Consider the following 112,726-nt stretch of genomic DNA (forward strand, 5'->3'; position numbering starts at 1 on the left):
GGCGCGTACATCCCCGCGGCCGGCACCGCCCCCTCGAGCGGCGGCAGGCCCAGGCCGGCCGTCCGCTCCCGCAGGCGGGCGTCCGCCTCGGCGGAGGACTCGCGCCCGACGGCCGGCAGGAGGTGCTCCCACGCCAGGGACAGCAGCGTCTGCGTGTCCGTCGTCTGGCCGGTCAGCGCGATCACGAGCTCGTGCTCGGGCACGATGAGGCTGAACTGCCCGTACGCGCCGTCCGCGCGGTAGCCGTGCTGCGACCGCCAGAACTGGAAGCCGTAGCCCTGCTGCCAGTCGGGCCCGCCGTCCTCGTGGGTCGGGACGTGCGCGCGGGACGCCTCGGCCACCCACTCCGGCGAGAGGATCCGCCGGCCGCCCCAGCGCCCCTCCTGCAGGTACAGCTGCCCGAGGGCCGCCGCCGCCTCGGTGGTGGCGTGCAGCCCGCTGTAGCCGATCTCGCGCCCCGAGTCGTCGCGCGTCCACGCGACCTCGCCGATGCCGAGGGGGTCGAGGAGGCGCGGGCGCAGGTAGTCGTGCAGCGACTGCCCGGTCACCCGCTGCACGACGGCGGCGGCGGCGAAGGTGCAGGGCTGGTTGTAGGCGAAGACGCTGCCGGGCTCCTCCTCGGGCGGGAGGAGGAGGAAGCCGCGCACGGTGTCGACCGGATCCATCGCCTCCGCCCGGTCGATCGTCTCGGCGGAGTGGCCGCTCGCCATCGCGAGGACGTGGCGGACGCGGATCGCGCGCGAGCGGGGATCCGTCACCTCGGCGTCCAGCTCCGGGAAGTAGGAGAGGACGGTGGCGTCCAGGTCGACCAGGCCCTCGGCGACCGCGAGGCCGACGGCGGTCGAGGTGAAGCTCTTGCTCAGCGAGTAGAAGAGGTGCAGCCGCTCCGCCGAGTACGGCGCCCACCAGCCCTCGGCGATCACGTCGCCGCCCTGCACGACCATCAGCCCGTGCAGCTCGACGCCGGGAGCGGCCTCGACCGCGTCGACGAAGGCCAGCACTCCCTCGGCGTCGACGGAGCGGGCGGACGGGGTGCTTCTCGGCAGTGAGCGCGTCATCCTCCGATGCTACGACCGGGGCGGCGCCGCCTCCGCCCGGGGGCAGGAGGCGGCGGCGGCTAGGCGCCCGGGTCGGCGGGGAAGGGCCCGAGGCCGAGCAGGAAGCGGAGGATCGCATCGGCCGGCACGCGCAGGGCGGGGCCGGAGCCGAGCTCCCACTCCGCGTCGGTCGGAGCGAGGGTGCGTCCGCGGACAGCGGCGCGGATCGCGAGCGGCGCACGCTGCAGGCGGTCCAGGGCCACGCCGCCGGTGATGCGGGAGGAGAGGGCGAGCGGCTCGGCGGAGAGCGCGAGTTCGACGCGGACGATCTCGACCAGCTCGGCGACCGAGCGGGGACCCGCGCCGGCGCGGCGAGCGGAGGCGAGAGCGGCCAGGGTCGGGGCGATCTCGGCGGGAGGGGGAGGGGAGGAGGCCTCGCGGGCGCCCATCCGCGTCGCGAGGCGCTGGCCGGTGCTGCTCGAGAGCCGCACGACGAGCTCTCCGAGCAGGGCGTCCCGGGAGACGGGACTGGCCGCCTCGCCCTCCGTGGTGGAGGGGGAGGCGGCCAGGACGGCGAGGCGGTCGAGCCGCTCGGCGGCGAGGGGGCGCCAGTCGTTGCTGACGCCCGTCTCGTCGACCGAGGGCCCGGTGCTCAGCGGCAGGAACCGCGACCAGTCGGGCACGACCGCAGGGCCTAGCGCCCGCCCGAGCGGCGCTTGTTGTAGACGTCGAAGGCGACCGCGAGCAGGAGCACGAGGCCCTTGACCGCCTGCTGCCACTCGATGCCGATGCCCATGATCGACATGCCGTTGTTCAGCACGCCGATGATGAGACCGCCGATGATCGCACCGCCGATGGTGCCGATGCCGCCCTGCACCGCCGCGCCGCCGATGAAGGCGGCGGAGATGGCCTCGAGCTCGAAGCCGTCGCCCGCCTTCGGACCGGCGAGGTTGAGCCGCGCGGTGAAGACGAGGCCGGCGAGCGCCGCGAGGACGCCCATGTTGACGAACAGCCAGAAGGTGACGTTGCGCGTCTTGACGCCCGACAGCTCCGCGGCGTGGAGGTTGCCGCCGATCGCGTAGACGTGACGGCCGAAGACGGAGCGGTTCATGACCACGCCGTAGATCAGGACGAGCACGGCGAGCACGATCAGGGTGACCGGGATGCCCTTGAAGGTGGCCAGCGCGAAGGCGAAGGCCGCGATCACGACGGAGACGAGGACGAGCTTGGTGACGAACCAGGTGCCCGGCTCGACGCTCTGCGCGTACTTCTGGCGGCCGCGGCGGGTGCGCACGGACTGCACGGCGAAGGCGACGATCGCGAGCGCGCCGATGACGAGCGACAGCGGGTCGAGGTCGGTCTCGCCGAACAGGTCGGTGAGGAAGCCGTTGCCCAGCGCGCGGTACTCGGTCGGGAAGGAGCCGATGTTCGCGTTGCCCAGGACGACGAGCGCCAGGCCGCGGAAGATCAGCATGCCCGCCAGGGTCACGATGAACGCCGGGATCCCGACGTACGCGATCCAGAAGCCCTGCCACGCTCCGACGAGGGCGCCGATGAGGAGGGAGAGGACGATCGAAAGCCACCACGGGAGGCCCATGTTGACCGCGAAGACGCCCGAGACCGCTCCGACGAACGCCGCGACCGAGCCGACCGAGAGGTCGATGTGCCCGGCCACGATGACCATCACCATGCCGATGGCGAGGATCAGGATGTAGCCGTTCTGGACGATCAGGTTCGAGATGTTCTGGGGGCGGAGGAGGATGCCGCCGGTCATCACCTCGAACAGCAGCACCACCACGATGAGGGCGATGAAGATGCCGTTCTTGCCGAGGTCGCCCAGCACGTGGCTGAGGCGCTTCGTGAAGGCGTTCTCGGTGGGCTTCACCTGCGCACCGGCCGCGGTGGACGGTTCGTTCTGCAGATCGGTCATCGTTGCTTCTCCTGGGTCATGAGGGTGAGGACCGCCTCGGGCGTCGCCTCGGCGATGGGCAGCTCGCCCGTGATCCGGCCCTCCGACAGCGCGTAGACGCGGTCGCAGATGCCGAGCAGCTCCGGCAGCTCGGAGGAGATGACGATGATCCCCTTACCCTGCGCCGCGAGCCGGTTGATGATGGTGTAGATCTCGTACTTCGCACCCACGTCGATGCCGCGGGTGGGCTCGTCGAGGATGAGGACGTCCGGGTCGGAGTAGATCCACTTCGACAGGACGACCTTCTGCTGGTTGCCGCCGGAGAGCTTCCCGGTCTTGGCGAGCACGGTCGGCGACTTGATGTTCATGCTGCCGCGGTACTCGTTGGCGACCTCGAACTCGCGGTTGTCGTCGACGAGTCCTCCGCGGGCGACCTTGTCGAGCGACGCGAGCGAGATGTTCCGCTTGATGTCGTCGATGAGGTTGAGGCCGTAGTGCTTGCGGTCCTCGGTCGCGTAGGCGAGCCCGTGGGCGATCGCCTCCGAGACGTTGCGGATCTTGATCTCCTTGCCGGCCTTGAAGACCTGGCCCGAGATGCGGCTGCCGTAGGAGCGGCCGAAGAGGCTCATCGCGAACTCGGTGCGCCCGGCGCCCATGAGTCCCGCGATGCCGACGATCTCGCCGCGGTGCACCGTCAGGTTGACCTTGTCCACCATGACCCGGCTCGGGTCCTGCGGGTGGTGGGCCGTCCAGTCGACCACGCGCAGGATCTCCTCGCCGATGTGCGGCGTGTGGTCCGGGTAGCGGTGGTCGAGGTCGCGGCCGACCATGTCCTTGATGATGCGGTCCTCGGTGACGTCGTCGTGCGCGATCGTCTCGATGGTCTTGCCGTCGCGGATGACCGTGACGGTGTCCGCGATCTTCTTGATCTCGTTCAGCTTGTGGCTGATGATGATCGACGTGATGCCCTGCTCCTTGAGGTGCAGGATCAGGTCGAGCAGGTGGTCCGAGTCCTCGTCGTTCAGGGCCGCGGTGGGCTCGTCGAGGATGAGCAGCTTGACCCGCTTGGAGAGCGCCTTCGCGATCTCGACGAGCTGCTGCTTGCCGACGCCGATCTCGAGGATCTTGGTGGTCGGGTTCTCGCGCAGACCCACGCGGGCCAGCAGCGCCGCCGCCTCCTGGTTGGTCTTGTTCCAGTCGATCAGGCCGCCGAAACCGCGCACCTCGTTGCCGAGGAAGATGTTCTCCGCGATGGAGAGGTAGGGGCTGAGGGCCAGCTCCTGGTGGATGATGACGATGCCCTTCGCCTCCGAGTCGCGGATGCTGGAGAACTGCATCACCTCGTCCTCGAAGACGATGTCGCCCTCGTAGGTGCCGTGCGGGTAGACCCCCGACAGGACCTTCATCAGCGTCGACTTGCCGGCGCCGTTCTCCCCGCAGATCGCGTGGACTTCGCCGCGCTGTGCGTTGAGCGTGACGTCCTGGAGCGCCTTCACGCCCGGGAACGTCTTGGTGATGCCGCGCATCTCGAGGATGTTCGTGGTCACGCGTGCCTCCCTTCCTTCGTAGTGGGGGAGGGCGCCCACTGGGCGCCCTCCCGGGGTGTTCCTTCTCGGGTGAGGAGAGAGGACTAGCCGTTCACTTCCGCATCCGTGTAGTAGCCGCCGTCGACGAGGACGGACTGGATCTGGTCCTTGGTGACGATGACCGGCTCGAGCAGGAAGGACGGGACGACCTTCTTGCCGTTGTCGTAGGTGTCGGTGTCGTTGACCTCGGGCTCGGTGCCCTCGAGCACGGCCTGGGCCATCTTCACGGCCTCCTTGGCGAGCTCGCGGGTGTCCTTGTAGATGGTCGCGTACTGCTCGCCGGCGATGATCGCCTTGACGGAGTCGAGCTCGGCGTCCTGACCGGTGATGATCGGGAAGTCGGAGCCGACGGTGTAGCCGGCGTCGGTCAGAGCCGAGATGATGCCGCGGCTGAGGCCGTCGTAGGGCGAGAGGACGCCCTGGACCTTGGAGCCGTCGGAGTACGTCTTGGTGAGGATGTCCTCCATGCGGCTCTGGGCGACCTCGCCGTCCCAGCGGAGCGTGGCGACGGTGTTGAAGTCGGTCTCGCCGGACTTCACGACGAGCGTCTTGTCGTCGATGTACGGCTGGAGGGTGTCCATCGCGCCGTTGAAGAAGAACGTGGCGTTGTTGTCGTCGGGGCTTCCGGCGAACAGCTCGACGTTGAAAGGGCCGGCGGGGGCGTCGGCGGCCTTCGCGCCGGTGAGGTCGGTCAGACCGAGGCCCGCGAGGAGCGAGGTGGCCTGCTGGACGCCCACCTTGTAGTTGTCGAACGTGGCGTAGTAGTCCACGTTCTCGGAGTCGCGGATGAGGCGGTCATAGGCGATGACGGGGATGTCGTTGGCCTTGGCCTCCTCGAGCACGCTCGTGAGGGTGGTGCCGTCGATCGAGGCGACGATCAGGGCCTTGGCGCCCTTGGTGATCATGTTCTCGAGCTGCGAGACCTGGGTGGGGATGTCGTCCTCGGCGTACTGCAGGTCGACCTGGTAGCCGGCCTCCTCGAGCTGCGACTTGACGTTGTTGCCGTCAGCGATCCAGCGCTCGGACGACTTGGTCGGCATCGCGACGCCGACGAGGCCGCCGTCGCCGGATCCCGAGCCCGAGCCGCCACCGGTTCCGGAGGAGCAGGCGGCGAGGGAGAGGATCATCGCTCCGCCGGCGATGCCGGCGATGAGAGCGCGCTTCATTGTGGTCACTGTGATTCCTTCGTCATTGAATGCAGTGGATGCAGGGCCGCCCTCGGGATCGGGGCGGAGATGTGACGCCATGTGAGCGATCACATTGCGTCATGCTAGACCCGACGGCGCCGTTCGTGTCAACGCGCACGTCTCGACTCGGTAACGGGACAGCGGCGGGCCTGCGCGCCGCGTCGTCCGCTCTCCGACCGCCGGTGTCAAGGGTCCCCGGCCTCGGAAGGGAGCCGGAGCCGTCGGCGTTGCGTTCAGCACTGTCGAAAGGACGCACACCATGACGAAGACCTGGTTCATCACCGGCGCCTCGAAGGGCTTCGGCCGCGAGTGGGCCGAGGCGGCTCTCGAGCGCGGCGACTCGGTCGCCGGCACCGCCCGCCGGATCGAGACCCTCGACGCCCTCGTCGAGAAGTACCCGGACACGTTCCTCCCGCTGACCCTCGATGTGACCGACCGCGAGGCGGACTTCGCCGCCGTGCAGGCCGCGGCCGAGCGGTTCGGCCGGCTGGACGTCGTGATCAACAACGCCGGCTACGGGCACTTCGGCATGATCGAGGAGCTCACCGAGGAGGAGGTCCGCGCGCAGCTCGAGACCAACGTCTTCGGCGTTCTCTGGGTCACGCAGGCCGCGCTGCCGATCCTGCGCGAGCAGGGCTCCGGGCACATCGTCCAGGTGTCCAGCATCGGCGGCATCAGCGCGTTCCCCTCGATCGGCGCCTACCACGCGTCGAAGTGGGCGCTCGAGGGCTTCACCCAGTCGCTGGCCGCCGAGGTCGCCGGCTTCGGGATCCACGTGACCCTCGTCGAGCCCGGCGGGTACTCGACCGACTGGTCCGGTCCCTCCGCGTCGCGCAGCGAGCCGATCGCCGCCTACGACGAGGTCCGCGAGGCCGCGAGCCGTCGCCCCTCCGCCGCTCAGCAGGGCGACCCGAGGGCCTCGCGTCTCGGGATCCTCGCGGTGGTGGATGCGGAGGAGCCGCCGCTGCGCATCTTCTTCGGACGCGCGCCGCTGGGCATCGCGACGGCGGACTACGAGTCGCGTCTGGAGACCTGGAAGCGCTGGAACGACGTGTCGATCGCCGCTCACGGCGAGTGATCCCGGGCGGTCGCGGCGCGTGGGCGCCGCGGCCGCCGTCAGCGCGAGCTGGTGACGCTCGCGTTCCGGGGGACGGCCGTGGATCCGCGGACGACCAGCTGCGGAGCGATCGGCGCGGCCTTCTCCGGCCGGTCGCCCTCGATCAGGCTGAGCAGCGCGGCCACGCACCGGCGTCCGAGCTCCACGAAGTCCTGGCGGACGCTGGTCAGCGGCGGCCAGTAGAACGCCGCCTCGGGGATGTCGTCGAAGCCGATGACGCTGACGTCCTCCGGCACGCGCACCCCGCGCTCGTGGAACGCGCTCATCAGTCCGAGCGCCATCTGGTCGTTCCCCGCGAACACCGCGGTGAAGTCGAGGAAGCGCGAGAGCTCCAGGCCCACGCGGTGGCCGCGCTCGGCGCTCCAGTCGCCGAGCAGCGGCGGGCGCAGCGGGATCGAGCGGTGGTCGAGCTCGGCGAGGTAGCCGCGCATCCGTGCCTCGGCCTCGATCCAGTCCTGCGGGCCGGCGAGGTGCACGATCTCGGTGTGCCCGAGGTCGATCAGGTGCCCTGTGGCGATGCGGGCGCCGGCCATCTGGTCGACGTAGAGCGCGTCGTCGCGGTCGTCCTCGCTCGTCTGCAGCGTCACGTGCGGGATGCGCAGCGCGACTCCGGAGAGGATGTCGAAGACGCGGATCTGCGGCGCGACGACCACGAGGCCCTCGACCGCCTGGTTGAGCAGGTGCCGGATCCCGGCCTGGATCGACGCGCCGTCGGTGCCGTCGACGTTGGCCGTGACCACGAGGTAGCCCGCGTCGCGCGCCGCCACCTCGATGGCCTGGATGCTCGAGGCCGGGCCGTACTGGAGGCTCTGCGAGGACAGCACGCCGATGGTCCGCGTGCGGCTGGTGACGAGGGCCCGCGCAGCGAGGTTGGGGCGGTAGTCGAGCTCGGCCATCACCTCGAGCACGCGCTTCTTCGTCTCGGCACGGAGGCTCGGGTGGTCGTTCAGGACCCGGGAGACGGTCTGGTGCGAGACGCCGGCCGCGCGGGCGACGTCGTAGATGCTCGGCGCCCGCGACGCGGGCTTGTCTTCCGGCATCGGGCACCGCGGCTCTCTGTGATCGGCGCCTCCGACGCAGGACCGGGGCGCCCTCACGGGCGGCTCGCCCGTCCGCGGGCGCGTGTGAGCACACTTTACGTCCCTCGGCGCGGGGGCCTGCACACCGACGGAACCTCGACGGCTCGGACGGGGAGGTCGCTCCTGATCCGCCGGAGGTTCCGGCAGCGCCGGTACGGGCGCGACGGAACGACACGATCCGCGCCTCCGCCCCGGGGTCGTTGCGGCGGATGGTCGCCGCGGTCGGGTCAGCCGTCGAAGACCTCGGCCGAGGCGAAGGCGGCATCGGAGCGGAGCACGGAGACGAGTTCCGCGGGGCAGTCCTCGAAGGCCGTCCTCTCCGGACCGGGAGGCGTCTCCGCTCGGAAGTCGACGACGAGTCCGTAGCAGGTGTAGACCTCGCTGGGACCGCTGAACCAGCCGCCGTCGTCCGCTTCTCCCGGGATCGGACCGGACGCGAGGAAGAGCGAGAAGCGGGCCTCGCCGTCCGTGACGTCCTCGTCGTAGAGGACCACTCCGCCGTCCGCGAAGATTGAAGGATCGACCGACTCGGCCTCGCCGTTCCAGCGGGGGACGGCGATTCCCGAGAGATACGTCGTCGGGTCCTCGAGGGGCGGTGGATGAGCCTCCGGATCCAGGCCGTGGAGGATGCCGATCGTCTCGTCGAGCGACTCGTGGACACTCGCGCTGAGCGGATCCTCGACCGCGGCCATCTGCCGCCACAGCCTGCCGTCGATCCCGCTGTCGTGGCCGTGGTACTCCGTCGCGCACGCCGAGAGCGACGCGATGGACGCCACTGCCGCCGCTGCTCTCCACGCCCTGCTGATCGACACGCGGCTCATCCTGCCCGACGCTCCTCGTCAGCGGGTGCGGAGGACCTGCGGGGCCCGGAGGAGGGCGACCGCCGAGAGGGCGAGAGCCAGGAGCTGCGTCAGAGCGACAGGCGCCGAGAGGAGGAGGACGACAGCCGGGGCGGGCACGTTCCCTCCGCCGAGCGTGACCACGGCCGCGACGGCGAGGTAGCAGGCGTGGAGCGCCGCGCAGGCGAGGGAGGCGCGCCACCACGTCGTCCAGCGGACGAGGAGCGGCGGCAGCGCGATGAGCGCCCAGAGCGCGAGCCTCGGCAGGCCGAGGGCGGAGCCGTTCAGGAGGAGGTCGACCAGCGCGATCGCGGCGATCGGGCTGGTGAGGACCGCGGCGCCGAGCTGCAGGAGCTTCGAGGGCAGCAGGGGGCTCGGGCGCATCGGACGAGGCGAGCGGGCGTCGTGCTGATCGAGCGCGGCGCGGGCGATCTCGACGGGGTCGCCGAAGGAGCGCGCGAGCTCCGACTCGTCACCCGCGGCGTGCTCCGAGGCGTCCTCGAGCAGCTCGCGTCGCGACCGCCGCGGCAGGACCGCCAGTTCGCGGCGCAGCAGGGCGGTGTAGCCGCGGCCTGTCGTGTCCGTGGTGTGCGTCGTCATCAGTGCGTCTCCAGGAGGTCGTCGACGGTGGATCGGAACGGCGCCCAGGCCGCCCGGAACTCCTCGAGCCGGGCGCGGCCGGGGGGAGCGAGGGTGTAGTAGCGCCGCTGTCGGCCGAGGCTCGGATCGGTGAGCTCCGTCGAGACGAGTCCGCTGTCGCGCAGGCGGGAGAGGAGGGGGTAGAGCGTGCCCTCGCCGGCGAGCAGGCCCTTCTCGCTGAGGGTGAGTGCGAGGTCGCGTCCGTACTTCGGCTCGCCCGAGATCGTGGCCAGGACGCAGAACTCGAGGACCCCCTTCCGGAGATTCGTGAGGATCTTCTCCGCGTCCGTCGCCATGCGGACCACTATGCCTTGCGTCGCAAGGCCTGGCAATACCTAGCCAGGGGCCGGAGAGCACCGGCTCGCCGTCGCCTCGGGGCTGACGCGGGAAGGAGTCCGCTCCTTCCTCGCGGAGGGATGAGAATCGGTCGGAGAGGCGGTTCGATCGCGCCTCGACGATCCGGAACCGAAGGGAGGGAAAGGCCTCGAGAAGGCGCTGCCTCGACAGAGATCGGAGATGACGAATGGACGACGAGGAACGGGCCCGGTACCTTCCCGCGACGAAGCGCAGTGCTCCGACCGATCAGGGCGAGGCGACCGCGGAACGCCGGGACTCGGTGGTGACGGCCCTCCTCCGGGAGCTCGACGCGGTCGATCCGCACGGACTGGAGCCGGGTCGCGTGAACGGCGCTCCCCGCGACGAGTACGCGGCCGAGGCGGCTCCGATCGCGAGCATTCTCCTGCGCCGAGGACGGATCACCGGCGAGGAGCTCGACGCCGTCCGGCGGTTCTGGTTCAGCGAGCCGCTGAGCGATCTGCTCGGCGACGGTTTCGCCCCGCTCCTGGCGCGGCTCGACCGGCTCGCGCCTCCGCCCGCGGGGGAGTGACGGGGGCGGAGGCAGTCGACAGCTCCGGACCCCGCCGCTGCGGTCACCGCCCCGCCCGGCTCCCGATCACCTGGAGGAGCCGCAGCTTGTCGTGGCTCGCGGAGCCGGGCTCGGCGGTGTAGACGAGCAGGTGGTGCGACTGCTCCGGATCCACGAGGGTCTGGCACGCGAGCTCGAGCAGCCCCACCTCCGGATGCACGAACCGCTTGACGACTCCGGGCCTGACTCCGACCTCGTGCTCGGCCCACAGGTCGCGGAACTCGGCACTCCGCGGCGTCAGCAGCTGCACGTAGTGCGCGGCACGGGAGCCGGGGCCGCGTCGGGTCGCCACCTCGCGGAGTCCGGAGACCCAGAGCCGCCCGAGGTGCTCGTGGTCCTCCTCGGCGTAGAGCCGGCGACTGGCCGGATCCGCGAACCAGCGGTAGCCGATGCTCCGCTCGGGGCCCGTGAGGTGCGCCGTGTCGCCGGTGAGCGCGGCTCCGAGCGGGGTCTGCAGCAGGGTCTCGCCGAGCTCGGTGACGACCTCGGCCGGAGTGTCCTGCAGCCGGTCGAGGATCCGCCGGAGACCGGGAGCGACGTGGTCGCCGGAGAGTCCTCGAGCCGGCGGCTGATGCCCGGCGAGGCGGAAGAGGTGGTCGCGCTCGCTCACCGTCAGGTGGAGGCCGTGAGCGATCGCGGCGAGCATCTGCTCCGACGGCTGGGGGCTGCTGCCGCGCTCGATCCGCGCGTAGTAGTCGGCCGACATGCTCGAGAGGGCGGCCACCTCCTCGCGACGCAGCCCGCTCGTGCGGCGGCGCGCGGTGCGGGGGAGACCGACGTCCTCGGGCTGCAGCGCCTCGCGGCGGCGGCGGAGGAACTCGGCCAGCCCCGCGGAGTCCATGTGGTTCAGGGGATCCTCCCTCGATCGCCTCCATCCTCCCCGGCGTGCTCCCGCTCAGCCACTGCCTGCCGATCCACGTCTCGACGGGCGGTGGATGAGGATCGGGCACCGGCGCAGGCTCGTCTCAGCCCCCCGCGGATCGTCTGCGGAGGCCGATCCAGGAGGTCCCGCCATGCCCCGTCGACCGTTCGACATCTCCGTCCCCGACCTCACCGGTCGCCGCGCTCTCGTCACCGGCGGCAGCGACGGTGTCGGGCTCGCGCTGGCCGCCCGGCTCGCGGGCGCCGGCGCCGACGTGCTGCTGCCGGTCCGCGATCGGCGCAAGGGGGAGGCCGCCGCGGCGCGGATCCGGGAGCGGCATCCCGCCGCGCGGATCGTGCTCCACGACCTCGACCTCGCGTCCCTGGCCTCGGTGAGGATGCTGGCCGACCGTCTCGCCGACGAGGGCGGGCCCCTGCACCTGCTCGTCGCGAACGCCGGAGTGATGACGCCGCCGCAGCGGCGCACCACGTCCGACGGCTTCGAGCTGCAGTTTGGCACCAACCACCTCGGCCACTTCGCGCTCATCGGCCGGCTGCTTCCGCTGCTCCGAGCGGGATCCGCGCGCGTCGTCTCGCAGGTGAGCATCGCGGCGGCCCAGGGTGCGGTCCACTGGGACGACCTGCAGTGGGAGCGGAGCTACCACGCGGGGCGGGCGTACAGCTCGTCGAAGATCGCGCTCGGCCTCGTCGGGCTCGAGCTCGACCGGCGCTCGGCGGCGAGCGGCTGGGGCGTCACGAGCGGCCTCGCTCATCCCGGGATCGCGCCGACGAGCCTCCTCGCCGCCCGCACCGAGACGGGCCGCTCCCGAGACGGCCTCGACGTGCGGACGATCCGTCTTCTCTCACGACTCGGCCTGCTCGTCGGCACGGTCGACAGCGCCTCGCTCCCGGCGCTTCTCGCGGCCACGTCCGACGGGCCCGGCGGACGGATGCACAGCCCGAGCGGGCCGGGTCGCCTCGGCGGCGCGCCCGCGCTGCAGCGGCCCTACTCCCGCCTCACCCGCACGGATGACGCTGCCCGCATCTGGGCGCTCTCGGAGGAGCTGACGGGCGTCCGCTTCCCGGCGTGATCGCCGGACGGCTCGCTCCGCCCAGCCCCGCTCGCGGAAGAAGCGGATCAGCTCGCGCAGGGCCGGGAGCGTCGCGCTCTCGGCCTCGGCGTCGTCGAGGTCGTCGAAGGAGGTGCGGAGCCCAGTGGACCACCGACGGGGCCGCCCGCACGGCCACTGCCCACGGTGGCGGCGGACTGCTGGAGCTAGCCGACCGTGATCGGAGCGGCGGACGGCCGGGTGCCCTGCCGCATCCAGACGAAGAAGCCGACCAGGGTGAAGGCGCCGTAGAAGACGTACATCAGCCCCGACGCGTAGTAGCCGGCCGAGAACAGCAGCGGCACGCCGACCAGGTCGACGGCCACCCAGATGAGCCAGAACTCGGTCCAGCCCTTGGCCATGCCGTAGGTGGCGAGCACGGAGCCGACGAAGATCCACGCGTCGCTCCAGACCGGCTCGTAGGAGCCGAGCGCCCGGAACACGGGGGTCAGCACCGCGGTGCCGCCGACCATCCCGAGCACCAGCAGGCCGCGGGTGCGCCACGACGCCCAGCGCGGCTCGATCAGCGTCGCGGAGTCGTCGGGGCGGTGGGTCCACCGGTACCAGCCGTAGACGCTGACCAGGATGAACATCACCTGCCGCCCGGCCTGCCCGAGCAGGTTGACGGGGTTGGGCGTGCCGAACAGAGCGCCCATGAAGACCGTGAACAGCAGCACGTTGCCGATGAGGCCGACGGGCCAGGCCCAGACCTTCCGCCGCATCCCGCCGAGCGCGCTGAGGAGCCCGAAGACGTTGCCGATGACCTCCCGCCAGAGGACGGTCTGCTCGCCGATGACGATCTGCGCGTCGAACAGCCAGTGCACGAGGTCCACGAGGCCTTCTTCCTGAGTCGGGATGCCGGGTGGTGCAACCCTGCCCCATCCCGGGCCATTCCCGCCGCGGGCGGATGCGGGCGCCGCGCGCGGACCCCGCAGTCGGCGGGTCGTCGCTCCGGGTGGGGGACCGGGATCGACGCCCCGCTGCCCCGCCGCGACCGTAGGCTGGCGGGATGACGTCCCGGGTGCGACTCCTGCTGGCCTCGTCGCACCCCGGGCCGACCGTGACGGTCACCGTGCTGGCGACCGTGATCGCGGCGGCGTCCGGGCATCCGCTCGGGCAGGTCGTGCTGGTGGCGCTCGCCGTGCTCCTCGGGCAGCTCTCGATCGGGCTCGCGAACGACTGGATCGACGCCGACCGCGACCGCGCGGTGGGGCGCACCGACAAGCCGGTCGCGCAGGGGCTGATCGGCGTGGGCGCCGTCCGCGCCGCCGCCCTGGGCACGGCCGCGGCCGCCGTGGTGCTCTCGCTGCTGCTCGGACCGGTCGCCGCGATCGCGCACCTGGTGCTGGTCGCCGCGGGCTGGGCCTACGACGCGGGGCTCAAGCGCACGGTCTGGTCGGTCGCTCCGTTCGTGGTCGCCTTCGGTCTGCTGCCGGTGGTCGCGGTGGCGGCGGGCGACGGCCGGCTCCCCGCCTGGTGGGCGATCGCGACCGGAGCCGTGTTCGGCGTCGCGATCCACTGCACGAACGTGCTCCCCGACCTGGTCGACGACGAGGCCACCGGGGTCCGCGGCTTCCCGCACCGCCTCGGCCTGCGGCTCTCCGGAGTCGTCGCCTTCGGATCGCTGGTGGTCGCCGCGCTGCTCGTGCTCGTCGGACAGCTCGTCGGCGACCAGCCGGTGCGCGGGACCGGGGTGCTGCTCGCGGTGGTCGGGACGCTCGCGGTGGTCGTGCTCGCCGCCGCGGGCATCCGCCTGGTGCTGACCGGCCCGCCGACGCGGACCCTGTTCCGGCTGGTGATCGCGGCCTCGCTCGTGCTGGTGGTCGAGCTCGGGCTGGCGGGCGCGCGGCTGGTCGGCTGACCGGTCGCCGGCGGCCTCAGGACCAGCGCATCGCGTAGACGCGGGCGAGCAGGTCCGAGGTCGGCAGGGCGAGGGCGGTGCGGAGGAAGGCCTCGCGGCCGCGGTGCGCGAGCACGCCGAGCGGGCGTCCGAGCCCCATGTTCGCCTCCGCCTGCCGCGCCGCGCGCCGGGCCGCGGAGGTGCGGCGCCGGGCGAAGTCGGGCCAGGGGCCGGCCTCGCCGCGGCGCACGGCACCGGCCAGGAGCGGAGCGAGCTCGGCGGCGTCGAGCCAGCCGAGGTTCATGCCCTGCCCGCCGATCGGACTGATCTCGTGCGCGGCGTCGCCGATGAGGACGACGCGGCCGACGCCCATCCGCTCGGCCTCACGGCGCCGCACCTGGAAGCCGCTGAGCATCGTGCAGGTCTCCGGGTCGGCGTCGGCGCCCGTCCGGTCGCGGACCGCGGCGGCCAGGGCGCGCGCCGCCTCCTGGTCGGGGTCCTCCTCGGGCCGCCACGCGGGGGCGCCGAGAGAGCGGTCGGGGCCGCTCAGCACGACGTAGCGTCGCCGCCCGCCCGGCAGAGGGAAGGACTCCACCACTCCCGCTGGGCCGACGTCGACCAGCGCGGTGCCGGTGAGGCCGTCGGGCTCGGGGTCGGCGAAATCGCCCATCACGTAGCGGTCCGGGTAGTCGCGGCCGGTGGTGCGGATCCCGAGCAGCTCGCGGACGGTGCTCCGGGCGCCGTCGGCTCCGACGACGAAGGCGGCGCGGACCGAGACCGGCTCGCCGCCGGGGCCGGTGCCGGTCGCCTCGACGGTGGAGCCGCGGCGGAGCAGGCCGGTCAGCGCGACTCCGGGACGCAGCGCCCCCGGAGCCGCCGCCTCCAGCCGCTCGCGGAGGATCGCCTCGGTGCGGTGCTGGTCGAGGGTGACGACGTAGGGGTGCGTCGCGGACGCCCGCGCGAACGAGAGCGTGCCGAGGGTGCGGCCCCGGCTGCGCGCGACGCCCTCGCGGACGCGGGTGGCCTCGGCCAGGACGGGAGCATCGGCGCCGACCGCGACGAACGCGTCGAGCGAGGGCGGATGGATGCCGATCGCCCGCGAGCCGCGCGGCACCGAGGAGCGCCGCTCCCACACCTGCACGCCTGCGCCCGCCCGCGCCAGGAGCGCGCCGAGCAGGAGTCCGACCGGACCGCCGCCGACCACGAGCACGTCCGTCTCCGCTGTCACGGGTCGAGCCTAGGGAGCGGCGGCGCGGCGGGCGAGGGGGTGCGCTCGACCGCCGCGCGTGCTCAGGGTGCGAGCGGAGGCGTCAGAGCGCGTCGACGGCGGCGAGGACGTCCTCGGTCTCGGTGCGCGTCGTGTAGTCGACGTGCACGTCGGCGGTGCGGACGATCCGGTCGGCGTCGACGACCAGGACCGTCGGGTACGGGACGGCCGGGGTGTCGTCGGCGTTGCTGTCCTTCACGGCGAAGCCGAGCGCGGTGTGCGCCTCCTGCGCCTCGCCGCTCGGCGCGGTGACGATGCCGAGGGCGCTCGCCAGCGTGTTGCCGGGGTCGGAGACGACGGTGAAGCCCAGGTCGCCGTTCGCGACGGCCGCGCGCGACCCGTCGGGGGTCTGCGGGCTGATCGCGACGAGGGCGACGCCGCGCGACGCGAGCTCGGGGGCGAGGGTCTCGTTGTAGTGCTTGAGCGTGATGTTGCAGTACGGGCACCAGGCTCCGCGGTAGAAGACGAGGACGGCCGAGCCGGCGCCGAGGACGTCCGCGAGGTCGACGCTCTCGCCGTCGACGGTCACGACGGAGGCGGCGGGGAGCGCGTCGCCGGCGGTGACGGCTCCGCTCGGGGCGCCGGCGGCGACGAGGTCCTCGCGCTCGCCGGAGAAGACGGCGGCGAGCTCGGGGCCGACCGTGTCGTCGAAGCCGACGGTGAACTCGTCGAGCTGCGTGCGGACGGAGGTGCTGGTCATCGGAAGTCCTTCGGTCGTGACGGTCGTGGTCCCCCGTCCGGGAGCCTAGGCATGCGGGGGACCGGGCGCCGGGCGCCCGTCACGCGGCGTCACACGAAGGCCGACGCGTGTCGGCCGGCGAGCGTGGGGCCCGGCCCCGTCACTCCGTCACTCCGGCGCGACGACCAGCTCGCCGCCGGCGGAGCGCGAGACGCACGGCATGATCCAGCGGTCCTGCTCCTCGGGGGTCAGCACCAGGTCGCGGTGCTCCGCCGTGCCGCCGACCAGGCGCAGGCGGCAGGTGCCGCAGGTGCCCGACTCGCAGGAGGAGTCGACGTCGATCCCGGAGGAGCGGAGCGCGGTGAGGAGCGATCGATCGGCCGGGACCTCGACGGCGGCGCCGGTCGGCTCCCACACGGCGGCGAAGGGGACGGCCCGGTCGCCGACGGCGTCGACGCCCGCGAAGTCCTCGACGTGGATCCGGCTCGGGCGCCAGTGCATCGTGAGGGCGAGGACCTCGTCGATCAGCGCGGTCGGACCGCAGCAGTAGATCCGGGCGTCGTCGTCGGGCTCGGCGACGAGCGGCCAGAGGTCGAGCCGGCCGTGGAGAGCGCTGTGGTGCAGGAGGGAGCCGTCGGCGGAGAACTCGTCGAGCCAGGCGGTGTCCTCGCGGGTGCGGCTGAGGTACACGACCTGCACGGCCGAGCCCTGCGCCCGCAGCTCGGCGGCCATCGCGCGGATCGGGGTGACCCCGATCCCGCCGGCGATCAGGAGGTAGCGGGCGGCGGGCCGGAGGGCGAAGGTGTTCGCGGGCGGCGCGGAGGAGAGGACGTCGCCGACGCGGACGTCGTCGTGGAGGCTCCGCGATCCGCCCCGCCCCTCCGGCTCCCGGCGCACCGCGATCGCGTAGTGCGACGGCTCCGCGGATCCCGGCTCGACGAGGCTGTAGCTGCGGCGCTCGCCGGAGGGGGTCGTGAGCGTGAGGTGCGCGCCGGCCGAGTAGCCGGGCAGCGGAGCGCCGTCCTCGCTCCGCAGCACGAAGCGGGTGACGGCCGGGGTGAGCGCCTCCCGCTCGGCCACCAGGAGCCTCAGCTCAGCCACGGAGCACCAGCTCGTCGCCCACGCCGAGCGTGCCGCCGTCGAGGACCTCCGCGTAGACGCCGAGCAGCTCGTGGCCGTAGGTCTCGTGCAGCAGCCGGGGGACCGGCAGGTCGCGCCGTCCGGTGCCCGGCTCGACCTCGGTCGCGGCGCACCGCTCGGTGGCCTTCGTGATCCGCAGCCGCAGCCCACCCGCGGTGAGCTCGCGGCCGAGCAGCTCGAGCTCGCTCCACGCGGGCAGCCCCTCGAGGTGGATGTTCCCGCGGAACCGCAGCGGATCGACGCTCCGGCCGGTGCGCTCGGCGAGGTCGCGGACGCTCGCCAGGTTGATCAGCGAGACGTACTCCATCTCGACGTCGGAGTTGTGGGCGGTGTCGGTGTAGCGGCGCCCCGGGTCGCGGGCGATCACGGGCTCGACGCCGGGCGGCAGGTCGAGCACGCGGGCGGCGAAGGAGCGCAGCGCGGTCCGTCCGTCCTCCGTGTCGAGATCGGCGGCGAGGACCCGGTGGCCGCGGACGTCGACGGTGAGCACTCCGCTCTCCGGGTCGAGGTGCGTGGTCAGGCCCGCCAGGCGCGCTTCGGCCACCAGCACGAAGTACTCGCGCTTGGAGACGCCGTGCCGCATGCCGGGCCGGTAGGCGCCTCCCGGGCGTGCGAGGGCGATCGTGCGGTCGAAGGGGACGCCGCGGCCGGCGGTCAGCTCGACGCGGGGGAGCGGCTGCGGGCTCAGGCCCTTCACCGGGTAGACGAAGAGGCCGTCCACGCGTGTCGTCATGCCTCTATCCTTGCGCATCGCCGGGGAGCCGCCGGGGCCGCCGGGGCGCAGGAGAGCGCGAGGAACGGACGCGGCGCCGTGCGGATCCTGCGAGGGCGGGTCCGGGGGAGCGGGCGCGGGCGTAGACCGGGAGCCATGACCCTCACGGCCCTCATCCCCTCGCTGCGCACCAGCATCCCCGACCCCCTCGATCCGGACGCGTGGCCCGGGAGGACGCACGCGAGCACCACGGACGTCGTGGTCGCCGGCGTCTCGCTGACCCGGCTCGTCGAGGTGTGCGGCACCCCGTGCGTGCACGTCGGCGCGGCGGTGGTCCGCGGGACGGGCGGGTGCCCCTCGGTGCTGGAGCAGGGCACGGCCGTGGTGGTGGGGGTCGTCGCGGTGACGACCGGCGCCGACGGGGAGCGCAGGGTGCTGGTGGACGGGCGGCTCGACGCGGTCCCGGCGGTGCTCGGCGAGCTGCGGCTGCTCGGGCGGGCCTCCGCGGCGTGCGCGCGACCGGCGATCGTCACGGGTCCGGGCGAGGGCGTCGGGGACGGCGTGCAGGCGGTGCTGCCCCGGGACCTCCGCCCCGGCGATCTGCTGGCGTTCCCGTGCGCGGGTGCGCTGCCGCTGAGAGCGCTGCGCTGACGCGGCTCCGTGCTGCCGGGCCGGTCGAGGAGGCGTGCCCGATCGGAGGGGCGGATCCGCTCCGGCGGGCCTCGTCAGTACTGGAGCGAGAGGCCGACCAGGGGCGGGACGACGAGCGCGCCCAGCTCGACGATCGCGACGCTCGCGCCGACGCCGAGCGTGACGGCCGAGAGCAGCCGGGCACGGTCCCTCCGCACGACGCCGATGACGCCGACGATCGCGGTCGCCGTCGCGAGCACGAGCATCGTGACCCCGAGGGCGGCGAAGAGCGCCCCGATCTGCGTGGTGTCGAAGCCGCCCTGGTAGGCGAGGACCGGGATGGCCGTGGTGAGCGCGGTCCGCCCGATCTGCGCGAGGACGAGGACGATCGCGAGGACGAGGCCGACGATGCCGACGACGTCGCGCGGCCGGGACTGAGGGGCGGGGACGGAGGCGGTCACGCCGTCGAGCCTAGGGGCGGGCGCCGCCGCGGGGCGAGCGGACGGGGCGTTCCGGCGGGGACGGACGGAGCGGGCTCACGCCGCATGGCGGCCCCGGACGAGCGTGCCCTCCGCGATCCGCAGCACCCGGTCCGCCGACGCCTGCACCGAGAGGTCGTGGGTGGCGATCAGCGCCGTCGCCGACTCGGTCTGCACGACGGTGCGCAGCAGCTCCATGACGGCGGCTCCGGTCGCGGCGTCGAGCTGGCCGGTCGGCTCGTCGGCGATCAGCAGGCGGGGAGATCCGGCGAGGGCGCGCGCGAGGGCCACGCGCTGCTGCTGCCCGCCCGAGAGCTCGCCGGGGCGGGAGCGGCCGCGGCCGGCCAGGCCGACCAGATCGAGGAGGTGGGCGACCCGGTCCTCCCGCGCGCCCGGCTCCTCGCGGCGCAGGCGGAGGGGGAGGCCGACGTTCTCAGCGATCGTGAGGTGCGGCAGGAGGCCGAAGGTCTGGAACACGAAGGCGATCGAGTCGCGCCGCAGCCGGGTGCGCGCCGCCTCGTCGAGGCCGGTGACCGGCTCGCCGTCGAGCAGCACGCTGCCGGCGGTGGGGACGTCGAGGCCGCTCACGCAGTTCAGCAGTGTGGTCTTGCCGGAGCCGGACCGGCCGGAGAGGGCGACGATCTCGCCGCGGGGGACGCGGAAGGACACGTCGTGCAGGGCGGTCACGTCCCCTGCCGGGGTGTGGAATCGGCGGGTGAGACCGTCGACGACGAGCACGTCGGTCATCGGACGCTCCGTCCGGGATCGGCGGGAGCGGCGCCCCCGGGGTCGGGCTCGGCCCCCGCCTCCTCCGCCGCACGCTGCGGCCACACCCCGACGTGATCGCTCTCGAGCGTCAGCCGCACCCGGTCGTTCAGCTCGAGCGCGCGCCGGTACTCGGCGGGCAGCTGCAGGCGGCCGACGCGGTCGAGGACGGCGAACTCCTCCTCCGACAGGGTGGAGACGCCGCTGCCGTCGAGCTCCTCCCGCCGGAGGGTCTCGGAGGAGATGCGGCCGTCGCGGATCGCGACCGTCCGCCTGACCTGGCCCGCCACCGCGGCGTCGTGGGTGACGATCACGATCGTGCAGCCCAGCGCCTCGTTGACCGCGCGCAGGGCGGCGAACACCTCGTCGCCGGTGCGGCCGTCGAGCTGCCCGGTCGGCTCGTCGGCGAGCAGCACCTGTGGTGCTCCGGCGAGCGCGACCGCGATCGAGACCCGCTGCTGCTCCCCGCCCGAGAGCTGGGCGGGCCGGCGGTCGGCGCGGCCGCCGAGGCCGAGCATGCCGAGCAGCTCGTGTGCGCGGGCGGCCCGCTCCCGTCGGCCGCGGCCGGCCAGGGCGAGGGGCAGGGCCACGTTCTCGGCGGCGGTGAGGGCGGGCAGCAGGTTGCGGGACGACTGCTGGCGCACGAAGCCGACCGTCGAGCGCCGGTACCGGACGAGCTCGGCTCCGCGCAGGGCGGTCAGGTCGTGGCCCGCGAGGCGGGCGCGGCCGGCGGTCGGGGCGTCCAGTCCGGACAGGATCCCGAGCAGCGTCGACTTGCCCGATCCGGAGGCGCCGACGATCGCGAGCACGTCCCCCTCGTCGACGAGCAGGTCCAGTCCCTGCAGGGCCTGGACCTCGACTCCGCCGGCGCGGAAGACGCGGACGAGGCTGTCGCAGGCGATGAGCGACTCCGCTCCGAACTCGCCGGTCGTGGTCTGCGCCAGAGCGCTGGTGAGAGTCATGCTTCCTCCCCGGAACGCAGGATGTCGGCCGTGCGGACACGGCGGGAGAGCGGCACGTCGACCGCGAGGGCCAGCGCGAGGGCGGCGGCCGCTGCGGCGAGGACGCCGAGCGGGAGCAGGAGGGGGACGGAGACCGCGGCCGGTCCGCCGACGAGGGTGTCCACCCCGAAGGCCGGCCAGGCGGCGGTGAGGACGACGGCGGCGGCCAGCACCCCGCCGACCACGCCGCCCAGCACCAGGGGCACGAGCTCGCCGACAGCCAGTGCGAGGCGGGCGCGATCGGGGAGGCCGAGGGCGCGGAGAAGAGCGAGGGTGCCTCCGCGGCGGCGCGCGCCGAGCACGGCGGTCGCCAGCACGGCCAGGACCGCGAGCAGGCCGGTGGCCAGGAGCGACAGCAGTGTCGCGTCGCGCACTCCGGACACCAGAGCGCCGTCGCGGCTGTCGGCGAGGACGGAGGAGCGCAGGACCGCGCCCTCGGCACTCGCCACCGGCCCGACGGCGAGCACCGTGGCGGCCGCGGGCTCGCCGCCGAGCGCCTCCGCCAGCAGCGCGCGGTCGACGACGGCGACCGGGCGCCCCACCCATTCCGCACGGGGGATCGGCGGGCCTGCGACCCTCGCGTCGATCCGCACGCCGTCGATGTCGAGCACGAAGCTCCCGTCACCGACGGTGCTCGCCAGGCGGCGATCGACCAGCACCGGGAGCGGGTCGTCGGCGGCCGGCGCGCCGCTCGGCGGGATCGCGGGCGGGTCGGCGCTCGGCAGCGCCTCCGGCGGCAGGGCCGCGAGCAGTCGCGCGTAGTCGGAGTCGACGCCGAGGACCGTCGCCGTGACCTGGCTCGTCGGTCCCTCGGCCCGGACCCCGTCGATCCTCGCGAGGGCGGCGGCGGTGTCGCCCGCGGCGTCGAGCTCGGCGGCGAGAGCGGGTCCGTCGGGAGCGGTGTCGATCCGGAGATCGGCGCCGACCGCCCGCCAGGAGGCGGACTCCTGCCCCGAGGCGACCGTCTGCAGCAGCACCGTCGAGGCGACGGCGGCGCTCGCCGCGAGGACGACCGCGACCAGGGCGAGGCGCGAGGTGCCCTCCTGCGCGCTCGATCCGGCCAGCAGCGCCGCCGGCCCGCGGCTGCGTCCGGCGAGGCGGACGAGCGGCGCCGCGGCGAGCGCCGGCAGGGGGGAGAGCGCCAGAGCGATCACGGCCGCGGCCAGCACCGGGGCGACGAGGGCCAGGGGATCGACGCCGGACGCGCCGGACCCTCCCCGGAGCGCCAGGACCGCCGTCAGAGCGGCGGCGACGAGCACGCCGGCCGCTGCGAGCCGCAGGGCGCGCCGCCGCGGGGCGGGCAGGGGCCGCAGGAGCGGTCGGAGGGTCGCGACCACGGGCGAGACGACGAGGACGGCGGCGGCGACGGCCATCAGGGCGGGGGAGCGCGGAGGGACCACCAGTGCGGCGGCAGTGCAGCCGAGAGCCGTGACGAGCAGCGACTCGACGGCGGCGTGCGTCCCGATCAGGCCGAGGGTCGCGCCGTGGGAGCGGAGGAGCGCGATCTCGGCGTGTCGCCGGCCGGACAGGGCGGTGCTCGCGAGCACGGCGACCAGCACCGCGACGCCGAGCAGTCCGGCGGCGAGGGTCGAGAGCTGCGCCGTCGCGGCCGAGACCGCTGCGGGGAAGGCGTCGAGCGCCTCCTCGTAGCCCGAGAGTGCGGTGACCGTGAGGGGCGCCCCCTCGGTGATGTCCGCCGTCGAGGTCTCGAGGGCGTCGATCGCGAGGCCGGCGCTCCGCTCGCGCTCGAGATCGAAGCGGGCGGGGTCGAGGACGACGCGGGCGGTGCCCAGGGCGGCCTCGGGGAGGAGCGGGCCGACGCGGTCGAGGGTGGCGGCTGTGGTGAGCACGGTGACCGCGGGCCGGGCGGCCCCTCCCCGTGAGGAGGAGGAGGCGGGCTGCCAGAGTCCGGGCAGATCGGTCCAGGCCTCGCCGGTCGGGTCGACGGCGTCGACGACGGCCACGACGCGGAGAGCCGGTCCCTGGGCGACCGGCAGCACATCGCCGGCCTCGAGACCGGTCGCGGCGGCGGTGGCGGAGGAGACGGCGACGTCCGCCGGGCCCTCTCCCGCGTCGTCGCCCGGCAGCGCGCCCGAGGCGACGCGGAGCGACTCCGACTCCGCCGGGTCGAGGACCCCGAGCCGTACCAGCACGCCGCCGCGCGGGGCGGTCGCGGGCAGCTCGGGACCGAGGATCCCCACGTGGATCCCGGACGCGACTCCGGTCAGTGCCGCGGGCAGCCTCTCGGGGAGCTCGGCCGCGTAGTCGAGGAGCCGGCCGGCGGTCGTCGTCTCGTAGCCGGACGGGTCGGCGACGGAGGAGCGCAGCAGGAGGTCCGCGTCGCTCCCGGCCGCGGCGACCGCCTCCTCCGCTGCGCGGTCCAGGGTCGCCTCGATCTGCAGGGGCACGGCGAGCGCGAGGGCGGCCGCCACCGCGGTGAGCACGAGCACGCCGAGCAGTGCGAGCAGATCGCGGCGGGCGCGGCGCAGGATGAGGTAGCCCGCGGCCACGATCCCGCTCATCCGTCCGCCCCCGCTCGGAGGAGGTCGGGCAGCGGAAGCCGCCGCTGCGCCAGACCGAGGGAGAGGGCGACGGCCCCGAGGGCGAGGAGCATGCCGGCGGGCACCAGGGCGAGCGCCTGCCACGGGACGATGAGGGCGACGGCCTCCCCGCGTCCAGCGCCCGCGATCCGCGTCCCGACGAGAGCGAGGACGGCGCAGCCGGCGAGCAGGCCCGTCACGACACCGGCGAGGGCCGAGGCGATCGCGTCGGCCGAGAGCACCGCGAGCAGGCCGCGCCGCGAGAGACCGACCGCTCGCAGCTGGGCGGCCTCGAGCCTCCTCGCCCGGCCCATCGCGGCGGCCCGCGCACCGAACCCCGCGAGCGCGAGCAGGAGGCTCGCCCAGACGACGACCGAGGCCGTCGCGGGGATCTCGGCGCGCAGCGGCGCCGCGAGCATGCGCTCGGCGAGCGAACCCGGGGAGACGGCGGCCACCGGCCCCGGACCGCCCGCCTCGCCCCAGTACTCGTCCGCGAACGCGCCCGAGGCGCCGGCCTCGAGCAGCCGGTGGGCGAGAGCCCGAGCGTCGACGACGATCGTCGACTCGGCGCGCGAGGCCGACGGGAGGCCCGCGGCGAGCGCGTCGAGGTCGTCGTCGGTCGCAGCGCCGGGGACTCCGGCGGTCTCGCCGGCGACCCGCAGCAGGATCGGTGTTCCGTCGACGAAGGCGGCCACATCGGCGCCGGAGAGCACATCGAGGTCGTCGGCGAGGGTGGAGGAGAGGACCGCGCCGATCGGAGCGCCGGCATTCCAGCCCACTGCCCCGTAAGTGAGCGGAGGCGGGAAGAGCTGGGTGCCGACCGTGATCCGCAGCGCATCCGCTGCCACGGCGACCTCGGGCGGCAGCGAGTCGTCGCCCTGCACGGAGCCGGTCCAGGTCCCGGCGTCCGTCAGCGAGAGGGGAGAGGTACCGCCGTCGGGCCCGAGGGCGGCGATCTCCTCGAGCACGACGTCGACCCCGACGGCGCGCTCGGTCTCGGCGCCGCTCAGGGTCGCGGTCACGCCCACCAGGCGCAGGTCGACGGAGGAGTCGAGGTCTCCGGAGGTCACGACCGCCGGCTCGGTCGGCGAGGTCGGCGCACCGAGCGGCACCGGAGTCAGGGCACCCCGGTCGTCGGCGACGATCGCGGTGAGCGCGACCTCGAGTCCGGCCGGACCCGTCACGGAGGCCCGGGCCCGCAGAGCGGCCGTCCCGCGGGGGAGGTGCGGCCCGGTGTCGTCGAGGTCGCTCGCGGGCAGCGCCTCCGCGAGCTCGCCGCCCGAGGCGCGGACCTGCTCGTCGGGGCTGCGCTCGAGCAGGCCTCGCGCTGCGGCGTCGAGCGCGAGCAGCTGCGCCGGGGATCCGGGCGCGTCCGCTTCGACGCCGGGCTGCAGCTTCTTCGACACCAGGCTCTGTCGGCGGAGCACCGGTGACGCCGTCGTCGACTCGCTCAGGCGGGCGGGCGCCCCGACGGCGACGGACGCCTCCTCGCGGACCGCCTCCTGCCACGTCGCGCTGGTGCCGAGCGCGATCACCGAGGCGCCGACCGTGAGCGCCACCAGCACGACGCCCGACGAGCGGCCGGAGCCGCGGGCCGCGAACCAGCCGGCCAGCGGAGCGACCGCACCCCGGGAGCGGACGGCGAGAGCTGCGACCGGGCGGGCGCAGGCGTCCGCCAGCCGTGCTCCGAGGATCGAGAGCGCGCCGAGCAGGACGGCGGGGGTGAGCGCGAGGAGGAGGTCGCCGCTGTCGACCGCGCCGGCCGCCCGCCAGACCAGCAGCGCCGCGACCACGACGACCACCGCCTGGCCCGCCGCTGCGAGGGGCGACCGGCGCGCGCCCCGGCCGGCCGGCCGCAGCATCAGCAGTCCCACCACGACCGCCACGGCGAGCGCGCAGAGCACGACGGCCGCGTCCGGGAGCACCCAGCGCGGCAGCCCCGCGGCGTCGAGCGGAGGCGCGGACGCGACCAGCGCGTGCATGAGCACTCCGCCCCACGGACTCGCCGTCGCGATCACGACCGCCACCGCGAGAGCGTCGACGGCGACGGCGCCCAGGCGCTGGAGCCCGGTCGCCCCCCTGCTCTCGGAGCCGTTCCAGCTCGTCCGCTCGCGACTCGGCGAGGAGGTGGGTGACCGCGGAGGCCGCCGCCACCAGCACGACCACGAGCAGCAGGGCGACGACGAGCGCTGCGGCGCGAGTGCTCGCGAGACCGGCCGCGACATCGTCGAGCGCGGTCGGGAGCCCGGTGTCGACGAACAGAGTGCCGCCCGGAGGCGCGGCCGCCAGCGCGATCGCGGTCTCGGCGTCGCTCGCGGCCGAGCGGAGCGCGGCCAGCCCCTCGGGCCCCGTCTGCGCGAAGGAGGGCCGCTCGACGGCGAGGAGCTGAGCGGGCGCGATCCCCGACGCGTCGACTCCTTCCGGAGCGGCCAGCAGCGGACCCGCGGCGTGCACCGGGGAGAAGAAGGAGCGGCCCGGCTCGGGGAATCCCTCCGCGTCGCCCTGAGCGAGCAGCGGGTCGTTCTCCCAGAAGGCGCCCGGCCCGGCCCGGTACACCGCGTCGACGCGGAAGTCGGATCCGCCGAGCACCAGGGTGCCGCCGACGGTCAGGCCGAGCGAGCGGGCGGCGCTCTCCGGCACCGCGACGCCCGGGGCTTCGGCGGGCCAGGAGCCCGCGATCAGCTCGGCCTCCGCGCCGGGGTCGTCGAGCTCCGCGAGGTAGGAGTAGACGCCCTCCGGTGTGGTGGCCCAGCCGGAGGTGGCCCAGCCGGTGCTCGTGAAGGACACGCCGGGGCCGTAGCCGGCGCGGGTGGCGGCATCGACCTCCGCCCGCGATCCGGCCACCGGGGTCGACGGCTCGAGGACGCGGACGGTCACGTCCACGCGGTCGGGCGGGAGGGCGCTCAGCGCTCCGCTCACTCCGCTCTGCTCCGCGGAGCGCACCAGGAGCAGGGCGCCGCAGAGCACCGAGCCCGCGACCACGGCGACGGCCAGCACGAGGGCGAGCAGCCGCGACGAGGTGCGCCAGCGGCGCAGGGCGAGCGCGCCTGCCCAGAGAGGCAGCGATCCGGACGCGGTGACGACCGTGCACCTCCATCGGTGAGCTGGATCAGGCGGCGGCACCGCGAGGCGAGTCTAGGACTCGCCCCGCCGCCCGCGCGACAGGTGTCGAGCGTTCTCCGTGGCCGTCGGGATGTCGTGTCCTGTTCGCCCGTCACCCCTTGCCTGCGCGCCTCCCCGCGCGCACGCTGGAGGCATGACCGCTTGGAGTGCGCTCGAGATCGTCGGCGCCGTGGTGATCGCCCTCGCGCTGATCGGGCTCGCCGTCGCGGCCGTGGCGGTCGGAGCGGGCGACGAGATCGCGTTCATCGGCGTGCTCGTGGCGTTCGCGGTCGCGGTCACCGGGCTCGGCCTCCACATCGCCGGCCGGGAGGCGCGCTACCGCCGCGACAACCGCTGAGCAGGAGACGCTCCGGCCGCGACGACCGCTGAGACAGGAGACGCTCCCACCTCGACGACCGCCGACAGGTCAGTGGCCGAGCTCCACCAGCAGGACACCGGCGATGATCAGGCCGATCCCGCCGAGCATCGTCCAGGTCAGCGGGTCCTGGAACAGCCATCTCCCGAGCACCGCCGTCAGCGCGACTCCGACCGCCGCCCAGATCCCGTAGGCGACCCCGATCGGCATGCCCTGCGCGAGCGCCCCGGCCAGCAGCGAGAACGCGACGACGTAGCCGACTCCGACCACGACGTACCAGCGCTTCCGGCCGTCCGTCGCGGGCTTGAGGCTCATCGTCGCGGCGACCTCGGTGAGGATCGCGCCCGAGAGCAGCAGCCAGGCCATCAGCGCGCCGCCCGGCGCGCGGCCTGCGCGCGCTGCGAGCCGATCTCGACCATCAGCACGCCCGCGATGATCAGCACCAGCCCGATCGTCATGACGCCCGTCAGCGGCTGCCCGAAGAGCACGGCTGCGAGGACCGCCGTCAGCGCGACTCCGCACGCGCCCCACACGCCGTACGCGACTCCGATCGGCATGCCGGCCTTCAGCACCCGGCTGAGGAGGACGAACGCCGCCAGGTAGCCCGCCACCACGAGGGCGTACCAGCCCGGCGACTCGATCGCGGCCTGGAGGGCGAGCGACGCCGTCACCTCGGTGAGGATCGCGCCGGCGAGGAGCACCCAGCTCATCGCGTGCCGTCGGGACGGGTCATCCGGCCAGCGTAGGGCGGGCGCGGAGGCCGGCGCCCGCAGAACGAGGGCCCGGCGCCCGGAGAGGGGGCGGGAACGATCGTTCTCCGGTCCACGGCGCGCTCACCGGGCGAAGTGGGCGCGCACCTCCGCCTGCCAGCGCTCGCGGTCCTCCTCCGTGATGAACGCCGCGTCGAAGGAGTTGAGCGCCAGGCGCTCGAGCTGCGCGTCGTCCATCCCCAGCTCCTCGACCAGGGCGCGGTAGTTCTCGTCCACGTAGCCGCCGAAGTAGGGCGGGTCGTCGCTCGAGACTGTCACGACGAGCCCCTCGCGGAGCATCTCGGGCAGCGGGTGGTCGGCCATCGTGTCCACCGCGCGCAGGGCCACGTTCGACAGCGGGCACACTGTCACCGGGATGCGGTGCTCGCGGAGCATCGCGACGACGTCCGGATCCTCCATCGCGCGGATCCCGTGGTCGATCCGCTCGACCTTCAGCAGCTCGACGGTGGCGGCGACCGTCTCGGGCCCGCCCTCCTCGCCGGCGTGCGCGACCAGGCGCAGGCCCTCGGCCGCGGCGCGCGCGTAGACGTCGACGAACAGCTCCGGGCCGAAGCCCACCTCGTTCGAGTCCAGCCCCACACCGATGATGTGCTCGCGCCAGGGGAGGATCGCCGTCAGCATCTCGTCGGCCGCGTCGGCTCCCAGGTCGCGGAGGAAGCACATGATCAGGTCGGTCGAGATCCCGTGGGTCTCGTCGCTCCGGCTGAGCGCGCGGGTGATCCCGGTCATCACGGTCTCGAGCGCGACGCCGTTGCCGAGGTGGGTCTGCGGGTCGAAGAAGATCTCGGCGCGGCGGACGTTCGCCTTCTGCGCGCGGTCGAGATAGCCGGTCGCGAGCTCGAAGAAGTCCCGCTCCGTCTTCAGCACGGTGAGGTTCGAGTAGTGCAGCTCCAGGAACGACGCGAGGTCGGTGAAGGAGTACCGCGCGCGGAGGGCGTCGAGATCCTCGGTCGGCAGCGCGACTCCGTTGCGGCGCGCCATCTCGACGATGTGCTCGGGCTCGATCGTGCCCTCGAGGTGGATGTGCAGCTCGGCGCTGGGCGGGGCGGGGAAGGCGGGGCGGGGCATGCGGATCCTCCAGGGAGCGGCCGGGGCGGCGGGGTCGCTCCCGACCGTAGGCCTCCGCTGTTTCGCGCGCGTTTCCGGCGGCGCGGCCCGACTTCCGGGTCCGAGACCGGCCCCGCCCCCGGGTGCTAGAGCTCGCCCTGCTGCGAGGTCCCGGCCGGGATCGGGACGAGCCGCGTCACGACGGGCGGGTGGGCGACGAGTCCGCGGATCGCCGCGTTCAGGCGGACGACCGGCTCGCCGGCGCCGTGCGCGTCGAGCAGGTCGCCGCTCGTCCACTTCTCCAGCATCACGACGGTGCCGTCGGGGGAGTCGTGGATCGCGTAGAGCTCGCAGCCCTCCTCCTCGTGCACCTCCGCGATGGCGGTGGAGAGGGCGGCGACGAGGGCGTCGCGCTGCCCCTCGGCGGGAGTGAAGATCGCGGTGACGACGACGGGATCGGACATGGCGTGCCTTTCGGAAGGGGAGTGGAGGATCAGCGCCGCGGTGGTGCGGCGCAGCTGGAGCGGATGACGAGGTCGGCCTGCACCTCGATGTGCTGCGGCGCCTCGGGGAGGCGGCCCTGCATGCGGGCGAGGACGAGCTCGACGCTGTGGCGGGCGAGCATGTCGATCGGCTGGCGGACGACGCTGAGCGGCGGGGTGACCAGCTCGCTCCACGGGTTGTCGTCGAACACGACGACCGAGAGGGCCTCCGGGATCCGGATCCCGAGCTGGAAGAGCCGGTGCACCGCGCTGCGCACCTGCGCGGTGTTGGCGACGACGAGAGCGGTCGGCGGCTCCGGCAGTGCGAGGAGGGCGGCGACCGCCTCGCCGCCGACGTCGCCGCGGAACGGCACGTCGCGGACGAGGGTGGAGTCCAGCGGCAGGCCGGCCGCGGTGAGGGAGGCGCGGTACCCGGCGACGCGGGCCTGGCCGGTGGAGGTGTGCGCCGGTCCGGAGAGGATCGCGATCCGGGTGTGGCCGAGCGCGATCAGGTGGTCGGTGGCCCGGGCGGCGGAGGCGGAGTTGCCGATGCTGACGACGTCGACGTCGTCGAGCCCGGGCGTGGTGCGGTCGACGAAGACCACGTCGACCCCGGCGCGGCGCAGGCGCGACCACTTCTCGAGGTTGTCGCCGGAGGGAGTCGCGATCACGCCTCCGACGGAGCGGTCGAGCAGGCTCGTGAGCGATTCGCCCTCGACGTGGGAGTCCTCCTGCGTGGTGACTAGGAGCACCTGCGCCCCGCGGGCGCGCGCCTCCCAGACCACCTTGTCGGCGAGGCGGGCGAAGAACGGGTTGGTGAGGTCGGGCAGGACCAGGCCGATCGCCAGGGCCTGCCCCTGGCTGAGCTCGCGGGCGGCGGCGCGGGGGCGGAAGCCGAGCTCGTCGATCGCCTCGACCACGCGGCGCCGGGTGTCGACCGCGACCGGGCCGGTGCCGTCGTTGAGCACGCGGGAGACGACCGAGACCGAGACGCCCGCGGTGCGGGCGACGTCGCGGATCGTCGGAGCTTTGTGCACGGGTCCTCCCCGGGGCCGGCGGGGTCCTCGTCGAACGCCGCGATGCGAACTGCTGTTGACACAGCCTAATGGGCGCTGGTACAAAACTGGTACCGGTTCCACCCCGACCGGTCAGCAGAATTCCTCCGAAGAAGACTGCGCACGACGACGACGTCCACCGCCCTCACCGGCGGCTCTCCGCGTCCGTGCGCCACCGGACCAGAGAGGTCAACGTGAACCTGTACAAACTCCTCGGCGATCGCGAACGCGAGGGCCGCCCCATCCGCGTCGGGCTGATCGGCGCCGGCCGCTACGGCACCATGTACCTCTCGCAGGCGCGCAACATCCCCGGCGTCCACGTGGTCGCCATCGCCGACGTGAACGTGGCCCGGGCCCGCGGCGCCTTCGAGCTGGTCGACTGGCCGGCCGAGGCGATGGCCGCCGACATCCCCGAGGCGCTCGCCAACCGCACCACCACCATCGTCGACAACGCGGCCGCCCTCTTCGAGCACGACATCGACGTCATCGTCGAGGCGACGGGCAACCCCATCGTGGGCGTGCACCACGCCCTCCGCGCGATCGAGACCGGCAAGCACATCATCATGGTCACCGTCGAGGCCGACGCCCTCGCCGGACCGGCGCTCGCCAAGCGGGCGGAGAAGGCGGGCATCGTCTACTCGATGGCCTACGGCGACCAGCCGGCGCTCATCATGGAGCTCGTCGACTGGGCCCGCACCAGCGGCTTCGACGTCGTCTGCGCCGGCAAGGGCGCCAAGTACCTCGAGCACTACCACCAGATGAACCCCGACAACGTCTGGGAGAACTGGGAGTTCAGCAAGGAGCTCACCGACTCCGGCCAGCTCAACCCCTACATGCACACCTCGTTCCGCGACGGCACCAAGGCCGCCATCGAGATGGCCGCCGTCGCCAACGCGGCCGGGCTCGTCCCTTCCGACGCCGGCCTCACCTTCACCCCGGGCGACGTCGAGGAGATCGCCACGATCAGCCGCCCCCGCTCGATCGGCGGAGCGCTCGACCATGAGGGCACCGTCGACGTGATGTCGAGCGTCACCCGCGACGGCGCGCTCATCCCGCACAACACGCAGGAGGGCGTCTACGTCGTCGTCAAGGCGACCAACCCCTACGTGTCGACCTGCTTCGACGAGTACCCGTGGCACCCGGACCCGACCAAGCAGTACGCGGCGCTCTACCGCCCGTACCACTACGTCGGCCTCGAGCTGAACATGTCGATCGCCAACGCCGCCCTCCGCGGCATCTCGACCGGCCACCCCGAGGGCTTCTACGGCGACGTGGTCGCGACGGCCAAGAAGGACCTGAAGGCCGGCGAGTTCCTCGACGGCGAGGGCGGCTTCACCGTCTACGGGAAGCTCGTCTCGGCGAAGCACTCGGTCGCCACCGGCGCCCTCCCCGTCGCGCTCGCCCACCACGTCGAGCTGCGCAACGACATCGCGCAGGGCGCGACGGTCGGCTGGGACGACGTCATCATCGACGAGTCCCTCGCCGAGGCGCTCGAGCTGCGCCGCGAGACCGAGGCGCTGCTCGCCTCCTGATCCGGCCCTGAGCCGGGCGGCCCCCTCCGTCCGGCCCGGACCGTCCCCCGATCCCCCTTCACTCCTCCCTTCCTTCCAATGACGAAAGGCCCCCCTCCCATGTCGTTCCCCACCCGCGCCGCCGGCGTCGCCCTCGCCGGCCTCGCCTCCCTGACGCTCCTCGCCGGATGCTCGGCCTCGCCCGACGGAGACGGCGGCGGACCCGCCGGCGGCTCCGGCTCCGGCGCCGACATCGTGTCGCTCGTCGACGCCTCCGCGCAGACCCCCGCCGACGAGGTCGCCTCCTCGCTCGGCACCCCCACCGTGCCGGACGGCGCGAAGCTCTGCTACATCACCCGCACCCTCTCCAACGAGTTCTGGGGCTACGAGCGCGACGGCTTCGAGAACCGCGCGAAGGAGCTCGGCGTCGACTACCAGACCTTCGACGTGACCGACGAGTCCTCGATCACCGAGCAGCTCGACAAGGCCAAGAGCGCCATGAACCAGGGCTGCTCCGCCATCCTCGCCTCGCCCATCTCGGCCACCGGCCTCGACTCGATCTTCGAGTCGGCGCTCGCCGACGGCATCCCCGCGATCGTGCTCAACGACGCCAAGAGCGGCGTCGCCGGCACCGTCTACGTCGGACCCGACGCGACCACCATCGGCGCCACCGCGGCCGACTACATCGCCGACAAGCTGCCCGACGGCGGCAAGGTCGCGATGATCGAGGGCGACCCGGGATCCTCCAACGCCATCAACCGCGGAGACGGCTTCACCGCCGCCCTCGCGAAGCACGAGAATCTCGAGCTCGTCGCCTCCCAGACCGCCTCGTGGGACCAGACCAAGGCGCAGGAGATCGCGACCACGATGCTGACCGCGAACCCCGACATCGCGGCCTTCTACTCGCAGAACGACGGCATGGCGCTCGGCGTCCAGGCCGCCATCGACGCGAAGGGCCTCACCGGCAAGGTGATCCTGGTCGGCACCGACGGCATCCCGCAGGCCAAGAAGCAGATCCTGGCCGGCGACTACACCGCCACCGTCAGCGAGCTGCCCACCACCGAGGGCTCGACCGGCGTCGACGCCGCGCTGTACCTGCTCGCCGGGAAGAAGGTCCCCGCGTGGATCGACGTCCCCGCGTTCATCATCGACAGCACCAACGTCGCGCAGTACGAGACCGGGATGCCGTAACCCGTCACCTCCCCCCCCACGACCTCCTCGACAAGGAAGTAGACGGAACATGGCCGAGCATCTGCTCGAGGTCCGCGGCATCGCGAAATCGTTCCCGGGCGTCCGTGCCCTGGACGGCGTGAGCTTCACGCTCGACCGCGGCGAGATCCGCACCCTCGCCGGCGAGAACGGCGCGGGCAAGAGCACCCTGCTGAACATCCTCGGCGGGGCGCTGCGCCCGGACCGCGGCTCGATCACGATCGACGGCGTCCGGCGGATGGAGTACACCTCCCGCCAGGCGCTCGCCGAGGGGGTCCGCATCGCGCACCAGGAGCCGGCCATCGTGCCCCAGCTCACGGTGATGCAGAACCTGCTCCTCGGGCGGACGCGCAAGCAGCGCGCGTCCGCCCAGGACGACATCGACCGGGCCCTCAAGGACGTCCACCTGATGGGATTCCCGATGGAGGCGCGGACGCCGGTCGGCCGGCTCAGCCCGGCGCAGCGGCACGCGCTCACCATCGCCCGGGCCTTCGCGTTCGGCGCGAAGATCGTCGCGCTCGACGAGCCGACGACGAGCATGCTCGAGCACAACGTCGAGGGCGTCCTCACCCGGGTCCGCGAGATCGCCCACGGGCGGGGCGTGGGAGTCATCTACGTCTCGCACAAGATGCCCGAGGTGATGAGCGTGTCGGACACGGTCGTCGTCCTCCGCGACGGCCGGCCCGCCTACGACGCTCCGATCGGCGAGACCTCGTCCGAGGACATCGTGCGGCGGATGGTCGGCCGGGAGCTGCTGTCGTTCGAGCGGCGCCACCCGGTCGCCCCGGACGCCGAGGTGCACTTCGAGGCCACGGGCGTCACCCACCCGAGCGGAGTCGGACCGGAGTCGATCAGCGTCCGCCGCGGCGAGGTCGTCGGCATCGCCGGCCTCGTCGGCTCCGGCCGCACCGAGTTCCTCCGGGCGCTCATCCGCGCCGACGACGGCACCGAGGGGACCGTCCGCCTCGGCGGCCGTCCGCTGCGCATCCGCTCGCCGCGCGACAGCCGCGACGCCGGCATCGCGTTCATCCCCGAGGACCGCAAGCACCAGGGCCTCGTCCTCCAGACCCCGGCCTACGCGAACGTCGCCCTCACCTCCGACCGGCAGCTGAACGGCTTCGGCCCCTTCATCAGCACGAAGCGGCAGATCGAGACGGCGGAGGAGATGGGCCGGCGCATGTCGCTGCGTCCCGCTGACGTCCGCCTCGACGCCCGCCAGTTCTCGGGCGGCAACCAGCAGAAGATCGTGATCGCGAAGTGGATCTGGCTCGGAGCGAGCGTCTTCCTCTTCGACGAGCCGACCAAGGGCGTCGACGTCGGCGGCAAGGTCGAGATCTACGAGCTCATCGATCAGCTGGCATCCGAGGGGCACGCCGTGATCGTCGTCTCGAGCGACCTGCCCGAGATCATCTCCATCAGCGACCGGGTCCTCGTGATGAGGTCCGGGCGCTTCGTCTCCGAGCACGTCGGCGACGACATCACCGAGCACAGCATCGTGGCCAACGCCATGGGCGTGGCGAAAGGAACCTCATGACCTCCCCCGAGACCGGGAGCGTCGCCACCCCGCGCCGGCGCTCCTTCAACCTGCAGGCCTTCGGCATCTACATCGCCGCCGTCGTCCTCTTCGTCATCCTGGGCGTGCTGAACCCCAACTTCCTCACCATCGGCAACCTCCGCGACGTCGCGGTGTCGGCCAGCGTGAACGCCATCATCGGCATCGGCCTGACCTTCGTCATCATCACCGGCGGCATCGACCTGGCCGTCGGCGCCATGGCCAGCTTCGTCGGGATAGTCAGCGCCTCGCTGCTGGTCAACGGCGGCGTGCCCCCGCTGCTCGGGCTCGTGGCCGGCATCGTCCTCGGTCTGGTCTGCGGAGGGATCAACGGCCTGCTGGTGACCAAGCTGAACCTGCCCCCCTTCATCGCCACGCTCGGCACGATGAGCGTGTTCCAGGGAGGCGCCTACGTCGCCACCAACGGCAAGCCGGTCTACGACGTGCCGAAGGAGTTCATCCTCCTGCTCAACAGCTACATCGGAGGCGTGCCCGTCGTGGTCGTGATCGTGGCGGTCGTCGGAGTCGCGGCCTGGCTGCTCCTGCGCAAGACCGTGTTCGGCCAGAACGTGATCGCGGTCGGCGGCAGCGAGGAGACCGCCTGGCTCTCGGGCGTCCGGGTCCACCGCGTCAAGATCGCCGTCTACTGCATCTCCGGCGGGCTCTCGGCTCTCGCCGGCCTGGTCATCGTCGCCCGCATCAACGCCGCGCAGCCGGACGCGGGCAGCCCGTACCAGCTCACCGCTATCGCCGCGGCGGTCATCGGGGGAGCGAACCTGATGGGCGGCGAGGGCCGGATCGCGGGCACCCTGGTCGGCGCGCTGATCCTCGGCGCGCTCACCAACGGCCTGGTGCTGCTGAACGTGCCGAGCTTCTACGAGCAGATCGTCACCGGGCTCGTCGTGCTGATCGCGGTCACGCTCGACCAGGGCAGCAAGGGCTGGCCGATGCTCTCGAGAGGCCGCAGGAAGAAGCAGGAGGACGTCGCCGCTCCTCCGACCGAGTCGACGCCGTCGGTGAACGCGTGACGGCGCTGACCACCCTCGACGGCGCGCGCGTCCTCGTGACGGGCGGCTGGGGCCTCATCGGGCGGCCCACCGTCGCGGCGCTGGTGGCGGAGGGAGCGGTCGTCACCGTCCTCGACCGCAGCGCCGCGGAGGCCGACCCTGCCGTCCGCACCGTCGTCGGCGACGTGACGGACGAGGCCGTCCTCGCCGAGGCGCTGTCCGGTCAGGACGCGGTCGTCCACCTCGGCGGCTACGCCGGACTCGGGATGGCCGACGCGGTCGAGACCTACCGCGTGAACGCCGTGGGCACCTTCGCGGTGCTCGCCGCGTCCGCGGCGGCCGGAGTCGCCAAGGTCGTCTACGCCTCCAGCATCAACGCGAACGGCTACCCCCTGGGGGCCGAGCAGGCGCTCCCTCCCGTGTTCCCCTACTCCGAGGACGCGGCTCCCCGGATCTCGGACGAGTACTCGCTCTCGAAGCTCGCCAGCGAGGACGCGGCCCGGATGGCGCACGCCGCCTGGGGTCTCGAGCTCACCGGCCTCCGCTTCCCGCTGGTGCGCGACATCACGCTCGAGGGCGGACGGCGGTTCGGAGAGCACCTGCGCGCCGCGCTCGCCGCCGACCCGCGGCGCCAGGCGGCGGAGGGCTTCAGCTACCTCGACGCGGCCGACGCCGCCCGCTCGGTGCTCGCGGCGCTGCTGCACGACACGCCCCCCGCCCCGGGGATCCTCGTCGCCGCTCCGCTCACCTACCTCCGCGGCGACACCGCTCACGCCCTCGACGCGATCGCCCCCGGCGTGCCGCGCGGCGAGCTGCCGGGCCGCTCCGTCGGGCTCGACCTCACGCGCTCCCGCGAGCTGCTCGGCTTCGAGGCCGCGGTGCTGCTCGACGACGTGGCGCCGGACCAGCTCGCCGAGGTCGCCCCGTGACGCTCTCGCTGCTCGGCCTCGGACCCATGGGCGCCCCGATGGCGCGGAACCTCGTCGACGGCGGCGGCCTCATGGTCTGGAACCGCACCCGCGCGAAGGCCGAGCCCTTCGCCGCGCTCGGGGCCCGCGTGGCGGCGACTCCGCGCGAGGCGGCGGCCGACATCACGCTGACGGTGCTGCCGGACCTCGCACAGGTCGAGTCGCTGCTGGCCGGCGAGGACGGCCTGCTCGCCGGCTGGCGCGCGCAGGGCGTCGCGGATCCGGTGCTCGTCGTGCACGGGACCGTCTCGCCCTCGGCGGTCGCCGCGCTCGCCGCCCGTCTCGCCGAGGAGCACGGCGTCCACGTCGTCGACGCCCCGCTCAGCGGCGGCACGGTCGGCGCCCGGGACGCGACCCTCAGCATCATGGTGGGCGGAGAGGCGGAGGCGGTCGCCCGTGTCCTCCCCGTGCTCGCGCGGCTCGGCCGCACGGTCCGCCACCTCGGCCCGAGCGGCGCCGGAGCGACCGCCAAGCTCTGCAACCAGATCGTGGTCGCCGGGACGGTGGCCGTCGTCTCCGAGGCGCTGCTGCTCGCGCGCACCGCCGGACTCGACCCGGAGGTGATGGTGGAGCTGCTGCAGGGGGGCCTCGCCCGCACCACCGTGCTCGAGCAGAAGAGCGCCAAGTGGCTGGAGGACGACTTCGCCGAGGGCGGCAGCGCCCGCAACCAGCTGAAGGACCTCCGCTACGTCCGCGAGGCCGCGGAGGCCGAGGGGGTCGTCCTGCCCGCGATCACCGCCGTGACCGGCCTGTTCGAGAGGATGGTCGCCGACGGCGACGGCGATCTGGACCACACCGGCGTCGTCCGCACGATCGCGCGCCTCGGCGCTCCGACCCCGGGGAGGCACGCATGAGCAGGCTCGTCGTCATCGACGCCCACCACCACCTGACGGATCTCCGCCGCTCCTACCCGTGGCTGGAGGGGCCGGCCGAGCCCTTCCGCTACCACGGCGACGACCGGCCGATCCGCCGCTCCTACAGCGTCGACGACTACCTCGCCGACGCCCGGGAGGTGACGCTCGTCGCCTCCGTGCACGTCGAGAACGGCGCGGCCGACGCGCTCGCCGAGACGGCCTGGATCGACGCCCTCTCCCGCGAGCGCCCGGTGCCGACGGTGCACGTCGCTCACGTGTCGCTCCTGGACGCCGACGCGCCCCGGCAGCTGGAGGAGCACGCCGCCTACTCCGTGACCCGCGGCGTCCGCGACATCCTGAACTGGCATCCGGACCCGGTCTACACGCACCGCGACCGGCCGGGGATCTCGGCCGATCCGGTCTGGCGCGCGCACTTCGCGCGCCTCGAGCCGCTGGGCCTGTCGTTCGACCTGCAGGTGTTCCCCGCGCAGCTGCAGGAGGCGGCCGAGCTCGCCGGCGCCTTCCCCGGCACCGCGATCGTGCTCGACCATCTCGGGATGCCGATCGGCCGCGACTCCGACTCGGTGGACGAGTGGCGGAGGGGGCTGCGCGCCGTCGCGGAGCGCGAGAACACGGTCGTGAAGATCTCGGCGATCGGCACGAACGACCACTCGTGGACCCGCGCATCGATCGCGCCGTTCGTGCACGAGACGCTCGAGGCGTTCGGGCCGGCGCGGACGATGCTCGGCAGCAACTTCCCCGTCGACAGCCTGTACTCGAGCTTCTCCGAGCTGTACACCGCGTTCGACGAACTCACCGCGGCACTGTCCCCGGCGGAGCGGCGCGACGTCTTCGCGGCGACGGCCGACCGCTTCTACCGGATCGGAGCGCCGCTGCCCGAGGTCTGAGGGTGCCGCAGCAGCCGCAGGCCGGTCGCGAGCTGCCAGGCCGTGACGGCGTAGACGGAGGCGCGCTCCCAGACGCCGTCGGGCAGCAGATCGACGCCGGGCACGCGGGTGTCGACCTGCAGCATCAGGAGCGCGAGCAGGCCGACCGCGCCGAGCACGATCCCGAGGGTCCCGACCGCCCACGGGGCACGGCCGCGCCGGGCCGCGGCACCGGCGACGATCGAGGCCGCGTTGCCGCCGACGATCGCCATCGCCGCACCGACCACGTGCAGCCCGCCGATCCCGTTCTGCGCGCTGGCGCTGCTGCCGTGCACGAGACCCACCACGGCGATGCCCACGGCGTAGACCACGGCGAGGGAGAGGAACAGCCGCCGCGATCCGCCCCGCGACGCCCGCACGGTCGCGACGGCGGCGGCGAGGTACAGCGCCCCCTGCAGGAGGAACCCGACGTTCATCACCGCGTGTAGCGGCGAGTCGATCGCGCGCCCCTGGAACACGCCCACCTCGGGCACGCCGAGATCGCTGATGTAGTTCCGCGCGTAGCTGTAGCCCGGGAACGCGGCCGCGGCGACCGCCTCCGCTCCCACGTAGGCGAGCGCGCTCACCACCCACAGCACTCCCGCCCGTCGCGATCCCATGCGCCCATCATCCCCGGGGTCCGGTTCGCAGGTCGCCGCCGCCGCGGCCGGACGGCGGACGGCTCCCCGGCTAGGCTCGCCGCATGCTGCAGGTGCGGGGAGTGTCCGGGCAGGCCGTGCTCCTCCTGCCGGGCGGGGGCGAAGCCGTCGACGGGTTCTTCCCCGGGCTGGTCGAGGGCCTGATCATCGATCCGGGCTGCCGGGTGGTCCTCTACGACCGGCCGGGCACAGCGGGGTCGGAGGTCGCCGGCGGGCTGGCCGACGCCGCCGACGCGATCCACGCCGTGCTGGCCGGCCTCGGGACCGGTCCGGTCGTCGTGGTCGGTCAGAGCCTCGGCGGTGCCGTGGCGATGCTGCTGGCTCGCGACCACCCCGAGGACGTCGCGGGACTGGTGCTCCTCGACCCGACGCCCGTCAACGACGCGGCACTGGCGCGCCAGGTGGAGCGGACGGCCCGGGCGACGGCGGCGCTCTCGAGACTGCCGGGGCTCGGCCGGGCGCTGTCCGCGCTGCTGCGCACGGGCGCCGCCCGGTCGGCGAGGCGCCACGCGATGAGCCCCGCCGCGCGCCGCCGCTCTCGCGATGGCGGACGTCGACCTGCCGGGGCTCGCCTCCGCGGCCGCCGGTCTGGAGCGGGTGGCGCGGGGCTTCGACGAGTCGCAGCTGCCCGCCGTCCCCGCGGCCGTCGTGACCGCGGACCGCAGGCCCGGATCCGCTCTGCATCGCGCGCATCGGCGCGTGGCCGCGGCCCTGGACGCGCCGCTGCTGTCCTGGCCGGGAGCCGTGCACGAGGTGCACCTGAGCCACGAGCGCGAGGTGCTCGAGGTCGCCCGCACGATCGTGCGGGCCGTCGCCTCCGACTAGATCCGGAGCCGGTGCGCCGCCGCCCCGGTCACAGGCTGAACCCGCCGTCGGTCGTGAGCACCTGCCCGACGACCCAGCTGCCCGCCGACGTGGACAGCCACGCGATCAGCTCGGCCGGGTCCGCCGGCGTGCCGACGCGGCCGAAGGGCGTGCTCGCGACGTACTCCTCGAGATCCTCGAGTGACCGGTCGGTGCTCTCAGGGTCCAGGTACCCGGTGTTCACCGGACCGGGATCGATCGTGTTGAGCACGATCCCGAGCTCCAGGAGCTCGGCGGCGACCGTGGCGGTGACGCCGGCGAGTGCGGCCTTGCTCGCGGCGTAGGCGACCTCTCCGCGCATCGCGCCGTGGATCTGCCCGGACGTCATCCAGAACACGTGCCCCTGCGCCTCCGCGTAGGGCCCGGCCCCGACGATCCGGTCGCCGGGCCGGCGGGGTCCGTCGCTGCGCGGTGCCCGGAGCCGCGCGAACTCCGCGGTGAGCAGGAGGGTGGAGCGGGTGTTCACGTCCCAGAACGCGGTGAGCCGCTCAGGCGTCATGTCGAGGATGCTGCCGTCGTCGCCGCTCTTCGCGTGGTTGCAGACGAGGACGTCCAGGCTCCCGGTGAGGGCGGCAGCGGTGGCGATGAGGCCGGGGACGGTGGAGGGGTCGGCCAGGTCAGCGGCGACGTCGGCGAACCGCGCGCCCTCCGTGAGGTGCGCGCGGAGCTCGGACCGCACCGCGTCGAGGTCGTCGCCTCCCCAGGGGAGGTCGAGGTCGTGGGGGCGGTGGTGGTGGACGACGAGGTGCGCACCGAGGGAGGCGAGCTTCGCGGCGACGGCGAATCCGATGCCGCGGCGCCGCGAGACGCCGGTGACGAGAGCGGTCCTGCCCTGCAGGGGGAGGAGTGCGGACACGGGGAGCCTTTCGATCGCGCCCGAGGGGGCCGGAGGAGCGGGCCGGAGGGACGGGATCGGAGAAGCCTCAGCAGCCCTGCAGGAGCCCCACCGTACTGAACCGCTGCTGACTCCCGTCGGGCGGTGCAGCAGGAAGCCTGTCAGGACTGCCGGAAGACCCGCACTCCCCGTCACCGGCACCCACGGCTCCTCCGAGGAGCGCCGAGAGGACCGGGACCGCTCCGAGCGGCCCCGACGTGCGCGTCCTACAGGGGTGCTGCCTCGTCGTCGAGCTCCTCGGCGAGCTCGTCCGCGGTCAGCCGGTCCCCGGCAACAGGTGTGCGGAAGGCGGGCACGTCCTCGTCCTCCTCCGCCGCCGGCTCCGCCTCGGCGGGAGCCGTGTCGGGCTCGATGAGGACGTCGTCGTCGTCGAAGGCGGTGTCTCGAGCGCGATCGTCGTCGCTGGGCTCGTGTGCGGGCAGGAACGGTTCGGCCATGGACATGCCCGGAGCATGCCACCGTCGAGTAGCCGGCGGGTGAACAGGTCGCCTGTCGCCGCCGCTGGACGTCCCGCTCGGCGAGTCGGGCGCCGCCCGGTGCGCCTCGCCGCTCACGGGAGGCCGACGCGGGACTACTCCTCGTCGTCCGCCCGGTAGACCTTCCGGAACGCGTCCTTGCGGGCGATCCTCCCGCCGCGGAACTCGTAGATGTCGCAGCCCCGCGTGACCTGGGGCACGCCGTCGGGGCCGGTCCCGGTGAAGGACCAGGTGGCCGCGCCGCGCGTGCCGGCGATGAGGGGAGAGCCCTCCTCGTGCCGCTCCTGTCCCGTGTCGAAGGCGAGCATGAGCGCGAATCCCTCGCGGACCTGCTCCTTCCCCGTCCAGGTGCGGCCGGGCTCGGGGCCGACGGACGCGCCGTAGACGCAGTCGTCGGTCATGTGGCTCATCAGCGCTTCGAGGTCGTGGCGGGTCCAGGCGTCGCTGAACGCGGCCAGCACCTCGGGCGTCATCTCGCTCGTGCTGGTCTCGGTGGAAGAGGAGTCGTCCATGCGCGGGCCTCGGTCCTTCTGGTCAGTGGACCGTCATCGGTCGCTCTGCGACCGTTGCAGGTCGGCGGCGCCGGTGGCAACGTCCTCTAGCGGTCATGTCCGGAAGCGGACGGACGGTGAACGGCCGACCGCACGACCGGCCTGCCCGGCGATCCGCTGTCCCGGGAGCCGCGCCGCCGTGCGCGGCCGTCAGTCCGACGGAACCGGCGCAGAGGATCGTGACGGTTCTTCCCGGGAGCCGCCTCCGCCGGCTCGTCCGCTTCTCAGCCACGAGCTACGAGAGCAACGCGGTCGTCCGCCGGCGCACCGACGGCTCGATGGAGACCATCGTGCACGACGAGCGGCTGCTCCGGCCGGCTCAGCGCCAGTGGGCGAGCTCGGTGCGGAGGGTCGCTCGGGCGCGGGCGAGCAGCCCGCGGACGGTGGAGGTCGAGAGGCCCAGCTCGTGCGCGATCGCGTCGTAGCTGCGCTGCTCCAGCTGGCGCAGCTCCCAGCAGCGGCGCTGGTTCGGAGGCATCGCGGCGAGCACCCGGTTGGCGTCGGCGGCGAGGGATCCGCAGTGCGCGGCGCGCTCCGGGTCGTCGGCGGCGGAGGCGGGGAACTCGTCGTCCAGCTCGGCTCGCAGCCGCGAGACACTGGAGCGGAGCCGGTCGACGCTGCGGCGGCGGGCGGTCGTGACGAGCCAGCCGGCGATGGTCTCGCCGTCGATCACGCTGTCCACGTGGGTCCACGCCGCGAGGAAGGTCTCCTGCACCACGTCGTCGACGTCGGCGCTGCTGCGGAGGGTGCGCGCGGCCGTCGCGCGGAGCAGTCCGGTGTGCCGGCGGACGATGGTGGCGAACGCCCGGTCGTCGCCCTCGGCGGCGCGGATGACGAGCATCCGGTCCGAGTCGGGCTCGAGCAGCGCGAGCGGCGGCGCGGCGACGGTCGAGGGGCGGGCCCCCGTCGGGCGTGCGGGGGTGGTGATGGTGAGCATGCGGACTCCGGTCGACTTGATGTGTACGCATGATTCGGAGGCGCGCTCCCGCCCGGTTTCCCGAGGCGCGGCCCCAGTGGGAGGGGCAGGTCTGTCCGGTTTCCGGGGACGTCAGCGCCGCCGCGACCACCAGCGGCGGGGCCGCTCCGGCTCGGCGGCCGCCCGTGCCTCGGCCGCGGCGGTGCGCGCAGCCCGCCGCTCGGACCAGGCGGCGACCTCCTCGTCGACGGCCCGGAGCGGAGTGACGACGGGCGGCCCGCCCAGCAGCTGTCGGCGCGCCTCGATCACCCGCGTGTTGAAGTCGGCGAGCTCGGCGCGCACCTCCTCCTCGCGGTGCAGCCGGTCGAGGCGCTCGTCGAGCGCGCGGTCCTCGGAGCGGAGGAGGAAGGCGGCCGGGCCGATCCCCGTGAGGTTCTCGCGCTCGATCTTGCGGCGGATCCACCAGTCCGGGTCGTGGGCCGTGCCCAGGTCCGGGAGCGGCTTCCCCGATCCCGGCAGGTCGTCGAAGTCGCCGCGGCGGACGGCGAGCTGGATGGCCGTCTCGACGAACGCCGCCCGCTCGAGCGGATCCTCCGGCAGGGCGGGCTGCTCCGACTCCTCCTCGCCCGCGGCACCAGCCCGGTACCGGGCGGCCCGCTCCCTCGCATCCGACATCCCTCCACGCTAGATCGGGCCCCTCGACCCGGGCAACCACCCCTCCCGCCGTCTCCGCGGGCGGCGGGGCAGAGGGAGGCGGCGGCTCGACGCACTCGGATCGATGTGCGTAGTATCGATACTCAATATTATCGACGATCGATAAGGAGCACACCATGACGAGCGTCATCCCCAGCGGACCGGTCCGGGAGCGGCCCCGCGTGTTGCGGGTGGCGAGGGCGGTCCTGCTCATCGTCGCCGTCTTCTCCGTGCTCACCGCACTCGTCCAGACCTGGACCGTCACCACCGGGCGCTCCCTGCTGGTCTTCGGCGGAGCGGACGGCCGTCTCCCGCTCCGCATCCTCCCGCAGCTGCTGCAGGCGGAGCCGCGCGAGGGCACCGCGCCCACGCTCGCCGACGCCGCCCTCTCCCTCCGGCTGCTCGGTGCGCTGCCCAGCCTCCTGCAGGCCGTCACGATCGTCCTCGCCACGGTCTTCCTCCTGCGGGTCCTCCGCGGAATCGCGGCCGGGCGCCCGTTCGACCCCTTCGTCCTCGCGAACTGGCGGCGTCTGAGCCTCGCCCTGCTGATCGGAGGAGTGGCGCAGGGCCTCGCCGACACCGCGGCCGGCCTGTACCTCAGCTCCGGCATCGGTCTGCTCTTCGGCACCGGCCGGGTGAACGATGAGCAGCGCGACGCCTTCCTCGGCGGCGACTACCAGGCGCTCGGGACGAACCTTCCGCAGTGGCCGGTCCCCGTCCTGCTCGCCGGAGTGGTGGCCCTCGCCCTGACGGCGGCGTTCCGCGCCGGCGCGAAGCTCGAGCGCGACGTCGACGGCGTTGTCTGAGCCCGCCGACGACGAGAGGCACCGGATCGACTGCCACCTCGGAAAGGTGCTGGCCGAGCGCGGCGTGACCCTCACCGCGCTCTCGGCCCGCACCGGCATCACGATGGCCAACCTCTCCATCCTCAAGAACAACCGCGCCCGCGCGATCCGCTTCACGACGCTGACCCTCATCTGCGACGCGCTGGACTGCACACCGCAGGAGCTGTTCTCGATCCGGCCCGTCGACGAGCGGGCGTAGCGGCGGGCGGACCCGGCAGCGCCCTGCTCACCACGCCACTGCCCGTCATCGGAGCGTCCGTGGACGAGCGCACGATCTCCGTCGACGCGGAGCAGGGGTGCGGGCGCGCTAGTCAGTCCGGCGTCGCCGACGTGGGCGGGATCGGTGCCGAGGCCGACCGCTTCCCGCTGTCCTCTCTGCCGCACGCCGGCATCACCGGAGTCGTGGAGACCGACGGGGACGCCGCGAGGACGGCCGAGGACATCGACGCGGTCGCGGACGACACCGACCACGGATCAGGCCGGTAGTCACGGGCGCGTCGGGGCCCTGATCTACTCGGCGTTGTCGTCGAGGAGTCGCGGCACCGTGCGGACGTCGACGCGCTCCTTGCGGATCGTCTCGGTCGCCGACTGCATGGCGATGATGCGGTCGATCATGACGTGCACCCGCTCGACGGGGACGACCCGGGTGGTGAGGACCGGCTCCTCGGCGTGGAGGACGAGCGTGATCGGTTCCGGAGTCGCGCCCGAGGGCGGATCCTCCGCACCGTCGAAGGTCCCGCGGTCGAGCGGCTCTCGTTCGATGACGAGCTCTTCGCGGCGGAGCGTGACGGTGACCGTCCGCTCCTCCGTGACGACGACCTTCCGGACTCGCAGGCGCTCCGTCGGGGTCCAGACGGTCGTGACGTCGAGGCGCTCCTCGGAGCGGACGACCGTGACCGCCTCCTCCCCGGCGGTCCGAGGTCCGACGTCGCTCATCGGTCGGGGTGTCCGGCGGTCTCGCGGAGCTCGCGGCCGTCTTCGACGTCCTCGGCGTGCTTCTTCGCCTTCTTCTCGCTCTGGCGGGTGTCGCGCGGCGGGAGCTGGATGTGCTCCTCCGCCTCGATGCCGGCCTGCAGCTGGCGGCCGCGCTCGAGCTCGGCGTCGAACTCCGCTCCGAAGAGCAGGGCGAGGTTGGTGATCCAGAGCCAGAGGAGGAAGACGATCACGCCGCCGAGAGCGCCGTACGTCTTGTTGTAGTTGCTGAAGTTGGCCACGTAGAAGGCGAACCCGACGGAGGCGAGCGCCCAGATCACGAGGGCGAGGAGAGAGCCCATGCTGGTCCAGCGGAATTTCGGCTGCCGCACGTTCGGCGACCAGTGGTAGAGCACGGCGACGATCACGACCATGATCGCGATCAGCACCGGCCACTTGACGATCGCCCACACCGTGAGGGCGACGTCGCCCAGCCCGATGGCGTCGCCGATCGTCTGCGCGATCGGACCGCTGAGCACAAGGATGAGCCCGGCGATCACCAGCAGCAGGACGGTGACCACGGTGACGCCGAGCATCGTGGGGCGCAGCTTCCAGATCGGGCGCCCCTCGTCGATCTCGTAGACGCGGTTCATGCCGCGCCCGAACGCACCGACGTAGCCGGAAGCGGACCAGAGCGCGCCGAGGACGCCGGTGGCGAAGGCGAGGCCGGCAGCCGGCGTCGAGGTCAGCTCCTGAAGCGGACCGCGGACGGTGTCGAGGACGTCCGCCGAGACGAAGCCGCCGAGGAGCTCGAGGACCGTGCTGGTCGTGGCCTCGGCCTGCCCGAACAGGCCGAGGATGGACACGATCGCGAGCAGGCCCGGGAAGAGGGCCAGCACGGCGTAGTAGGTCAGCCCCGCGGCGATGTCGGTGCACTGGTCGGCGCCGAACTCGCGGAGCGTCTTCTTGAGGACGTAGCCCCAGGAGCGCTTGGTGACGTCCGTCGGGTCGTCGGGCTTGCGGGAGTCGTCGGGGTCGGGTGCGGTGCGGTCTCGCTCGGTGCTGGTCTGGGCCACGGTCGTCCTCGGTCTGCTCGCGCGGGAAGCGCTCGGGGTGGAGCGGAGAGCGCCGGCAGCAGGAGGCGGAGGGCCTTCTGCTGCCGGCTGGGGGTGTGTCAGAGCGAGTCGCGGTCGCGGCGCGGGGTCACGCCGTCGTCCTCGAATTCGATCTCCTCGTGACGGACGTCCTCGGTGACCTGCTGCTGCTCGGTCACGGTCTCGGTGCCGAGCGAGACGCGCTCGACGGGCACGGTCTCCTTGGCGGTGACGACGCGCTCCTCGCCGAGCACGACCTCGTGCTCCTCCTCGCTGAGGTCGGGGCCCGCGGTCGCGTCGCCGATGGTGGCGTCGGTGATCGGCTCGCGGACGACGCGGACTTCGTCATGGCTGACGGGGACCGTGACGGTCTGCTGCTCGGTGACGACGTGCTTGCGCAAGCGGGCGCGGCCGGCCTCGACGCGCTCGGTCCCGACGTGGAGCTGCTCCTCGGAGCGGGTCATCGCGTCGTCCGTGGTGGGTCCGGAGGTGTCGTGGCCGACGCTCGTGTCGACGCCGGTCGTGGCGGAGCGGGTGCCGTCGGCACCGGGAGTGACTCCGCCGAAGCCCGCCGCGCTGTCGACGTCGCCGGTCTCGGGGACGGAGGCTGCGCCGGAGAGGTTGTAGTAGCGGTAGAGCTCGGCCTCCTCGTCCTCGGTGAGGGATCCGTCGGCGTCGATGCGCGGCGCGTCCTTCACGAAGCTCTTGTCGTAGGCGACCGTGAGGCGGTCGCCCGCGAGGTCCGCGCCCTCGAGCGGGACGAAGGACTCCGAGGTGCCGAAGAGGCCGGTGCGGACGGTCGCCCACACGGGGGCACCGCTCTCGTCGGACAGGTAGACCTGCTCGACGGAGCCGATCTTGTCGCCGTCGGAACCGTGGACGGTCGCGCCGTAGATGCTGTCGATGTTCGTGCTGTCGATCATGGGACTTCCTTCATCTCGAGAGTGTCGGGGTCGTCGAGAACGACGAGGAGTATCGGGGGAGCGGAGACGCTCGGCCGGCGGCTCGCGGTGCCGTGCTCACGGTCGACGGTATGAGCGCAGGGTGGAGTTGGCAGGACGGTTGACAGTTCCCCGGGTCGGTCGACATCCTGCGCTGAACCCCGAGCAGGGGGCAGAAGACGACGACCGCTGAGAGAGCGGGCAGATCGAACGAGAGGACGGTCCCCGCTCGTCACTTGACGGCGTCAGCGTCCTCGGCGGGGCGGAGACGTGTCGTGAGGCGTCGGACGCAGGTCGCGGATCCCGACCGTGTCAGCCGCTCCACTCGGAGAAGCTGCTGTCGAAGTCGATGGGCGACGTGAGGTCGTCGTCGTCGCCGCTGTCGTCGGCCAGGACGACGTGCTCGATGAAGACGGGCACCCCCGGTGTGATGAGCGCCGAGACCGGTTCCCGATGCAGCCCGGGGATCCCGATCATGCCGCCGCCCGAGCGGGCAGCGTCCTCGATCGCACGCTCGAAGTCTCCGAGGTCCGTCTCCTCGGGGAGGTAGAAGTGCCTGGTGCCGATGGTCAGTTCGAGTAGTCGCACGGTTCTCCCTCGTTCTGCCGCTTGCTCCACGGTAGGCACGCGGCATCACCGCTGAGCAGGGCCTTGCCCGGAGACGGGGGCACGTGCGACAGGACAGTCACGGCTGCAGGGACTCGGCGTTGCGGTCGTCACCGGTCGTGTGCGTTCCCTGCCTCAGGCGCCGGCGCCGCCGTCGACGGGCACGATGGCACCCGTCACGGCCGAGGCGCGGTCACTCAGGAGGAAACCGGCGACTTCGGCGACTTCGAGGGCGGTCGCCATGCGGCCGATGGGGCTGGCCGCAGTGCTCGCGTCGATGACGCCCGGCGTCTTCTTCTCCCACTCGTCCATCATCTCCGTCGCGGTTCCGCCCGGCATGACGCCGTTGACGCGGATGCCTTCCGCGGCCCAGGTCACAGCCGCGGTCTCGGTGATGCTGTTCAGTGCTCGCTTCATCGCGCCGTACGCGGGCAGGGGCGGGACGGCGCGGCGGCTGCCGATGCTGGAGGTGTTGACGATCGCACCGCCTCCGGACTTCCGCATGAGGGCTGCTTCGGCGACCATCGCGACCCAGTGAGCGCGGAAGTTCACCGCGAACTGCTCGTCGATGTCGTCGTCGGAAGTGGTGTCGAGGGGACCGATGCTCTGCTGATTCACGCCGGCGTTGTTGAAGGCGCCGTCGAGGCGTCCGTGGAGCTTGTCGACGTGGTCCACGGCGGCGCGGATGCTCGCCCGGTCGGCGAGGTCCATGGTGACGGCGTCAGCGGTGCCGCCCTGACCGCGGATCTCGTCGACGATCGAGCCGAGCGCTCCGGTGCTGCGCGCCGCCAGCACGACAGCGGCACCTTCGCCGGCGAAGAGACGAGCGGCTGCGGCGCCGATACCGCGGCTGGCTCCAGTGATGAAGACGACCTTCCCGGTCAGCAGGCCGACCGGTGGGGATTCATTGGTGTGTGTCATACGAACACCGTCGCCGCCCGAAGAATCCGCATCCAGGCACGAACGGTACGAGGATGCGTCGTCGGCTCGGGCGCACACTGGGGGCATGGACAAGGGTGAGCTCGCAGCATTCCTCAGGAGTCGCCGCGAGCGTCTTCGGCCGGAAGACCTCGGACTGCCATCGGGACCCCGCCGCAGGACACCGGGACTGCGGCGGGAGGAGATCGCCGTCCTGGCGCACATCTCCACCGAGTACTACGCCCGTCTCGAACAGGGCCGCGCTCCTCGGCCTTCGGATGTCGTCCTCGGCGGCATCGCTGGTGCTCTGCGTCTCACGTCCGAGGAGTCCGATCACCTGCACCGGCTCGCCGGCACCGCTCCGACCCCGTCGGGTCGTCACCGTCGCGACGTTCGACCGAGCGTCCTCGCGCTCCTCGAACGACTCCCGCATACCGCCGGCATCGTCCTGTCCGCCACCTTCGAGGTGCTCGCGTGGAACGAGCTCGCAGCAGCCCTGATGGAGGACTTCTCGTTACTGACGCCGCTCGACCGCAACCTCGCGAGGAGGACCTTCCTCGCCGCAGAGCAGCCATCGGAGGCGATCTACGGCATCTCGGACGAGATCGCGTTCCAGGAGGGCGTCATGCAGCTCCGCACCGCTCGAGCCACGTACCCCTCGGACCCCGTCGTCGCGGAACTGATCGACGACCTGCAGACCGGCAGCGCCGTGTTCGCACGGCTCTGGGAACGGCACGACGTTCAGACGCCGCCACCCCTGCGGAAGACGTTCGGCCGTACACCGGTCGGGGCGATCACCGTCGACTGCGACGCCCTCGCCATCACCGAACGCGACCAGCACCTCGTGCTCTACACCGCGCCGGCGGGCTCGCGCGACGCCGAGAACCTCGCCTTGCTGGCGGTCATCGGCTCCGAGCCGCTCACCGCCCGACGTGACCTCTCGTAGAGGTGGGCCGCGGCGTCAGGCCCCGGCCGCGCGGCGGACCAGCTCGGTGACGGCGGCGCGCGTCTCGTCGTCGGCGGAGACGAGCGCGTAGGCGGTCGGCCAGATCGCGCCGTCGTCGAGCTGCGCACCGTCCTGGAAGCCGAGGGTCGAGTAGCGCGTGCCGAACTTCGCGCCGGGCTGGAAGAAGACGATCGCCTTGCCGTCGGAGCGCGCGTAGGCCGGGAAGCCGTACCAGGTCTTCGGCAGGAGGTCGGGAGCGGTCTCGCCGACGACCTCGTGGAGCATCTGGGCGATCGGGCGCTCCTCGTCGGTCATCGCGGCGATCGCGGCCTCCGCGTCCCTGCGGTCGGCGTCGGCCTTGTCGGCGCTCTTCTGCCGCTTCGCCTCGGCCCGCAGCTCGGCCGCGCGCTGCTTCATCGCCGCGCGCTCGTCCTTCGAGAAACCGTCTTCGGAGGCCATGTCCGCTTGTCCCGTCCGTGTGCGGCTCCCGGGTCCTGGGAGCATCCCCGCACATCGTGGCACCGTGCGCGGGCCCGCACAACGGCGGGATCCGGCGCATCCGTCCGCCGCGGAAGCCCAGACTCCGCGGATAGCGTGGACGGATGCGCCTCCTCCTGATCCGCCACGGCCAGACACCCTCCAACGTGGCCGGGCTCCTCGACACCCGCATCCCCGGACCCGGGCTCACCGAGCTCGGCCGCACCCAGGCCGGGGCGCTTCCCGGTCAGCTCGCCGGCGAGGGGATCGGCGCTCTGTTCGTCTCGACGATGGTCCGCACCCACGAGACGGCCGCTCCGCTCGCCGCGGCACTCGGGCTCGAGCCGATCGAGCGCGACGGCATCCGCGAGGTCGCGGCAGCGGGGCTGGAGATGCGCGGCGACGAGGCGGCGGTCGAGGAGTACATGGGCACGGTCTTCCGCTGGGCCGGCGGCGAGACGTCGATCCGGCTCGCGGGCGGCGAGACGGGGGACGAGTTCGCGGCGCGCTACGACGCGGTGGTGGCGGAGGCGGAAGCGCTCGGGCACGAGGTCGTCGCGCTGGTCAGCCACGGCGCGGCCATCCGCTGCTGGGCGGGTCTGCGCTCCCTCGATCTCGATGCGCGCTTCATCGCCGACCACCTGCTCGACAACACCGGCGTCGTCGTCCTCGAGGGCTCGGGCGGCGCGTGGACGCTCGTGTCCTGGCAGGGCGAGCCCCTCAGCGGAGTCGGTGCCGCCGCCCCCTCCGGCCCGGCGGGCGAGACCACCGTCTGAGCCGCGCCCGCTTCCGCTCCTCCCCACGGGATCTCGATACGCGGGCGGTGCCCGCTGGTCGATCAGCACAGGTGTGGGCGTGCGCCCTTCTCGCTGGTCGAGCAGCCGCGCAGCGGCGTACCGAGACCCGCCCCTCCGAGCGCCGCGGGCCGCGCCAGGACGGTAACGATCGTGCAACACTCCGGAAAGCACCTCCGACCGGCACATTCAGACATGTCGATCGCGTCGTCGCCGCCCCCGGACCCGCCTCCGCAATTGTCCGACGTTTGCCCCTCGGCGCCTCCGCGGCTACCGTGGTCGGCGGTCCTCACGGGCCCCGATGAACCGGTCCGCGCTCGCACGGCGTCCCCCCAGGACGCGCCGCGATCGTACGGTCAACGGGAGTGGAGGCGGCCCCGAGGCCGCCTCGGACGCTCTCGCCTCCACCCCCTGCTGCGTTGAGCGGCGGGACGCACGCGGAGGCTCGACGCACGGCTGTCCCACGCTCCCGACCCGGCACCACGAGATGAGCGCAGGGCGTCGTCCCTGCGCGCCGACGGAGTGTACGTGCACCAGAACCAGCAGACCATCAGCGAGCCCCGGAGCGAGGCGGGCGCCGATCCGGCGACACCCGCTCTCGAGGCCCGCCACCTCTTCAAGGTGTTCGGCCGGAAGCCCGACGAGGTCGTCCGCCGACTGGGCGAGGGCGTCGACCGCGGCGAGCTCGCCGGACTCGGCACGGCCGCGGTGATCGACGCGTCCTTCACCGTGCGCCGCGGCGAGATCTTCGTCGTGATGGGCCTCTCCGGCTCCGGGAAGTCCACGCTCATTCGCATGCTGAACGGGCTCCAGGAGCCCTCCGCGGGCGAAGTCCTGATCGAGGGCTCCACCATCACCGGCGTCTCCGAGGCAGAGCTGCGCCGCGTGCGGCGCTCATCGGTGTCGATGGTGTTCCAGCACTTCGCGCTCCTCCCGCACCGCACCGTGCTCGACAACGTCGCCTACCCGCTCGAGATCCAGGGCGTCCCCGCGGCCGAGCGCCGCGAGCGGGCGATGCTCGCGGTGGAGCGCGCCGGCCTCGCCGGCTGGCACGAGAAGATGCCCGACGAGCTCTCCGGCGGCATGCGCCAGCGCGTCGGCCTCGCCCGGGCGCTCGCCGCCGACACCGACATCGTGCTGATGGACGAGGCGTTCTCGGCGCTCGACCCGCTGATCCGCCGCGAGATGCAGGAGCAGCTGATCGAGCTGCAGCACGAGCTCGGCAAGACCATCGTCTTCATCACCCACGACCTCAACGAGGCCATGTTCCTCGGCGACCGCATCGCCGTGATGCGCGACGGCCGCATCGTCCAGATCGGCACTCCGGAGGAGATCCTCACCGACCCGGCGAACGACTACGTCGCCCAGTTCGTGCAGGACGTCGACCGCGCCCGCGTGCTCACCGCCTCCGCCGTGATGGAGCCCGCCCGCTCCGTGGTCACCCTGGCCGCGGGGCCCCGCGCGGCTCTGCGGAGCATGCGCGACCTGCAGACCTCGGCCGCCTTCGTGGTCGGCGGCGGGCGCCGCCTGCTGGGCACGGTCCGCGACCGCGACGTGATCGAGCAGGTGCGCCGGAGCGCGGGCGACCTCTCGGCGGTCCTCACCTCCGACGTCGTCACCGTCGGCCCGGACACCGCCCTCAGCGAGGTCATCGAGCCCGCCGTCGAGTCGGCGCTGCCGGTCGCCGTGGTCGACGCCGACGGGCGTCTGCTCGGGGCGATCCCGCGGGTGACCCTGCTCGCGGCGCTCGGCAACGTGCCCGCCCACACGGGCGAGCACCCGGTGATCGAGCCGCCCGCCACCGTCTCCACCGAGGTCGTCACCGCGACCCTGCACGCGACCGGAGGCCCCGTCGAGGACGCCGTCCTCGCGACGGACGGGGGCGCACGATGACCGATCTCGGCTTCCGCCTCCCGCTCGGCGCCCTCGCCGAGGGCGCCGTCGACGTCCTCACGCAGACCTTCCAGCCGGTCTTCGACCTGCTGCGCACCGTCTTCGGCGCTCTCTACTCCGGCGTCGACCTCGTCCTCGCGACGCCGCCGTTCTGGGTGATCGTCGCCTTCCTCGCCGTGCTGGCCTACGCCGTCCGCGGATGGGTCTTCGCGGCCGGCACCGCCGTGGGGCTCCTGCTGATCGTGGGGGTCGACCAGTGGGAGAACGCGATGGACTCCCTCGCGCTGGTGCTCGTCGCCTCCGTCATCGCCATCGCGCTGAGCGTGCCCCTGGGCGTGCTCGCCGCCCGCAATCGCACGGCCTCCGCCGTCATCCGGCCCGTCCTCGACCTGATGCAGACGATGCCGGCCTTCGTCTACCTGATCCCGGCGCTGATCCTGTTCCGGGTCGGAGTGGTGCCGGGCATCGTCGCGACCATCGTGTTCGCGATGGCGCCGGGCGTCCGGCTCACCGAGCTGGGCATCCGCGGCGTCGACCCGGAGCTCGTCGAGGCGGGGGAGTCGTTCGGCTCCTCGAAGTGGCGGATCCTCCGCCAGATCCAGCTGCCGCTCGCGCTGCCCTCGATCCTGGCGGGCCTCAACCAGGTCATCATGCTCTCGCTCTCGATGGTCGTCATCGCGGGCATGGTCGGTGCCGGAGGACTGGGCGGCGACGTCGTCGCGAGCCTCAACCGGATCGATGTCGCGCTCGGCTTCGAGGCGGGCGTCTCCGTGGTGATCCTCGCGGTCGTCCTCGACCGGATGACCGGCGCACTGGGCTCGCCCTCGCCGGCGAGGGTCGCCCGGGCGAAGAACCGCCGCGCCGTCGTGGCGACCCGCTCGGCCGTCGGCGTCGTCTCCCTCGGCCTGGTCGCGTCCCTCGGGGCCGCCGCCCTCGCCGCTCCCGCGACCGCCGCTTCCGTCGACAACGGCGACCGCACCGACGTGACCGTCGCGGTGTTCCAGGGCTGGGACGAGGGGATCGCCGTCTCCGCTCTGTGGGAGGCGGTGCTCGAGGAGCAGGGCTACGACGTGACCCTGCAGAACGCCGACGTCGCCCCCGGCTTCCAGGGCCTCTCGACCGGCGACTACGACCTCGCCCTCGACACCTGGCTGCCGCTCACCCACGCCCGGTACGTCGAGCAGTACGGCGACTCGATCGTCGACCTGGGCGCATGGAACGACGAGGCGAAGCTGACCATCGCGGTCAACGAGGAGGCCCCGATCGACTCCCTCGAGGAGCTCGCCGCCGACCCGGGCGTCGTCGGGAACCGCCTCATCGGCATCGAGCCCGGCGCCGGTCTCACCAAGACGACGACCGAGGACGTGATCCCCGGCTACGGCCTGGAGGGGATGGACTACCTCACCTCGTCGACCCCGGCCATGCTGCAGGAGCTGTCGAGCGCGACCGCCGCGGGCGAGAACATCGCCGTCACGCTCTGGCGCCCGCACTGGGCCTACGACGCGTTCCCGGTCAAGGACCTCGAGGACCCGAAGGGCCTGCTGGGCCAGGCGGAGGGGATCCACTCCTTCGGCTCGGCCGCGTTCGACGCGGACTACCCGACGATGAGCCGCTGGATCCGCGACTTCCGGATGGACTCCACGACGCTCTACTCGCTCGAGAACGCGCTGTTCAACGACGGGGCCGACGACCGCTCCGCAGCACTGGCCGCGTGGATGGACGAGAACCGGGAGTACGTCGACACGCTGATCAGCTGATCACCGTCGCAACGAAGGCCGAGCGGCCGGAGTCCTCGTCTCGAGGGCTGCTCCGGCCGCTCGGCCTTCGTTGTGCAGGGCGTCAGGCGCTGACCCGGCGTCCCGCGGTGGCGCGGACGAGGAGGGTGACCACCAGGACGACCGCGGCGGCGACCAGCGCGGCGATCCCGGCCGGGACCGAGACGAGCTCGCCGGCGAAGCGACCGACGGCGACCCAGGAGAGTCCCCAGACGAGCGAGAGCATCGGGGCGATGCGCCCACGGCCGGTGACCGCGATCAGGAGTCCGACGAGCGCGGCGACGGCGAGGACGACGACGGCCCAGACCGCGGCGCCCGGACCGTCCGCGCTGCCGACTCCCGCGCCGACGAGCCCGGCGGTGACGTTCGCGGCCGTGGCCACGCACACCCAGCCGAGGTAGAGCCCGAAGGTGCCGTCCGTCACGATCGCGTCGACCACGCCGGCCGAGCGGGTGGTGCGCAGGATCACGAAGATGCGCGCGAGCACGGCGAGCAGCAGGGCGATCACGACGACGCTGAGCGTCAGGAAGCCTGCCTGGACGACCAGGATCCACGCGGCGTTGAGAAGGAGGCTCGCGGCGGCCCAGTAGCCCAGCCGGCGGTGGCGGGTGCGGGTGGTCTGCGACGGGAGGAACTGCCAGATCGCGTAGGCGATGAGCCCGGTGTAGATGACACTCCAGATCGCGAAGGCGGGGCCGTCCGGAGCGACGGGAGTGGAGGACGCGGTGAGGGCGCCGCCGGCCGCGTTCTGGATCTGGGTGCCGCCGGCGGCGCCTGAGCCGATGAACGAGCCGATGAGGGCGAGCACCGCGCTCACGGCGACGACGATCTGCCGGATCCGGTCGGCGCGGTCGGGGGTACGGGTGGTGCTCATGTCGCTCCTCCATTAGTCAGCTGGCTGAGTAATGAGAGTAGCGCGAATCCGTTCCCCGTCCACGGGGGCTTGCGGCGCGGCCCCGGCCCTGGATGTGGGCCGGGGCCGGATACTCAGGCCCGGGCGGCCGCGTACTGCTCGCGGATCACCGGGCGGTGATCCGGCGCGGGCTCGGCCACCGAGGTGACGGTCCAGGTCGGACGCGATCCGGTCAGCGCCCAGGCGGCCTGCACGGCGGCGCCGTCGGCCACGTACTCGCCGGGCGTCGGCACCTGCACGGGCACGTCGAACACCTGCGAGGCGGCGAGCTGCACGGCGCGGTTCTGCGCGGCGCCGCCGATGAGGAGGATGCGCCGCGCCTCCACTCCCTGCGCGCGCACCGCGTCGAGGCCGTCGGCCAGTCCGCAGAGCATGCCCTCGATCGCCGCGCGAGCCAGGTTCGGCCGCGTGGTCGAGGCGATGGTCATCCCGTGCAGACTCGCGGTCGCGTCCGGCAGGTTCGGCGTGCGCTCGCCCTCGAAGTAGGGCACGAGCACGAGGCCGTCGGCGCCCGGCTCCGCCTCGAGCGCCAGTGCGGCGAACTCGTCGAAGTCGCTGCCGAGCAGGGTCGCGGTCGAGGCCAGCACGCGCGCGGCGTTGAGCGTCGCGACCAGCGGCAGGAAGCGCCCGCTCGCATCGGCGAAGCCGGCGACGGTCCCGGAGGCGTCGCGCACCGGGTCGTCGGTGACCGCGAAGACGGTGCCGCTCGTGCCGATGCTGACGACCACGTCGCCGGGGCCGGCGCCGAGGCCGAGCGCGGCGCCCGCGTTGTCGCCCGCGCCGGGGCCGACGACGAGTCCGCCCTCGGTGCGGCCCGCCTCCTCCGAGGGGCCGAGCACGCGGGGGAGCAGCGGGCGGTGGCCGAGCGCGCGCTCGAGGAGGTCGAGGTCGTAGCCGTCCGCTCCCCAGTACGAGGTGCCGGAGGCGTCGGACCGGTCGGTCGTGAGCGCGTCGAGCCGCGGGCCACGGGCGGAGTCGGGGCCGTAGCCGAGCAGGCGCCAGGTCAGCCAGTCGTGGGGGAGCGCGACGGCGGCCACTCGCGCGGCGTTCTCGGGCTCGGCGTCGCGCAGCCAGCGGAGCTTGGTGGCGGTGAAGGAGGCGACCGGCACCGATCCGGTCCGCTCCGCCCAGGCCTCGGCCCCGAGCTCCTCGATGAGCGCGGCGGCGGCGGGTGCGCTGCGGGTGTCGTTCCAGAGCAGAGCGGGGCGGATGACGACGCCGCTCTCGTCGAGGACGACCATGCCGTGCTGTTGGCCGCCGACCGAGATCGCGGCGACGTCGTCGAGTCCACCGGCGTCGGCGAGGGCGAGCTGCAGCGCCTCCCACCAGGCGGCCGGGTCGACCTCGGTGCCGTCCGGGTGGCTCGCCCGGCCGGTGCGCACCACGGCGCCGGTGTCGAGGTCGCGGACGACCACCTTGCAGCTCTGGGTCGACGAGTCGATCCCTGCGACCAGCGTCATCGCCGTCACCTTTCGTTCGCGGGGGAGAGGTCGTCTCCACGGAATGCAGGAGAACGGACGAGATCCCGTGCCGCGGCAGGGGATCTCGTCCGTCTCAGGGGATCTCGCGAAATTTCGCGAGATCTAGGGGGTGGGGCGGGTCAGCCGCGGGCGCCGAGCAGGTGCTCGGTGGCCAGCTGCTGCAGGCGCACGAAGCCGAAGCCCTTGCCGCCGAGGTAGGCGTCGGCGTCGAACGACTCGTACGAAGCGGTGTCGGCGAGCAGGTCGTCGTACGACTCGCCCTCGTTCAGCGTCGGGGTGGAGAGCTCGGCGACCTTCGCGGCGGCCAGCGCCTCCTGCACCTCGGGGTCGGCGCGGAAGGCCGCGGCGCGCTCCTTGAGCAGCAGGTAGGTGCGCATGTTCGCGGCGGCCGAGTCCCAGACGCCGGTCTCGTCCTCGGTGCGCGAGGGCTTGTAGTCGAAGTGGCGCGGGCCGTCGTAGGCCGGAACGCCGCCGGGGCCGCCGTTCTCCAGGAGGTCGACGAGCGAGAACGCGTTGTGCAGGTCGCCGTGGCCGAAGACCAGGTCCTGGTCGTACTTGATGCCGCGCTGGCCGTTGAGGTCGATGTGGAAGAGCTTGCCGTGGTACAGCGCCTGGGCGATGCCGGCGGTGAAGTTCAGGCCCGCCATCTGCTCGTGGCCGACCTCGGGGTTCACGCCGACGAGCTCGGGGCGCTCGAGGGAGTCGATGAACGCGATCGCGTGGCCGAGCGTCGGCAGCAGGATGTCGCCGCGGGGCTCGTTCGGCTTGGGCTCGATGGCGAAGCGGATGTCGTAGCCCTTGTCGGTGACGTAGTCGCCGAGCAGGTTCACGGCCTCGCGGTAGCGCTCGAGCGCGGCGCGGATGTCCTTGGCGGAGTCGTACTCGGCGCCCTCGCGGCCGCCCCACATGACGAAGGTCTTCGCGCCCAGCTCGGCGGCGAGGTCGATGTTGCGGAGCACCTTGCGCAGCGCGAAGCGGCGGACGTCGCGGTCGTTCGACGTGAAGCCGCCGTCCTTGAAGACCGGGGCGCTGAAGAGGTTGGTGGTGACCATCGGCACGACGAGGCCGGTGGACTCCAGCGCGCCCTTGAGGCGGTCGATCTGGGTCTGGCGCTCGGCGTCGGTGGAGCCGAAGGCGAACAGGTCGTCGTCGTGGAAGGTGAGGCCGTACGCGCCGAGCTCGTCGAGCTTCTCGACCGCGTGGACGACGTCGAGCGGCTCGCGGGTCGGGCCGCCGAACGGGTCCGTCCCGTTGTAGCCGATGGTCCAGAGGCCGAACGAGAACTTGTCGGCGCGGGTGGGGGTCAGAGACATGGGATCCAAATCCTTTCCGGCGACGTCGCCGAATTGTTGTTGGACCCAACATATCCCGTCCGAGGCTGGAGGCGCAACGAGTGCGAGCCCCGGCGCGTTGCTCTCCGGCCCGCCGCCCGTGCCGCCCGCTCGTGCCGGGGGAGCCGCTCGCGAGCGGGGCGGCGCTCGGAGAGGCGGTCGCGAGGATCGCTTGCGCAAGCGCTTCGACTGTGCGTACAGTCGCTCCAGCACGACCGGTCGAAGCGCTTCGAAGCTCGACCGCGACCGACGACGACGTCCGGCAGGAGGAGCCATGGCGACCATCCACGACGTGGCCCGCGCAGCCGGAGTCTCGATCAGCACCGTCTCCTACGCCCTCTCCGGCAAGCGCTCGATCGCCGCCTCCACGCGGCAGCGCGTCGACGACGCGGTGCGTCAGCTCGGCTACCGGCCCCACGCGGGAGCCCGGATGCTCGCCGGCGCACGGACCCACATCCTCGCCCTCTCCGCCCCGATGCGCGGCGAGCTGCACCTGCCGACCCACATGCGCTTCGTCACCGAGGTGCTCGAGCGCGCCCGGGAGTCGGACTACGACGTCCTGCTGCTCGTCACCGATGAGGCCTCCAGCGGCATCGGCCGCGTCTCCTCCTCCTCGCTCGTCGACGGCATCGTCCTGATGGGCGTCGACGACGACGACGACCGCGCCGAGCTGATCCGCGCCGCCGGGGTCCCCGCCACCTTCATCGGCGTGCCCGCCGACTCCCACGATCTCGCCTGCGTCGACCTCGACTTCGCCGAGGCCGCCCGCCAGAGCGTCCGCCGCCTCGCCGAGCTGGGCCACCGCTCGCTCGGCCTGCTCGAGCACCCGCAGTCCTACACCGACCGCAACGCCGGCTTCGTCCGGCGCTTCGACGAGGCGTTCCGCGCCGAGGCCGCCGCGCTCGGAGTCGAGATCGCGGTCGAGCGCCCGCACCTCGGCCGCCCGAGCGCGTCGGCCGCGATCGACGCGATCCTGGCCGCTCCGGTCCCGCCCACCGCGCTCGTGCTGCACTGCAACGAGCCCGTGGCCGAGGCGGCGATCGAGCGCGTCCTCGAGCGCGGCCTCTCCGTGCCGTGCGATCTGTCGATCCTGGCGGCCTGCGCCAGCTACGACGGCGGCGCGCTCCCTGTCCCCACCAGCAGTCTTCCCCTCCCGTTCGACGCGATGTGCCGAGCGGCCGTCGAGCGGACCCTCCAGCAGATCGACTCCGGCCGCACCGTCGGCGTCGAGCTGCTCCCGCCCTCCTACGTCGACCGCGGATCCCTCGCGGTCGCTCCGACCGGCGCTCGGACGCCGGCGGCCCCGTCCGGCACTCCCGCGCCGGCCTCCCTCTAGTCCTCCGTCCTTGCCCCGCCCGCTCCGGCTCTGCGCACTGTCGAAACGCTTCGACTTCACGCCTCCGTGAGAGAGCGCTCCCTGCTCCACCCTCCGCAGCACCACCGCACCGTTCGAAGGAGAACCACCGCAATGTCGCTCCGATCCCGCTCCGCCTTCCACCGCCCGACCGCCGGTCTCAGCCGGCGCAACCTCCTCGCCGGAGGCGTCGGCCTCAGCGCGATGTTCGCGCTGGCCGCCTGCTCCGGTGGCGGCTCCGACGCCGGCTCCGACGCGCTCTCGACCACGGTCGACGGCGCGGGCCGCACCCTCACCCTCTGGGACTTCGAGACGCCCGACAGCGATCGCGGCATCGCCTGGCTCGCCGCCCGCGACATCTTCACCCAGGAGACGGGGGCCGAGATCGCGTACGAGTTCAAGGCCTTCGAGCAGCTGCGCACCGGCGCCAGCCAGATCTTCAACTCCAACTCGGCGCCCGACGTCGTCGAGTACAACAAGGGCAACGCGACCAGCGGGCTCCTCTCGAGCCAGGGCCTGCTCACCAACCTCGACGAGGCGGTCGCGTTCTACGGCTGGGACTCGCTGATCCCGGGCGCCCTGCAGACCACCGCGAAGTACGACGAGAACGGGATCATGGGCTCCGGCTCCTGGTACGGCATCCCCAACTACGGCGAGTTCACCTTCGTCTACTACAACAAGGACGCCTTCGCCGCGAACGGCCTCGAGGTCCCCACCACCTACGAGGAGTTCACGGCCGTCCTCGACGCCTTCGTGGCCAAGGGCATCACCCCGCTGGCCGAGGCCGGCGCCGAGTACCCGCTGCAGCAGCTCTTCTACCAGCTCGCGCTGCTGAAGGCCGACCGCTCCTGGATCACCGACTACCAGACCTACACGGGCGAGGTCGACTTCGAGGACGCGGCCTGGAGCTACGCGGCCGACCAGCTGAAGACCTACGTCGACAAGGGCTACTTCTCGGCCGACGCCTCCGGGCTGAAGGCGGAGGACGCGGGCACGGCGTTCATCTCGGGCGAGTACCCGATCTTCTTCTCGGGCTCCTGGTGGTTCGGCCGATTCAAGACCGAGATCACCGGATTCGAGTGGGACACGTTCCTCTTCCCGGGCGCCGAGTTCACGATGGGCTCCGCCGGCAACCACTGGGTGATCCCGGAGACGGCGAAGAACAAGGACCTCGCCTACAAGTGGATCGACATCACGATGCGCCCCGAGATCCAGAACCTGATCGGCAACAACGGAGGCATCCCGCTGGTCGTCGACGAGAGCGCCATCACCGACGAGAAGAGCAAGGCGCTGCTCTCGCAGTGGAAGACGGTCGTCGACGGCGACCAGCTCTCCTTCTACCCCGACTGGCCCACCGCGACCTTCTACGACGACCTGGTCGCCGCCACGCAGGAGCTCATCAACGGCTCCTCCGACGAGTCCGCCATGCTCTCCGACCTCCAGGCCAAGTACGACGACGGAGTCGCCGACATCAAGTGACGCGTCGCGTCACTCGATGTCGGAGCCCCCTCTCCCTCCGCGAGATGCCACTTCGGTACGCGACACGCCGTCGCGCCCGTACCGAAGTGGCATCTCGCGGCAGCGCACACCACGATCCCGTCCGACCTAGGAGTACCCATGACGACGACAGCACCTCGTCGCGCGGAGAGCGCACCGCCTCCCACGACGCCGCCCCGCGAGAAGCGCTCCGGCGGCTACTGGCTCTACCTGATCCCGGGGTTCGTGCTCTTCACGTTCATCGTGCTGATCCCGCTGATCTGGAACGTCTACATCAGCTTCACGTCCTGGCGCGGCATCAAGCCGCCGATCTTCATCGGCCTCGACAACTGGATCGAGCTGATGGGCGACGACCAGTTCTGGACCTCGTTCCTCAACTCGGTCTACATGGTCATCGCGATGGTGATCGTCCCCACGATCCTCGGGCTCCTGCTCGCGGCGATCCTGTTCGATCTCGTCGGCAAGAAGTTCGGCGGGCGCCTGGCGAGCTTCCTCCGCGCCACCTACTACCTCCCGCAGATCCTGCCGACCGTCATCGCCGCGATCGTCATCGGATGGATCCTCCGCCCCGACAACGGCGCGCTGAACTCGATCCTCGAGGCCGTCGGACTCGGCTCCCTCTCGCACGACTGGCTGGGCAAGCCGGACACGGCGATGCTCTCGATCATGGTCGTGATGATCTGGGTGCAGCTGGGCTACCCGGTCGTCATCTTCATGGCGGCGCTGCAGCGCGTGGACCCCGAGCTCTACGAGGCGGCTGAGCTCGACGGGGCCAACTGGTTCCAGCGCTTCCGCTGGATCACGGTCTCGATCATCCGGCCCGAGATCTTCGTGGTCACCCTGACCTGCACCATCGCCGCGCTGAAGGTCTTCGGCCCGATCTACGCCCTGACCCGCGGCGGCCCCGGCGATTCCACGATCGTCCCCTCCTACTACTCGTACACCGAGTTCTTCCAGAAGCAGCAGGTGGGCTACGGCGCCACCATCGCGACCGCGCTGACGATCGTCATCGTGATCCTCGCCGTGCTGTTCATCCGCGCCCAGGAGCGCGTCGAGCGCAGCGAAGGAGCCCGCTGATGTCGGCCATCGAGACCCTGCCCCTCACCCAGGCCGGCACGGAGGACGCGGACCTCTCGTCCTCGCGTCCCGCCAAGCCCGCGAAGGGGACGACCAAGCGCACCCTCGGCGACTGGGTGATCCTCGCCGTCGCCGTGGTGATCGGGCTCGTGATCATCAGCCCGGTGCTGCTGATCCTGCTCAACTCCTTCAAGACCCCCGCGGAGTACTCGGCGAACGGCCCGCTAGCCTTCCCGACCGGCCTCTCCTTCGACGGCCTCTCGACCTTCTGGAGCCGCGTCGACTTCCCCGAGAAGCTCGGCAACTCGATCCTCATCTCGGGGTCGGTCGCGATCCTCGCCGTCGCCCTCTCGGTGCTGAACGCCTACGCGATCGGCATCGGCCGGGTCCGCGGCCGGAGCTGGATCATCGTCCTGTTCCTGCTGGCCAACATGCTCCCGCAGGAGGCCCTGCTCTACCCGCTGTACTACATGTTCAAAGCGGTCGGGATCTACGACACCCAGCTCTCGGTCATCGTCATCTTCACCGTGATCCAGTCGGCGTTCGGCACCTATCTGCTCTCGAGCGTCTACGGCACCTTCCCGAAGGAGATCCTCGAGGCCGCGGCTCTCGACGGAGCCTCGAAGTGGCAGGTCCTCACCCGGGTGATCGTCCCGATCTCGCGGCCCACCCTCTCGGTGCTGATGATCTTCTTCTTCATCTGGACCTGGAACGAGTTCCTCATCCCGCTGGTCTTCCTGGTGAGCGACGCGACGCAGACCGTCCCGATCGCGATCTCGAGCCTCCAGGGCGACAAGATCATGGACGTCACCACGACCAGCGCGAGCGCCCTCCTCGGACTGCTCCCGACGCTGATCTTCTTCCTGATCTTCCAGCGCACCCTCACCCGCGGCATCACCGCCGGCGCGGTCAAGTAGCCCTCTCTCCCTCCGCCGGCGGACTCCTCGCGGGATCCGCCGGCGCGCCATCGAAAGGCACCCCCATGAAGTTCACCGACGGGTTTTGGCAGACGCGGGCCGGATTCACGCCCCTGTTCGCGCAGGAGGCGTACGACATCCGCACCGACGGCTCCTCGCTCGAGGTGATCGCCCCGACCCGGGTCATCCAGGGCCGCGGCGACGTCCTCAACCGGCCGGCGCTCACGGTCACGGTGTCCTCGCCGGCCGAGGGGGTCGCGCGGGTGCGCATCGAGCACTGGCGCGGGACGGCCGCCCGCCCCGGCTTCGAGCTGGCCGAGGGCGACGTCGGAGCGGCGGAGGTCACGGAGGCGGGCGGCGTGCTGCGCACCGGCGACCTCGAGGTGCGCATCGCGCAGGGCGCTCCGTGGTCGCTGGAGTTCTGGGACACCTCGACCGGCACGCGCCTCACCGGCTCCGGGCACAAGGCGCAGGGCTACCTGACCGGACCGGACGGAGCCGCCTACCTGCACGAGCAGCTCGACCTCGGCGTCGGCGAGCTGGTCTACGGCCTCGGCGAGCGCTTCGGCCCCTTCGTGAAGAACGGCCAGACCGTCGACGTGTGGAACGCCGACGGCGGCACCTCCTCCGAGCAGGCCTACAAGAACGTGCCCTTCTACCTCTCCAGCCGCGGCTACGGCGTGCTCGTGAACGACCCCGGCCTCGTCTCGTTCGAGATCGGCTCCGAGGCGGTCGAGCGCGTGCAGTTCTCGGTCGGCGGCGAGGCGCTGGAGTACCTGGTGATCCAGGGCCCGACGAAGAAGGACGTGCTGCGCCGCTACACCGCCCTCGCGGGCCGCCCCTCCGTCGTGCCCGCCTGGAGCTACGGGCTCTGGCTGACGACCAGCTTCACCACGAGCTACGACGAGGAGACGGTGAGCTCCTTCATCGACGGCTTCGCGGAGCGGGAGCTGCCGCTGTCGGCGTTCCACTTCGACTGCTTCTGGATGCGCGAGTTCCAGTGGACCGACCTCGAGTGGGACCCGCGCACCTTCCCGGACCCCGAGGGGATCCTCGCGCGCCTGCACGAGCGGGGGCTGCACACCTGCGTCTGGATCAATCCGTACATCGCGCAGGCGTCGCCGCTGTTCGCCGAGGGGCGCGAGAAGGGCTACCTGCTCCGGACGGACTCCGGCGACGTCTGGCAGTGGGACATGTGGGTCGCCGGCATGGCGCTGATCGACTTCACGAACCCGGAGGCGACCTCCTGGTTCCAGGAGAAGCTCCGCGTCCTCGTGCGCCAGGGGGTCGACTCCTTCAAGACCGACTTCGGCGAGCGGATCCCGTCGGAGGGCGTCGTCTGGGCCGACGGGACCGACCCGGAGGCGATGCACAACTGGTACACCCAGCTCTACAACCGCGCGGTGCACGAGGTGCTCGAGCAGGAGCTCGGCGAGGGCCGCGCGGTCCTCTTCGCCCGCAGCGCCACCGTCGGCGGGCAGTCGCTGCCCGTGCACTGGGGCGGGGACAACACCTCCTCCTACGTGTCGATGGCCGAGACCCTGCGCGGAGGCCTCTCGCTCGCGCTGGGCGGGTTCGGCTTCTGGGCGCACGACATCGGCGGCTTCGAGGGCACGCCCGATCCCGGAGTGTTCAAGCGCTGGCTCGCGTTCGGCCTGCTCTCCTCGCACTCGCGGCTGCACGGCTCCTCCTCGGTGCGCGTGCCCTGGGCGTTCGACGAGGAGGCCGTGGAGGTCACCCGGCTCTTCACGCGGCTGAAGCTCTCGCTGATGCCCTACCTCTTCGCGGCGGGGGCGGAGGCGGCGCGCACCGGCGTCCCGATCATGCGGCCGATGGTGCTCGAGTTCGAGGACGACCGCACTGCCGCCCACCTCGACACGCAGTACCTGCTCGGGCACGACCTGCTCGTCGCTCCGGTGTTCACCGAGGACGGCACGGTCGAGTTCTACCTCCCGCGCGGGACGTGGACGAGCTGGTGGACGGGCGAGCGGATCGTCTCGACGGGGGAGTGGCGCCGGGAGGTCCACGGCTTCGACTCGCTGCCGCTGTACGTGCGCGAGGGCGCGGTGATCCCGGTCGGCGCCCGCCAGGACTCGGCCGAGTACGACTACCTCGACGGGCTCGAGCTGCGGGTGTTCCCGGGGCCGGACGGAGCGACGCCGGTCCGGGTCGTCGCGCACGACACGGGCGAGCAGACGGTGTTCACGGTGACGCGCTCCGGTGACGACGTCGCGGTCGACGGTCCGGCCGGCACCTGGACCTGGACCCGCGCCGGAGACTGAGTCGCGCACCGTCAGCTGAGACGGGGGTCCCTCGCTCCAGGGCGGAGGGACCCCCTTCTCAACTGACGTTGCGCGCGGTGGGCGCCGTCCCACCCGCCGATAGGCTGGCACCGGCCAGCAGAGGAGACCGCGGAATGCCCGACCACGCGACGCGCGGCAACAACCTCGACCGCGTCCGGCGGCACAACCTCTCGGCGATCCTCCGCCTCGTGCACCGCGGCGGCCCCCGCTCCCGCTCGCAGCTGACCCGCCTGACCGGCCTCAACCGCTCCACGATCGCGGCGCTGGTCGGCGAGCTGGTCGAGCTGGGCATCGTGCGCGAGCGCGAGCCCGCCACGCCGAACCAGGTCGGGCGGCCGAGCCCCGTCGTCGAGGCCGATCCCGGAGTCGTCGCGCTCGCCGTGAACCCCGAGATCGACGCCGTCACGGTCGCCGTGGTCGGTGTCGACGCCGTCGTCCGCCGCCGCATCCGCCGCTCCGCCTCCGTCCCCACCGCCGAGGCCGCCGCCCGTCTGGCGGCCGAGGCTGTCGCCGAGCTGCTGGCCGAGCTGCCCGAGGAGACCCGCACGGTCGGCATCGGCGTCGCCGTGCCCGGCCTCGTCCGCGACGCCGACGGCCTCGTCCGGGTCGGCCCGCACCTCGGCTGGGACGACGAGCCCTTCTCCCGCATGCTCGCCGACGCGACCGGCCTGCCCGTCCTCTCGGCGAACGACGCCAACCTCGGCGCGCTCGCCGAGAGCGTCCTCGGCGCCGGCCGCGACGTCTCGCACCTCGTCTACCTCAACGGCGGCGCGAGCGGAGTGGGCGCCGGCGTCATCGTGGGCGGCGCGCCTCTGCACGGCGTCGACGGCTATGCGGGGGAGATCGGCCACACCCTCGTCAACAGCGCGGGCATCGACTGCCACTGCGGTGCCGTCGGCTGCCTCGAGACCGAGGTCGGCCGCGCCGAGCTGCTCACGGTGCTCGGCCTCGACGAGAGCGAGCGGCTGGAGGAGGCGCTCGCCGCCTCCGAGGACCCGGCCGTCCGCGCCGAGGTCGAGCGCCAGCTCGGGCACCTCGCGGTCGCCCTGCGCAATGTGATCAACGTGTTCAACCCGCAACTCGTGGTGCTGGGCGGCTTCCTCGGTGCGCTGATCGGAGTCGCGCCGGGCTTCCTGGAGGAGCGCCTGGGCCGTGGAGGTCCCTTCCGGGTCGCGCTCGACTCCGTGCGCATCGTGCGGACCGAGCTCGGCGCCGACCTGCTCATGCTGGGCGCCGCCGAGCTCGCCTTCGAGCGCCTGCTCGCCGACCCGCTCGGCACGCCGCTCCACCCGGTCTGATTCCTCGGCGGGCCGAGGGGTGGCGCCGCTGTCCGACACGTGGTCGAATTGATTCGACCGAGCGGCGTGGAGCCGTCGCGGTCCGCTCCCGCGCCGAGGACGACACCGGCCGCACCCCCTCCCTCCCACCCCGCTGCGCCCCGCGCAGGAAGGCACTCCGTGTCCACTCTCGCCTCGACTCCGACCGGCTCGATCCCCGTGCACCGCCACCCGGGCGATGCCCTGACGGCTCGCCAGCGCCTCGTCTACGTCATCGTCCTCGGCTCGCTGACCGCCCTCGGGCCCTTCACGATCGACCTCTACCTGCCGGCGTTCCCCGCCCTGCAGAGCGAGCTGAACGTGTCGGAGGCGGCGGTCCAGCTGACGCTGACCGGCACGACCCTCGGCTTCGCGCTCGGGCAGCTGGTCGTCGGGCCGTGGAGCGACGCGGTCGGCCGGCGCCTGCCGATCCTCCTGGCCACCTCGCTCCACGTGCTGGCCTGCGTCGGAGCGGCGCTCGCGCCCGAGATCGTCACGCTCGGCGTCTTCCGCTTCCTGATGGGAGCAGGGGCGGCGGCGGGCGGCGTGGTCGCGATGGCGATGGTCCGCGACCTCTTCGGCGGACGGCCGCTGGTGCGGATGCTGTCCCGCCTCGCCCTGGTGTCGGGTCTCGCGCCCGTGCTCGCGCCGGTCATCGGCTCGCAGCTGCTGCTGGTCATGGACTGGCGCGGCATCTTCGTCTTCCTCGCCGCCTACGGTGTGCTGGTCGTCTCGGCCGTCGGCCTGCTCATCGTCGAGACCCGGCCCCGCGCCGCCCGGCACGAGCGCGAGCACCGCTCGCTGGTGCAGCGCTACCGGGCCGTCCTCAGCGACCGCGTGTTCCTCGGTGTGGCGGTGATCGGAGGGATGACCTTCGCCGGCCTGTTCACCTACCTCTCCAGCTCCTCGTTCCTGTTCCAGGGCCTCTACGGGTTCGACGCGCAGCAGTACGGGCTGCTCTTCGCCGTGAACTCGCTCGGCGTCGTCCTCGGCGTGCAGGCGTCCTCCTACCTCAGCCGGAGGATCGGGCCGCAGTGGATCCTCGCGATCACGACGCTGACGCTGTTCACCTCCGCCGGCCTGATCGCCCTCTTCGACGTGCTCGGGCTGGGGCTCTGGGGCACCCTGGTCCCGCTGTGGTTCTTCATCGCGTCGTGCGGCTTCAGCTTCCCGTGCGTCCAGGTCCTCGGCCTGGTCAACCACGGCCGGGAGGCGGGGACGGCCGCGTCGCTGCTGGGTGCGGTGAACTTCGGCACCGCAGGACTGCTGTCGCCGATCTCGGGGATCTTCGGCGCCGGCTCGGCCGTGCCGATGGCGCTGGTGATGATGGCGACGGCGACCGTGTCGATCCTGGCGCTCTGGCTGATCGTCCGGCCGAGGAGCGTCCCGGCGCTGCAGGACTGAGCGGGCGGCGCCTCCTCGGCTGTCCGGCCCTCGCTGGATCCGCTCCCGAGCACCGCTGCTACAGTCCCCTCCCATGTCCTCCCGCGACTCCTCCGCCCTGCTCGCCGAGCTCTCCGACCCCGACCGCGACGTCCGCCTCCGCGCGGCGATGAACCTGGGCGAGCTGGCCGAGCCCGCCACCGCCGAGCCCCTCGCCGCGCACCTGTGGGAGGAGCCCGACTTCTTCGTCCGCGACGTGCTCACCTGGTCGCTCGGCCGCCTCGGCTCCGCCGCTGTCCCCGTCGCCCGCGAGGCGCTCGGCCGCGAGCCCCGGGTGCGCACGCAGGCGCTCCACGTGCTCAGCAAGATCCTCGACCCGGCGACGCTCGACGACATCACCCCGCTGGCCGCCGACCCCGAGCCCGCCGTCGCCGCGAAGGCCCGATTCGCGCTGGGCCGCCTCGGCGACGAGCGCGCGCTGCCGGTCCTGCTCGGCCTGCTCGGCGACGACGACGCGGAGGCGCAGAACGTGCTCACCGACGTCCTCGCCTCCTTCGGCGCCGCGGCCGTCCCCGGTCTGGAGCAGTCCCTCCGCGAGGGGTCCGCGCCGGTCCGCCGTCACGCCGCCGCCGCGCTCGGCTACCTGGGCGACGACGCGCGACCCGCCGTCGACGCGCTGGACGAGGCCGCCCGCAGCGACGACTCCGCCCTCGCGGTCTCGGCCGTGATGGCGCTCGGCTCGATCACCGGGCCCGACGCGGCCGCCGCGCTCGACCGGGCCTCCGCCTCGGACGACTCCCGCGTGCGCGCCGTCGCCGCGCGGCTCCTCGCCCGGTCCTCGGAGCCGACCCGCCTCGACGCTCTCCGTGCCGCCCGCCTGTCCCGCGCGGCCGGCTGAGGCGCGCAGCGACGCCCCGCAGACCGGCTTCCCGCGCGGACGGCTGAGGCGAGCCGCAACCCCCAGCGCGGGAACAGCGGGTGACGGCATCATGTCCGGATGGATCACCGCGACGACCGCCTGTCGACCGAGCCCGGAATCGCGCGCCCCGACGCCGTCCAGCGCGAGCGGATCCGCGAGCGGGTGCCGTCCGACGACGTCGCCGCGCGGCTGCTGACGAAGGAGGCGGCGCACCGGGTCTCCCGTCGCTGGCCGCTGATCTCCGCGTCGCTGGCGATCCTGCTCACGGTGCTCCTCGCCGTGCTGATCGCCTTCCGCCCCACGTCGGCCTTCCGCTTCGACGTGGAGTGGATGGACGAGGTCGTCGAGCACCGCTCGCCGGTGTGGGACATCCCGGCCCTCGTCATGAACACGGTCGGAGCCGGGCTCGTCGGCACGACGCTCATCCCGCTCGGCATCGTCGCCGTGCTGCTGGTGTTCCGGAGGCGGTGGGCCGCGCTCTACTACGCGATCGCCGCGCTGGTCAGCGTGGGGGCCACGCAGCTCGTCAAGGAGCTGGTGGGACGCGCGCGCCCGGCCGACATGCTCGTCACCAGCGACTACGGCTCCTTCCCGTCGGGCCACACCGCCAACGCCGCGACGACGGCGATGGTGCTGGCCCTGGTGTTCCCGCTGCTGTGGGTCTGGATCGCCGGCTTCCTCTACACCGTGGCGATGATGGCGAGCCGCACCTACCTCGGCGCCCACTGGCTGAGCGACACCGTCGGCGGCCTGCTGCTCGGGATCGGCGTGGCGCTCGTGGTCTGGGCTCCGCTCGCCGGCCGCCTGCGCACCGAGGCCGAGCTCCCGCATCCGCCGATCTGGATCCGCCGCACCACCTGACCGGCGCAGTCCTCTCCGCGGGAGGGCTCCGAGGCCCGGGAGATCGGCGCCCGAGGAGAGCGGAGGCTCGTCGATCAGCCGAAGGCGGCGAGGGAGTCGAGCTCGTTGAAGGTGTACACGTGCAGGCCCGCGAGGCGGTCGCCCGCCGCCGCCTCCAGGCGTGCGACGAACGCGGACGGATCGAAGCGGCGCCCGCGGAGGAGCCCGCCGGCCACCGAGGTGCTCCGCTTCAGGAAGCCGAGCGAGGAGCCCACTCCGATCCGCGCGCCCAGCGTCAGCAGCCGCGAGCGCTCGACCGGCCCCGGCACCCCCGCCCACAGATCGGCGGCGATCCCCGTCTCGCGGAGCCGGTCGGCGTAGCCGACCACCGCGTCCACGTCGAAGCACATCTGCGTGACGATCGAGCGGATGAACGGGGCGCGCTCGCGCAGGTGCCGCTCGATGCTCTCGTCGGAGAGGTGCGGGTGGCCCTCGGGGTAGCCCGCGATGTCCAGGGCCAGCCCGGGCGAGATCTCGCGGGCGTCGCGGATGAGCTCGAGGCTCGTGGAGTAGGCGCCGGCCGCCGAGGACGCGTCGCCCGAGATCACGAACGCCTCGTCGATCCCCGCCTCGCCCATCCGCCCGAGGACCTTCTGCAGCGCGCCGCGGCCCTCGACGTTCCGCGCCGCCAGGTGGGGAACCACGCGGAACCCGCGCCCGGCCAGCGCGACCGCGCAGTCCACGGTCCTCTCGGTCCCGTGCTTCGGCAGGCTGGTCACGGTCAGCGTCACCGCGGAGGGGTCGGGGAACGCCCGCGCGGCGCGCTCGCCGATGTCGTCGGCCGGGATGATCTCGAAGCGCGCGCGGGTCATCGGCCCAGCCTGCCACGCGGAGGCGCAGCGGTGCGGGCGGTGGCCGCGGCCGCACGAGTGTCGGAGGGGCGCCCTAGCCTGGAGCCGATCGCCGCCCGGTGGTCGCGGAAGGAGTCGCGTGTACCTGGAGTCCGGCCGCGTGGTCACGAGCCCCACCGACCTGTCGAACTGGGCGGCCTGCGAGTGGGCCGTCCTCCGCCGGTTCGACGCCCTGCTGGGCCGTGCACCGCGCCTCGAGGCCGAGAAGGACGGGATGCTCGAGCGCACCGCGGTGCTCGGAGACGAGCACGAGCACCGCTTCCTCGCCGAGCTGAAGCGCACGCACGAGGTGCTCGAGTTCGAGCGCCCCGAGCCCGCCGGTTACCCCGCGGCGGCCGAGGCCGCCGTCGAGGCGATGCGCGCCGGGGTCGACGTGCTCTACCAGGCCACCTTCTTCGACGGCGAGTTCCTCGGCTTCTCGGACTTCCTCCTCCGCACCGCCGACGGCGCCTACGAGGTCTACGACACCAAGCTCGCCCGGCACGCGAAGATCCCGGCGCTGCTGCAGCTCGCCGCCTACGCCGAGCAGATGCAGGCCCGCGGCATCCGCGTGGGGGAGCAGGTTCACCTCGTGCTCGGCGACGGCTCCGTGACCAGTCACGAGCTGGCCGTCGTCGCTCCGGTCCAGCGGGTGCAGCGCGCCCGGCTCCGCGCCGTGCTCGCCGAGCGCCTCGCCGCCGACGAGCCGCTGGCGTGGAGCGATCCGCGCTACCCCTCCTGCGGACGCTGCTCCGTCTGCGCGCCCGAGGTCCAGGCGCACCGCGATCCGATCCTCGTCGCCGGGATGCGGCTCGACCAGCGCGCGAAGCTCGCGGCGGCCGGCGTGCGGACCCTCGACGCGCTCGCCGAGCACGACGGCCCCGTCCCCGGCCTGGGCGCGGGCACGCTCGAGGGCCTCCGCGCCCAGGCGCGGCTGCAGCTGCGGTCGGAGTCGTCGCCGGTTCCGGCCGTCGAGGTGATCGACGCCTCCGTGCTCGCCGGGCTCCCCGCCCCCGACCCGGGCGATCTCTTCTTCGACTTCGAGGGCGACCCGCTGTACACCGAGGACAACCGCGAGTGGGGCCTCGACTACCTCTTCGGCACGGTCGACGACCAGGAGCGCTTCACCGCGCTCTGGGCGCACGACCTCGCAGCCGAGCGCCGGGCGCTCCTCGACTTCCTCGCACTCCTGCGGGTCCGCCGCGCAGAGCACCCCCGGATGCACATCTACCACTACGCCTCCTACGAGCGCAGCCATCTCCTCTCGCTCGCGCTCCGGCACGGGGTCGGCGAGGAGGAGGTCGACGGGCTCCTGCGCGACGGCGTCCTGGTCGACCTGTACCCGGTGGTGCGGCGCGCGCTCCGCGTGGGCTCGCGCAGCTACTCGCTCAAGAAGCTGGAGCCGCTCTACATGGGCGAGGAGGAGCGGGACGCGTCCGGTGTCACGAACGCCGCCGACAGCATCGAGATGTACGTGGAGGCGCGCGCGGCGCTGGAGGCCGATCCCGTCGACGGCCGGCGCCGGCTCGACCTCGTCGCCGAGTACAACGCCTACGACTGCCGCTCCACGCTCCGCCTGCGCGACTGGCTGCTCGAGCTCGCTCCGCCGCGCGAGGAGCTGCCGCCGCTGCTCGAGGTCGAGATCCCCGTGCCCCGCGAGCCGCACCCGGTCGCGGTCGCCCTGCTGGCGCAGGTCGAGGGGATCGAGCCGCGCGAGCGCACGCCCGACCAGACGGCGCTCGCCCTCGCCGGGGCCGCGATCGACTACCACCGCCGCGAGGCCAAGACCTTCTGGCAGGAGCACTTCGACCGCCTCCGGCAGCCGCTGGACGAGTGGGCGGACACCCGCGACGTCGTGATGATCGACCGGGTCGAGGTCGTCCGCGACTGGGCGAAGCTCCCGCGGGCCCGCACGCAGTCGCGCGAGCTGCGGATCGTCGGTCGGCTCGCTCCCGGCAGCCGGCTCGGCGTCGGCTCCTCGCCGTACCTGGTCTACGAGGCCCCGCCGCCCCCCGGTGCGCCCTCGCCCAGTCCCGGTCTGCGCGGCGCCTCCGAGCGCTCCGAGATCCTCGCGGTCGACGACGACGGGGAGCGGATCGTCCTGCTCCTGAAGGAGGGCCTGAAGGCGGGGGAGGATCCGCACGACGACGCTCCCGTGGCCCTCGCCCCCGCGCCGCCGCCGCGTGCCGCTCCCCAGCCCGATGCGATCGCGGAGTGGGGCGGCGAGGTCCTCGACGCGCTGCCCGCGATGCTGGCCGACCCGGCTCTCGACGTCCTCCGCCGCGTGCCGCCGGGAGCCGTCGCCCCCGTGCAGGGCGACGACGTGATCGGCGCGGTCGTCACGACTCTGCTCGGACTCGACCGGGCGACCCTCGCCGTGCAGGGTCCGCCCGGCACGGGGAAGACCTACGTCGGGTCGCACGTGATCGCACGGCTGGTGAACGAGCACGGCTGGCGGATCGGCGTGGTCGGCCAGTCGCACTCGGTGGTCGAGAACGTGCTGAGCGCCGTCGTCGGGCGCGGCGTCGATCCCTCCCGAGTGGCGAAGGTGCCCAAGAACGGCACGTCGCCCGAGGCGCTCGAGGCCGCGCCCTGGGCGCCGGTGAAGAACGCGGCGGCGCTCACCGCGGTCCTCGAGGAGGGCGGCGGCTGCGTCATCGGCGGCACCGCGTGGACCTTCGCGAACCCGGTCACGGTGCCGCGCCGCTCGCTCGACCTCCTGGTGGTCGACGAGGCCGGGCAGTTCTCGCTCGCTCCGACGATCGCGTCCGCCGTCTCCGCGCAGCGCCTGCTCCTGCTCGGCGACCCGCAGCAGCTGCCCCAGGTGAGCCAGGGCGCGCACCCGGAGCCGGTCGACGAGTCGGCGCTCGGCTGGCTCGCCGACGGGCACGACGTCCTCCCGCCCGAGTACGGCTACTTCCTCGCGCAGACCCACCGGATGCACCCGGCGCTCTCCGACGCCGTCTCCGAGCTCTCCTACGAGGGCGCGCTGCGGTCGCGGGCGCCGGAGACGCGTCGTCTGGAGGGGGTGGCGCCGGGCGTGCACTCCGTCCCGGTCGAGCACGCGGGCGACACCACCTCCTCGCCGGACGAGGCGAGGCGCGTCGTCGAGATCGCCCTCTCCCTCGTCGGCCGCACCTGGACCGACGAGCACGGCGAGCGGACGCTGACCGCCGCCGACGTCATCGTCGTCGCGCCCTACAACGCCCAGGGCGGGCTCCTCCGGGCCGCCCTCGACGCCGCGGGTCTCGAGGAGACGCCGGTCGGCACGGTCGATCTCTTCCAGGGCAGGGAGGCGGTGGTCGCCATCGTGTCGCTCGCCGCGTCCTCCGGGGCGGACGTCCCGCGGGGGCTGGAGTTCCTCCTCCTGCCGAACCGGCTGAACGTCGCGGTCTCGCGGGCGAAGTGGGCGGCGTACCTGGTGCACTCGCCGGCGCTCGCCGCCTCGCTCCCGACCTCGCTGACCGGCCTCGAGCACCTCTCCGGCTTCCTCCGCCTGCTCGAACGGGGTGCGCACACCGTCCGGTGACGGATCCGGTGGCCGGAAGGCGCACTCCGCTCCGATTCCGTCGGTGCCGGGCATGGTGGACGACGCGATCCGTCGCTACGGTGGCTCCATGAGAATCCTCCTGGTCGGCGCCGGCGGCGTCGGCGACGCCTTCGCGAAGATCGCCGCACGCCGCTCCTTCTTCGAGCAGATCATCGTCTGCGACTACGACCTTGCCCGGGCCGAGCGCACGGTCGCCTGGATCGCGGAGCGGCACGGTGCGGACGACCGCTTCGTCGCCGCCCGGATCGACGCCTCCGACGCCGAGAACGTCGAGACGGTCGCCCGCGCGCACGGGGCGACCCACGTGATGAACGCCGTCGAGCCGCGCTTCGTCCCGACGATCTTCGCCGGAGCGCTCGCCGCCGAGGCCGACTACCTCGACATGGCGATGAGCCTCTCGCTCCCGCACCCCGAGCAGCCCCACGAGCTGACCGGGCTCAAGCTCGGCGACGAGCAGTTCGCCGCGGCGGAGGAGTGGTCCTCCCGCGGCCGCCTCGCCCTGGTGGGCATGGGCGTGGAGCCGGGCCTCTCCGACGTCTTCGCCCGCTACGCCTCCGACCACCTCTTCGACGAGATCGACGAGCTCGGAGTGCGCGACGGCGCGAACCTCGTCGTGCACGACGCGGACGGCCGCGAGATCTTCGCTCCCTCCTTCTCCATCTGGACCACCATCGAGGAGTGCCTGAACCCGCCGGTCGTGTTCGAGCGCGACCGCGGCTGGTACACCACGGCCCCCTTCTCGGAGCCGGAGGTGTTCGAGTTCCCCGAGGGCATCGGCCCGGTCGAGTGCGTGAACGTCGAGCACGAGGAGGTGCTGCTGATGCCGCGCTGGCTGGACGCGAAGAAGGTCACCTTCAAGTACGGCCTCGGCGAGGAGTTCATCGGCGTCCTGCGCACCCTCCACCTCCTCGGCCTCGACAGCACCGAGCCCCTGCGGGTCCGCTCGACCGGCGGTCCCGTCGAGGTCTCGCCGCGCGACGTCGTCGCCGCCGCCCTGCCCGACCCGGCTGGGATCGGCCCGCGGATGACCGGCAAGACCTGCGCCGGCCTCTTCGTCTCGGGCACGAAGGACGGCGCCCACCGCGAGGTGTACCTCTATCACGTGAGCGACAACGAGTGGACGATGGCCGAGTACGGCACCCAGTGCGTGGTCTGGCAGACGGCGCTCAACCCGGTGGTCGCACTCGAGCTCCTCGCGACCGGCGTCTGGGCCGGAGCCGGAGTGCTCGGTCCGGAGGCGTTCAGCGCCGACCCGTTCCTCGAGCTGATGGCCCGCCCCGAGGCCGACGGCGGGTACGGCCAGCCCTGGCACGTCCGCGAGGACTGAGTAGCGCCGCCGACCTAGGCTGAGCCCATGAGTGACGACGACGGGCTCGCCTCGGCGAGGGACGAGGCGCGCGCGGCCCTGGAGGCCGCCCGCCGACTGCAGGCGGAGGCCGCCGAGGCCCTGGCGCGAGCGGAGGCGGCGGCCGCGGCGCTGAACGCGGCGGCCGGCCCGGAGGGGGCGGACGCCGTCGCCGACGACGTGCGGCTGGTGGCGGAGTCGGGGAGCGGAGCAGAGCAGACCGCTGCTCCGGCTGCCGCCGCTCCGGACGCCGCTGCTGCGGCTGCCGCCGCTCCGCCCCTGCCCGCCGCGCCCGCCGCGGCCCCCGGCCCGCTCCCCGAGAGCGCCGTCGACGCCGTGCGCTCCGGCTACGCATTCACCGGCCCGGCCCTCGAGCTCGGCGCCCTCGTCAACGGCGACGCGCGGATCGACGTCCCCGTCCGCATCCCGCTCGGCATGCTCAACCGGCACGGCCTCGTCGTCGGCGCGACCGGCACCGGCAAGACCAAGACGCTGCAGGTCCTCGCCGAGCAGCTCTCGGCCCACGGCGTCCCCGTCTTCGCCGCGGACATCAAGGGCGACCTCTCCGGCCTCGCCACTCCCGGCACCGCGACCGACGCGCTGCTCGCCCGCACCCGCGGCATCGGCCAGGACTGGCGGGCGGAGGCGGCCCCCGCCGAGTACTTCGCGCTCGGCGGCATCGGCACCGGCGTCCCCGTCCGCGCCACCGTCACCGGCTTCGGCGCGCTGCTGCTCGCGAAGGTGCTCGGCCTCAACCACACGCAGGAGTCGAGCCTCGGCCTCGTCTTCCACTACGCCGAGAGCGCCGGCCTCCCGCTCGTCGACCTGTCCGACCTCCGCGCCGTGCTGACCTACCTCGTCGGCGAGGAGGGCAAGGCGGAGCTCGCCGAGCTCGGCGGTCTCTCGAAGGCGACCGCCGGGGTGATCCTCCGCGAGCTGATCGCGTTCGCCGACCAGGGCGCCGACGTCTTCTTCGGAGAGCCCGAGATCGACACGGCCGAGTTCCTCCGCCTCGCCGACGACGGGCGCGGCGTCGTCAGCCTCCTCGAGGTCCCCGGAGTCGCCGACCGCCCGGCTCTGTTCTCCACCTTCCTGATGTGGCTGCTCGCCGACCTCTTCAACGACCTGCCCGAGGTCGGCGACCTCGACAAGCCGAAGCTGGTCTTCTTCTTCGACGAGGCGCACCTGCTCTTCCGGGACGCGTCGAAGGACTTCCTCGCCGCGATCACCCAGACCGTGCGCCTCATCCGCTCCAAAGGGGTCGGCATCGTCTTCGTCACGCAGACCCCGAAGGACGTGCCCGGCGACGTCCTCGCCCAGCTCGGCTCCCGCGTGCAGCACCAGCTCCGGGCGCACACGCCGGACGACGCGAAGGCCCTCCGTGCCACCGTCTCGACCTACCCCGAGAGCGACTACGACCTCGGCGAGGTCCTCCAGGCGCTGCCCATCGGCGAGGCGATCGTGACGGTCATGAACGAGCGCGGCGCCCCGACCCCGGTCGCCTGGACCCGTCTCCGCGCCCCGCTCGGCTCGATGAAGCCCACGCCCGAGGCCGACCGCGAGGCGAGTGTCCGGAGCTCCCCCCTCCTCGCCCGCTACGGCACGCCCCTCGACCGCGATTCCGCGCGCGAGATCCTCACCCGCCGGCTCGACGCCGCCGCCGACGCCGAGGACGCCCGCGCCGCCGCTGAGCAGCAGGCCGCCGACGACGCACGCCGCGCGAAGGAGGACGCACGCCGCGCGAAGGAGGAGACCGCGGATGCCGCGCGTCGCGCCAAGGAGCGGGCCGCCGCCGAGCGCGCCGCCGACCAGGCCGCCGAGCGCTCCCGGCGACGCACGGCACCGACCTCGCGCGGGACCCGCACCAGCCGCCGCGAGAAGACCGTGGTCGAGGAGGTCCTGGGCTCGAGCGCCGGCAGGACCCTCCTGCGCGAGGTGGTGCGCGGGATCTTCGGGACCGCTCGACGGCGCTGACGCGGCCCCGGCCGCCTTCGGAGACGAGGTGCTAACGGGGGCGTGTTAGCGTCGGTAGCATGAGTGAGAGCGGGACGACGCGGGAGCGGATCCTCCGGGCGACGGTGGAGCTGCTGGCCGACGGCGGGCGGGACGCGGTGTCGACGAGGGCGATCAGCGCGGCGGCGGGGGTGCAGGCGCCCACGATCTACCGGACGTTCGGCGACCTGCGCGGGCTGCTCGACTCCGCCGCGGCAGCCGGATTCGCCACGGCTCTCGCCGACTTCGAGCGGAGCGAGGCGCCGACCGACCCGGTCGACGCGCTCCGCGCCGCCTGGGACCACCACGTCGCCTTCGGACTCGCCGAACCGCACCTCTACGCGCTCATGTTCACGGCGCGGCCGGGGGAGGAGTCGGAGGCGGCGCGCCTGTCCCGCGGCGTCCTCCTCGACGCGGTCCGCGCCGTCGCCGAAGCCGGCCGCCTCACGGTCGACGTCGAGCGCGCCTCCCGCCTGCTCCAGTCGGCCGCGCTCGGCTGCACCCTCACGCTGACCGCCCTCGCCGACCCCGACGATGAGCTCTCGACCCGCTCGCGCGAGTCCGTCCTCGCGGCGATCACCACGGCGGAGGCGGGCCCCACCGATCCCGCCGCCCGCGCGGTCGTCGCGCACGCCGTCGCCCTGCGCACGGCGCTGCCGCAGATCGAGCCCTTCAGCCCGGGGGAGCGGCTCCTGCTCGACGAGTGGCTCGAGCGCATCGCCGACTGACCGCCCGGATCGGCGACCGGCCGTCCGCATCCCTGACTGACCGCCGGGATCGCCGGCCGACCGTCCGCGATGTCGTATTACGGATGGCGACGGGCACGATCCGGGACCGGCACCTACTGTCGGACCATGTCCCGATCCATAGCCGAACTCTTCTTCCGCCCCGTCTGCGCCGCCTGCTCGGCCCCGCTCGTCGCCCGCCGTGGCGCGTTCTGCTCCGACTCCTGCGCGCGGACGAACCACCTCTACGGCTGATCCCGCGCGCTCGCGGCGACTCCACCAGCGGCCGGCTGCGCCCGTTCGATGCGACGCCGCTCGCTCACGGAACGTCCGCACCGGTTAAACAAAACGGTGCCCGTGCTGGCGAGAGCAACGGACACCGTTCGCGGAGGATGGGGGATTCGAACCCCCGAGGGCTTTCACCCAACACGCTTTCCAAGCGTGCGCCATAGGCCACTAGGCGAATCCTCCTGGCACGACCTGAGCCGCGACTCATCGATACTAGCCGGTGTCGGAGCCTCCCGCTGACCACGACCCCGACGCGACCTGCTCTCCGCCGCCGCCGTCGTCGGTTAGACTGTCACCCGGCTCCCCGCGTGGCGCCATCCAGGCCAACTCCCCCAGGGCGGAAACGCAGCAAGGGTAACCGGGCTCTGGCGGGTGCGCGGGGGGTCTTCTTCCGTTAAGGGGGCCGCCGGTCCTGCCCGCCTCCGCCGCTCCGCCGCCCCGCAGGCCCGGAACGCCGGAGGACACTCCTCCCCAGCACGCGCCGCCTGCACGCCGTCCCATCCCTGGCCTCTACTCAGCCAGGCGGAGGGACCCCCTCGGTAGGCTGGATCCGATGGTTCAGAGCATCTACATCTCGTCCGCCGAAGGTCATTCGGGCAAGTCCACGGTCGCCCTCGGCGTCCTCGATGCGCTCAGCAGCCAGGTGCAGCGGGTCGGCGTCTTCCGCCCGATCGCCCGCTCCACCTCCGAGCCCGACTACGTGCTCGAGATGCTGCTCGGCCACTCCGACTCGGGCCTCGCCTACGAGGACTGCATCGGCGTCACCTACGAGGACGTCCACGCCGACGGCGAGGCAGCGCTCTCGCGGATCGTCGAGCGCTACAAGGGCGTCGAGGCGCGGTGCGACGCGGTCGTCATCCTCGGCTCCGACTACACGGACGTCGGCAGCCCCACCGAGCTCGGCTACAACGCCCGCATCGCCGCCAACCTCGGCGCTCCGGTCCTGCTGGTCCTCACGGGTCGGGACTCGTCCCGCAGCGAGCAGCTGGGCCAGGCGCCCGCGCGCACGCCGGAGGAGATGCGCCAGATCACCGAGCTCGCCTCGGTGGAGCTGCGCACGGCGCACGCGAGCCTCATCGGAGTGATCGCCAACCGCGCCGATCCCGACACCGCCGCCGACGCCGTCGCGGCGATCCGCGAGAGCATCCCCGCCACCGTCCCGGTCTGGGCGATCCGCGAGGACCCGTTCCTCGTCGCTCCGAGCCTGTCCCGCCTGGTCGAGGCGGTCGACGGCGTCGTGGTCGCGGGCGATCCCGAGCTGCTCGGCCGAGAAGCGCTCGGCGTGGTGATCGCCGGCATGTCCATGGTCAACGTCCTCCCGCGGCTCACCGAGGGCGGCGTCGTGATCGTCCCCGGCGACCGGCCCGAGGTCGTCCTCGCCGTGATCATGGCGTACGCCTCCGGCACGTTCCCCACCGTGACCGGCATCATCCTCAACGGCGGCTTCGAGCTGCCGGAGCCGATCGTCCGCCTGATCGAGGGCGTCGACAGCCGCGTGCCGATCGTGATGACCGAGCTCGGCACCTACGACACCGCCGTCCGCGTCACCGCGGCCCGCGGTCGCCTGGCGGCAGACTCTCCGCGCAAGCGCGACACCTCCCTCGCCCTCTTCCAGGAGGCCGTCGACGCGGTCGAGCTGCTCACCCTGCTCGACGTCGGCCGGTCCGAGGTCGTCACGCCCCTGATGTTCGAGTACGGGCTGATCGAGCGCGCGCGCATCGCCGACCGCCACATCGTCCTCCCCGAGGGCGGCGACGACCGGATCCTCCGCGCCGCCGCGACCGTGCTCAAGCGCGGCATCGCGCGGCTGACGATCCTCGGCGAGGAGGCCGAGATCCGCGCCCGTGCGGCGGGCCTCGGCCTCGACCTCGACGGCGCCCGCGTGCTGAGCACCCTCGACCCCGAGCACCGCGCGCGCTTCGCCGAGGAGTACGCCCGCATCCGCGCGCACAAGGGCATCACCTATGACCACGCCTACGACACGGTCACGGACGTCTCCTACTTCGGCACGATGATGGTGCAGCTCGGCCTGGCCGACGGCATGGTCTCGGGAGCCGCGCACACGACGGCGCACACCATCCGCCCCGGCTTCGAGATCATCAAGACGAGCCCGGGCGTCTCCGTCGTCTCGAGCGTGTTCCTGATGGCGCTCGCCGACCGCGTCCTGGTCTACGGCGACTGCGCGGTGAACCCCGACCCGACCGAGGCGCAGCTCGCCGACATCGCGATCTCGTCCGCCGAGACCGCCCAGCAGTTCGGCATCGACCCCCGCATCGCGATGCTCTCCTACTCCACCGGCGAGAGCGGAGCCGGAGCCGACGTCGAGAAGGTCCGCGCGGCGACGGCCCTGGTGCGCGAGCGCCGGCCCGACCTGCTCGTCGAGGGCCCGATCCAGTACGACGCGGCGGCGGACGCGGCGGTCGCGGCCTCGAAGATGCCCGGCTCCCAGGTCGCCGGGCGGGCGACGGTGTTCATCTTCCCCGACCTCAACACGGGCAACAACACCTACAAGGCCGTGCAGCGCTCGGCCGGCGCCGTCGCCATCGGACCGGTCCTCCAGGGCCTGCGCAAGCCGGTCAACGACCTCTCGCGCGGCGCGCTCGTGCAGGACATCGTGAACACCGTCGCGATCACGGCCATCCAGGCCGCGACGCAGGCCATCGTCCCGCCCACCGCCGCCATCCCCGTGGTGCGCTAGCGGCGACCCCGCCGCCGCCCCTCTCGACCCCGATCACCCCAGGAGTCCCCTCATGTCCGTCGTCCTCGTCGTCAACAGCGGATCGTCGTCGTTCAAGTACCAGCTCATCGAGATGACCACCGAGGAGACCCTCGCCAGCGGCCTCGTCGAGCGGATCGGCGAAGACACCGGCCGCACGAAGCACACCCGCGACGGGGAGTCGTTCGAGATCGAGGGTCCGATCCCCGACCACACCGCCGGCTTCGACGCGATGATCCGCGCGTTCGGCGAGCACGGCCCGAGCCTCGACGAGTTCCCTCCCGTCGCCGTGGGACACCGCGTCGTGCACGGCGGCAAGCGCTTCTTCGAGCCCACCGTGGTCACCGACCTGGTGAAGATCAACATCGAGGACCTCGCCGACCTGGCTCCGCTGCACAACCCCGCCAACCTCGAGGGCATCGAGGCCGCCCAGAAGGCCTTCCCGGACGTCCCGCACGTCGCCGTCTTCGACACCGCCTTCCACCACACGATCCCGGCCGAGGCGTCGACCTACGCGCTGCCCGCCGAGCTCGCCGAGAAGCACCGCGTCCGCCGCTACGGCTTCCACGGCACCTCGCACAAGTTCGTCTCGGAGGCCGCCGCCGCCTACCTCGGCCGCCGCCGCTCCGACCTGAAGACGATCGTCCTGCACCTGGGCAACGGGGCCTCCGCCTGCGCCGTCGACGGCGGCGTGTCCGTCGAGACCTCGATGGGCATGACGCCGCTCGAGGGCCTGGTGATGGGCACCCGCTCCGGCGACCTCGACCCGGCCGTCGTCTTCCACCTCGCCCGCAAGGCCGGCCTCTCGATCGACGAGCTCGACACCCTCCTCAACCGCCGCAGCGGGCTGCTCGGCCTCACGGGGCGCGGGGACATGCGCGACGTCCAGGAGGCGGCCGAGGCCGGCGACGAGCAGGCCCGCGCCGGACTCGAGGTCTACTACCACCGCCTCCGCCACTACATCGGCGCCTTCTACGCCCAGCTCGGACGCGTCGACGCCGTCGTGTTCACGGCCGGAGTCGGCGAGAACGTCGCCGCCGTCCGCGCCGGCGCCCTGCGCGGCCTCGAGGGCCTGGGGATCGAGCTCGACCCCGAGCGCAACACCTCCGCCGACCGTGGCGCCCGCCGCATCTCGACCGACGACTCCCGCGTCGCCGTCCTCGTCATCCCCACCAACGAGGAGCTGGAGATCGCCCGGCAGTCCTTGTCGGTCGTGTAGCGGCGGAGCCGCGACACGACTCGCGGTCGGCTTCTCGTCGGGCTGCGTTCCGCAGAGCGGGTCGCGTCGGGCTGCCGGACATCGCTCGCACGCGATCTCCGGTCGCGCCCTCCACCTTCCGCGGTCGGCTTTTCGAAGTGCCCCCTACCGCAGAGCGGGTCCTGTCGGGCTGCCCGGAATCGCCGGCACGCGGCGGTGCTTGCTCGTCGTGCAGCGGTGACCCGCTGCACGACCGCGGTCGGCTTCTCGTCGGGCTGCGTTCCGCAGAGCGGGTCCTGTCGGGCTGCACGGAATCGCCGGCACGCGATTCCGGGTCGCGGCCCTCTGCCGGATACTCGACGCCTCTCGCTGGTCGAGCAGCCGCGGGTCGTGGCGTATCGAGACCCGCCCAGTACAACGGTGGGGGATCTCGACACGCCCGCTGCGCGAGCTCCTCGATCAGCATGGGCCGCTCAAGGAGCCCGCTGCTCAGGGCAGCAGGCGGGCGTCGCCCGCGTAGAGGTTGAAGCCGGAGCCGCGGCTGAAGCCGATCAGGGTGAGGCCGGAGTCGCGGGCCAGGTCCACCGCCAGCGACGACGGAGCGCCGACCGCGGCGAGCAGGGGGATGCCGGCCATCACGGCCTTCTGCACCAGCTCGAACGAGGCGCGCCCCGAGACCTGCAGCAGCGTCCCCCGCAACGGCAGCCGTCCCGTCCGGAGCCCCCAGCCGACCACCTTGTCCACAGCGTTGTGCCGCCCGACGTCCTCCCGGAGCGCCAGCAGCGAGCCGTCCGCGTCGAACAGCCCGGCGGCATGGACGCCGCCCGTCCGCTCGAACACCGCCTGCGCCTCGCGGAGCCGGTCCGGGAGCGAGACCAGCAGCTCCCGCTCGACCCGCAGCCCGTCCTCCGCCACGCTCCACGCCGAGTCGGTGGCGACCGCTTCGAGCGATGCGAGCCCGCACACTCCGCACGAGCTCGTCGTGTACACCGACCGCTCGCGCTCGAGCAGCACCGCCTCCCGCCCCCCGCGTACGCTCGCGTCGACCACGTTGTACGTGTTCTCGCCGGGCCCGGAGCCGCTGGCGCAGTAGCGCATCGCCGCGAGCTGCTCCGACTCGGTGAGCACCCCCTCGGACACCAGGAACCCGGCGACCAGATCGAAGTCGTCGCCGGGCGTGCGCATGGTCACGCTGAAGCGCCGTCCGCCGACGCGGATCTCGAGCGGCTCCTCGACGGCCAGGACGTCCTCGCGGCGGCGCGGCGGATCATCGGCGCGGACGGCGGTCAGGCGGGTGCGGGCGACACTGCGGCTCATGGGTCTCCTCAGGCGGTGGAGGTCATCCTCCCACCGGGAACCGGGAGCGCTGCCGGGGTGCGGACGTACGATGCAGGAATGGTCGATGACGCCGAGCCCCGCGAGAGTCCGATCGACGAGAGCCGCCTCTCCGTCCGGTCGCCGAAGAGACGCGCCGTCGGGATCCCCGGCGTCGCCCACGCCCTCGAGATCTCGCTCAAGCAGATGGGCCCGGTGCGCAGCGCCGAGACGCTCCTGCGGGTGAACCAGAAGACCGGATTCGACTGCCCGGGCTGCGCCTGGCCCGAGAACGACAAGCGCCACGTCGCCGAGTTCTGCGAGAACGGGGCGAAGGCTGTCGCCGAGGAGGCGACGCTCCGCACCGTCACGTCGGCGTTCTTCGCCGCGCACCCCGTCTCGGAGCTGGAGGAGTGGGACGACTTCGCACTCGGCCAGCAGGGCCGGCTCACCGAGCCGATGCTGCTGGAGGAGGGCGCGACGCACTACCGGCCCGTGGGCTGGGACGAGGCGCTCGACCTCGTCGCCGAGGAGCTGCGCGCCTGCGCGAGCCCCGACGAGGCGATCTTCTACACCTCCGGCCGGACCTCGAACGAGTCGGCCTTCGTCTACCAGCTGATGGTCCGCGGCTTCGGCACCAACAATCTGCCCGACTGCTCCAACATGTGCCACGAGTCCAGCGGCTCCGCCCTCACCGAGACGATCGGGATCGGCAAGGGCTCGGTGAGCCTGCGCGACGTGGAGCGGGCGCCGCTCATCATCGTCGCCGGCCAGAACCCCGGCACGAACCACCCGCGGATGCTGACAGCTCTGGAGCGCGCCAAGCGCGCCGGCGGCACCATCGTCGCCGTGAATCCGCTGCCGGAGGCGGGGCTGCTCCGCTTCCAGAACCCGCAGACCGTCCGCGGCACGCTGGGCGACGGCACGGCCCTCGCCGACCACTTCCTGCAGGTCCGGCTGGGTGGCGACCAGGCCCTGTTCCAGGGTCTGGGCAAGGCGCTGCTCGAGGCGGAGGAGGCGCGCGGCGACGTGTTCGACCACGCCTTCATCCGCGAGAGCACCGGCGGCCTCGCCGAGTACCTCCACGGGCTGCGGGAGGTCCAGTGGGACGAGATCGAGCGGGCGAGCGGGATCGACGAGACGCGCATCCGCACCGTCGCCGAGCTGATCGCGGCGTCCGAGGGCACCGTCGTCTGCTGGGCGATGGGCCTCACCCAGCACGCGCACTCCGTGGCGACGCTCAAGGACGTCGTGAACGTGCTCCTGCTCACCGGCAACATCGGCAAGCCGGGCGCGGGCGTCTGCCCGGTGCGCGGCCACTCGAACGTGCAGGGCGACCGCACGATGGGCATCTTCGAGCGGATGCCGGACTCCTTCCACGACGCGCTGGATCGCGAGTTCTCCTTCTCCTCCCCGCGCGTGCACGGGACGGACACGGTCGCCGCGATCCGGGCGATGCGCGACGGGAAGGCCCGCGTGTTCATGGGACTCGGCGGCAACTTCGCCCGGGCGACGCCCGACAGCGGAGTGACGGAGGCGGCGATGCGCTCGCTCGCCCTCACCGTGCACGTCTCGACCAAGCTCAACCGCTCGCACGTGGTCACCGGCCGGCGCGCGCTGATCCTGCCCACCCTCGGCCGCACCGACTCCGACGTGCAGCGCTCGGGCGAGCAGCGGGTCACGGTCGAGGACTCGATGAGCGCCGTGCACGCCTCCCGGGGCCGCCTGCGCCCGCCGAGCCCGGGCCTGCGCTCGGAGGTGGCGATCCTCACGGGGATCGCGGAGCGGCTGCTCGAGGGCCGCGAGAACGTCCCGCGGGTCGACTGGGCGGGATTGCGCGACGACTACCGCCGCATCCGCTCACACATCGCCAACGTCGTCCCCGGCTTCGACGGCTTCGAGGCCCGGATCGACGTGCCCGGCGGCTTCGTCCTCCCGCATCCGCCGCGCGACTCGCGACGCTTCGACACCCCCTCGGGGCTGGCCCGCTTCACCGCGAATCCACTCGAGTATCCGCGGGTGCCGGAGGGCAGGCTGCTGCTGCAGACGCTGCGCTCGCACGACCAGTTCAACACCACGATCTACGGCAAGGACGACCGCTACCGCGGGATCCACGACGGCCGTCGGGTGGTCTTCGTCCACGCCGACGACGTCGCCGAGCTGGGCTTCGCGGACGGCGCGATGGTCGACCTGGTCTCGGAGTGGCCCGACGGTGTCGAGCGGCGGGCGGAGGCGTTCCGCGTCGTGGCGTACGACACGCCCCGCGGCTGCGCGGCCGCCTACTACCCCGAGACGAACGTCCTCGTGCCGCTGGACTCGACCGCGAAGATCAGCAACACGCCGACCTCGAAGTCGGTCGTGATCCGCCTCGAGCCCGCGTCCTAGGCCTCACCAGGGCAGCGGCAGCAGGCGCACGGAGTCGCCCGCCGCCGCCCCCGGTGCGGGCACCACGGCGACGGCCTCCGAGGCGGCGAGCCCGGTCAGCATGTGCGAGCGGATGCCCGCGGAGGCCCGCCAGCCGTCCTCGCCGGAGGAGACGGGCACGAGCACCGTGGTCCCCGCGCGCCCGAGCGGCTCGGCGAGGACGCCGCGGCCGAGGGGGCGGGCAGCGGCGCCGGACACCGCGTCGAGGGCCGGCGGCAGGAAGGAGAGCGCGGCGAGCAGTGCGGCGAGCGGATTGCCCGGCAGCGCGATCACCAGCGTCCCGCCCGGCAGCAGCGCAGCCATCGTCGGGTGGCCGGGGCGCATGCCGACGCCGTCGACGAGGACGCGCGCCCCCACGGCATCGAGGGCGCGGCGGACCGCATCCACCCGGGAGCGCCCGGTCCCGCCCGTGGTGAGCAGGATCGGCGCCGTGCCCGCCAGCAGTGTCCGGGCGATCGCGTCCTCGTCGTCGCCGCGGCGCACGACCTCTCCCACGGCTCCGCCCGAGAGCTCGACGAGCGCGGGCAGCAGCGGCGTGAACGCGTCGCGCACGCGTCCCGCAGGCGGCATCCCCTCGGTGTCGACCTCGTCCCCGGTGAGGAGCAGGTCGACCGCGGCGGGCGGGCGGACGTCGAGCGCGTCGATCCCGGCGACCGCGAGCAGGGCGAGGTGCGCGGGAGTGAGGCGTGTCCCGGCGCCGACCAGCACGGCTCCGCGCGCGGCCTCGTCGCCCGCGCGCCGGATGTGGCGGCCGGGCGGGAGGGGCGCCCGGGCCGTGAGCAGGTCGTCGTGGACAGCGCCCTGCTCGGTCGGCAGCACCGCGTCGCTCCACTCGGGCACGGCGGCGCCGGTGACGATCGGAGCGGCGGTGCCGACCTCGAGCGCCCAGGGCCCGGGGCCGCGCACGGCCCAGCCGTCCATGGCCGAGGAGTCGTAATGGGGGAGCGGCCGCGCGGCGGCGACGTCGTGGTCGACGACGGCTCCGCGGGCGCCGAGGAGGGGGACGGTCGAGACGCTCGAGCGCGCCACGGCGTCGCCGACGATCCGCCGGGCCTCGTCCCAGTCGGTCGCCTCGTGCCCGTGCGCGCTCATCCCGTCCATTCTCCCGGGGCTCGGGGCGGGCCCTGGGCAGGACCCGCCCCGTCGGTCATCCCAGGTAGCCGTTCGGGTTCAGCACGAACTTCTTCGCGGCGCCCTTGTCGAAGTCGGCGTAGCCGCGGGGAGCGTCGTCCAGGCTGATCGCGGTCGCCTGGACCGCGTCGGCGATGTGCACCCGGTCGTGCAGGATCGCCATCATCAGCTGCCGGTTGTACTTCATCACCGGGCACTGGCCCGTGGTGAAGGACAGCGACTTCGCCCAGCCGAGCCCGAGCCGGATCGACAGCGAGCCCTCCTGGGCCGCCTCGTCGACTCCGCCCGGGTCTCCCGTGACGTAGAGGCCCGGGATGCCGAGGGCGCCGCCCGCCGCGGTGATCGACATCAGCGAGTTCAGCACCGTCGCCGGCGCCTCCTTCCCCGAGTCGGCGCCGTTGCCGTGCGCCTCGAAGCCGACGGCGTCCACTCCGCAGTCGACCTCGGGCACTCCGAGGATCTGCTCGATCTGGCCCGCCGGATCGCCCTTCGAGACGTCGACCGTCTCGCAGCCGAAGGAGCGCGCCTGCGCCAGACGCTCCTCGTTGAGGTCGGCGACGATCACGACGGCCGCTCCGAGCAGCTGCGCTCCGACCGCCGCGGCCAGTCCGACCGGACCCGCCCCTGCGACGTAGACCGTGGAGCCGACGCCGACCCCGGCGGTCACCGCGCCGTGGAATCCCGTCGGGAAGATGTCCGAGAGCATCGTCAGGTCGAGGATCTTCTCGAGCGCCTGATCGCGGTCCGGGAACACCAGCAGGTTCCAGTCGGCGTAGGGGACCATCACGTACTCGGCCTGTCCGCCGACCCAGCCGCCCATGTCGACGTAGCCGTATGCGCTGCCCGGGCGGTCCGGATTCACGTTGAGGCAGATGCCGGTCTTGCGCTCCTTGCAGTTGCGGCAGCGGCCGCAGGCGATGTTGAACGGCACGGACACGATGTCGCCGACCTTGACGAACTCGACGTCGGGGCCGACCTCCACCACCTCGCCGGTGATCTCGTGGCCGAGCACGAGGTCCGACGGGGCCGTGGTGCGGCCGCGGACCATGTGCTGGTCCGAGCCGCAGATGTTCGTTGAGACGGTGCGGAGGATGGCGCCGTGCGGCAGCTTCCGCCCGATGTTCGCCGGATTGACGCCGGGTCCGTCCTTCAGCTCGAAGGTCGGGTAGTCGATGTCGATGACCTCGACGACTCCGGGGGACTTGTAGGCGACGGCTCTGTTGCCTGACATGCGGGGCTCCTTCAGATGGACGACCGCGGCGCAGTCGGCCGCGGGAGTCCTGCGCCGCGCTCGGTCCGAGCCGCGGCACCGGGACTCGGGGGAACCGTACGGCGTCGGCCTGGTGCCGGATCGAGGCCGGTGGAGTAGCGTCTCAGGAGGCGTGCGGACGGTCGTCCACCGCCCGGTGCGAGGCCGCGAGCGCCGCGTCGAGCGCGTCCCGCCCGCCCCCGGCGAGGCCCGCTGCGTAGCCCGCCAGGAACGTCGTCAGCGGAGCCGCCGGCCGGACCACTCCGTGCGCCGCGCGACCGGCGAGGGCGAGCAGGGCGTCCCGGTCCACCGGGACCTCGCCGAGGCCGAGCGCGGAGCACAGCTCGGCCCACCAGTCGGCGAGCACCTCCTCGGTGGGGCGGGCGCCGTCGGAGGCGGAGGAGCGGGGGCCGGTGGTGTCGTCCATCCGCTCAGTCTGCGCCGCGCGGGCCCGGCAGGTCGATCCCGTGCCGGAGCGCGTCGGCGGGCGCGTCGACGTCGTCGGTCGTCCCCCCGGGGACCGCCACGAGCCGCGGAGGCGGGTCCCGGAGGAGGGCGCGCACCGAGGCGCCGTCGGGATTGCCGAGCGCGGCGAGCGCGTCGAGCAGGGCCGCCCGCCGGTGCACGCCGAGGAGCTGCTGGGCGCGGCCGTCGGCGTCGACGGCGAGGAGGGAGCCCTCGACGGCGCTCGCCGCGACCTCCAGCAGCCGGTGCACGGCGGGAGCGGGAGCGACGAGATCGGCGGCGAGCACGACGACCCACTCCGGAGCGCCCGGCCGGTCGAGCAGGGGCAGCGCGGCGGCCAGGCCCGCGACCGGGCCGCCGAACGGGGGATCCTCCTGGACGAGACCGGCGCCGTCGACGGCCGGTGCGAGCGACGACGGTCCGGCCACGACCCGCCTCCCGGCTCCGCGCACGGCTGCGAGAGCCGTGCCGAGGAGCGTCGACTCGCGGTGCCGCAGGAGCGGCTTGACCGCGCCGCCGAGGCGGGAGGCTTGTCCGCCCGCGAGCACGACCGCGTCGAAGCGGGGGAGCGGCGGCGGGAGCACGGGACCGAGGCTACGCGGGCTCCGGTCTCCGCCGCCCGGCTCCGGTGTCGGAGGTCGCGGCTACTCTTGTCGGGTGGTAGCAGCCCTGTATCGCCGGTACCGGCCCGAGACGTTCGCCGAGATGATCGGCCAGTCCCAGGTGACGGATCCGCTCATGACGGCGCTCCGCACCAACCGCGTCAACCACGCCTACCTCTTCAGCGGTCCCCGCGGCTGCGGCAAGACCACCTCGGCGCGCATCCTCGCCCGCTGCCTCAACTGCGCGACGGGGCCGACCGACACCCCCTGCGGCGTCTGCGACAGCTGCGTCGAGCTCAGCCGCGAGGGCCAGGGCTCGCTCGACGTGGTCGAGATCGACGCGGCGAGCCACAACGGAGTCGACGACGCGCGCGATCTGCGCGAGCGCGCCATCTTCGCCCCGGCTCGCGACCGCTTCAAGATCTTCATCCTCGACGAGGCGCACATGGTCACGCCGCAGGGCTTCAACGCGCTGCTCAAGATCGTGGAGGAGCCGCCGGAGCACGTGAAGTTCATCTTCGCGACCACGGAGCCCGACAAGGTCATCGGCACGATCCGCTCGCGCACGCACCACTACCCGTTCCGGCTCGTCCCGCCGGCCCAGATGCTCGACTACACGCAGGAGCTCTGCGAGCGCGAGGGCGTGCACGTGGCGGCCGGCGTGCTGCCGCTCGTGGTCCGTGCGGGCGGCGGGTCCGTCCGCGACACCCTCTCCCTGCTCGACCAGCTGATGGCCGGCTCCGAGGCCGAGACCGTCGAGTACGAGCGGGCCGTCGCCCTCCTCGGCTACACCCACGGCGCCCTCCTCGACGAGGTGGTCGACGCGCTCGCCGAGCACGACTCCGCCGAGGCGTTCGGAGCGGTCGACCGCGTCATCCAGACGGGGCAGGACCCGCGCCGCTTCGTCGAGGACCTGCTCGAGAGGCTCCGCGACCTGATCGTCGTCGCGGCGACAGGGGGAGCGGCCTCCGCCGTGCTCCGCGGCGTCTCGCAGGACGAGCTCGACCGCATGGCCGGCCAGTCGCGCGCGCTCGGCCTGGCCGAGCTCTCCCGCATCGCCGACGTGGTCAACGAGGCCCTCACCGAGATGACCGGTGCGACCTCGCCGCGCCTGCACCTCGAGCTGATGATCGCCCGCACCCTGGTGCACGGCACCGGCGCCGGCATCGCCCCCGCTGCGGCGCAGGAGGAGCGCCCGCGGCACGTCGCCGCGCCGCGCGAGACCGCGGTGCCCGCCGCGCGGTCGTCCGAGCCGTCTCGCGCGTCCGAGCCCCACCACGCCTCGCACGCCGCCGCTCCCGGCTCGGTGCCCGAGTCCCTCGCGGCCGCTCCGCGCACCGAGGCGCCGGTGACCGCGTCCGCACCGGTCGCCGCGCCGCCGGTGAAGGAGCCCGAGGAGACGGCGGCCGCGCCGGAGGCGAACGAGTCCGCACCGACCGGACCGGGGCGCCCGCGCGCGACGACCGCCGGGACGGCTCGTCCGGAGCCGGTCGAGCAGGAGCCGTCGGACCAGGCCGCGGCGTCCCCTGCCCCTGCCCCTGCCCCTGCCCCTGCCCCTGCGCCTGCCCCTGCGCCGGCCGCCGCCGCGCCCACCACCTCCGCACCCGAGGCCCCCGCCGACGGCGCGATCACCCTCCAGCGGATGAAGGACACCTGGCCCGAGATCCTCGAGGTCGTGCAGAAGGCGAGGATGACCGCCTGGCTGGTGGCCTACACCGCCCAGGTGCGCGCCCTCAAGGACGACGTGCTGACCCTCTCGTTCCCGAGCCAGAACGATGTCGAGTCGTTCAAGATGCCGGGCACCGCGGGCCAGCCCGGGGTCAGCGAGCACCTGCGTCAGGCCATCCAGCAGGTCCTCGGCCTGCGGGTGAAGTACATCGCCCGCGTCGAGCCGCGCGCCGCCGCCCCGGAGGCCGAGCGCGCCGCCGTCGAGGCGCCCGCGGCACCCGCCCCGGCTGCGGCGGCCGCGGCCGCGACCGGCTCCGACGGCTGGGCCACGGTGGCGATCCCCGCCGATCCGACCCCGGCGGCCGAGGCGGCGGCTCCCTCCGGTCCGGTCGAGGCGCCCGCCGCGGCCCCCGAGCCGGCGCGCGCCGCCGCTCCCGTCGCCGCCGCTCCCGCGGCAGCCGCTCCTGCCGGCGACGAGCCCCCGTTCGACGAGGAGCCGCCGGAGGAGGACATGCCGCCTGTCGAGCCGCCGATGCCCGACTCCTGGGCGACCGTCGCGCCCCCCGGCGAGCCCGCCGCCGCGCCCGAGCCCGCCGCCCCGTCGCGGCCCGCCCCCGTCGCCGAGTGTCCGGCTCCGGCCGCGCGCCCGGTCACCCGCACGACCCGCTCGGCGACCGCCGACGGCCGTCAGCGCTACGGCGAGGCGGTCGTGCGCGAGATCCTCGGTGCCCAGTTCATCGAGGAGCAGCCCCACACGCCGCGCGGCCCTCGCGTGACCGGCGCGTGAGACCCCGCCGCCGCCCCGCCGCCGCCCGCACCGCCACCCCCGTCCGCCCCACCCGAGAGGAGGCGACCGCATGTACGAAGGCATCGTCCAGGAGCTGATCGACGAGCTCGGCCGGCTCCCCGGCATCGGCCCGAAGTCCGCCCAGCGCATCGCGTTCCACATCCTGCAGACCGAGACGTTCGACGTCACCCGGCTCGCCGAGATCCTGCTCGAGCTGCGCGATCGGGTGCACTTCTGTGACATCTGCGGGAACGTCGCGGAGGAGGCGACCTGCGGGATCTGCCGCGATCCGCGCCGCAGCCGCGCCGTCATCTGCGTCGTGGAGGAGGCGAAGGACGTCCCGGCGATCGAGCGCACCCGCGAGTTCCGCGGGCTCTACCACGTGCTCGGCGGCGCGATCAGCCCGATCGACGGCATCGGCCCGGATCAGCTCCGCATCCGCCAGCTGCTGCAGCGGCTCGCGGACGGCGAGGTGCAGGAGGTCATCATCGCGACCGACCCGAACCTCGAGGGCGAGGCGACGGCGACCTACCTCTCGCGCATGCTCAGCACCCTCGGCATCCGCATCACCCGGCTGGCCTCCGGGCTGCCCGTCGGCGGAGACCTCGAGTACGCCGACGAGATCACTCTCGGCCGCGCCTTCGAGGGCCGTCGGCTCGTCGAGAACTGACACGGCCGCCGGAGTCGCATGACCGCTCCGGCATGCGGTCGACCGGTAGACTCGCCCGTCGGGTCGCGACGGCGGTCCAGCCACCGACACGGGAGCAGTACGTGAGCCTGATCGTCCAGAAGTTCGGCGGGTCCTCCGTCGCCGACGCGGAGAGCATCAAGCGGGTCGCGAAGCGGATCGTCGCCACCAAGCAGGCGGGCAACGACGTGGTCGTCGCCGTCTCGGCCATGGGCGACACCACTGACGACCTGCTCGAGCTCGCCCACCAGGTCACGCCCATCCCCGCCCCCCGCGAGCTCGACATGCTGCTCTCCTCCGGTGAGCGCATCTCGATGGCGCTGCTGGCGATGGCGATCAAGAGCATGGGCTTCGAGGCCCGCTCCTTCACCGGCAGCCAGGCCGGCATGATCACGGACGCGCAGCACGGCGCCGCCCGCATCGTCGACATCACCCCGGTCCGCCTCCGCGAGGCGCTCGACGAGAACGCCGTCGTCATCGTCGCCGGCTTCCAGGGCTTCAACCGCGACACGAAGGACATCACCACCCTCGGCCGCGGCGGCTCGGACACCACCGCCGTCGCGCTCGCCGCGGGACTCGGCGCCGACACCTGCGAGATCTACACCGACGTCGACGGCGTCTTCACCGCCGACCCGCGGGTCGTCAAGAAGGCCCGCAAGCTCGACCGCATCACCAGCGAGGAGATGCTCGAGCTGGCCGCCGCGGGCGCGAAGGTGCTGCACATCCGCGCCGTCGAGTTCGCCCGCCGCCACGGAGTCACGCTCCACGTGCGCTCCTCCTTCAGCCCGAACGAGGGCACCATCGTCTACAACGCCGAGACCGCCGGCGCCGAGCAGAACGGACAAGCCGTGGAAGAGCCCATCATCGCCGGAGTCGCCGCCGACCTGAACGAGGCGAAGATCACCGTCGTCGGAGTCCCCGACATCCCGGGCAAGGCCGCGCAGATCTTCACGATCGTGGCCAAGACCGGCTCGAACATCGACATGATCGTGCAGAACGTGTCCGCCGCGGCCACCGCCCGCACCGACATCTCGTTCACGCTGCCCAAGGCCGACGGCCAGACGGTCCTCATGGCTCTCAACGCCGAGAAGGACGAGGTCGGCTTCGAGTCCCTGCAGTACGACGACCAGATCGCCAAGCTCGCGCTCGTGGGCGCCGGGATGCGCACCAACGCCGGCGTCTCGGCGAAGCTGTTCCGCTCGCTCTACGAGGCCGGGATCAACATCGAGATGATCTCCACCAGCGAGATCCGCATCTCGGTCGTCACCCGCGCCGACACCGTGAACGAGGCCCTGCGCGTCGTGCACACCGCCTTCGGGCTCGACGCCGAGGACGAGGCCGTCGTCTACGCCGGCACCGGCCGCTGACGGCCGAGCGACCTCGCGATCCGGCCGTTCCCCCCGAGCGGACGGACCGACCGGTACCCTCTCCCTCGATCCCCCCGCCACGAGCGGCCCGCGCGCCGCACGGACGAAAGAGCACAGCATGAGCAGCACCCCCCTCCACGTGGGCGTCGTCGGCGCGACCGGCCAGGTCGGGAAGGTGATGCGCCGCCTCCTCGAGGAGCGCGACTTCCCCGTCGCGTCCATCCGCTTCTTCGCCACCGCCCGCTCGGCGGGCACGACGCTGCCGTTCCGCGGCGAGGACGTCGTTGTCGAGGACGTGGAGACCGCCGATCCGTCGGGGCTGGACATCGCCCTGTTCTCGGCCGGAGCCACGGGCTCGCGCGCGCAGGCGCCCCGCTTCGCCGCGGCCGGCGTCACCGTGATCGACAACTCCAGCGCCTGGCGGATGGACCCCGAGGTCCCGCTGGTGGTCAGCGAGGTGAACCCCCACGCCATCGACCAGGCGGTCAAGGGCATCATCGCCAACCCGAACTGCACGACGATGGCCGCGATGCCGATCCTCAAGGTCCTCGACCGCGAGGCGGGGCTCACCCGCCTGATCGTCAGCACCTACCAGGCCGTGTCCGGCAGCGGGCTGGCCGGAGCGAACGAGCTGGCCGGGCAGGTCCGCGCCGCCGTCGCCGACGAGCACCTGCTCGACCTGGTGCACGACGGCTCGGCGGTCGACTTCCCCGCTCCGGACAAGTACGTCGCCCCGATCGCCTTCGACGTCATCCCCTTCGCCGGGAGCCTGGTCGAGGACGGCTCGAACGAGACCGACGAGGAGAAGAAGCTCCGCAACGAGAGCCGCCGCATCCTCGAGCTCCCGGAGCTCCTGGTCTCGGGCACCTGCGTGCGCGTCCCGGTCTTCACCGGCCACTCGCTCTCCGTCAACGCCGAGTTCGCCTCCGCCCTCAGCCCCGAGCGCGCGCGCGAGCTGCTGGCCGACGCGCCGGGCGTCGTGCTGCGCGAGGTGCCGACTCCGCTGGAGGCCGCGGGCAAGGATCCGAGCTTCGTCGGCCGCATCCGCGCCGATGAAGGCGCTCCGGAGGGACGCGGCCTCGCGCTCTTCATCAGCAACGACAACCTCCGCAAGGGCGCGGCTCTGAACGCCGTGCAGATCGCCGAGCTCATCGCGGCGAAGCAGCCCGTCTCCTGATCTCCTCGGAAGGGGCCGGCGCCGAGCGCTCCGGCCCCTTCCTCTGGGAAAAGCCGCGAATTTGATGGGGGAGCGGGGCCCCTCCCCGCCGCGGCCTGCTCGGGCGAGCGTAAACTCAACTCTCGTGAACTCCTCGGAACCGGTCGACGTCGCCCTCATCGGTGGGGGCATCATGAGCGCCACGCTCGGCGCCCTCATCACCCAGCTGCAGCCCGACTGGACGATCGCCGCCTACGAGCGCCTCGGCGACGTGGCGCAGGAGTCGTCGAACCCGTGGAACAACGCGGGCACCGGTCACGCGGCCCTCTGCGAGCTGAACTACATGCCCGAGGCGGCCGACGGCTCCGTCGACCCGGCCAAGGCGATCCAGATCAACGAGCAGTTCCAGGTCTCGCGCCAGTTCTGGTCGAGCCTGGTGGAGTCCGGCGACATCCGCGAGCCGTCCAGCTTCATCAACCCGGCACCGCACATGACCTTCGTGCACGGCGAGGCCAATGTCGAGTACCTCCGGAAGCGCTACGAGGCGCTCAAGGACCAGCCGCTGTTCGCCGGCATCGAGTTCACCGAGAGCATCAAGACCATCCACGAGTGGGCGCCGCTGCTGATGGAGCAGCGTCCCGCCGGCGGCGGCCCCTACGCGGCCACGCGCATGCCGGCCGGCACCGACGTCGACTTCGGCTCGCTGACCCACCAGCTGTTCGACCACGTCGTCGCCCACGGCGGCACGCTCGACACCGGCCGCGAGGTCACCGACATCACCCGGCAGAAGGACGGCACCTGGCGCCTCGACCTCAAGCAGGTCGTCGGAGGCACGCCCCAGACGGTGACCGCCCGCTTCGTCTTCGTCGGCGCCGGCGGCGGTGCGCTGCACCTCCTGCAGAAGTCGGGCATCCCGGAGATCAAGGGCTTCGGCGGCTTCCCCATCTCGGGGCAGTTCCTCCGCACCGACAACCCCGAGCTGGTCGCCCGGCACAAGGCCAAGGTCTACGGCAAGGCCGCGGTCGGCGCGCCCCCGATGTCGGTGCCGCACCTCGATGCGCGCGTCGTCGACGGCGAGTCGTCCCTCCTCTTCGGCCCCTACGCGGGCTTCACGCCCAAGTTCCTGAAGCGGGGCTCGTGGCTCGACCTGCCCCTGTCGATCCGGCCGCACAACATCGGCCCGATGCTCGCGGTCGCCCGCGACAACCTCGACCTGATGAAGTACCTGATCGGCGAGGTGCTCGCCGGCCGCGGCAAGAAGATGAAGGCCCTGCGCGAGTTCCTGCCCACCGCCCGCGACGAGGACTGGTACCTGATCACGGCCGGCCAGCGCGTCCAGGTGATGAAGAAGGACGAGAAGAAGGGCGGCGTGCTGCAGTTCGGCACCGAGGTCATCACCGGAGGGGACGGCACGATCGCCGGTCTGCTCGGCGCCTCGCCCGGAGCCTCGACCGCCGTGCCGATCATGCTCGACATCGTGCAGAAGTGCTTCCCCGACCGGATGAAGGCCTGGGAGCCGCGGATCCGTGCGCTGGTGCCGAGCTACGGCTCGACGCTCAACGACGCTCCCGAGAAGGCCGAGGAGACGGTCAGCGCGACCGCCGAGACGCTGGAGCTGTCCGCCTCCGTCTGATCGGGTGCGCGCCGTTCGAACGTATGTTCTAATGGCTCCATGAGGTGGAGCGGGCAGTCGATCGGCACGGCCGACGAGGCCGCGCTGCCCGGGCTCGTCAAGCTCACCGAGCTGGTGCGGACGGTGCGCACGCCCGAGTTCGAGGGCATCACCTTCTACGAGGTGCTCGCGAAGTCGGCGCTCAACCGTGTGCACACCTCCTCGAAGATGCCGTTCGGCTGGAGCATCAATCCGATGCGCGGCTGCACCCACGCCTGCACCTACTGCTTCGCCCGGCCCACCCACGAGTACCTCGAGTTCGACGGCGGCCGCGACTTCGACTCGCAGATCGTCGTCAAGGTGAACGTCGCCGAGGTCCTCACCCGGGAGCTCGCGAAGCCGAGCTGGGAGCGGCACCCCGTGGCCCTCGGCACCAACACCGATCCCTACCAGCGCGCCGAGGGCCGCTACCGGCTGATGCCGGGCATCATCGCCGCGCTCGCCGCCTCGGGCACCCCGATCTCGATCCTCACGAAGGGCTCGCTGCTGCGGCGCGATCTGCCTCTGCTCCGCGAGGCCGCCGAGCACGTGCCGGTCGACCTCGGCGTCTCGATCGCCGTCTACGACGAGGGCCTCCAGCGCTCCGTCGAGCCGGGTGCGCCGACCGCGGCGGCCAGGCTGGCGACGGTCACCGCGGCGCGAGAGGCCGGGTTCGACTGCTCGGTGTTCCTGATGCCGATCCTGCCGTTCCTCACCGACACCCGGGCGCACCTCGACGAGTCGCTCCGGGCCTGCCGCGAGGCCGGCGCCAGCACGATCATGTACTCGACCCTCTACCTCAAGCCCGGGGTGAAGGAGTGGTTCCTGCAGTGGCTCGGGCAGGAGCACCCCGAGCTGGTCGACCGGTACCGCGCGCTCTACCCGGGCCGCGACGCCTACGCGCCTCTCGAGTACCGGCGCTGGCTCTCGGCGCGCATCCGCCCGCTGATGCGCGCGCACGGGCTCGAGCGCGGCGAGGAGGACCCGGCCACCGGCTCCGTCAAGTCCTCCGCCCTCGGCTCCCTCGGGACGCTGCGGACCCTCGGCGGCGAGCGGCGCTCCCTGCAGCACGACGGGCTGCTGGTCGGGGAGCTCGGTCCGGAGCGCGCCGCCGTCCTGCCGGGCGTCGGGCAGCCGACGCTGTTCTGAGCCGGCGGCGGGTCCGGCCGCGGCTAGGATCGTCCGCATGGTCACCCGCTCCGGTGAGCCCTCGGGCTCCTCCGCCCGGAGCGCCCGCGACGCGGCACCCCGACCGGTCCGGCTCGGCCTGCTCGACCCGCGCGAGGACCTGCTCGCGGCGACGAGCGCGTGGATCCGCGCCCACGCTCCGGACTTCGAGGTCGTCGTGGCGGCCTCCACCTGGCAGGACCTGGTGACGAGCGACGTGTTCCCCACTCAGGTGGTCGTGATGGACGTCGAGCTGCGTGAGCCGATCTCGATCGAGGCGCGGATCCGGACCTGCCGGGCGGCGGGGGCCGCGGTCGTGGCGCTCTCCGCGAGCGAGGACGACGAGGTCCGCGAGCGCGCTCTGAAGGCCGGTGCCGTGCGGCACCTGGCGAAGTCGCGCCCGCTCGCCGAGGTGATGGAGCAGACCCGGGCCGCTCTCGAGATGCGCTCGGCCGACGTCTCGTCCGCGCAGTGGCGGCCCCTGCCGTCCGGAGTCGCGGCGCAGCAGCGCCCGCGGCTCAGCGCCGGCGAGCTGGAGGCGCTGCGCCTCTACGCGTCCGGATCGAGCACGCCCGAGGTCGCCGCCAAGATGAACGTGCAGTTCGAGACCGCGAAGACCTACCTGCAGCGCGTGCGCCGCAAGTACGTCGCCGTCGGGCGGCCCGCGAGCCGCCGGGCCGATCTGATCCGCCGCGCCGGCGAGGACGGGTTCCTCTCGTGACCGCCCCGCACCCGCCCCGGGGGAGCAGCCTCCGGATCCGCCCCGAGGAGACCTGATGGCCAAGCTGTACTTCCGCTACGGAGCGATGAACAGCGGGAAGAGCACGTCGCTCCTGCAGGCGGCGCACAACTACGAGGAGCGCGGGCACCGGGTGCTGCTGGCCAAGCCGGCCGTCGACACGAAGGGCGAGGAGCTGATCGTGTCGCGGCTCGGCGTGACCCGTCCGGTGGACATCCTGTTCGAGCCCGACGGCGACCCGGTGGCCGTCTTCACCGCCGCCCGGTCCCGCGTCCTGGCCGAGTCGAAGCGCGACGTGAGCGCTCTGCTCGTCGACGAGGCGCAGTTCCTGCCGGAGTCGCACGTCGACGATCTGCTCCGGATCGCCATCCTCGAGAACGTGCCCGTCCTGGCCTACGGCATCCGCACGGACTTCCGCACCGCCGCGTTCCCGGGCAGCAGGCGGCTCCTGGAGATCGCCCACAGCCTCGAGGAGCTGAAGACGATCTGCCGGTGCGGGCGCAAAGCGATCTTCAACGGGCGCGTCGTGGACGGCCGCTTCGTCTTCGACGGCGATCAGGTCGCGATCGACGGAACGGCGGTCACCTACGAGTCGCTGTGCGGCGCGTGCTACCTCCAGGAGAGCCGCGGTCGGCTCCGAGGATGACCGATCGAGGGTTCCTCAGCTGCGCGACACCCCTCCGAAACGAGGAAGTGGGTAGCCTGACGACGTGACAACACCGGAAACGGAATTACGCCTTTCGAAGCAGCAGGAAAGGTCGGGGGAAACGATGACGGCGCAAGGGGTACCGCCGAAGCGTCGGCCGTCGTGGGAGCAGGACTACCGGCGACGGCTGCTCATCACGGACGTCGTCGCGATCGTCCTCTCCGTCTTCGGCACGCAGCTCTTCTGGTTCGACCTGAACCTGGACTCGGACCTGGGGTTCAAGAACCCCGCCGACATCGCGGTCAGCTACACCTGGGTGTCCGTCGCACTGTCGGTCGGCTGGCTCCTCGCCCTCCAGGTCTTCGACACCCGCGACCGCCGGATCGTCGGCACCGGCTACGTCGAGTACCGCCGCGTCGTCGACGCCTCCATCTGGCTCTTCGGCATCGTCGCGATCATCGCGTACCTGCTTCAGATCCTGCTCGCGCGCGGCTACATCATCACGGCGTTCCCCGCCGGGATCGTGCTGATCTGCGTCGGCCGCCTGGTCTGGCGCTCCTGGCTCACCCGGCAGCGCCGGGCGGGCCGCTTCTCGAGCCAGGTCGTGCTCCTCGGCTCCCGCGCGAGCGTCCTGCACACCGCGCGCGAGCTGCGCCGCGGCACCGAGGCCGGCTACAAGCTCGTCGGAGCCGTCTCGACCTCGGTCGGCGGGGCGGAGGCGCTGCAGAGCGAGCAGGAGCTCTCGGGCCTGGCGGTCCACGGCTTCACCGGGATCGACGGCGTCCGCGCCGTCATGGACGCCACCGGCGCCGATACGGTTGTCGTCACGAGCTCCGACGAGCTGGCACCGCAGCGGATCCGCGAGCTGAGCTGGACTCTCGAGCCCGGGCGCGAGCACCTCGTCGTGGCGCCGAGCCTCACCGACATCGGCGGTCCGCGCATCCACACCCGCCCCGTCGCGGGCCTTCCGCTGATCCACGTCGAGACCCCGCGCTTCGACGGCCGCCAGCGGTTCGCCAAGCGCCTCTTCGACATCCTCGCGTCGACCATGCTGATCATCCTCAGCGCGCCGGTGCTCGTCGTCGTCGCCGTGCTGGTCAAGGTCACCAGCCCCGGACCCGTGCTCTTCCGGCAGGAGCGCATCGGCCTGAACGGCGCGACCTTCGAGATGCTGAAGTTCCGCTCGATGGTCGTCGACGCCGAGGCGCGACTGGCGGCTCTCGCGTCGCAGCAGCGCGCGGAGGGGAACTCGATCCTCTTCAAGATGGCGAAGGACCCGCGCGTCACCCGCGTGGGCGCGATCCTCCGCCGCTTCAGCCTCGACGAGCTGCCCCAGTTCCTGAACGTCTTCCGCGGCGACATGTCCCTGATCGGCCCCCGCCCGCCTCTGGCCCGCGAGGTCGAGCAGTACGAGGAGCACGTGCACCGCCGCTTCCTGATGAAGCCCGGCATCACCGGCCTCTGGCAGGTCAGCGGACGCTCGAACCTCTCGTGGGAGGACACCGTCCGCCTCGACCTGTACTACGTCGAGAACTGGTCGATGACCGGCGACATCGTGATCCTCTTCAAGACCGCAGGCGCCGTCCTCGCCCGCGACGGGGCGTACTGATCGCCGGGGGGACGGGCGCCGAGCCCCGCACCCTCTCCGTCTCGGTCCTGGAGACCCCGTTCCGCGTGGTCTTCGGACGCGGTGTCGGCGAGGAGGACGCGGCGCGGATCGCCGACAGCTGGGCCGCCTGCGCGTCCGAGCCCGACCCGGGGGCGCGCGACGTCCTCGCTGAGGTGGGGCACGATCCCTCCGTCCCGGTCGACGGCTCGCCCCGGGTCTCGAGCGCCACGCTCGCGCAGCTCGAGGAGTCCCTCACCTCGACCCTGACCCTCGAGGCGATCGGCGCCCGGCGCGGCGACCTGCTGATGCTCCACGCCTGCGGGATCTCCGACGAGTCCGGCCGCGTGCTGGCCTTCGTGGCCGCCTCCGGGACCGGCAAGACCACCATCGCCCGGACGCTCGGGTCCCGCTTCGGCTACGTCACCGACGAGACGGTCGGCGTGACCCCGGAGGGGCGCGTCCTGCCCTACCCCAAGCCCCTGTCGGTGAAGCCGCTGACCGGATCGGCGCCGAAGGCCCAGCTCGCCCCCGGGTCGCTCGCCCTCCGGCCGGTCCCGGAGGCGCCCCTGCGACTGGCGGGCGTCGTCCTGCTCGAGCGCCGCGACGGCGTCGGGACGCCCTTCCTCGAGCACGTCGACCCGGTCGACGCGATCGAGGACCTGGTGCCGCAGACCTCCTACCTCTCGGCCCGCCCGCGGCCGATCGCCGACCTCGTCCGCACCCTTTCAGCGCTGGGCGGCGTCCGGCGCCTGGTCTACTCCGAGGCCGCGAGCGTGGTGCACCTGGTCGAGGAGGCCTTCGCGTCCCTCGGCGCCGAGGCCCCGTCCGCCTGGTCCGAGGTGGTCTCCGTGCCCCTCGACGCGGTGCGCGAGGCCCTCCCCGGCAGCGTCCTGCGCACCCCTGCGGACGACGCGGTGGAGCTCCCCGACGGCCAGCTGCTCGTGTTCTGCGGAGACACCCTCGTGCGCCTGTCCGGCATCGGCCCGACGATCTGGCGGCACGCCGGCCAGGGCTCCGATCTGCCCGGCCTCGTCGCGGCGGTGCTCGAGGAGGCGGGTCCGCCGCCCGACGGCGTCGACGCGGAGGCGGTCGTCGAGTCCGCACTCGTCGAGCTCGAGGGCCTCGGAGTGATCACGAGAGGGACTCCGCCGCAGCCCACCCCCGACGGGTGGCACGGTTGACGCGCCTGGCGCCGAGGGCGCTGAAGCGCTGTGTCAGACTTCGGAAGAACCCGTCTCCGGCTGCCGCCGCGTGATCCGTACCAGCGAAGGAATCTGACTCTGTGGAACTTCGAGACGTCCTCCGGCTGCTGCGCGACCACTGGATCCCGATCGTCGCGGCGATCCTCCTCGGCACTCTCGTCGCCTTCGGCTGGTCGCTGACGCAGAAGCCGCGCTACGTCGCCGACTCGCAGGGCCTCGTCTCCGTCGCCACCACCGGTGCCGACGACGGCCAGGCGATCTACACGCAGCAGATCGCGCAGTCCGTCGCCAAGTCGAGCCTCGCCACCTACGTCCCGATCGCCACGTCGCGCGACGTCGCGCAGATCGCGATCGACAGCCTCGGCCTCGACGTCTCGCCCGCCACGCTGATCTCGGCCATCACCGTGCAGGCCGACACGGTCGCCCCGGTGATGAAGGTCAGCGCCACCGCCTCCACCCCCGAGGGCGCGCAGAAGCTCGCCGACGCCTGGGTCGCGGCCATCGCCACCAAGGTGCAGCAGGTCAACCAGGAGACCGGCGTCGGCGACACGGTCTCCCTTACCGTCCTGCAGACCGCGGCGATCCCGTCCTCACCGGCATTCCCCAACCTGCGCCTCGTCCTCGCGGTCGGCGCGCTCGCGGGCCTCGTCCTCGGCCTCGTCTACGCGTTCGTCCGCAACACGCTGGACCGGCGCATCCGCACCGCCGAGATGGTGGAGCGCCTGTTCGACCTCCCCGTGGTCGGCACGCTCCCCGTCGACAAGCGCCTCAGCGAGACCAACCGCATCGTCCCCGAGGCCGACACGACCGACTACATCAAGGCCGACGGCAAGCACGCTCTCGCCGAGGCGCTGCGCGAGCTCCGCACCAACCTGCAGTTCATGAACATCGACAGCCCGCCGCGCATCATCGTCGTGACGAGCCCGCTGCCCTCGGACGGCAAGTCGACGGTGACCGCGAACCTCGCGGTGACGCTCGCCGCCTCCGGCCAGCGCACCGTCGTCGTCGACGGCGACCTCCGCAAGCCCACCGTCGCCAAGTCGTTCGGCCTCGTGCCCGGTGTCGGGCTGACCGACCTGCTGATCGGCAAGGCGGAGCTGCAGGACGTCCTGCAGCCGTGGGGCCCGTCCGGCAACCTCTGGGTGCTCGGCGCCGGGTCGATCCCGCCGAACCCGTCCGAGCTGCTCGGCTCCAACGGCATGGACATCCTCCTGCACGAGATCGCCCGCGAGGCCATCGTGATCGTGGATGCGCCGCCGCTCCTCCCCGTCACGGACGGCGCCATCCTCACCGCCCGCACCGACGGCGCGCTCGTGGTCATCTCCGCGGGCAAGACGACGACCGACGAGCTCGGCAAGGCGATCCAGAACCTCGAGCGGGTCAGCGGCCACACCCTCGGTGTGATCCTCAACCGGGTGCCCGCGCGCGGCCAGGTCGGCCGGGGCTACGGCTACTACTACACGAGCTACTACGGCTCCGAGCGATCGGGCGCCCGCCCGGACACGGCCGTCGAGGCCGAGCCCGCGTCGACCTCGGCCTGAGCGCCCCGCGATGATCTTCCCGGGAGACGACTCCGCCCGCCCCGCCCGTCGGAGCTGGCGACCGGACGAGCCGGTCGCCGCCTCCGCCGCCCCCGTCTTCACCGTGCTCTCGGTCTGCACCGGCAACATCTGCCGGTCGCCGATGGCCGAGCAGCTGCTGCGCGCCGCACTCGCCGACGCGACCTCGCCCGAGGGGGGTCCCCTCTTCGCGTTCACCAGCGCCGGAGTGAGGACGCGCGACGGACTGCCGATGGACCCGGTCTCGGCCCGCTTCTCGGCTCAGCACGGGGGAGACCCGGCCGCGCACACGAGCGCGGTGCTCGGCGACGCGATCGTCGGCGACGCCGACCTGCTGCTCACGATGACCCGCGACCACCTGGTCGACGCCTCCCGCCGCTTCCCGTCGCTCCTCCTCCGCGGGTTCACGCTGCTCGAGTTCGCCCGCGTGCTGCCGTTCGTGCTGCGGGAGGTGCCGCTGCCGACGGTCGAGGACCCGGCCGCGCGGCTCCGCGCCGTCGTGCGGCTCGCCGCCGCTCACCGCGGGCGCGCCCCGCGGGGCGAGGGCGGCGACGACATCGAGGACCCGATCGGCCGCAGCGAAGCCGTGCACGAGCGCGTGGCGGGGCAGATCGCGGCCGCGGTCGCCGACGTCTCCCGCGATCTGAGAGCATTGGCGCGGCGGTAGTCGCGCGTCCGCGGGCGCGCTGACGCCTCGCCGCATCGCATCGCTCCTCCTCACCGTCGCGACCGCGACACGAACCCGCCACGATTCGGAGAACCCCTGTGAAGCTTTCTGTCATCGGCTGCGGCTACCTCGGTGCCGTTCACGCTGCCGCCATGGCCGAGCTCGGCCACGACGTCATCGGCATCGACGTCGACCAGAAGAAGATCGACGCCCTGGCCGCCGGCACCGCGCCCTTCTTCGAGCCCGGCCTCCCGGAGCTGCTGTCCTCCGGCGTGGCCTCCGGGCGCCTGCGCTTCTCGACCGACATGGCCGACGCCGCCGGTGCGGCCGTGCACTTCGTCGCCGTCGGCACTCCGCAGAAGCCCGGCGAGAACGCCGCGGACATGACCTACGTCGATTCGGCGATCGACGGTCTCCTGCCGTACCTCGAGGCGGACTCCCTCGTCGTCGGCAAGTCGACCGTCCCCGTCGGCACCGCCGCCCGCCTGGCCGACCGCATCGCCTCCTCCGGTGCGACGCTCGCCTGGAACCCCGAGTTCCTCCGCGAGGGCTTCGCCGTGAAGGACACGATCAGCCCCGACCGCCTCGTCTACGGCGTGCCCGCGGGTGAGGCCGGAGCCGCGGCGAAGGCGACCCTCGACGAGGTCTACGCGACCGCTCTCGCGGCCGAGACCCCGCTCGTGGTCACCGACTACGCCACCGCCGAGCTGGTGAAGGTCTCGGCCAACGCCTTCCTCGCGACCAAGATCTCGTTCATCAACGCGATCGCCGAGATCGCGGAGGTCACCGGCGCGGACGTCACGCAGCTCGCCGACGCGATCGGCTACGACGTGCGGATCGGCCGCCGCTTCCTGAACGCCGGCATCGGCTTCGGCGGCGGCTGCCTCCCGAAGGACATCCGCGCCTTCTCGGCCCGCGCCGACGAGCTCGGCGTCGGCGAGTCCGTCGCCTTCCTCAAGGAGGTCGACGCGATCAACCTGCGTCGCCGCCAGCGCGTCGTCGACCTCGTCACCGAGGGCCTGGGCGGATCCGTCGAGGGCCGCCGCATCGCGGTGCTCGGCCTGGCGTTCAAGCCGGAGTCGGACGACATCCGCGACTCGCCGTCGCTCGACGTCGCCGCGCGCCTGCACGACCTCGGCGCGATCGTGGTCGCGACCGACCCCGAGGCGATCGAGAACTCGCGCCGCCGCTACCCCGAGATCACCTACACGACCGACGTCGACGAGGCGCTGGCCGGTGCCGACGCCGTGGTCGTCGTGACCGAGTGGAAGCAGTTCCGCGCCCTCGACCCCGCGGCCACGGCGGCGAAGGTGGCCAACACCTTCCTCGTCGACGGCCGCAACTGCCTCGACCCCGCCGCCTGGCGTGCGGCCGGCTGGGAGTACCGCGGCCTCGGCCGCTGACGTGGCGGAGCCGTCGTCTCAGCGGACGCGGCTCGGCTGATCCGCCACGACGCCGGAGGCGCCGCGGAGGGGGATGTGCGCGAAGGCGTCGTCCCACTCCGCCGCCCTCCGGCGTCGTCGTGCGCGGACGATCATCCGGAGCAGCACGCCGGCGACCGCGCCGAGGAGAGCGCCGGAGGTGTTCATCACCACGTCGTCGACGGTCGCGAAGCGCGCCGAGAGGAAGAGCAGCTGGCCCGCCTCGATCAGCGAGCTCACCACGGCGCCGACGGCCACGGCGACCCACGCTCTCCGGAGCCGCAGGTTGAGGGCCAGGAGCAGCCCCAGAGGGACGAACAGAGCGATGTTGGCGGTCGACTCGAGGAACGCGTAGTCGACCATCGGGAGGCCGTGCCGCGCGAACCAGGAGGTCACCCGGCCGAGATCGCCCCGCACGCCCGCATCGACGGGCGTCGGCCAGAAGGCGATCGCTGCGAGAGCGACCACGTAGGGCACGCCGATGGCGAGGGTGAGGCGGGTGAGCGACCGGGTCACGGTGCTCCTCTCGTCGGTCGTCGGGCGGAGTCGGCGACGACGGCGGAAGAACAGTCTCGCCCCCGGCCGCTGGGATCGGGCCGGGAGGCGCGGGGGAGTGAGCTGGAGGCACATCCGTGCGCACGCCACTCCGCACGCCATCGTCGGTGCTCGAGCCGGGGAGCGCAGGACGGCGATCGCGGCAGTTCCGGCGACGACCCGGCTCCGCCTCGGCCGAGCCTCCGCCTGCGGGCGAGCCGGAGACAGCGGGCGAGCCCCGCCACAGCAGAACCCCGGGAACGACGAAGCCCGGCCGGATCATCGATCCTGGCCGGGCTTCTCACCGGTCGGGGTAGCGGGATTCGAACCCACGACCTCCTCGTCCCGAACGAGGCGCGCTACCAAGCTGCGCCACACCCCGGTGTGCTCATCACGGAGAACCGCTCACGAGCCTCGACAATAGTAGCCGATTTCCGGACCGTCGTCGGACACCCCTCGTCAGGCCGCAGGGGTGAGCGTCACGAGGGTCACCTCGGGCCGACAGGCGAAGCGCACCGGCGCGTAGATCGAGGTGCCGACGCCGGCCGACACGTTGAGGTACGAGCTGCGCAGTCCGTTGTCCCAGGTCGTCGAGCCGGCGACCTTGTCGCGCGGGATGTCGCAGTTGGTGACGAGGGCGCCGAAGCCCGGGACGCAGACCTGGCCGCCGTGCGTGTGCCCGGCGAGGATCACCTCGGCACCGCGGGCGACGAAGTCGTCGAGGATGCGCTGGTAGGGCGCGTGCGCCACGCCGATGCTGACGTCGGCCGGTCCGTCCTCCGCCCCGCGCAGCTCGTCCACGGCTCCCGCGACGAGGTCGATGCGGTCGAGGCCGATGTGCGGGTCGTCGACGCCGAAGAACTCGATGCGCGTCCCCTTCACCGTGATGCTCTCGGCGCGGTTGTTGAGGTCCACCCAGCCGAGCCCGTCGGAGAAGAAGCCGGTCAGCCCCTCGGTGTCGAGGTCGGCCTCGTGCTGCTTGGGGTTCTTGGAGGGGCCGACGAAGTAGCGGAGCGGGTTCTTCACCCGGGGGCCGAAGTAGTCGTTGGATCCGTTGACGAAGGCCCCGGGGATCCCGGCGAAGGGCTCCAGCGCCCTGCGGATGCCGAGCACGCCGTCGCGGTGGCCGAGGTTGTCGCCGGTGTCGACCACGACATCGGGCGCCAGGGCGAGGAGCGAGCGGATCCACTCCTGCTTCTTGGTCTGCCACGGGGCCATGTGCAGGTCCGACACGTGCAGGATGCGGATCGGCTCGGAACCGGCCGGCAGCACAGGGAACGACGTGCGCCGGACGGTGAACAGCGTCCGCTCGACGCCGATGCCCCAGGCCGCGGCGACGGCTCCGGCCGCGGCGACGGTCGCGAGGGCGGTGGTGAGGGGGCGACGGGTGCGTCCGGTCATGGATCCTTCTCTCGCACGTCGGCCGCGAGCGCGGCCGCGTTCATTCTGCCGGACGCTCCCTCGGGAGCAGCCGGGGGTGCCGGGGCTCAGCCCGCAGGGGGCGGAGCGCCCGGTCCAGCGCTGATCTGCAGGGTGATCTCCGCGCCCCGGGAGACGCGCGATCCGGCGGCAGGGTTCGTCTGGGCGACCGTCCCGGCCGGGCGGTCCGAGGGGACCGGAGCGGTGTCCACGCGCACCCTGAAGCCGACGGAGCGCAGACGTGCGGCGGCCGCGGTGGGGCTCTGGCCGGTGACCTGGGGCACGGCCTCCTGCGGAGCGTCGACGAGCGAGCGGACGGGAGCCGGGAACGCCGTCCCGCCGTACTTCGCGTCCGCGACGCGCATGATGCGGGGCCAGATCTGGTGGCGCACCTGACCGGCGTTCACCCGGTTGAGGCTGAATCCGCGCATGGAGGTGAAGCCGGTCACGTTGCCGACCCAGGTGGCGGTGGCGATCTCGGTGCTCGCGCCGACCATCCACGTGTGCAGCGCGTCGTCAGTGGTGCCGGTCTTGCCGATGTGCGGGACTCCGGTGCGGGGGTTGGACGGGGCGCCGGTGCCGCCCGTGACCACCTGCTGCAGGGCGTACCCGGCGGTCGCGGCCACCTCCTCGGACATCCCCTGGCTGCACTCGGAGGCGGGCGGCGCGACGTCCGCGCCCGTGCGGTCGACGATGCGGTCGATCGCGACGGGCGTGCAGACGGTGCCCTTGTTCGCGAAGCCGGCGAAGGCCGTGGCCATGGTGAGCGGAGCGATCTCGTTGGTGCCGAGGATGGTCGGCGCGAGCTTCTGCAGCTCGGTCCCGTCGGCACGGTGGACACCCATCGCCAGCGCCGTGTTGCGGATGCCGCAGAGGTCCAGCTGCTGCGCCATCGCGGCGAACGACGTGTTGATCGAGCCGGTCGTGGCCTGCAGGGCCGTGGTCACTCCTCCGTTGCCGCCCTCGTCGTTCCCGGGGTTCCAGGACTCGCCGTAGTAGACGCCGTCGGGCTCGCAGCTGTCTCGGAAGGTCGTGTAGGCGCGGCGGGTGCCGTCCACGCTCTCGCCGAGCGAGTGCCCCTCCTGCAGCCACTCCGCGAGGGTGAACACCTTGTAGGTCGATCCGACCTGGAACCCCGAGGACCCGCCGTAGCCGAAGTCGGTGTTGTAGTTGACGCTCGTGTAGTTCGGGCCCGTCAGGTCCGGATCGTTGGAGTAGTCCTTGTTCTGGGTCATCGCGAGGATGCGGCCGGTGCCGACCTCGACCGAGACGCTCGCGCTGCCGATGTTCACGTTCGCCATCGACTTCGGCACCCAGTCGTCGGTGGCCGAGACCGCGGCCTGCTGCAGGTCGGAGTCGAGGGTCGTGTAGATCCGGTAGCCGCCGCGCTTGAAGGTGGCGTCGCGCTCGTCCTGGCTCGCGCCGAACGCGTCGTCGTTCTTGATGACCCAGGTGACGTAGTCGCAGAAGAAGGCCGCGACACCCGCCGTCTGGCAGCCGGTGCTCGGCTCGGTGATCGCCGGTGTCACGGGCTCGGCGACGGCGGCCTGCGCCTGCTCGGACGTCACCTTCGACTCGAGGTCCATGCGGGTGACGATGTAGTCGCGCCGGTCGCGGGTCTGCGGGTAGCCCTCCGCGGCGGGGTTCGCCGGGTCGTCGGGACGGTCGAAGCGGAACTTCTCGGGGTTGTTCACGATCGCGACGAGCGCGGCGGACTGCGCGAGCGAGAGGTCCTTCGCGCTGACTCCGAAGTAGTAGCGGGCGGCCGCCTCGACGCCGTAGACGGTGCCGCCGAACAGGGCGATGTTGAGGTAGCCCAGCAGGATGTCGTTCTTCGGGTACTCCTTCTCGAGCCCGATGGCGAGCCGCATCTCGGCCACCTTGCGCTCCGGAGTGGTCTCCGTGGCCTCGCGGTAGGCCGCGTCGCGCTCGATCGGATCGCTCAGCGCCTCCGCCTTCTGCACGAGCACGTTCTTGACGTACTGCTGCGTGATGGAGGAGCCGCCCTGCACGTCCCCGCCCATGGCCGTCGTCGCGGCCGCGCGGACGGTGCCGAGCAGGTCGATGCCGCCGTGCTCGTAGAAGCGCGGGTCCTCGGAGGCGACCACGGCGTCCTTCACGAACGGCGAGATCTCGTCCCAGCCCACCTCGACGCGGTTCTGGGCGTAGAAGGAGGCGAGCAGCACGTCGCCGCCGGAGGAGTCCTTCGCGTAGACGTCGCTCTTCTCGGCGAGCGTGCCGATCTCGAGGTACTCGGGGAGGTTGTCGAACATCTCGACCGTGTTGCCGGCGGCCATGCCGCTCAGCGCGATCGCCGGCGTCACCGAGGCGGCCACCAGGACTCCCGCGACGACGCTCATGGCGACGATGCCGATCAGACCGCCGACGGCGCCCCCGATGGTCTTCACGACTCTGGTCCCGCCCTGCCCCGACATAGAATCAGCGTAGTCGCCGCGCTCGGACGAGCCGCGGCGCTCATCCCGCCGACGCGCGGCGCTCAGCAGTCGTCCCGCACCGGCCGCACCCGAGGAGAGCCATGTCCGTCCCGCGCTGGGAGTACATCACCACCCCGCTGATGATCCACAACACCACGGCGATCCTGAACACCTGGGGATCCGAGGGCTGGGAGCTGGTCCAGATCGTGACCGGTCCCGAGGGCGGACTCGTCGCGTACCTCAAGCGCCCCGTCGCCGAGGCCGGCGCGTGATCGCCGAGCGTCTCGCGGAGCTCGGCGTCGAGCTGCCCGCCGTGGCGGTCCCCGCCGGCGCATACGTCCCCGCGGTCGTGCACGGCGGCCTCGTCTACACGGCCGGGCAGATCCCCTTCGTCGATGGCGCTCTGCCGCTGGTCGGCAAGGTCGGCGCCGAGGTGTCGCCCGAGCAGGCGAAGGACCTCGCCCGGACCTGCGCCCTCAACGCGCTCGCGGCCGTGGCCGACGCGATCGGATCGCTCGACCGGGTGACGCGGATCGTGAAGCTCACCGGCTTCGTCGCGTCGGCCTCCGGCTTCACCGGGCAGCCCGGCGTGATCAACGGCGCCTCGGAGCTGCTCGGAGACGTGTTCGGCGAGCCCGGCCGCCACGCGCGCTCCGCCGTCGGGGTGGCGGAGCTGCCCCTCGGCGCTCCCGTCGAGGTCGAGCTGATCGTCGCCTTCGACTGACGCGCCGCCCCCTCCGGCCGCCGCGGCGGGAGGGGGCGCCGTCCGGTCAGTCCGCGGCGATCGCGGAGGTGATCACCGCCATCACCTGCGTGTCCGCGAGGGTCGTCGTGTCGCCCACGGCGCGTCCCTCCGCCACGTCGCGCAGCAGCCGCCGCATGATCTTCCCCGAGCGGGTCTTGGGCAGCTCCTGCACCACGAAGATCCGCTTCGGGCGGGCGATCGCGCCGATGTGCTCGGCGACGTGCGCCTTCAGGGTGGCCTCGAGCTCGTCGTGCCCGTGGGCCAGCGCCTCGGCCTGGCTCGCCTTCGCGATCACGAACGCGACCACGGCCTGGCCGGTGGTCTCGTCCGCGGCTCCCACGACGGCCGCCTCGGCGACGACCGGGTGCGAGACGAGGGCCGACTCGATCTCGGCGGTCGAGAGGCGGTGGCCGGAGACGTTCATGACGTCGTCCACGCGCCCCAGCAGCCAGAGGTCGCCGTCCCGGTCGCGACGAGCTCCGTCGCCCGCGAAGTAGCGGTCGCCGAACTTCGACCAGTAGGTCTCGACGTAGCGCGCCGGGTCGCCCCAGATCCCGCGCAGCATCGCCGGCCAGGGCTCGGTGATCACGAGCAGTCCGCCCTCGTCGGCGCCGACCGGCGTCCCGGAGTCGTCGACCACGTCGATCGAGATCCCCGGCAGAGCGACCTGCGCGGACCCGGGCTTGAGCGTCGTGACGCCGGGCAGAGGGGACACCATCATCGCGCCGGTCTCGGTCTGCCACCAGGTGTCGACGATGGGGGTGCGGCCGCCGCCGATCACGTCGCGGTACCAGACCCACGCCTCCGGGTTGATCGGCTCGCCGACCGATCCGAGCAGGCGCAGGCTCGAGAGGTCGAAGCGCTGCGGGATCTGCCGGCCGAGCTTCATGAAGGAGCGGATCGCCGTGGGCGCCGCGTAGAGGATCGTCACGCCGTGCTTCTCGACGATCTCCCACCAGCGGCCGGGATGCGGGCTGTCCGGAGTGCCCTCGTACATCACCTGGGTGGCGCCGTTGGCGAGCGGGCCGTAGACGACGTAGCTGTGGCCGGTGATCCAGCCCACGTCCGCGGTCGACCAGTAGACGTCCGACTCGGGGTGCAGGTCGAAGACCGCGCGGTGCGTGAAGGCGACCTGGGTGAGGTACCCGCCGCTGGTGTGCAGGATGCCCTTGGGCTTCCCCGTCGTGCCGCTGGTGTAGAGGATGAAGAGGGGCTGCTCGGCGGGGAAGGGCTTCGCGACGTGGTCGGCGTCGACCGCCACGATCTCCTCGTGCCACCAGAGGTCGCGCCCCTGGTGCCAGGCGACCTCGTTGCCTCCGCGTCGCACGACCAGGACGTGCCGGACGCTGGACTCGCCGCCGAGGGCGAGCGCCGCGTCGACCGCCGGCTTCAGGGGCGAGACGGCGCCCTTGCGCCAGCCGCCGTCGGCGGTGATGACGAGCGTCGCCTCCGCGTCGTCGATGCGCGCGCGCAGGCTCTCGGCGCTGAAGCCGCCGAAGACGACGGAGTGGACCGCGCCCAGCCGGGCGACGGCGAGCATGGCGACGACCGCCTCCGGGATCATGGGCAGGTAGATCGCGACGCGGTCGCC

Annotated in this window: 104 protein-coding genes, 2 tRNA genes and 1 other RNA gene (2 of these 107 cut by a window edge); 55 read left to right on the top strand and 52 right to left on the bottom strand. The window is 72.9% G+C overall.

The features are described from left to right. The 5 genes from GSU45_RS04380 to chvE all read right to left on the bottom strand — a co-directional run. Window positions 1-1,058, bottom strand: partial view of a serine hydrolase domain-containing protein gene (locus GSU45_RS04380; RefSeq protein WP_159913016.1) — the 5' portion only. Its footprint begins 316 nt before the window's first position; the window shows 1,058 of its 1,374 coding nt (coding positions 1-1,058); its start codon is at window positions 1,056-1,058; its stop codon lies beyond the left edge, outside the window. A gap of 59 nt (window positions 1,059-1,117) precedes the next feature. Next, on the bottom strand, window positions 1,118-1,720 hold the full coding sequence (locus GSU45_RS04385) for a hypothetical protein (RefSeq protein WP_159913018.1): 603 nt from the start codon (window positions 1,718-1,720) through the stop codon (window positions 1,118-1,120). Window positions 1,721-1,731: 11 nt separating this feature from the next. After that, complete coding sequence (mmsB, locus tag GSU45_RS04390) at window positions 1,732-2,967, bottom strand: multiple monosaccharide ABC transporter permease (RefSeq protein WP_159913020.1); 1,236 nt, start codon at window positions 2,965-2,967, stop codon at window positions 1,732-1,734. Then, on the bottom strand, window positions 2,964-4,493 hold the full coding sequence (gene mmsA, locus GSU45_RS04395; RefSeq protein WP_159913022.1) for a multiple monosaccharide ABC transporter ATP-binding protein: 1,530 nt from the start codon (window positions 4,491-4,493) through the stop codon (window positions 2,964-2,966). The genes mmsB and mmsA overlap by 4 nt, the downstream gene beginning before the upstream one ends. A gap of 83 nt (window positions 4,494-4,576) precedes the next feature. Then, the gene (chvE, locus tag GSU45_RS04400) at window positions 4,577-5,698 is read right to left on the bottom strand and encodes a multiple monosaccharide ABC transporter substrate-binding protein (RefSeq protein WP_104224984.1); all 1,122 of its coding nucleotides are present in this window, start codon (window positions 5,696-5,698) and stop codon (window positions 4,577-4,579) included. A 280-nt stretch (window positions 5,699-5,978) separates the two neighbouring features. Here chvE and GSU45_RS04405 point away from each other — a divergent pair, with 280 nt between their 5' ends. Further along, window positions 5,979-6,797: an SDR family oxidoreductase gene (locus GSU45_RS04405; protein WP_159913024.1), complete on the top strand. Its 819-nt coding sequence runs from the start codon at window positions 5,979-5,981 to the stop codon at window positions 6,795-6,797. 38 nt (window positions 6,798-6,835) lie between these two features. Here GSU45_RS04405 and GSU45_RS04410 read toward each other — a convergent pair whose 3' ends face one another. The 4 genes from GSU45_RS04410 to GSU45_RS04425 form a co-directional block, all read right to left on the bottom strand. Next, entirely contained in the window at window positions 6,836-7,876 is a 1,041-nt protein-coding gene (locus GSU45_RS04410; protein WP_159913026.1) for a LacI family DNA-binding transcriptional regulator, read from the bottom strand. A gap of 266 nt (window positions 7,877-8,142) precedes the next feature. Next, window positions 8,143-8,727, bottom strand: a complete 585-nt coding sequence (locus tag GSU45_RS04415; RefSeq protein ID WP_159913028.1) for a hypothetical protein — start codon at window positions 8,725-8,727, stop codon at window positions 8,143-8,145. Window positions 8,728-8,754: 27 nt separating this feature from the next. Beyond that, window positions 8,755-9,354 carry a hypothetical protein gene (locus tag GSU45_RS04420; RefSeq protein WP_159913030.1) on the bottom strand — a complete coding sequence of 200 codons (600 nt, stop codon included), beginning with the start codon at window positions 9,352-9,354 and terminating at the stop codon, window positions 8,755-8,757. Beyond that, window positions 9,354-9,689 carry a PadR family transcriptional regulator gene (locus tag GSU45_RS04425; RefSeq protein WP_159913032.1) on the bottom strand — a complete coding sequence of 112 codons (336 nt, stop codon included), beginning with the start codon at window positions 9,687-9,689 and terminating at the stop codon, window positions 9,354-9,356. Before GSU45_RS04425 ends, GSU45_RS04420 begins: the two co-directional genes overlap by 1 nt. Before the next feature lie 227 nt (window positions 9,690-9,916). Between GSU45_RS04425 and GSU45_RS04430 the strand changes: the two genes are divergently transcribed. Then, window positions 9,917-10,279: a hypothetical protein gene (locus GSU45_RS04430; protein WP_159913034.1), complete on the top strand. Its 363-nt coding sequence runs from the start codon at window positions 9,917-9,919 to the stop codon at window positions 10,277-10,279. Window positions 10,280-10,322: 43 nt separating this feature from the next. On the opposite strand, the gene GSU45_RS04435 is transcribed toward GSU45_RS04430, so the two are convergent. Then, window positions 10,323-11,159 carry a helix-turn-helix transcriptional regulator gene (locus GSU45_RS04435; RefSeq protein ID WP_159913036.1) on the bottom strand — a complete coding sequence of 279 codons (837 nt, stop codon included), beginning with the start codon at window positions 11,157-11,159 and terminating at the stop codon, window positions 10,323-10,325. 172 nt (window positions 11,160-11,331) lie between these two features. Between GSU45_RS04435 and GSU45_RS04440 the strand changes: the two genes are divergently transcribed. Continuing rightward, window positions 11,332-12,270, top strand: coding sequence for an SDR family oxidoreductase (locus GSU45_RS04440; RefSeq protein ID WP_159913038.1), 939 nt, complete (start codon window positions 11,332-11,334; stop codon window positions 12,268-12,270). 185 nt (window positions 12,271-12,455) lie between these two features. On the opposite strand, the gene pnuC is transcribed toward GSU45_RS04440, so the two are convergent. After that, the gene (pnuC, locus tag GSU45_RS04445) at window positions 12,456-13,121 is read right to left on the bottom strand and encodes a nicotinamide riboside transporter PnuC (protein ID WP_104296222.1); all 666 of its coding nucleotides are present in this window, start codon (window positions 13,119-13,121) and stop codon (window positions 12,456-12,458) included. Between the two features lie 176 nt (window positions 13,122-13,297). Here pnuC and GSU45_RS04450 point away from each other — a divergent pair, with 176 nt between their 5' ends. Further along, window positions 13,298-14,149, top strand: coding sequence for a UbiA family prenyltransferase (locus GSU45_RS04450; RefSeq protein ID WP_159913040.1), 852 nt, complete (start codon window positions 13,298-13,300; stop codon window positions 14,147-14,149). A gap of 16 nt (window positions 14,150-14,165) precedes the next feature. On the opposite strand, the gene GSU45_RS04455 is transcribed toward GSU45_RS04450, so the two are convergent. From GSU45_RS04455 to GSU45_RS04470, 4 genes are all read right to left on the bottom strand, one after another. Further along, window positions 14,166-15,356 carry an NAD(P)/FAD-dependent oxidoreductase gene (locus tag GSU45_RS04455; protein WP_159913042.1) on the bottom strand — a complete coding sequence of 397 codons (1,191 nt, stop codon included), beginning with the start codon at window positions 15,354-15,356 and terminating at the stop codon, window positions 14,166-14,168. 82 nt (window positions 15,357-15,438) lie between these two features. Beyond that, window positions 15,439-16,095, bottom strand: a complete 657-nt coding sequence (locus GSU45_RS04460; protein ID WP_159913044.1) for a peroxiredoxin-like family protein — start codon at window positions 16,093-16,095, stop codon at window positions 15,439-15,441. 147 nt (window positions 16,096-16,242) lie between these two features. Next, window positions 16,243-17,175, bottom strand: coding sequence for a PDR/VanB family oxidoreductase (locus GSU45_RS04465; RefSeq protein WP_159913046.1), 933 nt, complete (start codon window positions 17,173-17,175; stop codon window positions 16,243-16,245). Then, a complete protein-coding gene (locus tag GSU45_RS04470) occupies window positions 17,168-17,947 on the bottom strand; it encodes an MOSC domain-containing protein (RefSeq protein WP_159913048.1) in 780 nt (259 codons plus the stop codon). The genes GSU45_RS04465 and GSU45_RS04470 overlap by 8 nt, the downstream gene beginning before the upstream one ends. 135 nt (window positions 17,948-18,082) lie before the next feature. Here GSU45_RS04470 and GSU45_RS04475 point away from each other — a divergent pair, with 135 nt between their 5' ends. Continuing rightward, window positions 18,083-18,577 carry a hypothetical protein gene (locus GSU45_RS04475; RefSeq protein ID WP_159913050.1) on the top strand — a complete coding sequence of 165 codons (495 nt, stop codon included), beginning with the start codon at window positions 18,083-18,085 and terminating at the stop codon, window positions 18,575-18,577. 74 nt (window positions 18,578-18,651) lie between these two features. On the opposite strand, the gene GSU45_RS04480 is transcribed toward GSU45_RS04475, so the two are convergent. From GSU45_RS04480 to GSU45_RS04500, 5 genes are all read right to left on the bottom strand, one after another. Next, entirely contained in the window at window positions 18,652-19,017 is a 366-nt protein-coding gene (locus GSU45_RS04480; RefSeq protein ID WP_159913052.1) for a hypothetical protein, read from the bottom strand. Window positions 19,018-19,092: 75 nt separating this feature from the next. Next, window positions 19,093-19,782, bottom strand: coding sequence for an ABC transporter ATP-binding protein (locus tag GSU45_RS04485; protein WP_159913054.1), 690 nt, complete (start codon window positions 19,780-19,782; stop codon window positions 19,093-19,095). Then, on the bottom strand, window positions 19,779-20,762 hold the full coding sequence (locus GSU45_RS04490; RefSeq protein WP_159913056.1) for an ABC transporter ATP-binding protein: 984 nt from the start codon (window positions 20,760-20,762) through the stop codon (window positions 19,779-19,781). Before GSU45_RS04490 ends, GSU45_RS04485 begins: the two co-directional genes overlap by 4 nt. Beyond that, window positions 20,759-23,323 carry an FtsX-like permease family protein gene (locus GSU45_RS04495; RefSeq protein WP_159913058.1) on the bottom strand — a complete coding sequence of 855 codons (2,565 nt, stop codon included), beginning with the start codon at window positions 23,321-23,323 and terminating at the stop codon, window positions 20,759-20,761. Before GSU45_RS04495 ends, GSU45_RS04490 begins: the two co-directional genes overlap by 4 nt. Then, window positions 23,320-25,368 (bottom strand): ABC transporter permease, encoded by a 2,049-nt coding sequence (locus GSU45_RS04500; protein ID WP_159913060.1) that lies wholly within the window; start codon window positions 25,366-25,368, stop codon window positions 23,320-23,322. The genes GSU45_RS04495 and GSU45_RS04500 overlap by 4 nt, the downstream gene beginning before the upstream one ends. A 104-nt stretch (window positions 25,369-25,472) precedes the next feature. Here GSU45_RS04500 and GSU45_RS04505 point away from each other — a divergent pair, with 104 nt between their 5' ends. Further along, entirely contained in the window at window positions 25,473-25,730 is a 258-nt protein-coding gene (locus GSU45_RS04505; protein ID WP_159913062.1) for a hypothetical protein, read from the top strand. Between the two features lie 867 nt (window positions 25,731-26,597). Further along, entirely contained in the window at window positions 26,598-26,801 is a 204-nt protein-coding gene (locus GSU45_RS04510; protein WP_244248213.1) for a hypothetical protein, read from the top strand. A gap of 69 nt (window positions 26,802-26,870) precedes the next feature. On the opposite strand, the gene GSU45_RS04515 is transcribed toward GSU45_RS04510, so the two are convergent. The 5 genes from GSU45_RS04515 to GSU45_RS04535 all read right to left on the bottom strand — a co-directional run bounded on the left by GSU45_RS04515 (window position 26,871) and on the right by GSU45_RS04535 (window position 30,155). Then, window positions 26,871-27,185 carry an SMR family transporter gene (locus tag GSU45_RS04515; protein WP_104239710.1) on the bottom strand — a complete coding sequence of 105 codons (315 nt, stop codon included), beginning with the start codon at window positions 27,183-27,185 and terminating at the stop codon, window positions 26,871-26,873. After that, window positions 27,185-27,529, bottom strand: coding sequence for an SMR family transporter (locus GSU45_RS04520; protein ID WP_159913066.1), 345 nt, complete (start codon window positions 27,527-27,529; stop codon window positions 27,185-27,187). Before GSU45_RS04520 ends, GSU45_RS04515 begins: the two co-directional genes overlap by 1 nt. Window positions 27,530-27,652: 123 nt before the next feature. After that, window positions 27,653-28,657: an adenosine deaminase gene (locus GSU45_RS04525; protein WP_159913068.1), complete on the bottom strand. Its 1,005-nt coding sequence runs from the start codon at window positions 28,655-28,657 to the stop codon at window positions 27,653-27,655. 125 nt (window positions 28,658-28,782) lie between these two features. Continuing rightward, window positions 28,783-29,100 carry a putative quinol monooxygenase gene (locus tag GSU45_RS04530; protein ID WP_159913070.1) on the bottom strand — a complete coding sequence of 106 codons (318 nt, stop codon included), beginning with the start codon at window positions 29,098-29,100 and terminating at the stop codon, window positions 28,783-28,785. 29 nt (window positions 29,101-29,129) lie between these two features. After that, window positions 29,130-30,155 carry a LacI family DNA-binding transcriptional regulator gene (locus tag GSU45_RS04535; RefSeq protein WP_159913072.1) on the bottom strand — a complete coding sequence of 342 codons (1,026 nt, stop codon included), beginning with the start codon at window positions 30,153-30,155 and terminating at the stop codon, window positions 29,130-29,132. A gap of 212 nt (window positions 30,156-30,367) precedes the next feature. Here GSU45_RS04535 and GSU45_RS04540 point away from each other — a divergent pair, with 212 nt between their 5' ends. The 7 genes from GSU45_RS04540 (at window position 30,368) to GSU45_RS04570 (ending at window position 38,182) form a co-directional block, all read left to right on the top strand. After that, window positions 30,368-31,705 (top strand): Gfo/Idh/MocA family oxidoreductase, encoded by a 1,338-nt coding sequence (locus tag GSU45_RS04540; RefSeq protein WP_159913074.1) that lies wholly within the window; start codon window positions 30,368-30,370, stop codon window positions 31,703-31,705. 99 nt (window positions 31,706-31,804) lie between these two features. Further along, window positions 31,805-32,875 carry a substrate-binding domain-containing protein gene (locus GSU45_RS04545; protein WP_159913076.1) on the top strand — a complete coding sequence of 357 codons (1,071 nt, stop codon included), beginning with the start codon at window positions 31,805-31,807 and terminating at the stop codon, window positions 32,873-32,875. Window positions 32,876-32,924: 49 nt separating this feature from the next. Then, complete coding sequence (locus GSU45_RS04550; RefSeq protein ID WP_159913078.1) at window positions 32,925-34,427, top strand: sugar ABC transporter ATP-binding protein; 1,503 nt, start codon at window positions 32,925-32,927, stop codon at window positions 34,425-34,427. Next, window positions 34,424-35,473 carry an ABC transporter permease gene (locus GSU45_RS04555; RefSeq protein WP_159913080.1) on the top strand — a complete coding sequence of 350 codons (1,050 nt, stop codon included), beginning with the start codon at window positions 34,424-34,426 and terminating at the stop codon, window positions 35,471-35,473. Before GSU45_RS04550 ends, GSU45_RS04555 begins: the two co-directional genes overlap by 4 nt. Then, window positions 35,470-36,381, top strand: a complete 912-nt coding sequence (locus tag GSU45_RS04560) for an NAD(P)-dependent oxidoreductase (RefSeq protein WP_159913082.1) — start codon at window positions 35,470-35,472, stop codon at window positions 36,379-36,381. Before GSU45_RS04555 ends, GSU45_RS04560 begins: the two co-directional genes overlap by 4 nt. Continuing rightward, window positions 36,378-37,274, top strand: a complete 897-nt coding sequence (locus GSU45_RS04565; protein WP_244248214.1) for an NAD(P)-dependent oxidoreductase — start codon at window positions 36,378-36,380, stop codon at window positions 37,272-37,274. Before GSU45_RS04560 ends, GSU45_RS04565 begins: the two co-directional genes overlap by 4 nt. Continuing rightward, window positions 37,271-38,182, top strand: coding sequence for an amidohydrolase family protein (locus GSU45_RS04570; RefSeq protein ID WP_159913084.1), 912 nt, complete (start codon window positions 37,271-37,273; stop codon window positions 38,180-38,182). The genes GSU45_RS04565 and GSU45_RS04570 overlap by 4 nt, the downstream gene beginning before the upstream one ends. Here the strand turns inward: GSU45_RS04570 and GSU45_RS04575 are convergent. After that, on the bottom strand, window positions 38,149-38,820 hold the full coding sequence (locus GSU45_RS04575) for a DUF998 domain-containing protein (protein WP_159913085.1): 672 nt from the start codon (window positions 38,818-38,820) through the stop codon (window positions 38,149-38,151). The two genes, GSU45_RS04570 and GSU45_RS04575, sit on opposite strands and share 34 nt — an antisense overlap. 582 nt (window positions 38,821-39,402) lie before the next feature. Here GSU45_RS04575 and GSU45_RS17110 point away from each other — a divergent pair. After that, window positions 39,403-39,684, top strand: coding sequence for a hypothetical protein (locus GSU45_RS17110; protein ID WP_208543491.1), 282 nt, complete (start codon window positions 39,403-39,405; stop codon window positions 39,682-39,684). Window positions 39,685-39,712: 28 nt separating this feature from the next. Here GSU45_RS17110 and GSU45_RS04585 read toward each other — a convergent pair whose 3' ends face one another. From GSU45_RS04585 to GSU45_RS04605, 5 genes are all read right to left on the bottom strand, one after another. After that, window positions 39,713-40,579, bottom strand: a complete 867-nt coding sequence (locus tag GSU45_RS04585) for an SDR family oxidoreductase (RefSeq protein WP_244248215.1) — start codon at window positions 40,577-40,579, stop codon at window positions 39,713-39,715. Between the two features lie 245 nt (window positions 40,580-40,824). After that, a complete protein-coding gene (locus tag GSU45_RS04590) occupies window positions 40,825-41,061 on the bottom strand; it encodes a hypothetical protein (protein WP_159913087.1) in 237 nt (78 codons plus the stop codon). A 128-nt stretch (window positions 41,062-41,189) separates the two neighbouring features. Then, complete coding sequence (locus GSU45_RS04595; protein WP_208543492.1) at window positions 41,190-41,606, bottom strand: nuclear transport factor 2 family protein; 417 nt, start codon at window positions 41,604-41,606, stop codon at window positions 41,190-41,192. Between the two features lie 358 nt (window positions 41,607-41,964). Continuing rightward, a complete protein-coding gene (locus GSU45_RS04600) occupies window positions 41,965-42,582 on the bottom strand; it encodes a sigma-70 family RNA polymerase sigma factor (protein WP_159913089.1) in 618 nt (205 codons plus the stop codon). A 111-nt stretch (window positions 42,583-42,693) separates the two neighbouring features. Then, on the bottom strand, window positions 42,694-43,236 hold the full coding sequence (locus GSU45_RS04605) for a DUF1992 domain-containing protein (RefSeq protein WP_159913091.1): 543 nt from the start codon (window positions 43,234-43,236) through the stop codon (window positions 42,694-42,696). A gap of 155 nt (window positions 43,237-43,391) precedes the next feature. Here GSU45_RS04605 and GSU45_RS04610 point away from each other — a divergent pair, with 155 nt between their 5' ends. From GSU45_RS04610 to GSU45_RS04620, 3 genes are read left to right on the top strand one after another with little or no spacing between them, the layout of a single operon-like run. Then, a complete protein-coding gene (locus GSU45_RS04610; protein WP_159913093.1) occupies window positions 43,392-44,060 on the top strand; it encodes a hypothetical protein in 669 nt (222 codons plus the stop codon). Continuing rightward, the gene (locus GSU45_RS04615) at window positions 44,053-44,298 is read left to right on the top strand and encodes a helix-turn-helix transcriptional regulator (RefSeq protein ID WP_159913095.1); all 246 of its coding nucleotides are present in this window, start codon (window positions 44,053-44,055) and stop codon (window positions 44,296-44,298) included. Before GSU45_RS04610 ends, GSU45_RS04615 begins: the two co-directional genes overlap by 8 nt. A 59-nt stretch (window positions 44,299-44,357) precedes the next feature. Next, window positions 44,358-44,585, top strand: coding sequence for a hypothetical protein (locus tag GSU45_RS04620; protein WP_159913097.1), 228 nt, complete (start codon window positions 44,358-44,360; stop codon window positions 44,583-44,585). 24 nt (window positions 44,586-44,609) lie between these two features. On the opposite strand, the gene GSU45_RS04625 is transcribed toward GSU45_RS04620, so the two are convergent. From GSU45_RS04625 to GSU45_RS04645, 5 genes are all read right to left on the bottom strand, one after another. Beyond that, on the bottom strand, window positions 44,610-45,035 hold the full coding sequence (locus tag GSU45_RS04625; protein ID WP_159913099.1) for a YsnF/AvaK domain-containing protein: 426 nt from the start codon (window positions 45,033-45,035) through the stop codon (window positions 44,610-44,612). Beyond that, window positions 45,032-46,087, bottom strand: a complete 1,056-nt coding sequence (locus GSU45_RS04630; protein ID WP_159913101.1) for a YihY/virulence factor BrkB family protein — start codon at window positions 46,085-46,087, stop codon at window positions 45,032-45,034. Before GSU45_RS04630 ends, GSU45_RS04625 begins: the two co-directional genes overlap by 4 nt. Window positions 46,088-46,185: 98 nt before the next feature. After that, a complete protein-coding gene (locus GSU45_RS04635; protein ID WP_159913103.1) occupies window positions 46,186-47,028 on the bottom strand; it encodes a PRC and DUF2382 domain-containing protein in 843 nt (280 codons plus the stop codon). 330 nt (window positions 47,029-47,358) lie between these two features. Then, window positions 47,359-47,634 (bottom strand): hypothetical protein, encoded by a 276-nt coding sequence (locus GSU45_RS04640; RefSeq protein WP_159913105.1) that lies wholly within the window; start codon window positions 47,632-47,634, stop codon window positions 47,359-47,361. Window positions 47,635-47,787: 153 nt separating this feature from the next. After that, window positions 47,788-48,573 (bottom strand): SDR family oxidoreductase, encoded by a 786-nt coding sequence (locus tag GSU45_RS04645; protein ID WP_159913107.1) that lies wholly within the window; start codon window positions 48,571-48,573, stop codon window positions 47,788-47,790. Window positions 48,574-48,658: 85 nt separating this feature from the next. Here GSU45_RS04645 and GSU45_RS04650 point away from each other — a divergent pair, with 85 nt between their 5' ends. Next, the gene (locus GSU45_RS04650) at window positions 48,659-49,516 is read left to right on the top strand and encodes a helix-turn-helix transcriptional regulator (RefSeq protein ID WP_159913109.1); all 858 of its coding nucleotides are present in this window, start codon (window positions 48,659-48,661) and stop codon (window positions 49,514-49,516) included. A 15-nt stretch (window positions 49,517-49,531) separates the two neighbouring features. On the opposite strand, the gene GSU45_RS04655 is transcribed toward GSU45_RS04650, so the two are convergent. After that, window positions 49,532-49,975, bottom strand: a complete 444-nt coding sequence (locus tag GSU45_RS04655; RefSeq protein WP_159913111.1) for a hypothetical protein — start codon at window positions 49,973-49,975, stop codon at window positions 49,532-49,534. Window positions 49,976-50,118: 143 nt separating this feature from the next. Here GSU45_RS04655 and GSU45_RS04660 point away from each other — a divergent pair, with 143 nt between their 5' ends. The 3 genes from GSU45_RS04660 (at window position 50,119) to GSU45_RS17440 (ending at window position 54,437) form a co-directional block, all read left to right on the top strand. Beyond that, entirely contained in the window at window positions 50,119-50,769 is a 651-nt protein-coding gene (locus tag GSU45_RS04660; protein ID WP_159913113.1) for a histidine phosphatase family protein, read from the top strand. Window positions 50,770-51,336: 567 nt separating this feature from the next. Next, window positions 51,337-52,680, top strand: coding sequence for a glycine betaine/L-proline ABC transporter ATP-binding protein (locus GSU45_RS04665; protein ID WP_159916880.1), 1,344 nt, complete (start codon window positions 51,337-51,339; stop codon window positions 52,678-52,680). After that, window positions 52,677-54,437 (top strand): ABC transporter permease/substrate binding protein, encoded by a 1,761-nt coding sequence (locus GSU45_RS17440; protein ID WP_159913115.1) that lies wholly within the window; start codon window positions 52,677-52,679, stop codon window positions 54,435-54,437. The genes GSU45_RS04665 and GSU45_RS17440 overlap by 4 nt, the downstream gene beginning before the upstream one ends. An 82-nt stretch (window positions 54,438-54,519) precedes the next feature. Here GSU45_RS17440 and GSU45_RS04675 read toward each other — a convergent pair whose 3' ends face one another. From GSU45_RS04675 to xylA, 3 genes are all read right to left on the bottom strand, one after another. Continuing rightward, window positions 54,520-55,329 carry a tryptophan-rich sensory protein gene (locus tag GSU45_RS04675; protein ID WP_159913117.1) on the bottom strand — a complete coding sequence of 270 codons (810 nt, stop codon included), beginning with the start codon at window positions 55,327-55,329 and terminating at the stop codon, window positions 54,520-54,522. A gap of 113 nt (window positions 55,330-55,442) precedes the next feature. Beyond that, window positions 55,443-56,828: a xylulokinase gene (xylB, locus tag GSU45_RS04680; protein WP_159913119.1), complete on the bottom strand. Its 1,386-nt coding sequence runs from the start codon at window positions 56,826-56,828 to the stop codon at window positions 55,443-55,445. A gap of 140 nt (window positions 56,829-56,968) precedes the next feature. Further along, a complete protein-coding gene (xylA, locus tag GSU45_RS04685; RefSeq protein ID WP_104227357.1) occupies window positions 56,969-58,162 on the bottom strand; it encodes a xylose isomerase in 1,194 nt (397 codons plus the stop codon). Window positions 58,163-58,454: 292 nt separating this feature from the next. Between xylA and GSU45_RS04690 the strand changes: the two genes are divergently transcribed. From GSU45_RS04690 to GSU45_RS04730, 9 genes are all read left to right on the top strand, one after another. Then, window positions 58,455-59,516 (top strand): LacI family DNA-binding transcriptional regulator, encoded by a 1,062-nt coding sequence (locus GSU45_RS04690; protein WP_159913121.1) that lies wholly within the window; start codon window positions 58,455-58,457, stop codon window positions 59,514-59,516. Between the two features lie 132 nt (window positions 59,517-59,648). Next, window positions 59,649-61,013 (top strand): extracellular solute-binding protein, encoded by a 1,365-nt coding sequence (locus GSU45_RS04695; RefSeq protein ID WP_244248216.1) that lies wholly within the window; start codon window positions 59,649-59,651, stop codon window positions 61,011-61,013. A 138-nt stretch (window positions 61,014-61,151) separates the two neighbouring features. Next, complete coding sequence (locus GSU45_RS04700; protein WP_159913123.1) at window positions 61,152-62,108, top strand: sugar ABC transporter permease; 957 nt, start codon at window positions 61,152-61,154, stop codon at window positions 62,106-62,108. Beyond that, on the top strand, window positions 62,108-63,025 hold the full coding sequence (locus GSU45_RS04705; protein WP_104227354.1) for a carbohydrate ABC transporter permease: 918 nt from the start codon (window positions 62,108-62,110) through the stop codon (window positions 63,023-63,025). The genes GSU45_RS04700 and GSU45_RS04705 overlap by 1 nt, the downstream gene beginning before the upstream one ends. A 65-nt stretch (window positions 63,026-63,090) precedes the next feature. After that, window positions 63,091-65,307: an alpha-xylosidase gene (yicI, locus tag GSU45_RS04710; RefSeq protein WP_159913125.1), complete on the top strand. Its 2,217-nt coding sequence runs from the start codon at window positions 63,091-63,093 to the stop codon at window positions 65,305-65,307. 134 nt (window positions 65,308-65,441) lie between these two features. Further along, window positions 65,442-66,626, top strand: a complete 1,185-nt coding sequence (locus GSU45_RS04715) for an ROK family transcriptional regulator (protein WP_159913127.1) — start codon at window positions 65,442-65,444, stop codon at window positions 66,624-66,626. 159 nt (window positions 66,627-66,785) lie between these two features. Further along, entirely contained in the window at window positions 66,786-68,048 is a 1,263-nt protein-coding gene (locus tag GSU45_RS04720) for a multidrug effflux MFS transporter (RefSeq protein ID WP_244248217.1), read from the top strand. Between the two features lie 73 nt (window positions 68,049-68,121). Continuing rightward, on the top strand, window positions 68,122-68,925 hold the full coding sequence (locus tag GSU45_RS04725) for a HEAT repeat domain-containing protein (protein WP_159913129.1): 804 nt from the start codon (window positions 68,122-68,124) through the stop codon (window positions 68,923-68,925). 99 nt (window positions 68,926-69,024) lie between these two features. Beyond that, entirely contained in the window at window positions 69,025-69,807 is a 783-nt protein-coding gene (locus tag GSU45_RS04730; protein WP_159913131.1) for a phosphatase PAP2 family protein, read from the top strand. Window positions 69,808-69,881: 74 nt separating this feature from the next. Here the strand turns inward: GSU45_RS04730 and GSU45_RS04735 are convergent, their stop codons facing one another. Next, on the bottom strand, window positions 69,882-70,658 hold the full coding sequence (locus GSU45_RS04735) for a methylenetetrahydrofolate reductase (protein WP_159913133.1): 777 nt from the start codon (window positions 70,656-70,658) through the stop codon (window positions 69,882-69,884). A gap of 118 nt (window positions 70,659-70,776) precedes the next feature. Between GSU45_RS04735 and GSU45_RS04740 the strand changes: the two genes are divergently transcribed. The 5 genes from GSU45_RS04740 (at window position 70,777) to GSU45_RS17360 (ending at window position 78,543) form a co-directional block, all read left to right on the top strand. Beyond that, window positions 70,777-74,205 (top strand): bifunctional RecB family nuclease/DEAD/DEAH box helicase, encoded by a 3,429-nt coding sequence (locus GSU45_RS04740; RefSeq protein WP_159913135.1) that lies wholly within the window; start codon window positions 70,777-70,779, stop codon window positions 74,203-74,205. Window positions 74,206-74,293: 88 nt separating this feature from the next. Beyond that, window positions 74,294-75,553: a saccharopine dehydrogenase C-terminal domain-containing protein gene (locus GSU45_RS04745; protein ID WP_159913137.1), complete on the top strand. Its 1,260-nt coding sequence runs from the start codon at window positions 74,294-74,296 to the stop codon at window positions 75,551-75,553. Window positions 75,554-75,580: 27 nt separating this feature from the next. After that, window positions 75,581-77,545 carry a helicase HerA-like domain-containing protein gene (locus GSU45_RS04750; protein WP_159913139.1) on the top strand — a complete coding sequence of 655 codons (1,965 nt, stop codon included), beginning with the start codon at window positions 75,581-75,583 and terminating at the stop codon, window positions 77,543-77,545. A 59-nt stretch (window positions 77,546-77,604) separates the two neighbouring features. Then, the gene (locus GSU45_RS04755; protein ID WP_159913141.1) at window positions 77,605-78,291 is read left to right on the top strand and encodes a TetR/AcrR family transcriptional regulator; all 687 of its coding nucleotides are present in this window, start codon (window positions 77,605-77,607) and stop codon (window positions 78,289-78,291) included. A 126-nt stretch (window positions 78,292-78,417) separates the two neighbouring features. Further along, the gene (locus tag GSU45_RS17360) at window positions 78,418-78,543 is read left to right on the top strand and encodes a hypothetical protein (protein WP_258060618.1); all 126 of its coding nucleotides are present in this window, start codon (window positions 78,418-78,420) and stop codon (window positions 78,541-78,543) included. Window positions 78,544-78,674: 131 nt separating this feature from the next. Here GSU45_RS17360 and GSU45_RS04760 read toward each other — a convergent pair. Then, a tRNA-Ser gene (locus GSU45_RS04760) sits at window positions 78,675-78,759 on the bottom strand. 112 nt (window positions 78,760-78,871) lie between these two features. Between GSU45_RS04760 and ffs the strand changes: the two genes are divergently transcribed. The 3 genes from ffs (at window position 78,872) to GSU45_RS04775 (ending at window position 82,511) form a co-directional block, all read left to right on the top strand. Beyond that, an RNA gene (ffs, locus tag GSU45_RS04765) (signal recognition particle sRNA small type) lies at window positions 78,872-78,968 on the top strand. A 161-nt stretch (window positions 78,969-79,129) separates the two neighbouring features. Beyond that, window positions 79,130-81,274, top strand: coding sequence for a phosphate acetyltransferase (gene pta, locus GSU45_RS04770; protein ID WP_104227473.1), 2,145 nt, complete (start codon window positions 79,130-79,132; stop codon window positions 81,272-81,274). Between the two features lie 52 nt (window positions 81,275-81,326). Beyond that, window positions 81,327-82,511, top strand: coding sequence for an acetate kinase (locus GSU45_RS04775; protein ID WP_159913143.1), 1,185 nt, complete (start codon window positions 81,327-81,329; stop codon window positions 82,509-82,511). 468 nt (window positions 82,512-82,979) lie between these two features. Here the strand turns inward: GSU45_RS04775 and fdhD are convergent, their stop codons facing one another. Next, window positions 82,980-83,807, bottom strand: a complete 828-nt coding sequence (fdhD, locus tag GSU45_RS04780) for a formate dehydrogenase accessory sulfurtransferase FdhD (protein WP_159913145.1) — start codon at window positions 83,805-83,807, stop codon at window positions 82,980-82,982. A gap of 78 nt (window positions 83,808-83,885) precedes the next feature. Here fdhD and GSU45_RS04785 point away from each other — a divergent pair, with 78 nt between their 5' ends. Further along, entirely contained in the window at window positions 83,886-86,189 is a 2,304-nt protein-coding gene (locus GSU45_RS04785; RefSeq protein ID WP_159913147.1) for an FdhF/YdeP family oxidoreductase, read from the top strand. 3 nt (window positions 86,190-86,192) lie between these two features. Here GSU45_RS04785 and GSU45_RS04790 read toward each other — a convergent pair whose 3' ends face one another. From GSU45_RS04790 to GSU45_RS04805, 4 genes are all read right to left on the bottom strand, one after another. Beyond that, window positions 86,193-87,320, bottom strand: coding sequence for a molybdopterin molybdotransferase MoeA (locus tag GSU45_RS04790; protein ID WP_159913149.1), 1,128 nt, complete (start codon window positions 87,318-87,320; stop codon window positions 86,193-86,195). 55 nt (window positions 87,321-87,375) lie between these two features. Then, a complete protein-coding gene (gene fdhA, locus GSU45_RS04795) occupies window positions 87,376-88,590 on the bottom strand; it encodes a formaldehyde dehydrogenase, glutathione-independent (protein WP_104225123.1) in 1,215 nt (404 codons plus the stop codon). Window positions 88,591-88,732: 142 nt separating this feature from the next. Further along, entirely contained in the window at window positions 88,733-89,035 is a 303-nt protein-coding gene (locus tag GSU45_RS04800; protein WP_244248218.1) for a DUF6457 domain-containing protein, read from the bottom strand. 4 nt (window positions 89,036-89,039) lie between these two features. After that, the gene (locus tag GSU45_RS04805; RefSeq protein WP_244248219.1) at window positions 89,040-89,657 is read right to left on the bottom strand and encodes a nucleotidyltransferase family protein; all 618 of its coding nucleotides are present in this window, start codon (window positions 89,655-89,657) and stop codon (window positions 89,040-89,042) included. 73 nt (window positions 89,658-89,730) lie between these two features. On the opposite strand from GSU45_RS04805, the gene GSU45_RS04810 reads away from it, so the two are divergent. From GSU45_RS04810 to GSU45_RS04870, 13 genes are all read left to right on the top strand, one after another. Beyond that, entirely contained in the window at window positions 89,731-92,130 is a 2,400-nt protein-coding gene (locus GSU45_RS04810; protein WP_159913151.1) for a DNA polymerase III subunit gamma and tau, read from the top strand. Window positions 92,131-92,200: 70 nt separating this feature from the next. Further along, window positions 92,201-92,800 carry a recombination mediator RecR gene (recR, locus tag GSU45_RS04815; protein WP_159913153.1) on the top strand — a complete coding sequence of 200 codons (600 nt, stop codon included), beginning with the start codon at window positions 92,201-92,203 and terminating at the stop codon, window positions 92,798-92,800. A 101-nt stretch (window positions 92,801-92,901) separates the two neighbouring features. Beyond that, window positions 92,902-94,185 carry an aspartate kinase gene (locus GSU45_RS04820; protein ID WP_104222160.1) on the top strand — a complete coding sequence of 428 codons (1,284 nt, stop codon included), beginning with the start codon at window positions 92,902-92,904 and terminating at the stop codon, window positions 94,183-94,185. A 118-nt stretch (window positions 94,186-94,303) separates the two neighbouring features. Then, window positions 94,304-95,362 (top strand): aspartate-semialdehyde dehydrogenase, encoded by a 1,059-nt coding sequence (locus GSU45_RS04825; RefSeq protein WP_159913155.1) that lies wholly within the window; start codon window positions 94,304-94,306, stop codon window positions 95,360-95,362. Between the two features lie 124 nt (window positions 95,363-95,486). Next, window positions 95,487-96,974, top strand: coding sequence for a malate:quinone oxidoreductase (locus tag GSU45_RS04830; RefSeq protein WP_279631109.1), 1,488 nt, complete (start codon window positions 95,487-95,489; stop codon window positions 96,972-96,974). 39 nt (window positions 96,975-97,013) lie between these two features. Continuing rightward, window positions 97,014-98,141, top strand: coding sequence for an Rv2578c family radical SAM protein (locus GSU45_RS04835; RefSeq protein WP_159913159.1), 1,128 nt, complete (start codon window positions 97,014-97,016; stop codon window positions 98,139-98,141). A gap of 37 nt (window positions 98,142-98,178) precedes the next feature. Next, a complete protein-coding gene (locus GSU45_RS04840; protein ID WP_244248220.1) occupies window positions 98,179-98,880 on the top strand; it encodes a DNA-binding response regulator in 702 nt (233 codons plus the stop codon). Window positions 98,881-98,935: 55 nt separating this feature from the next. After that, window positions 98,936-99,544, top strand: coding sequence for a thymidine kinase (locus tag GSU45_RS04845; protein ID WP_159913161.1), 609 nt, complete (start codon window positions 98,936-98,938; stop codon window positions 99,542-99,544). 124 nt (window positions 99,545-99,668) lie between these two features. After that, on the top strand, window positions 99,669-101,153 hold the full coding sequence (locus tag GSU45_RS04850; protein WP_159913163.1) for a sugar transferase: 1,485 nt from the start codon (window positions 99,669-99,671) through the stop codon (window positions 101,151-101,153). A 65-nt stretch (window positions 101,154-101,218) separates the two neighbouring features. After that, on the top strand, window positions 101,219-102,334 hold the full coding sequence (locus GSU45_RS04855) for a hypothetical protein (protein WP_159913165.1): 1,116 nt from the start codon (window positions 101,219-101,221) through the stop codon (window positions 102,332-102,334). Window positions 102,335-102,435: 101 nt separating this feature from the next. Then, the gene (locus tag GSU45_RS04860) at window positions 102,436-103,896 is read left to right on the top strand and encodes a polysaccharide biosynthesis tyrosine autokinase (protein WP_159913167.1); all 1,461 of its coding nucleotides are present in this window, start codon (window positions 102,436-102,438) and stop codon (window positions 103,894-103,896) included. A gap of 10 nt (window positions 103,897-103,906) precedes the next feature. Beyond that, window positions 103,907-104,581 (top strand): hypothetical protein, encoded by a 675-nt coding sequence (locus GSU45_RS04865; RefSeq protein ID WP_159913169.1) that lies wholly within the window; start codon window positions 103,907-103,909, stop codon window positions 104,579-104,581. Between the two features lie 98 nt (window positions 104,582-104,679). Next, window positions 104,680-105,984, top strand: coding sequence for a UDP-glucose/GDP-mannose dehydrogenase family protein (locus GSU45_RS04870; protein ID WP_104276326.1), 1,305 nt, complete (start codon window positions 104,680-104,682; stop codon window positions 105,982-105,984). 18 nt (window positions 105,985-106,002) lie between these two features. On the opposite strand, the gene GSU45_RS04875 is transcribed toward GSU45_RS04870, so the two are convergent. The 4 genes from GSU45_RS04875 to GSU45_RS04890 form a co-directional block, all read right to left on the bottom strand. Beyond that, entirely contained in the window at window positions 106,003-106,518 is a 516-nt protein-coding gene (locus tag GSU45_RS04875; RefSeq protein WP_244248221.1) for a VanZ family protein, read from the bottom strand. A 326-nt stretch (window positions 106,519-106,844) separates the two neighbouring features. Continuing rightward, window positions 106,845-106,918: transfer RNA gene (locus tag GSU45_RS04880), tRNA-Pro, on the bottom strand. A 77-nt stretch (window positions 106,919-106,995) separates the two neighbouring features. Next, window positions 106,996-107,937, bottom strand: a complete 942-nt coding sequence (locus GSU45_RS04885) for a metallophosphoesterase (protein WP_159913173.1) — start codon at window positions 107,935-107,937, stop codon at window positions 106,996-106,998. A gap of 86 nt (window positions 107,938-108,023) precedes the next feature. Further along, on the bottom strand, window positions 108,024-110,390 hold the full coding sequence (locus GSU45_RS04890; protein WP_159913175.1) for a transglycosylase domain-containing protein: 2,367 nt from the start codon (window positions 110,388-110,390) through the stop codon (window positions 108,024-108,026). A gap of 101 nt (window positions 110,391-110,491) precedes the next feature. On the opposite strand from GSU45_RS04890, the gene GSU45_RS17065 reads away from it, so the two are divergent. Together GSU45_RS17065 and GSU45_RS04895 are read left to right on the top strand one after the other, a co-directional pair. After that, window positions 110,492-110,662 (top strand): hypothetical protein, encoded by a 171-nt coding sequence (locus tag GSU45_RS17065; protein ID WP_164861113.1) that lies wholly within the window; start codon window positions 110,492-110,494, stop codon window positions 110,660-110,662. Further along, the gene (locus tag GSU45_RS04895) at window positions 110,659-111,114 is read left to right on the top strand and encodes a RidA family protein (protein WP_208543494.1); all 456 of its coding nucleotides are present in this window, start codon (window positions 110,659-110,661) and stop codon (window positions 111,112-111,114) included. The genes GSU45_RS17065 and GSU45_RS04895 overlap by 4 nt, the downstream gene beginning before the upstream one ends. A gap of 46 nt (window positions 111,115-111,160) precedes the next feature. Here the strand turns inward: GSU45_RS04895 and acs are convergent, their stop codons facing one another. Continuing rightward, window positions 111,161-112,726 carry the 3' portion of an acetate--CoA ligase gene (acs, locus tag GSU45_RS04900; RefSeq protein WP_159913177.1) on the bottom strand. 429 nt of this gene lie beyond the right edge of the window, so only the last 1,566 of its 1,995 coding nucleotides appear in the window; its start codon lies off the right edge, out of view; its stop codon occupies window positions 111,161-111,163.

The sequence above is a fragment of the Rathayibacter sp. VKM Ac-2801 genome (genome assembly GCF_009834245.1).
Classification (GTDB): Bacteria; Actinomycetota; Actinomycetes; order Actinomycetales; family Microbacteriaceae; genus Rathayibacter.

Excerpts from the sequence above, each read along its gene's own strand:
- GSU45_RS04660 (WP_159913113.1), top strand. The coding sequence starts at position 50,119 with ATGCGCCTCCTCCTGATCCGCCACGGCCAGACACCCTCCAACGTGGCC.
- GSU45_RS04785 (WP_159913147.1), top strand. The coding sequence starts at position 83,886 with ATGGTCGATGACGCCGAGCCCCGCGAGAGTCCGATCGACGAGAGCCGC.
- GSU45_RS04750 (WP_159913139.1), top strand. The coding sequence starts at position 75,581 with ATGAGTGACGACGACGGGCTCGCCTCGGCGAGGGACGAGGCGCGCGCG.
- GSU45_RS04825 (WP_159913155.1), top strand. The coding sequence starts at position 94,304 with ATGAGCAGCACCCCCCTCCACGTGGGCGTCGTCGGCGCGACCGGCCAG.
- GSU45_RS04520 (WP_159913066.1), bottom strand. The coding sequence starts at position 27,529 with ATGAGCTGGGTGCTCCTCGCCGGCGCGATCCTCACCGAGGTGACGGCG.
- GSU45_RS04735 (WP_159913133.1), bottom strand. The coding sequence starts at position 70,658 with ATGACCCGCGCGCGCTTCGAGATCATCCCGGCCGACGACATCGGCGAG.
- GSU45_RS04410 (WP_159913026.1), bottom strand. The coding sequence starts at position 7,876 with ATGCCGGAAGACAAGCCCGCGTCGCGGGCGCCGAGCATCTACGACGTC.
- GSU45_RS04790 (WP_159913149.1), bottom strand. The coding sequence starts at position 87,320 with ATGAGCGCGCACGGGCACGAGGCGACCGACTGGGACGAGGCCCGGCGG.
- GSU45_RS04775 (WP_159913143.1), top strand. The coding sequence starts at position 81,327 with ATGTCCGTCGTCCTCGTCGTCAACAGCGGATCGTCGTCGTTCAAGTAC.
- GSU45_RS04595 (WP_208543492.1), bottom strand. The coding sequence starts at position 41,606 with ATGGACGACTCCTCTTCCACCGAGACCAGCACGAGCGAGATGACGCCC.
- GSU45_RS04530 (WP_159913070.1), bottom strand. The coding sequence starts at position 29,100 with ATGTCCGATCCCGTCGTCGTCACCGCGATCTTCACTCCCGCCGAGGGG.
- GSU45_RS04490 (WP_159913056.1), bottom strand. The coding sequence starts at position 20,762 with ATGACTCTCACCAGCGCTCTGGCGCAGACCACGACCGGCGAGTTCGGA.
- GSU45_RS04510 (WP_244248213.1), top strand. The coding sequence starts at position 26,598 with ATGACCGCTTGGAGTGCGCTCGAGATCGTCGGCGCCGTGGTGATCGCC.
- GSU45_RS04470 (WP_159913048.1), bottom strand. The coding sequence starts at position 17,947 with ATGACGACACGCGTGGACGGCCTCTTCGTCTACCCGGTGAAGGGCCTG.
- GSU45_RS04495 (WP_159913058.1), bottom strand. The coding sequence starts at position 23,323 with ATGAGCGGGATCGTGGCCGCGGGCTACCTCATCCTGCGCCGCGCCCGC.
- xylB (WP_159913119.1), bottom strand. The coding sequence starts at position 56,828 with ATGACGCTGGTCGCAGGGATCGACTCGTCGACCCAGAGCTGCAAGGTG.
- mmsB (WP_159913020.1), bottom strand. The coding sequence starts at position 2,967 with ATGACCGATCTGCAGAACGAACCGTCCACCGCGGCCGGTGCGCAGGTG.
- GSU45_RS04650 (WP_159913109.1), top strand. The coding sequence starts at position 48,659 with ATGGACAAGGGTGAGCTCGCAGCATTCCTCAGGAGTCGCCGCGAGCGT.
- GSU45_RS04705 (WP_104227354.1), top strand. The coding sequence starts at position 62,108 with ATGTCGGCCATCGAGACCCTGCCCCTCACCCAGGCCGGCACGGAGGAC.
- GSU45_RS04590 (WP_159913087.1), bottom strand. The coding sequence starts at position 41,061 with ATGTCCATGGCCGAACCGTTCCTGCCCGCACACGAGCCCAGCGACGAC.
- GSU45_RS04745 (WP_159913137.1), top strand. The coding sequence starts at position 74,294 with ATGAGAATCCTCCTGGTCGGCGCCGGCGGCGTCGGCGACGCCTTCGCG.
- GSU45_RS17065 (WP_164861113.1), top strand. The coding sequence starts at position 110,492 with ATGTCCGTCCCGCGCTGGGAGTACATCACCACCCCGCTGATGATCCAC.
- fdhA (WP_104225123.1), bottom strand. The coding sequence starts at position 88,590 with ATGTCAGGCAACAGAGCCGTCGCCTACAAGTCCCCCGGAGTCGTCGAG.
- GSU45_RS04700 (WP_159913123.1), top strand. The coding sequence starts at position 61,152 with ATGACGACGACAGCACCTCGTCGCGCGGAGAGCGCACCGCCTCCCACG.
- GSU45_RS04625 (WP_159913099.1), bottom strand. The coding sequence starts at position 45,035 with ATGAGCGACGTCGGACCTCGGACCGCCGGGGAGGAGGCGGTCACGGTC.
- GSU45_RS04725 (WP_159913129.1), top strand. The coding sequence starts at position 68,122 with ATGTCCTCCCGCGACTCCTCCGCCCTGCTCGCCGAGCTCTCCGACCCC.
- GSU45_RS04605 (WP_159913091.1), bottom strand. The coding sequence starts at position 43,236 with ATGTCGGATGCGAGGGAGCGGGCCGCCCGGTACCGGGCTGGTGCCGCG.
- GSU45_RS04435 (WP_159913036.1), bottom strand. The coding sequence starts at position 11,159 with ATGGACTCCGCGGGGCTGGCCGAGTTCCTCCGCCGCCGCCGCGAGGCG.
- GSU45_RS04550 (WP_159913078.1), top strand. The coding sequence starts at position 32,925 with ATGGCCGAGCATCTGCTCGAGGTCCGCGGCATCGCGAAATCGTTCCCG.
- GSU45_RS04890 (WP_159913175.1), bottom strand. The coding sequence starts at position 110,390 with ATGTCGGGGCAGGGCGGGACCAGAGTCGTGAAGACCATCGGGGGCGCC.
- GSU45_RS04730 (WP_159913131.1), top strand. The coding sequence starts at position 69,025 with ATGGATCACCGCGACGACCGCCTGTCGACCGAGCCCGGAATCGCGCGC.
- GSU45_RS04420 (WP_159913030.1), bottom strand. The coding sequence starts at position 9,354 with ATGACGACGCACACCACGGACACGACAGGCCGCGGCTACACCGCCCTG.
- GSU45_RS04635 (WP_159913103.1), bottom strand. The coding sequence starts at position 47,028 with ATGATCGACAGCACGAACATCGACAGCATCTACGGCGCGACCGTCCAC.
- GSU45_RS04525 (WP_159913068.1), bottom strand. The coding sequence starts at position 28,657 with ATGCCCCGCCCCGCCTTCCCCGCCCCGCCCAGCGCCGAGCTGCACATC.
- yicI (WP_159913125.1), top strand. The coding sequence starts at position 63,091 with ATGAAGTTCACCGACGGGTTTTGGCAGACGCGGGCCGGATTCACGCCC.
- GSU45_RS04695 (WP_244248216.1), top strand. The coding sequence starts at position 59,649 with ATGTCGCTCCGATCCCGCTCCGCCTTCCACCGCCCGACCGCCGGTCTC.
- GSU45_RS04885 (WP_159913173.1), bottom strand. The coding sequence starts at position 107,937 with ATGACCGGACGCACCCGTCGCCCCCTCACCACCGCCCTCGCGACCGTC.
- recR (WP_159913153.1), top strand. The coding sequence starts at position 92,201 with ATGTACGAAGGCATCGTCCAGGAGCTGATCGACGAGCTCGGCCGGCTC.
- GSU45_RS04545 (WP_159913076.1), top strand. The coding sequence starts at position 31,805 with ATGTCGTTCCCCACCCGCGCCGCCGGCGTCGCCCTCGCCGGCCTCGCC.
- GSU45_RS04840 (WP_244248220.1), top strand. The coding sequence starts at position 98,179 with ATGGTCACCCGCTCCGGTGAGCCCTCGGGCTCCTCCGCCCGGAGCGCC.
- GSU45_RS04715 (WP_159913127.1), top strand. The coding sequence starts at position 65,442 with ATGCCCGACCACGCGACGCGCGGCAACAACCTCGACCGCGTCCGGCGG.
- GSU45_RS17440 (WP_159913115.1), top strand. The coding sequence starts at position 52,677 with ATGACCGATCTCGGCTTCCGCCTCCCGCTCGGCGCCCTCGCCGAGGGC.
- GSU45_RS04555 (WP_159913080.1), top strand. The coding sequence starts at position 34,424 with ATGACCTCCCCCGAGACCGGGAGCGTCGCCACCCCGCGCCGGCGCTCC.
- GSU45_RS17110 (WP_208543491.1), top strand. The coding sequence starts at position 39,403 with ATGGCGGACGTCGACCTGCCGGGGCTCGCCTCCGCGGCCGCCGGTCTG.
- GSU45_RS04755 (WP_159913141.1), top strand. The coding sequence starts at position 77,605 with ATGAGTGAGAGCGGGACGACGCGGGAGCGGATCCTCCGGGCGACGGTG.
- GSU45_RS04405 (WP_159913024.1), top strand. The coding sequence starts at position 5,979 with ATGACGAAGACCTGGTTCATCACCGGCGCCTCGAAGGGCTTCGGCCGC.
- GSU45_RS04450 (WP_159913040.1), top strand. The coding sequence starts at position 13,298 with ATGACGTCCCGGGTGCGACTCCTGCTGGCCTCGTCGCACCCCGGGCCG.
- GSU45_RS04675 (WP_159913117.1), bottom strand. The coding sequence starts at position 55,329 with ATGAGCACCACCCGTACCCCCGACCGCGCCGACCGGATCCGGCAGATC.
- GSU45_RS04835 (WP_159913159.1), top strand. The coding sequence starts at position 97,014 with ATGAGGTGGAGCGGGCAGTCGATCGGCACGGCCGACGAGGCCGCGCTG.
- GSU45_RS04800 (WP_244248218.1), bottom strand. The coding sequence starts at position 89,035 with ATGGACGACACCACCGGCCCCCGCTCCTCCGCCTCCGACGGCGCCCGC.
- chvE (WP_104224984.1), bottom strand. The coding sequence starts at position 5,698 with ATGAAGCGCGCTCTCATCGCCGGCATCGCCGGCGGAGCGATGATCCTC.
- GSU45_RS04460 (WP_159913044.1), bottom strand. The coding sequence starts at position 16,095 with ATGACCAGCACCTCCGTCCGCACGCAGCTCGACGAGTTCACCGTCGGC.
- GSU45_RS04575 (WP_159913085.1), bottom strand. The coding sequence starts at position 38,820 with ATGGGATCGCGACGGGCGGGAGTGCTGTGGGTGGTGAGCGCGCTCGCC.
- GSU45_RS04610 (WP_159913093.1), top strand. The coding sequence starts at position 43,392 with ATGACGAGCGTCATCCCCAGCGGACCGGTCCGGGAGCGGCCCCGCGTG.
- fdhD (WP_159913145.1), bottom strand. The coding sequence starts at position 83,807 with ATGAGCCGCAGTGTCGCCCGCACCCGCCTGACCGCCGTCCGCGCCGAT.
- pta (WP_104227473.1), top strand. The coding sequence starts at position 79,130 with ATGGTTCAGAGCATCTACATCTCGTCCGCCGAAGGTCATTCGGGCAAG.
- GSU45_RS04850 (WP_159913163.1), top strand. The coding sequence starts at position 99,669 with ATGACGGCGCAAGGGGTACCGCCGAAGCGTCGGCCGTCGTGGGAGCAG.
- GSU45_RS04430 (WP_159913034.1), top strand. The coding sequence starts at position 9,917 with ATGGACGACGAGGAACGGGCCCGGTACCTTCCCGCGACGAAGCGCAGT.
- GSU45_RS04570 (WP_159913084.1), top strand. The coding sequence starts at position 37,271 with ATGAGCAGGCTCGTCGTCATCGACGCCCACCACCACCTGACGGATCTC.
- GSU45_RS04515 (WP_104239710.1), bottom strand. The coding sequence starts at position 27,185 with ATGGCCTGGCTGCTGCTCTCGGGCGCGATCCTCACCGAGGTCGCCGCG.
- GSU45_RS04655 (WP_159913111.1), bottom strand. The coding sequence starts at position 49,975 with ATGGCCTCCGAAGACGGTTTCTCGAAGGACGAGCGCGCGGCGATGAAG.
- GSU45_RS04485 (WP_159913054.1), bottom strand. The coding sequence starts at position 19,782 with ATGACCGACGTGCTCGTCGTCGACGGTCTCACCCGCCGATTCCACACC.
- GSU45_RS04845 (WP_159913161.1), top strand. The coding sequence starts at position 98,936 with ATGGCCAAGCTGTACTTCCGCTACGGAGCGATGAACAGCGGGAAGAGC.
- GSU45_RS04690 (WP_159913121.1), top strand. The coding sequence starts at position 58,455 with ATGGCGACCATCCACGACGTGGCCCGCGCAGCCGGAGTCTCGATCAGC.
- xylA (WP_104227357.1), bottom strand. The coding sequence starts at position 58,162 with ATGTCTCTGACCCCCACCCGCGCCGACAAGTTCTCGTTCGGCCTCTGG.
- GSU45_RS17360 (WP_258060618.1), top strand. The coding sequence starts at position 78,418 with ATGTCCCGATCCATAGCCGAACTCTTCTTCCGCCCCGTCTGCGCCGCC.
- GSU45_RS04865 (WP_159913169.1), top strand. The coding sequence starts at position 103,907 with ATGATCTTCCCGGGAGACGACTCCGCCCGCCCCGCCCGTCGGAGCTGG.
- GSU45_RS04645 (WP_159913107.1), bottom strand. The coding sequence starts at position 48,573 with ATGACACACACCAATGAATCCCCACCGGTCGGCCTGCTGACCGGGAAG.
- GSU45_RS04600 (WP_159913089.1), bottom strand. The coding sequence starts at position 42,582 with ATGCTCACCATCACCACCCCCGCACGCCCGACGGGGGCCCGCCCCTCG.
- GSU45_RS04425 (WP_159913032.1), bottom strand. The coding sequence starts at position 9,689 with ATGGCGACGGACGCGGAGAAGATCCTCACGAATCTCCGGAAGGGGGTC.
- GSU45_RS04475 (WP_159913050.1), top strand. The coding sequence starts at position 18,083 with ATGACCCTCACGGCCCTCATCCCCTCGCTGCGCACCAGCATCCCCGAC.
- GSU45_RS04440 (WP_159913038.1), top strand. The coding sequence starts at position 11,332 with ATGCCCCGTCGACCGTTCGACATCTCCGTCCCCGACCTCACCGGTCGC.